This window comes from Desulfoscipio geothermicus DSM 3669, from assembly GCF_900115975.1.
Lineage (GTDB): Bacteria > Bacillota > Desulfotomaculia > Desulfotomaculales > Desulfallaceae > Desulfoscipio > Desulfoscipio geothermicus.
Map to the genome: position 1 here is coordinate 57,672 of NZ_FOYM01000003.1, position 108,392 is coordinate 166,063.

113 protein-coding genes, 1 tRNA gene, 1 pseudogene and 1 other annotated feature (1 of these 116 only partly in view) are annotated in these 108,392 nt (G+C 50.5%); of the genes and pseudogenes, 33 read left to right on the forward strand and 82 right to left on the reverse strand.

Going from position 1 to position 108,392, the window contains the following annotated elements; translation table 11 throughout:
* From acd to BM299_RS02635, 10 genes are all read right to left on the reverse strand, one after another.
* On the reverse strand, positions 1–210 hold the beginning of the coding sequence (gene acd / locus BM299_RS02585) for a glutaryl-CoA dehydrogenase Acd (protein ID WP_092481907.1). The gene continues 948 nt to the left of window position 1, outside the view; only the first 210 of its 1,158 coding nucleotides appear in the window; its start codon is at positions 208–210; its stop codon lies off the left edge, out of view.
* A 517-nt stretch (positions 211–727) separates the two neighbouring features.
* Positions 728–1,870 (reverse strand): non-hydrolyzing UDP-N-acetylglucosamine 2-epimerase, encoded by a 1,143-nt coding sequence (wecB, locus tag BM299_RS02595; protein WP_092481909.1) that lies wholly within the window; start codon positions 1,868–1,870, stop codon positions 728–730.
* A gap of 98 nt (positions 1,871–1,968) precedes the next feature.
* Positions 1,969–2,286 (reverse strand): MazG-like family protein, encoded by a 318-nt coding sequence (locus BM299_RS02600; RefSeq protein ID WP_092482010.1) that lies wholly within the window; start codon positions 2,284–2,286, stop codon positions 1,969–1,971.
* Positions 2,287–2,291: 5 nt separating this feature from the next.
* Complete coding sequence (locus BM299_RS02605) at positions 2,292–2,747, reverse strand: deoxycytidylate deaminase (RefSeq protein ID WP_245779614.1); 456 nt, start codon at positions 2,745–2,747, stop codon at positions 2,292–2,294.
* 259 nt (positions 2,748–3,006) lie between these two features.
* A complete protein-coding gene (locus BM299_RS02610; RefSeq protein WP_092481911.1) occupies positions 3,007–3,654 on the reverse strand; it encodes a lactate utilization protein in 648 nt (215 codons plus the stop codon).
* A gap of 209 nt (positions 3,655–3,863) precedes the next feature.
* Positions 3,864–5,141 (reverse strand): serine hydroxymethyltransferase, encoded by a 1,278-nt coding sequence (locus BM299_RS02615; protein ID WP_092481912.1) that lies wholly within the window; start codon positions 5,139–5,141, stop codon positions 3,864–3,866.
* A gap of 163 nt (positions 5,142–5,304) precedes the next feature.
* A complete protein-coding gene (gene rpiB, locus BM299_RS02620) occupies positions 5,305–5,757 on the reverse strand; it encodes a ribose 5-phosphate isomerase B (protein WP_092481913.1) in 453 nt (150 codons plus the stop codon).
* 293 nt (positions 5,758–6,050) lie between these two features.
* Positions 6,051–6,521 (reverse strand): low molecular weight protein arginine phosphatase, encoded by a 471-nt coding sequence (locus tag BM299_RS02625; RefSeq protein WP_092481914.1) that lies wholly within the window; start codon positions 6,519–6,521, stop codon positions 6,051–6,053.
* 55 nt (positions 6,522–6,576) lie between these two features.
* Positions 6,577–7,122 (reverse strand): manganese efflux pump MntP, encoded by a 546-nt coding sequence (locus BM299_RS02630; protein ID WP_092481915.1) that lies wholly within the window; start codon positions 7,120–7,122, stop codon positions 6,577–6,579.
* Between the two features lie 61 nt (positions 7,123–7,183).
* Positions 7,184–8,251 carry an L-threonylcarbamoyladenylate synthase gene (locus BM299_RS02635; RefSeq protein WP_092481916.1) on the reverse strand — a complete coding sequence of 356 codons (1,068 nt, stop codon included), beginning with the start codon at positions 8,249–8,251 and terminating at the stop codon, positions 7,184–7,186.
* Between the two features lie 295 nt (positions 8,252–8,546).
* Between BM299_RS02635 and BM299_RS02640 the strand changes: the two genes are divergently transcribed.
* The 4 genes from BM299_RS02640 (at position 8,547) to BM299_RS02655 (ending at position 11,830) form a co-directional block, all read left to right on the forward strand.
* Positions 8,547–9,149, forward strand: coding sequence for an accessory gene regulator ArgB-like protein (locus tag BM299_RS02640; RefSeq protein ID WP_165608148.1), 603 nt, complete (start codon positions 8,547–8,549; stop codon positions 9,147–9,149).
* Positions 9,150–9,225: 76 nt separating this feature from the next.
* Entirely contained in the window at positions 9,226–9,345 is a 120-nt protein-coding gene (locus tag BM299_RS02645; RefSeq protein WP_165608149.1) for a cyclic lactone autoinducer peptide, read from the forward strand.
* A complete protein-coding gene (locus BM299_RS02650) occupies positions 9,342–9,857 on the forward strand; it encodes a hypothetical protein (RefSeq protein ID WP_092481919.1) in 516 nt (171 codons plus the stop codon). Before BM299_RS02645 ends, BM299_RS02650 begins: the two co-directional genes overlap by 4 nt.
* A 41-nt stretch (positions 9,858–9,898) precedes the next feature.
* Positions 9,899–11,830 (forward strand): ATP-binding protein, encoded by a 1,932-nt coding sequence (locus BM299_RS02655; protein ID WP_092481920.1) that lies wholly within the window; start codon positions 9,899–9,901, stop codon positions 11,828–11,830.
* Positions 11,831–12,039: 209 nt separating this feature from the next.
* Here the strand turns inward: BM299_RS02655 and prmC are convergent, their stop codons facing one another.
* The 18 genes from prmC to argS form a co-directional block, all read right to left on the reverse strand.
* Entirely contained in the window at positions 12,040–12,906 is an 867-nt protein-coding gene (prmC, locus tag BM299_RS02660; protein WP_092481921.1) for a peptide chain release factor N(5)-glutamine methyltransferase, read from the reverse strand.
* The gene (prfA, locus tag BM299_RS02665) at positions 12,906–13,973 is read right to left on the reverse strand and encodes a peptide chain release factor 1 (protein WP_092481922.1); all 1,068 of its coding nucleotides are present in this window, start codon (positions 13,971–13,973) and stop codon (positions 12,906–12,908) included. Before prfA ends, prmC begins: the two co-directional genes overlap by 1 nt.
* The gene (locus tag BM299_RS02670) at positions 13,963–14,850 is read right to left on the reverse strand and encodes a DUF1385 domain-containing protein (RefSeq protein ID WP_092482011.1); all 888 of its coding nucleotides are present in this window, start codon (positions 14,848–14,850) and stop codon (positions 13,963–13,965) included. The genes prfA and BM299_RS02670 overlap by 11 nt, the downstream gene beginning before the upstream one ends.
* A 79-nt stretch (positions 14,851–14,929) precedes the next feature.
* Positions 14,930–15,130, reverse strand: a complete 201-nt coding sequence (gene rpmE / locus BM299_RS02675) for a 50S ribosomal protein L31 (RefSeq protein ID WP_092481923.1) — start codon at positions 15,128–15,130, stop codon at positions 14,930–14,932.
* 84 nt (positions 15,131–15,214) lie between these two features.
* Entirely contained in the window at positions 15,215–15,649 is a 435-nt protein-coding gene (locus BM299_RS19040) for a hypothetical protein (protein ID WP_131820596.1), read from the reverse strand.
* Positions 15,650–15,656: 7 nt separating this feature from the next.
* Positions 15,657–16,904: a radical SAM family protein gene (locus BM299_RS02680; RefSeq protein WP_092481924.1), complete on the reverse strand. Its 1,248-nt coding sequence runs from the start codon at positions 16,902–16,904 to the stop codon at positions 15,657–15,659.
* Positions 16,905–17,128: 224 nt separating this feature from the next.
* Entirely contained in the window at positions 17,129–17,992 is an 864-nt protein-coding gene (locus BM299_RS02685; protein ID WP_207545102.1) for a peptidoglycan DD-metalloendopeptidase family protein, read from the reverse strand.
* A gap of 299 nt (positions 17,993–18,291) precedes the next feature.
* Positions 18,292–19,593, reverse strand: a complete 1,302-nt coding sequence (gene rho, locus BM299_RS02690) for a transcription termination factor Rho (RefSeq protein ID WP_092481926.1) — start codon at positions 19,591–19,593, stop codon at positions 18,292–18,294.
* Positions 19,594–19,610: 17 nt separating this feature from the next.
* A complete protein-coding gene (locus tag BM299_RS02695; RefSeq protein WP_245779615.1) occupies positions 19,611–20,090 on the reverse strand; it encodes a DUF2062 domain-containing protein in 480 nt (159 codons plus the stop codon).
* Between the two features lie 14 nt (positions 20,091–20,104).
* Entirely contained in the window at positions 20,105–20,752 is a 648-nt protein-coding gene (gene fsa, locus BM299_RS02700) for a fructose-6-phosphate aldolase (protein WP_092482013.1), read from the reverse strand.
* 100 nt (positions 20,753–20,852) lie between these two features.
* On the reverse strand, positions 20,853–21,707 hold the full coding sequence (locus BM299_RS02705) for a class II fructose-1,6-bisphosphate aldolase (protein ID WP_092481927.1): 855 nt from the start codon (positions 21,705–21,707) through the stop codon (positions 20,853–20,855).
* 70 nt (positions 21,708–21,777) lie between these two features.
* On the reverse strand, positions 21,778–22,461 hold the full coding sequence (locus BM299_RS02710; RefSeq protein WP_092481928.1) for a hypothetical protein: 684 nt from the start codon (positions 22,459–22,461) through the stop codon (positions 21,778–21,780).
* Between the two features lie 184 nt (positions 22,462–22,645).
* On the reverse strand, positions 22,646–23,044 hold the full coding sequence (locus BM299_RS02715; RefSeq protein WP_092481929.1) for a response regulator: 399 nt from the start codon (positions 23,042–23,044) through the stop codon (positions 22,646–22,648).
* A gap of 100 nt (positions 23,045–23,144) precedes the next feature.
* Entirely contained in the window at positions 23,145–23,915 is a 771-nt protein-coding gene (locus tag BM299_RS02720) for a Yip1 family protein (RefSeq protein ID WP_092481930.1), read from the reverse strand.
* A 15-nt stretch (positions 23,916–23,930) separates the two neighbouring features.
* Complete coding sequence (gene sppA, locus BM299_RS02725) at positions 23,931–24,839, reverse strand: signal peptide peptidase SppA (protein WP_245779616.1); 909 nt, start codon at positions 24,837–24,839, stop codon at positions 23,931–23,933.
* Positions 24,840–25,081: 242 nt separating this feature from the next.
* Positions 25,082–26,677, reverse strand: coding sequence for a CTP synthase (locus BM299_RS02730; RefSeq protein WP_092481932.1), 1,596 nt, complete (start codon positions 26,675–26,677; stop codon positions 25,082–25,084).
* A 104-nt stretch (positions 26,678–26,781) separates the two neighbouring features.
* Positions 26,782–26,946 carry a XapX domain-containing protein gene (locus BM299_RS02735; protein WP_092481933.1) on the reverse strand — a complete coding sequence of 55 codons (165 nt, stop codon included), beginning with the start codon at positions 26,944–26,946 and terminating at the stop codon, positions 26,782–26,784.
* Between the two features lie 11 nt (positions 26,947–26,957).
* Positions 26,958–28,652, reverse strand: a complete 1,695-nt coding sequence (argS, locus tag BM299_RS02740; RefSeq protein WP_207545104.1) for an arginine--tRNA ligase — start codon at positions 28,650–28,652, stop codon at positions 26,958–26,960.
* Between the two features lie 132 nt (positions 28,653–28,784).
* On the opposite strand from argS, the pseudogene BM299_RS20375 reads away from it, so the two are divergent.
* Positions 28,785–29,141, forward strand: a pseudogene (locus BM299_RS20375) (transposase); the annotation flags it as partial.
* On the opposite strand, the gene BM299_RS19875 reads toward BM299_RS20375, so the two are convergent.
* Positions 29,073–29,225 carry a hypothetical protein gene (locus tag BM299_RS19875; RefSeq protein WP_245779617.1) on the reverse strand — a complete coding sequence of 51 codons (153 nt, stop codon included), beginning with the start codon at positions 29,223–29,225 and terminating at the stop codon, positions 29,073–29,075. The pseudogene BM299_RS20375 and the gene BM299_RS19875 overlap by 69 nt on opposite strands.
* Before the next feature lie 12 nt (positions 29,226–29,237).
* On the opposite strand from BM299_RS19875, the gene BM299_RS19880 reads away from it, so the two are divergent.
* Positions 29,238–29,675: a hypothetical protein gene (locus tag BM299_RS19880; RefSeq protein ID WP_245779618.1), complete on the forward strand. Its 438-nt coding sequence runs from the start codon at positions 29,238–29,240 to the stop codon at positions 29,673–29,675.
* Between the two features lie 123 nt (positions 29,676–29,798).
* Here the strand turns inward: BM299_RS19880 and BM299_RS02750 are convergent, their stop codons facing one another.
* The 8 genes from BM299_RS02750 to sleB all read right to left on the reverse strand — a co-directional run bounded on the left by BM299_RS02750 (position 29,799) and on the right by sleB (position 38,447).
* The gene (locus tag BM299_RS02750) at positions 29,799–30,386 is read right to left on the reverse strand and encodes an indolepyruvate oxidoreductase subunit beta (protein ID WP_092481935.1); all 588 of its coding nucleotides are present in this window, start codon (positions 30,384–30,386) and stop codon (positions 29,799–29,801) included.
* Positions 30,379–32,136, reverse strand: a complete 1,758-nt coding sequence (gene iorA / locus BM299_RS02755) for an indolepyruvate ferredoxin oxidoreductase subunit alpha (protein WP_092482015.1) — start codon at positions 32,134–32,136, stop codon at positions 30,379–30,381. The genes BM299_RS02750 and iorA overlap by 8 nt, the downstream gene beginning before the upstream one ends.
* A gap of 230 nt (positions 32,137–32,366) precedes the next feature.
* Complete coding sequence (locus tag BM299_RS02760) at positions 32,367–33,665, reverse strand: phenylacetate--CoA ligase family protein (protein WP_092481936.1); 1,299 nt, start codon at positions 33,663–33,665, stop codon at positions 32,367–32,369.
* Between the two features lie 73 nt (positions 33,666–33,738).
* Positions 33,739–34,983 carry an aminotransferase class I/II-fold pyridoxal phosphate-dependent enzyme gene (locus BM299_RS02765; RefSeq protein WP_092481937.1) on the reverse strand — a complete coding sequence of 415 codons (1,245 nt, stop codon included), beginning with the start codon at positions 34,981–34,983 and terminating at the stop codon, positions 33,739–33,741.
* A complete protein-coding gene (locus BM299_RS02770) occupies positions 34,980–35,471 on the reverse strand; it encodes an Lrp/AsnC family transcriptional regulator (RefSeq protein ID WP_092481938.1) in 492 nt (163 codons plus the stop codon). Before BM299_RS02770 ends, BM299_RS02765 begins: the two co-directional genes overlap by 4 nt.
* Before the next feature lie 32 nt (positions 35,472–35,503).
* Complete coding sequence (locus BM299_RS02775; RefSeq protein ID WP_092481939.1) at positions 35,504–35,791, reverse strand: Dabb family protein; 288 nt, start codon at positions 35,789–35,791, stop codon at positions 35,504–35,506.
* A gap of 66 nt (positions 35,792–35,857) precedes the next feature.
* Positions 35,858–36,090: a binding site (T-box leader), on the reverse strand.
* A 212-nt stretch (positions 36,091–36,302) separates the two neighbouring features.
* Complete coding sequence (gene ypeB, locus BM299_RS02780) at positions 36,303–37,670, reverse strand: germination protein YpeB (RefSeq protein ID WP_092481940.1); 1,368 nt, start codon at positions 37,668–37,670, stop codon at positions 36,303–36,305.
* Positions 37,671–37,718: 48 nt separating this feature from the next.
* Positions 37,719–38,447 (reverse strand): spore cortex-lytic enzyme, encoded by a 729-nt coding sequence (sleB, locus tag BM299_RS02785; RefSeq protein WP_092481941.1) that lies wholly within the window; start codon positions 38,445–38,447, stop codon positions 37,719–37,721.
* Positions 38,448–38,615: 168 nt separating this feature from the next.
* Between sleB and BM299_RS02790 the strand changes: the two genes are divergently transcribed.
* Positions 38,616–38,858 (forward strand): hypothetical protein, encoded by a 243-nt coding sequence (locus tag BM299_RS02790; protein ID WP_245779619.1) that lies wholly within the window; start codon positions 38,616–38,618, stop codon positions 38,856–38,858.
* Positions 38,859–38,879: 21 nt separating this feature from the next.
* Complete coding sequence (locus tag BM299_RS20155; RefSeq protein WP_281246349.1) at positions 38,880–39,005, forward strand: hypothetical protein; 126 nt, start codon at positions 38,880–38,882, stop codon at positions 39,003–39,005.
* Between the two features lie 110 nt (positions 39,006–39,115).
* Here BM299_RS20155 and BM299_RS02795 read toward each other — a convergent pair whose 3' ends face one another.
* The 10 genes from BM299_RS02795 to BM299_RS02840 form a co-directional block, all read right to left on the reverse strand.
* A complete protein-coding gene (locus BM299_RS02795; RefSeq protein WP_092481943.1) occupies positions 39,116–40,585 on the reverse strand; it encodes a cobyrinic acid a,c-diamide synthase CobB in 1,470 nt (489 codons plus the stop codon).
* Positions 40,586–40,838: 253 nt separating this feature from the next.
* On the reverse strand, positions 40,839–41,156 hold the full coding sequence (locus BM299_RS02800; RefSeq protein ID WP_092481944.1) for a TusE/DsrC/DsvC family sulfur relay protein: 318 nt from the start codon (positions 41,154–41,156) through the stop codon (positions 40,839–40,841).
* Between the two features lie 39 nt (positions 41,157–41,195).
* On the reverse strand, positions 41,196–42,578 hold the full coding sequence (locus BM299_RS02805; RefSeq protein ID WP_092481945.1) for a (Fe-S)-binding protein: 1,383 nt from the start codon (positions 42,576–42,578) through the stop codon (positions 41,196–41,198).
* Between the two features lie 3 nt (positions 42,579–42,581).
* Positions 42,582–43,406, reverse strand: coding sequence for a respiratory nitrate reductase subunit gamma (locus tag BM299_RS02810; protein WP_092481946.1), 825 nt, complete (start codon positions 43,404–43,406; stop codon positions 42,582–42,584).
* Between the two features lie 86 nt (positions 43,407–43,492).
* Positions 43,493–43,678 carry an ATP-binding protein gene (locus BM299_RS02815; RefSeq protein WP_207545105.1) on the reverse strand — a complete coding sequence of 62 codons (186 nt, stop codon included), beginning with the start codon at positions 43,676–43,678 and terminating at the stop codon, positions 43,493–43,495.
* Positions 43,679–44,237: 559 nt separating this feature from the next.
* On the reverse strand, positions 44,238–45,080 hold the full coding sequence (locus tag BM299_RS02820; RefSeq protein ID WP_092481947.1) for an Mrp/NBP35 family ATP-binding protein: 843 nt from the start codon (positions 45,078–45,080) through the stop codon (positions 44,238–44,240).
* A 65-nt stretch (positions 45,081–45,145) separates the two neighbouring features.
* Complete coding sequence (locus BM299_RS02825) at positions 45,146–46,003, reverse strand: ATP-binding protein (protein ID WP_092481948.1); 858 nt, start codon at positions 46,001–46,003, stop codon at positions 45,146–45,148.
* On the reverse strand, positions 45,975–46,847 hold the full coding sequence (locus tag BM299_RS02830) for an ATP-binding protein (RefSeq protein ID WP_092481949.1): 873 nt from the start codon (positions 46,845–46,847) through the stop codon (positions 45,975–45,977). Before BM299_RS02830 ends, BM299_RS02825 begins: the two co-directional genes overlap by 29 nt.
* The gene (locus BM299_RS02835) at positions 46,844–47,230 is read right to left on the reverse strand and encodes a NifB/NifX family molybdenum-iron cluster-binding protein (RefSeq protein WP_092481950.1); all 387 of its coding nucleotides are present in this window, start codon (positions 47,228–47,230) and stop codon (positions 46,844–46,846) included. The genes BM299_RS02830 and BM299_RS02835 overlap by 4 nt, the downstream gene beginning before the upstream one ends.
* Positions 47,231–47,530: a hypothetical protein gene (locus BM299_RS02840; protein WP_092481951.1), complete on the reverse strand. Its 300-nt coding sequence runs from the start codon at positions 47,528–47,530 to the stop codon at positions 47,231–47,233.
* A gap of 209 nt (positions 47,531–47,739) precedes the next feature.
* Between BM299_RS02840 and BM299_RS02845 the strand changes: the two genes are divergently transcribed.
* Together BM299_RS02845 and BM299_RS02850 are read left to right on the forward strand one after the other, a co-directional pair.
* Complete coding sequence (locus BM299_RS02845; RefSeq protein ID WP_092481952.1) at positions 47,740–47,988, forward strand: FmdB family zinc ribbon protein; 249 nt, start codon at positions 47,740–47,742, stop codon at positions 47,986–47,988.
* 34 nt (positions 47,989–48,022) lie between these two features.
* Positions 48,023–49,180 carry a DVU0298 family protein gene (locus tag BM299_RS02850; protein ID WP_092481953.1) on the forward strand — a complete coding sequence of 386 codons (1,158 nt, stop codon included), beginning with the start codon at positions 48,023–48,025 and terminating at the stop codon, positions 49,178–49,180.
* A gap of 82 nt (positions 49,181–49,262) precedes the next feature.
* On the opposite strand, the gene BM299_RS02855 is transcribed toward BM299_RS02850, so the two are convergent.
* The 33 genes from BM299_RS02855 to BM299_RS03015 all read right to left on the reverse strand — a co-directional run bounded on the left by BM299_RS02855 (position 49,263) and on the right by BM299_RS03015 (position 76,563).
* On the reverse strand, positions 49,263–49,892 hold the full coding sequence (locus BM299_RS02855) for a YkgJ family cysteine cluster protein (protein ID WP_092481954.1): 630 nt from the start codon (positions 49,890–49,892) through the stop codon (positions 49,263–49,265).
* On the reverse strand, positions 49,885–50,514 hold the full coding sequence (locus BM299_RS02860) for a tetratricopeptide repeat protein (RefSeq protein WP_092481955.1): 630 nt from the start codon (positions 50,512–50,514) through the stop codon (positions 49,885–49,887). Before BM299_RS02860 ends, BM299_RS02855 begins: the two co-directional genes overlap by 8 nt.
* Positions 50,515–50,714: 200 nt before the next feature.
* Positions 50,715–50,948 carry a dissimilatory sulfite reductase D family protein gene (locus BM299_RS02865; RefSeq protein WP_092481956.1) on the reverse strand — a complete coding sequence of 78 codons (234 nt, stop codon included), beginning with the start codon at positions 50,946–50,948 and terminating at the stop codon, positions 50,715–50,717.
* 93 nt (positions 50,949–51,041) lie between these two features.
* Positions 51,042–52,229, reverse strand: coding sequence for a dissimilatory-type sulfite reductase subunit beta (dsrB, locus tag BM299_RS02870; RefSeq protein ID WP_092481957.1), 1,188 nt, complete (start codon positions 52,227–52,229; stop codon positions 51,042–51,044).
* Between the two features lie 12 nt (positions 52,230–52,241).
* Positions 52,242–53,660, reverse strand: coding sequence for a dissimilatory-type sulfite reductase subunit alpha (gene dsrA / locus BM299_RS02875; protein WP_092481958.1), 1,419 nt, complete (start codon positions 53,658–53,660; stop codon positions 52,242–52,244).
* A 999-nt stretch (positions 53,661–54,659) separates the two neighbouring features.
* Positions 54,660–55,139 carry a 23S rRNA (pseudouridine(1915)-N(3))-methyltransferase RlmH gene (gene rlmH, locus BM299_RS02880; RefSeq protein WP_092481959.1) on the reverse strand — a complete coding sequence of 160 codons (480 nt, stop codon included), beginning with the start codon at positions 55,137–55,139 and terminating at the stop codon, positions 54,660–54,662.
* 213 nt (positions 55,140–55,352) lie between these two features.
* Positions 55,353–56,609 (reverse strand): UDP-N-acetylglucosamine 1-carboxyvinyltransferase, encoded by a 1,257-nt coding sequence (murA, locus tag BM299_RS02885; protein ID WP_092481960.1) that lies wholly within the window; start codon positions 56,607–56,609, stop codon positions 55,353–55,355.
* Positions 56,597–57,547, reverse strand: coding sequence for a peptidase MA family metallohydrolase (locus BM299_RS02890; protein ID WP_092481961.1), 951 nt, complete (start codon positions 57,545–57,547; stop codon positions 56,597–56,599). The genes murA and BM299_RS02890 overlap by 13 nt, the downstream gene beginning before the upstream one ends.
* Positions 57,548–57,654: 107 nt before the next feature.
* Positions 57,655–58,299: a tetratricopeptide repeat protein gene (locus tag BM299_RS02895; protein ID WP_092481962.1), complete on the reverse strand. Its 645-nt coding sequence runs from the start codon at positions 58,297–58,299 to the stop codon at positions 57,655–57,657.
* Positions 58,300–58,451: 152 nt separating this feature from the next.
* On the reverse strand, positions 58,452–59,828 hold the full coding sequence (locus tag BM299_RS02900) for a peptidoglycan DD-metalloendopeptidase family protein (RefSeq protein WP_092481963.1): 1,377 nt from the start codon (positions 59,826–59,828) through the stop codon (positions 58,452–58,454).
* A 168-nt stretch (positions 59,829–59,996) separates the two neighbouring features.
* Entirely contained in the window at positions 59,997–61,346 is a 1,350-nt protein-coding gene (gene scfB / locus BM299_RS02905) for a thioether cross-link-forming SCIFF peptide maturase (RefSeq protein ID WP_092481964.1), read from the reverse strand.
* Positions 61,347–61,512: 166 nt separating this feature from the next.
* Positions 61,513–61,665, reverse strand: coding sequence for a six-cysteine ranthipeptide SCIFF (scfA, locus tag BM299_RS02910; RefSeq protein ID WP_092481965.1), 153 nt, complete (start codon positions 61,663–61,665; stop codon positions 61,513–61,515).
* Between the two features lie 153 nt (positions 61,666–61,818).
* The gene (locus BM299_RS19195) at positions 61,819–61,995 is read right to left on the reverse strand and encodes a hypothetical protein (RefSeq protein WP_165608150.1); all 177 of its coding nucleotides are present in this window, start codon (positions 61,993–61,995) and stop codon (positions 61,819–61,821) included.
* Between the two features lie 5 nt (positions 61,996–62,000).
* Entirely contained in the window at positions 62,001–62,648 is a 648-nt protein-coding gene (locus BM299_RS02915) for a flavodoxin family protein (protein ID WP_092481966.1), read from the reverse strand.
* Between the two features lie 79 nt (positions 62,649–62,727).
* Positions 62,728–63,510 (reverse strand): TatD family hydrolase, encoded by a 783-nt coding sequence (locus BM299_RS02920; RefSeq protein ID WP_245779620.1) that lies wholly within the window; start codon positions 63,508–63,510, stop codon positions 62,728–62,730.
* A gap of 1,107 nt (positions 63,511–64,617) precedes the next feature.
* On the reverse strand, positions 64,618–66,075 hold the full coding sequence (locus tag BM299_RS02930) for an ATP-binding protein (protein WP_092481968.1): 1,458 nt from the start codon (positions 66,073–66,075) through the stop codon (positions 64,618–64,620).
* 378 nt (positions 66,076–66,453) lie between these two features.
* Positions 66,454–66,528 (reverse strand) — tRNA-Gly (locus BM299_RS02935).
* A 135-nt stretch (positions 66,529–66,663) separates the two neighbouring features.
* Positions 66,664–66,927: a gas vesicle protein gene (locus BM299_RS02940; RefSeq protein ID WP_092481969.1), complete on the reverse strand. Its 264-nt coding sequence runs from the start codon at positions 66,925–66,927 to the stop codon at positions 66,664–66,666.
* A 15-nt stretch (positions 66,928–66,942) separates the two neighbouring features.
* Positions 66,943–67,284 carry a gas vesicle protein K gene (locus BM299_RS02945; protein WP_092481970.1) on the reverse strand — a complete coding sequence of 114 codons (342 nt, stop codon included), beginning with the start codon at positions 67,282–67,284 and terminating at the stop codon, positions 66,943–66,945.
* Positions 67,281–68,021 (reverse strand): GvpL/GvpF family gas vesicle protein, encoded by a 741-nt coding sequence (locus BM299_RS02950; RefSeq protein WP_092481971.1) that lies wholly within the window; start codon positions 68,019–68,021, stop codon positions 67,281–67,283. Before BM299_RS02950 ends, BM299_RS02945 begins: the two co-directional genes overlap by 4 nt.
* Positions 68,018–68,209, reverse strand: a complete 192-nt coding sequence (locus tag BM299_RS02955; RefSeq protein ID WP_207545106.1) for a gas vesicle protein — start codon at positions 68,207–68,209, stop codon at positions 68,018–68,020. Before BM299_RS02955 ends, BM299_RS02950 begins: the two co-directional genes overlap by 4 nt.
* Positions 68,202–69,311, reverse strand: coding sequence for a GvpL/GvpF family gas vesicle protein (locus tag BM299_RS02960; RefSeq protein ID WP_092481972.1), 1,110 nt, complete (start codon positions 69,309–69,311; stop codon positions 68,202–68,204). The genes BM299_RS02955 and BM299_RS02960 overlap by 8 nt, the downstream gene beginning before the upstream one ends.
* Positions 69,312–69,314: 3 nt before the next feature.
* Positions 69,315–69,563: a gas vesicle protein GvpG gene (locus BM299_RS02965; RefSeq protein ID WP_165608151.1), complete on the reverse strand. Its 249-nt coding sequence runs from the start codon at positions 69,561–69,563 to the stop codon at positions 69,315–69,317.
* A 5-nt stretch (positions 69,564–69,568) separates the two neighbouring features.
* Entirely contained in the window at positions 69,569–70,330 is a 762-nt protein-coding gene (locus BM299_RS02970) for a GvpL/GvpF family gas vesicle protein (protein WP_092481974.1), read from the reverse strand.
* Positions 70,327–72,471: a CDC48 family AAA ATPase gene (locus BM299_RS02975; RefSeq protein WP_092481975.1), complete on the reverse strand. Its 2,145-nt coding sequence runs from the start codon at positions 72,469–72,471 to the stop codon at positions 70,327–70,329. Before BM299_RS02975 ends, BM299_RS02970 begins: the two co-directional genes overlap by 4 nt.
* Before the next feature lie 30 nt (positions 72,472–72,501).
* Positions 72,502–72,999, reverse strand: a complete 498-nt coding sequence (locus tag BM299_RS02980) for an Hsp20/alpha crystallin family protein (RefSeq protein WP_092481976.1) — start codon at positions 72,997–72,999, stop codon at positions 72,502–72,504.
* 16 nt (positions 73,000–73,015) lie between these two features.
* A complete protein-coding gene (gene gvpN / locus BM299_RS02985) occupies positions 73,016–73,921 on the reverse strand; it encodes a gas vesicle protein GvpN (protein WP_092481977.1) in 906 nt (301 codons plus the stop codon).
* Between the two features lie 84 nt (positions 73,922–74,005).
* On the reverse strand, positions 74,006–74,272 hold the full coding sequence (gvpO, locus tag BM299_RS02990; protein WP_092481978.1) for a gas vesicle protein GvpO: 267 nt from the start codon (positions 74,270–74,272) through the stop codon (positions 74,006–74,008).
* A gap of 33 nt (positions 74,273–74,305) precedes the next feature.
* The gene (locus BM299_RS02995; protein WP_092481979.1) at positions 74,306–74,596 is read right to left on the reverse strand and encodes a hypothetical protein; all 291 of its coding nucleotides are present in this window, start codon (positions 74,594–74,596) and stop codon (positions 74,306–74,308) included.
* Positions 74,597–74,687: 91 nt separating this feature from the next.
* Entirely contained in the window at positions 74,688–74,912 is a 225-nt protein-coding gene (gene gvpA, locus BM299_RS03000; protein WP_207545114.1) for a gas vesicle structural protein GvpA, read from the reverse strand.
* A gap of 180 nt (positions 74,913–75,092) precedes the next feature.
* Complete coding sequence (locus tag BM299_RS03005) at positions 75,093–75,503, reverse strand: hypothetical protein (protein WP_092481981.1); 411 nt, start codon at positions 75,501–75,503, stop codon at positions 75,093–75,095.
* 23 nt (positions 75,504–75,526) lie between these two features.
* Positions 75,527–75,763: a hypothetical protein gene (locus BM299_RS03010; protein WP_092481982.1), complete on the reverse strand. Its 237-nt coding sequence runs from the start codon at positions 75,761–75,763 to the stop codon at positions 75,527–75,529.
* A gap of 98 nt (positions 75,764–75,861) precedes the next feature.
* The gene (locus BM299_RS03015; RefSeq protein WP_165608152.1) at positions 75,862–76,563 is read right to left on the reverse strand and encodes a PHP domain-containing protein; all 702 of its coding nucleotides are present in this window, start codon (positions 76,561–76,563) and stop codon (positions 75,862–75,864) included.
* Between the two features lie 148 nt (positions 76,564–76,711).
* On the opposite strand from BM299_RS03015, the gene BM299_RS03020 reads away from it, so the two are divergent.
* From BM299_RS03020 to BM299_RS03135, 23 genes are all read left to right on the forward strand, one after another.
* Positions 76,712–77,326: a response regulator transcription factor gene (locus BM299_RS03020; RefSeq protein ID WP_165608153.1), complete on the forward strand. Its 615-nt coding sequence runs from the start codon at positions 76,712–76,714 to the stop codon at positions 77,324–77,326.
* Between the two features lie 33 nt (positions 77,327–77,359).
* The gene (locus tag BM299_RS03025; protein WP_092481985.1) at positions 77,360–78,334 is read left to right on the forward strand and encodes a sugar transferase; all 975 of its coding nucleotides are present in this window, start codon (positions 77,360–77,362) and stop codon (positions 78,332–78,334) included.
* A 64-nt stretch (positions 78,335–78,398) separates the two neighbouring features.
* On the forward strand, positions 78,399–79,658 hold the full coding sequence (gene wecC / locus BM299_RS03030) for a UDP-N-acetyl-D-mannosamine dehydrogenase (protein ID WP_092481986.1): 1,260 nt from the start codon (positions 78,399–78,401) through the stop codon (positions 79,656–79,658).
* The gene (locus BM299_RS03035; protein WP_092481987.1) at positions 79,655–81,823 is read left to right on the forward strand and encodes a bi-domain-containing oxidoreductase; all 2,169 of its coding nucleotides are present in this window, start codon (positions 79,655–79,657) and stop codon (positions 81,821–81,823) included. The genes wecC and BM299_RS03035 overlap by 4 nt, the downstream gene beginning before the upstream one ends.
* Positions 81,823–83,721, forward strand: a complete 1,899-nt coding sequence (gene asnB / locus BM299_RS03040) for an asparagine synthase (glutamine-hydrolyzing) (RefSeq protein ID WP_092481988.1) — start codon at positions 81,823–81,825, stop codon at positions 83,719–83,721. Before BM299_RS03035 ends, asnB begins: the two co-directional genes overlap by 1 nt.
* A complete protein-coding gene (locus BM299_RS03045; protein ID WP_092481989.1) occupies positions 83,718–84,791 on the forward strand; it encodes a glycosyltransferase family 4 protein in 1,074 nt (357 codons plus the stop codon). The genes asnB and BM299_RS03045 overlap by 4 nt, the downstream gene beginning before the upstream one ends.
* A complete protein-coding gene (locus tag BM299_RS03050; protein WP_092481990.1) occupies positions 84,784–85,590 on the forward strand; it encodes an oligosaccharide flippase family protein in 807 nt (268 codons plus the stop codon). The genes BM299_RS03045 and BM299_RS03050 overlap by 8 nt, the downstream gene beginning before the upstream one ends.
* A gap of 445 nt (positions 85,591–86,035) precedes the next feature.
* Positions 86,036–86,884: a class I SAM-dependent methyltransferase gene (locus BM299_RS03060; RefSeq protein WP_092481992.1), complete on the forward strand. Its 849-nt coding sequence runs from the start codon at positions 86,036–86,038 to the stop codon at positions 86,882–86,884.
* 52 nt (positions 86,885–86,936) lie between these two features.
* Complete coding sequence (locus tag BM299_RS03065) at positions 86,937–87,677, forward strand: class I SAM-dependent methyltransferase (protein WP_092481993.1); 741 nt, start codon at positions 86,937–86,939, stop codon at positions 87,675–87,677.
* A gap of 71 nt (positions 87,678–87,748) precedes the next feature.
* Entirely contained in the window at positions 87,749–88,399 is a 651-nt protein-coding gene (locus BM299_RS03070; protein WP_165608155.1) for a class I SAM-dependent methyltransferase, read from the forward strand.
* A gap of 519 nt (positions 88,400–88,918) precedes the next feature.
* Positions 88,919–90,022, forward strand: a complete 1,104-nt coding sequence (locus BM299_RS03075; RefSeq protein ID WP_207545109.1) for a glycosyltransferase family 4 protein — start codon at positions 88,919–88,921, stop codon at positions 90,020–90,022.
* Entirely contained in the window at positions 89,998–90,921 is a 924-nt protein-coding gene (locus BM299_RS03080; RefSeq protein WP_092481996.1) for a transglutaminase domain-containing protein, read from the forward strand. The genes BM299_RS03075 and BM299_RS03080 overlap by 25 nt, the downstream gene beginning before the upstream one ends.
* A gap of 13 nt (positions 90,922–90,934) precedes the next feature.
* A complete protein-coding gene (locus BM299_RS03085; protein WP_092481997.1) occupies positions 90,935–92,050 on the forward strand; it encodes a radical SAM protein in 1,116 nt (371 codons plus the stop codon).
* A 46-nt stretch (positions 92,051–92,096) separates the two neighbouring features.
* Complete coding sequence (locus BM299_RS03090) at positions 92,097–94,394, forward strand: heparinase II/III family protein (RefSeq protein WP_092481998.1); 2,298 nt, start codon at positions 92,097–92,099, stop codon at positions 94,392–94,394.
* On the forward strand, positions 94,387–95,727 hold the full coding sequence (locus BM299_RS03095; RefSeq protein ID WP_131820597.1) for a hypothetical protein: 1,341 nt from the start codon (positions 94,387–94,389) through the stop codon (positions 95,725–95,727). Before BM299_RS03090 ends, BM299_RS03095 begins: the two co-directional genes overlap by 8 nt.
* An 18-nt stretch (positions 95,728–95,745) precedes the next feature.
* On the forward strand, positions 95,746–98,226 hold the full coding sequence (locus BM299_RS03100) for a glycosyltransferase (protein WP_092482000.1): 2,481 nt from the start codon (positions 95,746–95,748) through the stop codon (positions 98,224–98,226).
* A gap of 4 nt (positions 98,227–98,230) precedes the next feature.
* Positions 98,231–99,469, forward strand: a complete 1,239-nt coding sequence (locus BM299_RS03105; protein WP_092482001.1) for a glycosyltransferase family 4 protein — start codon at positions 98,231–98,233, stop codon at positions 99,467–99,469.
* Positions 99,459–100,346: a dTDP-4-dehydrorhamnose reductase family protein gene (locus BM299_RS03110; protein WP_092482002.1), complete on the forward strand. Its 888-nt coding sequence runs from the start codon at positions 99,459–99,461 to the stop codon at positions 100,344–100,346. The genes BM299_RS03105 and BM299_RS03110 overlap by 11 nt, the downstream gene beginning before the upstream one ends.
* A 22-nt stretch (positions 100,347–100,368) precedes the next feature.
* The gene (locus BM299_RS03115) at positions 100,369–101,451 is read left to right on the forward strand and encodes a polysaccharide biosynthesis protein (RefSeq protein ID WP_207545110.1); all 1,083 of its coding nucleotides are present in this window, start codon (positions 100,369–100,371) and stop codon (positions 101,449–101,451) included.
* A gap of 85 nt (positions 101,452–101,536) precedes the next feature.
* Entirely contained in the window at positions 101,537–102,709 is a 1,173-nt protein-coding gene (gene wecB, locus BM299_RS03120; RefSeq protein ID WP_092482003.1) for a non-hydrolyzing UDP-N-acetylglucosamine 2-epimerase, read from the forward strand.
* A 55-nt stretch (positions 102,710–102,764) separates the two neighbouring features.
* Positions 102,765–103,493, forward strand: coding sequence for a YveK family protein (locus tag BM299_RS03125; protein WP_092482004.1), 729 nt, complete (start codon positions 102,765–102,767; stop codon positions 103,491–103,493).
* Positions 103,480–104,172, forward strand: a complete 693-nt coding sequence (locus BM299_RS03130) for a CpsD/CapB family tyrosine-protein kinase (protein WP_092482005.1) — start codon at positions 103,480–103,482, stop codon at positions 104,170–104,172. Before BM299_RS03125 ends, BM299_RS03130 begins: the two co-directional genes overlap by 14 nt.
* Positions 104,173–104,274: 102 nt before the next feature.
* Complete coding sequence (locus tag BM299_RS03135) at positions 104,275–106,062, forward strand: N-acetylmuramoyl-L-alanine amidase (protein WP_092482006.1); 1,788 nt, start codon at positions 104,275–104,277, stop codon at positions 106,060–106,062.
* Positions 106,063–106,164: 102 nt separating this feature from the next.
* Here the strand turns inward: BM299_RS03135 and ltrA are convergent, their stop codons facing one another.
* Complete coding sequence (gene ltrA, locus BM299_RS03140) at positions 106,165–107,625, reverse strand: group II intron reverse transcriptase/maturase (protein WP_165608156.1); 1,461 nt, start codon at positions 107,623–107,625, stop codon at positions 106,165–106,167.
* 529 nt (positions 107,626–108,154) lie between these two features.
* On the reverse strand, positions 108,155–108,392 hold a 238-nt coding region (locus BM299_RS19045; RefSeq protein ID WP_207545111.1), incomplete at its 5' end, for a hypothetical protein.

Below are 108,392 nucleotides of genomic sequence, written 5' to 3' on the forward strand. Positions count from 1 at the left end.
GGTAATGGCCAAAAAGCCCATTTCGTTGCCGCCGTATTCCTCGGGGATTACACAGCCGAAGAAGCCCAGTTCACCCATCTTTTCCACGATGTCGCGGCGGAACCGGTGGGCTTTGTCGTCTTCGTCCACAGTCGGGGCGATTTCTTTCAGCGCAAAATCACGGGCCATTTTCTGCACGTCAAGCAGTTCTTCGGTAAGTTCAAAATGCATATGATTTACCTCCTTGCATTTTAAAAAATTCAACAGGCGCGAGGCCTAAAACAGGACTCATCCGTGTTATTCATTAATCTTTGCAATATACATGCCAATTTTTTTAGCAAGCCCGCCGGCCTTTGCCAAATGCCGCAAAACCCTCAAAATACGGAATGGAAAGCCGGCGCCGGTAAAAAAAGCGCCGGCTGCTTACGCGCTGCCGGCACTGCAATTTTACATTAACAATGCAGTTCTGCAGTGTTAGGTTAAAGTTTCGTGCCAATAGGCCTATTAAAGTAATGCGTTTTTGCATGTGTTTTGTATACAACTCTCCGTGACATCGTTTTGTGCAGGTTCGTTGCTTAATGTTGCATTCATCACGTCTGCCATGTAGATGATTTCGGCGCGATTCGTCCCGCCAATCCGGCATCCTCAGCTGCACCAAGTCCCGTTACCGGCGCTCGATACATCACTTGCATGGGCCAACGAACCCCCATATCTACCCTGGCGGCGTCGTAAAATACGAAATGCCGGCTTAACCGGCAAACTCCTGCGGTCTCTCGCCGGAGAGTTTGAAGGCGTACTTGACAGCCTGAACTATCCTGTGCGCGGCCCTGCCGTCGCCGTAGGGGTTGACGGCCTCGGCCATGGCGCGGTAATGGGCGGCGTCGTTAAGCAGGCGATCGGTTTCTGCCCGTACGGCGGCGCGGGAGGTGCCCACCAGGCGCACCGTGCCGGCCTCTACGGCTTCGGGCCGTTCGGTGGTATTACGCAGCACCAGCACGGGCTTGCCCAAGGAGGGCGCTTCCTCCTGTATGCCCCCCGAGTCAGTGAGCACCAAGTAACAGCGGGCCATCAGGTTCATAAAGGGCTCGTAGTCCATGGGCTCCACCAGGTGTACCCCGGAGGACGTGCCCAGCACCTCCTGCACCACCTGACGGACGGCGGGGTTTTTATGCACGGGGAATAATACCCGCACGTCGGGATGCCGCTCCAGCACGTCGCGCAGGGCCAGGTAAATTTCCCGCATGGGATCGCCCAGGTTTTCCCGGCGGTGGGTGGTCATTAAAATAAAGCGGTATTTATCGAAATCCATATTGTCCAGCAACTGGTCTTTGAACCGGTAGCCGGGCCGCACCGTGGCCAGCAACGCATCAATCACCGTGTTGCCGGTGACAAATACCCGCTCCGGGTCCACCCCCTCCCGCAGCAAGTTGGCCCGGGCACCGGCGGTGGGAGCGAAGTGCAGGTCGGCCAGCGCCCCGGCCAAGCGCCGGTTCATCTCCTCGGGAAAGGGGGAAAATTTATCGCCGGTGCGCAGCCCCGCTTCCACATGCCCCACCGGAACCTGCATATAATAGGCCGCCAGCGCGGCCACAAAGGTGGTGGTGGTGTCACCGTGCACCAGCACCAGGTCCGGCCGCTCGACTTCCAGCACCTTTTGCAGGCCCGCCAGCGCCCGCCCGGTAATATCGAACAGAGTCTGGCCCGCCTGCATGATGTTCAGGTCGCTGTCCGGCACTATATCAAACAGCCGCAGCACCTGGTCCAGCATTTCCCGGTGCTGGGCCGTCACCGCCACCCGGCATTCCAAAACCTCATCCTTTTTTATCATTTGCACCAGGGGAGCCATCTTGATGGCCTCGGGCCTGGTACCAAACACAGTCAGTATTTTCATTGCCACACCCTCCTACGGGGTCAGACTTAAACTTATTTAAACTAAATGTATTATTTGAATATTAAAATCAAGGGCCATGCCGTAATAAAGGGGCCATATCACCTTTCCGGCACCAGGTAACCTTTTTCCACCAGCTTGTTAACGTGTTCGTCCAGGGCCCTATCAATGTTTATGCCGTAGCGTTCTTCCAGCACGAACATCATGGAAACCGCGGTCTGGGCCACGTCCAGCAATTCCCTGGTTATGCGCGCCAGGGCTTCGCTTTCGCCGACGGCGCAGCGCTCCCCGCTCATGCCTCGCAGTTTTCCTATGGCCTGGGCCAGTTCCCCGGCTTCCTCCATCAACTTCAGGGCGGTGGATTCCATGGTGGGCGTAAGGTTGTTTAATTTGGGCAGGGCAATAATTTTCTTTTGCATCATAATCACCGTACTTTAGCGTATTCCACCGGTGCGCCGTGCTCACCCAGGTAAACGATCCTGTCAATCAGCGCATTCCGGATCATTCTGCGGCAAAGCAGGCAGGGCTCCCCGTGCGCTATGGAGCCGTCGGCGTTAAAACCGGCAATATATATGGTCGCACCCTTCATTTTAACCGGGTCACCATTGATGATGGCATTTTGTTCAGCATGCACGGCAACGCACAGTTCGTACCGCTCTCCTTTGGGTATATTCAATTCCTCCCGAATACATTTTCCGGTATCGGTGCAATTGGCTTCCCCCCGCGGAGAACCGTTGTATCCGGTGCTGATGATTATTTCATCCTTCACTATCACGGCCCCGTAAAACCGCCGCAAACAAGTAGAGCGCTTGGCCACCACCTGTGCTATTTCCAAGAAGTACTCGTCCCAGGTCGGTCTTTTGATACCGGGCTGTTTCAACTGCTTCATCCTCCCATTAGGTTGCCAGAACACAGGCCCGATCAAACATGCCGGGCGTATTTCTTTTGCTTATGCGGGAACTCATTACTTCCAATGTCTTTTCTTATTCACTGCCCCGGACCGGTACTCCTGCCTGAAAAACTGAAAAAGAAAAAGGGGACAGGCTACTTTTTCGCTTTTTGAAAAAGTTGCCTGTCCCCTTTTTCACCTGTAAATTATTAACATGAAAAGTAGCCTGTCCCCTTTTATATCCAATATATTACAGGCCCATGTCTTCGTTCACAACCAGCACACGCAGGTCGGTCAGACGCGGTTTGCGTTCTATGATTGTCGTGATGCGGCAGATACGGACCGGGGAATTGCAGTCAGCGCAAAAGCCGGTGGCGGCACAGGGGGTGTCCATTTTAAGCCGCCGGGCGTTGGGCGGGGCGGCATATCCTTTAATCCGCTTGACTGCCTCGTGTACATCCGCAACAATCTTGTTGCGCCCGGCCACTACAATTACCTTTTGCGGCCCGAACAGCATTGAGCCCACCCGGTTGCCGGTCATATCAGTGTTCACCAGGTGCCCGGCCAGGGTCAGCGCGTTGGTGCCCGTTAGGAATAAATCACAGGTAAGCTGGCGGCGCATGATATTCAGCGCTTCCTCCGGCGTAAGGCCCGGCTTGCCGTGGATCAAAAGTTCCTTGCCCATTTCTCCCAGCTTGTCGGCCACCCCCAGGCCGGCCACGGACATGGAACCACCAAAGCCCACTGTTTGAGCGCTTTCAGCTTCCTTAATAATGTAATCAACTGCTTCTTGCTTGGCCGGGCAGTAAACGGCGGTAAAACCGTTCTTTTCCAGTGCCTGCACTGCTTTCCGGCATTTTTGTTCGTAGTTCCAGTTAACCAATTCAGTTAAATTCATGGTGAAACCTCCTTTACGAAATTACCTATAAATTCCCGGCGAACCAGCTGGTTTTTCAGTTCGCCACACATATCAACTTTCTCCTGCATTTAAAACGACGTATTGGCATTGGGAAAATTTAAAACGGGTGTAGATCCGCGCAATTCACACCCGCTTTAATTAACTGGAAACCTGATTGTATTGTTTTTTGTGGTTTAATTATCTTCCGACTATTCTAAGCGGTCGGCCGCATACACCCCGCCTTCCTGATAAATGGGGAAACGGCGGCATAGATCGGCGGCCATTTCCCCGGCCTGCTTCCGGCGTTTCGGGTCGTCACCGAAACTCAGAGCCAGGTGCATTATTTCCGCCACCTCTATCATTTCCGCTTCTTTCAAGCCCCGGGTGGTTACCGCCGGAGTGCCCACCCGGATGCCGCTGGTTACCAGTGGCGGCTGCGGGTCATAGGGAATGGCGTTCTTGTTTACGGTTACGCCCACTTCGTCCAGCACGTGTTCGGCCTCCCGCCCGGTTACATTTTTATTACGCAGGTCCACCAGCATCATATGGTTGTCAGTGCCGCCGGAAATTAAATTGAAACCGCGCTCCACCAGCGCCCCGGCCAGGGCGCGGGCATTGTTGACGATTTGTTGCTGGTAGGCCCGGAATTCCGGCTGCAGCGCCTCACCAAAGGCCACGGCCTTGGCGGCGATCACATGCATCAACGGGCCGCCTTGAATACCGGGAAATACGGCCTTGTCCACCGCGGGGCCGTGTTTTTCCTTACACAGGATCATCCCTCCCCGGGGGCCCCGCAAAGTTTTGTGCGTGGTAGTGGTAACCGCGTCGGCGTGGGGCACGGGACTGTTATGCAGACCGGACGCCACCAAGCCGGCAATATGCGCCATATCCACCATCAGATAAGCGCCGACGGTATCGGCTATCTCTTTCATCCTGGCAAAATCGATTTCCCTGGGGTAAGCGCTGGCCCCGGCCACGATCATTTTAGGTTTACACCGGGCAGCTGTCTCCAGGACCTTTTCATAGTTAATCCAGCCGGTGTCCGACTCCACCCCGTAAGAAACCACGTTGAAGTAACGCCCCGATATATTCAAAGGGCTGCCGTGGGTCAGATGGCCGCCGTGGGCCAGATTCATTCCCAATATGGTGTCGCCGGGCTGCAGTAAAGCAAAATAAACAGCCGTGTTGGCCTGGGAACCGGAGTGGGGCTGCACGTTTACATGTTCGGCCCCGAAGATTTTTTTGGCCCGTTCAATGGCCAGCTTTTCCACCACGTCCACAAAGCCGCACCCGCCATAATAACGACGCCCGGGTAGTCCTTCGGCGTACTTGTTGGTGAGCACCGAACCCTGGGCTTCCATGACGGCCCGGCTGACTATGTTTTCCGAGGCGATCAACTCCAAAGTGTTACGCTGCCTTTCCAGCTCCTGCTTCACGGCGCGGGAAACTTCCCGGTCCACCTCGGTAAGGGGACTGTAAAAACTCATTATTATTTCCTCCCAGCTTCTAAAAACCTGTCCTATTTGTTACATAGTTGAATTTTTCCAAGGCGTCGATCTTCTCCAACCGGCGGGCGTGCCGGAATTGGTCGTCGGTCTTCAGTCGTCGGCAGTCGGTTAACAACTTGTTCTGCCTAAATAAAAAGCGGTCTTACTTACAATGATAGCTCTTTTCTATCTGAGTTATTTTCTCTACCCGGCGGGCGTGCCGCCCTCCGGCAAATTTGGCCTCCAGCCAGGCATGCACTATTTCCCTGGCCAGCCCGGGGCCGATCACCCGTTCACCCATGGTTATGATGTTGGCCATGTTATGTTCACCGGCCATCCGGGCGGAAAATGTGTCGTGACAGAGGGCCGCCCGGATGCCTGGCACCTTGTTGGCGGCAATGCTCACACCGATTCCGGTGCCGCAGCAGAGTATGCCCCGTTCGAATTCCCCCCCGCCGACGGCCTCGGCCACCGCCCGGGCAAAATCGGGGTAATCCACCGATTCAATGGAATATGTACCAAAGTCCTTGTATTCGATGTTGCGTTCCTTCAGGTAAGCAATGATTTCCGCTTTTAACTTGAATCCGCCATGATCGCTGCCGATAGCTACCCGCAAATCAACACTTCCTTTTTTAATGGTCTAGTAATTGCTTCATCTCAAACCCCGAAAAAAAATCAAGTTTTGCAGTTCCTGCACGGCATGGGCTCTGTCTTGATTATAGCCCGCTCTTATCCCTTTAGCCAGTGCCCCTCGCGGACATGGGAGTTTATCAGAAATGGCCGGAACTATGCCCGACCCACTAAAAATGTTTTTATTCTACATTACCTGCCGGTTTTCCTCTACAAAAGCAAACATTAGTCAAAATTACCAATCTCTATATCTGAATAATATAGTTAGTTTAAATAAGTTTAAGTCTGACCCCGGAGGAATTTGTGGAGGGCGTCGCGGACCAGGGCGTTGAGTTCGCCGGCCACGATACGGTAAGTTTCTTCGCTGAGGCCGAAGGGGTCCGGGATGTCGCCACCCGACCCGGCGTACTCGGCCAGGGTATAGATTTTTTCCGCCGCTTCCGGAGCCGCCCGCCGCAAGTTGTCCCGGTGGAAGGTGGTCATGGTCAGCACCAGCGAGGCTTCTTCTATATCTTCCGGGCTGATTTGCGTCGACCGGTGGCCGCTTAAATCAATGCCCCTTTCCTTAAGCACGCTAACGGCTTGCGGAGATGCCTCGCTATCCGGCAGGGCGGCAAGCCCCGCCGAGACAAATTCAATGTCATCCCGCTCCGGGAAAAGCTCCTCCAGCGCAAGGCGGGCCAGAGCTTCCGCCATGGCGCTGCGGCACGTGTTTCCAGTGCAGACAAAGAGTATTTTCTTTTTAGCCATATCCATCAGGCTCCTTTGGTTCAAATCACAACAATTCAACACCCGGCACCGCAAACTACGGGACAATCATGCGCACCCCGATGCCCACCAGCAGGACGCCGCCGCCCAGGACGGCGCGCTCTCCCACCCGGGCGCCCACAAAGCGGCCCAGAACCAGGCCCACCGCCGTCATAACCCCGGCCACCACGCCGATTACGCCCGCAGTGAGGGGCAGGTCCACCTGCCGGGTGCCCAGGGTAAAGCCCACGCTCAGCGCGTCCATGCTCACGCTGGCCGCCAGCAGCAACAGCCCCCAGGTATTCACCAGCACCACCTTGGGATCGAGGATTTCACCGCCCTTCCACACCGAGCGGATCATTTTTACACCCAGGTACACCAGCAGCAGGGCGCCGGCGATGCTGGCGGCACGCCCGGCCAGGGTGCCCACAAATTCCCCGGCGTACCAGCCCAGCAAGGGCATAAAAATGTGGAATACCAGTACCGTCAGGCTGACTATGACTATTTGACGGCGGGTCACCCCGGCCATACCCAACCCCAGGCACATGGAGAAGGCGTCGGTGCCCAGGGCCACCGCCAGGGCCAACACAGTGGCAATACTCAAAATTTACTCCCCCTTCAAAGGGTTTGTTTGAAATTTATGCAATGCCCGGCGTATTCATCCGTTAAATTCTGACGATCCGATCCCCGGCCGCCCGGCGCAACCGGTTCATGACCGCCAGCCCCAGGCCGCGTGGCGCAACGCCCTCGGCAAGAATAATATCCACATCCAGCCGGTCGAACCGGCGCAATGAATCATAAAGGGAAGCGGCTATCGACCCGCTGTCTGAACACCTGCCGGTCACCACCACGTCAAATCCCCGGTACAGGGGGGCGGTTTCCGAGCAGGCCAGGATGCCCACCCTTTTACCGCCCGCCTCCAGTCGCTGCGCCTCGGCATATATAGCCGCAGCCACTTGCCCGCTGCTGTCCCCCTCAAACAGGACGAGCGGAGCCCGGGGAGCGTAATGTTTATACTTCATGCCCGGCGAGCGGGGCCTGTCCCCGGCCGGCGCGCCGTTAACCGAAGGGTCCAGTTCCACGGGCCCCAGGACGGCCTCCAAATCCGGCCTGGTTATCCCGCCGGGGCGCAATATCACCGGGCATTGACCGGTAAGATCCAGCACGGTGGATTCCAAGCCCAGCCCGGCCGGACCACCGTCCAGCACCAGGTCGATCCGGCCCGCCAGGTCTTCCAACACGTGGCTCGCAGTGGTCGGGCTGGGCCGCCCGGAGGCGTTGGCGCTGGGGGCTGCCACCGGAACGCCCGCCTCCCGGAGCAGGGCCAGGGCCACGGGATGGGCGGGCACCCGCACCGCAACGGTGGACAGCCCCCCGGTGACCACCGGGGGGAAACTGCGGTTGCCCCGCAGCACCAGGGTTAGGGGACCGGGCCAAAACTTTTCGGCCAGCGCCGAAACCACCGCCGGCATCTCCAGGATGTATTTACCCAAAGCCGCAAAGCTATCCATGTGTACTATCAAAGGGTTGTCCGCCGGCCGCCCCTTGGCCCGGAAAATATTCGCCACCGCCTGCGCGTCCAGGGCATTGGCCCCCAGCCCGTAAACCGTTTCCGTAGGAAAAGCCACCAGCCCGCCCCGCCGCAACACCGCGCCGGCTTCCCGCACCGGGGCGGTCTCGGGCTGCCCCGGATCCACGGCCAGACACCGCGTGGCACACTCGCTCCGCTCCATTTATTACCACACTCCAATTCTCTTGAGGTAGTATACCACAAAGGGCAGCGTGATAAAAGAAGACAGCGCGGGGAAAATGCGGCACCGCCTGCTCACAGCACCTTCCTGAAAGTCTGCTACCCTCCCGTCGAAAATTTTCACATATTATCATAATTTGTGGGAAATATCTTTCATTTTTAGGGAGGATTATACATTTCTGTGTTTAAGTTTACATTAATCGTATTTCATTATACAGGAATACACTTTGTTAGACTATAAACACCAAATTAAAGTATATAGAAGGGAACGATACCCGTTGCTATCATCTATTGATGCCTTATCCCGGTATTTGGCGCAAGAGAGCGGCCACGCCGGAGATGCCGACCGGCATGCCGAAGTTATCGTCTACGCCATAAAAGTCGTACTGTTAAATGCTGCTGCCACAGCCGGCATCATATTGTTGGCCTGGTTGACGGACACAGTCAAGGTCAGCCTGACGGCACTGGCGGCTTTTATCACGCTGCGCATTTTTGCCGGAAGCCGTTATCATTTAAGACCTTTTGCCTGCTGGCTGTTGACAGTGACCGTATTTCCCGGTCTCGGCTGCCTGTCTGTAGCCGGCGCGCCCCGGTTACTGGATTACATGCATATATTTACAGCCCTGGGTCTGATTTTCACCCTGTATGTAACAATCGCTTTTGCCCCGGCAACCATTGCCAGCAAACAGTTTTCGACACGAAAACGCCGGAAACTTAAAACCATGGCAGTAACCGGCATTGTATGCTGGGCCGCCGTTTTACTGGCGCCGAACACGGTGTTTTATACCGACCCGGCAATCCACCTTGCCGTTGTTGCCGGACTGGTGGCCCAGGCAGTTTCCCTTTTACCCGTGCAAATCCGGGCCGGCGGTGACCGCTGAATGATACGCGTAATATGTTTTGTTGGTAGATTTTTTAGTAAAATTCAACTAAAATAAACAGAAAGGAGGGATAAACGTGAAGAGAGTCATTATAACGCTAGCTGCCACCGCACTGTTGTGGATTGCCCAAATCAGTGCAGCCTCGGCCTGCGGAGGTAGCTGGTACGAGCCCGATGTCCCGGATGCTCTTAAGTGAAAAGTCATCTAGTTGATACCGCACTAAACTTCATTATCATTGGCATACCCGAGTGCATTGTATTGACCATGCTTGTTTTGGCGCTATTAAGGGTAGATTATGCAAAAATATGGCAAATTATTGCCGTCGGCACCAGTATGGCCGCAGCCGTTTTAATCATTCGCCTGACAGTGCAAAGCACCGGCATACCCGGCATCCATACGGCTGCGGCAATATTGACCATGGCTATTCTTGTAGCCCGTTACTACCGGGTTTCCAAAGTACTCAGTTCTGTCGCCAGCATAGTGGCCATGATCTTGCTGCTATTAACCGAGATATTCTGTTATAATTTATTCATTAAAATTTTTGGCATGGATGTCACATCCCTGGCGCAGCACAGACTGTATTGGACATTAACCAGCTGGCTGCATATCGTTTGTTTAATCATTATAACGGCAGTCATCACCCGAACCAAGTGGTATCAGCAAAAGAACAACACAAACGGATTCCTGAAAAATTTTAAGGCACGGTAAACAGGCCGTGCCTTTTATCTGACGTGCGGGAGGCTTGAATAATGAAACTGGAGGCGGGCTTGGAGAGGCTGAAAGAATGCTACCTATTTGCCCACCTGACGTACTGCATTTTATCCGCCACCTTTTTGTTGGAATGGCTCAAAACCACGCAAGCGCACCTGGTTGACGGTTATTTGCATTATATTTTCATTCTTTGCACCCTGGTTATTCTCGGTCTGGTTCCGGCCCAACATAAAATCATTACCAAAACATTATACCGCGACACCCGGAACTTGCACATATTCAAGGTTTTATACACAGCGGCAATTTGCGTCATTTACATTCCCATGAACACCGGGATGTTGGCGCAAATCGACACCGGCATACTGGTCCTGATACCGGTGATATTAAATTCCATAATTTGCGGCACGGCTTACGGCATAGTCACCGCCTTATTGACAACCCTGGCGGGCATGCTGCCGGGCTCCGCTCACCCGGAACTGCTCACCGATTTTTTCAGCGAGCATATCCTTACCCTGGCGCTGATGATCACCACCGCCTGGTTCATCGGCCAATCTTTCAATTACATATTGCATCTTTTTTACCAGTTGGCAGAAAATGAAAAAAACCTCAACGGCCTGTTGGACAATCTGGGCATTGCCACCCTGCACGTCGATGCATCCGGTCAAATCGTTGGTGAGAATAAAAGTTTTCAGGAACTTGTCAGGGCTGATATTGAGGCAAATTCAAGTATGGCTGAAGTTATGCACCGCCATTTCCCGTTCCTGGCGGAAAGATGGCCGGGTGCAAACCAAAGTCAAGAATTAAACGGCATTCCCATATTCGGCCGGGCTTTGGACGGACAAGGCCGTTCCGTGCCGGTGCAGTGTTTGGCCTACCCGGTCAGTTCCGCACCCGGAGAAGACAGCGGTATTATTCTTTGTATCAGGGATATTTCTCTTTCGGAAAAACTGGCGGAAGAAAAACTTCGCACCAGTTATTTTATCGATTTTTTAAACGCCGGGGTGCTGCTGGCCGACGGCGCGGGACATATAATTGAAATGAACCGGCAAGCGGAATCCCTGCTCAACCTGGACAGGGACCGCCTTCTAAACAGCAACTTGATTGATTTATTGCGCCGGCTGACCAAGCAGGAGGCAGCCGGCGCTGCAGGAAACAACTCCAGCTTCGAAGTGGAATCGGCAGGCCGGACACTGCTGGTCAATTGCGCGAACCTGCTGAATAACCAAGGCGAAACAATCGGACAGGCCTGCATTATCAACGATATAACCAATAAAAAGGAAATGGAGCGTAAGCTGCAGCGCTCCGCCACCCTGTCGGCCATTGGGGAAATGGCCGCCGGCATGGCCCATGAGATAAGAAACCCTTTGACCTCCATCAAGGGATTTCTCCAGCTCATGCGGGAAAAGAAGGAAGCCCGCGTCGGGAACTTCAGCGCCTATTTCGATATCATCCTCAGCGAAGTGGACCGGATTAACGGCATTACCAGCGAATTTTTAAAGCTGGCCAAGCCGGAAAAAGTATCCCTGCACAGTATCGACCTGAACAAAAGCATTGATTCCATATGGGAATTATTGCAAAACAAGGCGCTGATGCACGAAGTGGAGTTGGTTAAAGAAATTGATGCCGGGCCTCTTTTTATAATGGGTAATGTTGATTTGCTCAAGCAGGCAATTATCAACCTGGTCAACAACGCCATTCAGGCCACGGGGCCGGGAAGGAAAGTAAAGGTAATGGCCAAGCCAAAAGAAAACGGCGGCGTCCTGCTGGCTGTGGAAGATAACGGCGCCGGCATGGATGAAAAGGTTTTAAGCCGCATTTTCGACCCCTTTTTTACCACCAGGGACGAGGGTACGGGGCTGGGACTGGCCATCACCAGCAAAATCGTAAACGATCACAACGGGTCGATAACAGTTGACAGCACGCCCGGGAAGGGCACGACGTTTTATATTGGTTTTCCCGCAGTCGAATAGACGACTGACACCCACATGCATCACACGCGCGACATGGGGTTCTACCATAATAAGGGGATCGGCTCCGTAAAAGGGGACCGGCTCCATTTTCGTTCTTTGAAAATGGTGCCTGTCCCCCTTTACGGTGCTAAAAAAGGCAAAAAAGGGGACAGGCACTTTTTTCAAAAAGCGAAAAAAGAGCCAGTCCCCTTTTTTGCCAGTCCCCTTTTTTATTCAAACTTCTGCGCGGCTACCAATCTGGGGCGACCGGCCAGGTCCCGGAGCACCCGGGCGCGCCAGCGGGGCGGGGGTGTCAGTTCAAGGGCCCGGTCGCCCTGGTCCGGGGCGATCTCCATGAGCAGGTAACCGCCCGGAGCCAGCAGGGAGTAAGCTCCGGGCACCAGCCGGCGGTAGAGCGCCAGCCCGTCAGAGCCGCCGTCCAGGGCCAGGGCCGGCTCAAAGCAACGCACATCCCGGGGGAGGCCCGACATCTCCGGGCTGGGTATGTAAGGCAGGTTGGCGGTAATAACAGCCACGGAAGCCGGCCCGAGCACCCCCTGCAGGGGAGAGAGCAAATCCCCGCAATAAAATTGCACGTCCACGCCGTGCCGCCCGGCGTTGGCGCGGGCGGTGGCCAGCGCCTGCTCCGAAATATCGGTGGCATATACTTGTACCCCCGGCGCCAGGCGCGCCAGGCTGACGGCCACCGCCCCGCTGCCCGTGCCCACATCCGCCACGATCCGCCGGCTGCCGGGCCAGCCCGCCAGCGCCGCCAGGGCATATTCCACCATTAACTCTGTTTCGGGCCGGGGAATTAAAACATGGGACCCGACCAGAAAGTCAAGCCCCATGAATTCTTTACTTCCCGTTAAATAGGCCACCGGCTCGCCGGCGACCCGCCGCTCGATGAGCGCCCGGTACCGCCTGGCGATTTCCTCCGGCAGCGTCCGCCCCGTTTCCCGGAACAGGTACACCCGGTCCCGGCCCAGTGCATGGGCCAGCAGCACCTCGGCATCCAGCCGGGGAGTCTCGCTGCCGCTTGCCCGCAGGTGTTCGGCGGCCCGATTGATCATTTCCCCAATAGTTGGATTGCCCATTATTCCACCTGCTGCAAACGCTCCGCCTGGTCGGAGGTGATCAGCGCATCCACAATTTCCTGTAGATTACCCATAAGAACTTCCTGCAAGCGGTGCAGGGTCAGGCCGATCCGGTGATCGGTAACCCGGTTCTGGGGGAAGTTGTAAGTGCGAATCCGTTCGCTCCGGTCACCGGAACCCACCTGGGACTTGCGGGTACTGGCCATTTGCTGCTGCTGCTCCTGCTGGGCTTTGTCCAGCAGGCGGGCCCGCAGTACGCGCATGGCTTTGTCTTTATTTTTATGCTGTGATTTTTCATCCTGGCAGGATACCACAATGCCCGTGGGGATATGGGTGATGCGCACCGCCGACTGGGTGGTGTTGACCGACTGCCCGCCCGGGCCTGTGGAGCAAAAAACATCAATCCGCAATTCGTTGGGATTGATATCTACATCCACTTCTTCGGCCTCGGGCAGCACCGCCACCGTGGCAGCGGAGGTATGGATGCGACCGCCCGACTCGGTGGTGGGCACCCGCTGCACCCGGTGCACCCCGCTTTCAAATTTCAGCTGGCTGTACGCTCCCTTGCCTTCGATAAGAAAAATCATTTCCTTCAGCCCGCCGATGTCCGTGTAATGGGCATCCATTATTTCAGTGCGCCAGCCCTTCAGTTCAGCGAACCGGGTATACATGCGAAACAGGTCGGCGGCAAACAGGGCCGCCTCTTCGCCGCCGGTGCCGGCACGGATTTCCATAATCACGTTCTTTTCATCGTTGGGGTCTTTGGGCAGCAGCAGCACCTTCAATTGGTTTTCCAGGGCTTCTTTTTTCTCCCCGAGCTCTTCTTCCTCCAGTTCGGCCATTTCGCGCATGTCGGCCTCCAGCTTGTCACGCAACATCTGTTGCACGTCTTCCAGTTCAGCCGTCACCCTTTTATAATCGCGGTAAACCGTGACCACTTCTGTGAGCTCGGAATGCGATTTCACGTACTGCTGCCAGCGTCCCTGATCCTCCATCACCTGCGGGTCGGCGATCAGCTCGCTCAATTCTTCGTATTTCTTTTCCAGACTGTCCAGTTTATCTAACACTGACCTCACCTCTATCTTCCTTGAGCACCGCCCTCAGGGCAGTCATAGCCACTTCCACCATGTCATCGTCGGGCTCGGCAGTGGTCAACTTTTGCACCCACCTGCCCGGCGCGGCCACCACGCAAAACAGCGGGTTTTTTTCATACCGGGCCGAGGCCTTGAGCAGTTCGTATGAAATCCCCGCCACCACGGGTAGCAGTAATATCCGGGATAAAATACGCCACCACAACACCTGTTCGCCCAGCGAAGCAAAAACCAGTATACTGACCACCAGCACGATCAGCAAAAAGCTGGTGCCGCAGCGGGGGTGGTAAGTGGGGTAACTCTGCACCCGTTCCACGGTTAACTCGTCGCCTGCCTCATAAGCGTTAATCACTTTGTGCTCGGCGCCGTGGTACCGGAAAACCCGCTTGATATCGTTCATCCGGGCAATGGCTGCCACATAAATCAGAAACACCCCGATGCGGATGATACCTTCCACCAGGTTCTGCAGCAAGCTGCCGGGCACCCAGCGGGTGAGCAGGTGGGTGGCCCCGGTGGGCACCACCACGAACAATACTATGGCCAGGGCAAAGGCCATAATCATGGTGATGGCGATATCCCGGGTGGTCAGTTCTTCCTCTTCCTCCTCCATGGCCTGGCCGGCGGAAAAGGAGAGCGCTTGCAGGCCCATGACCAGGGACTCGAAAAGCATCACCACGCCCCGTATCATGGGCCACTTCAACGGCTTGAGCCGGGAGGTGATCGATGATACGGGTTTATGGTCCACTACTATGGAGCGGTCCGGACGGCGCACCGCCACGGCGCGGCTGTCGGGCCCCCGCATCATAACCCCCTCGATGACGGCCTGGCCGCCGTAACTATATTCAGGGCGCATAATTATCACCATTTTCTTGCATAAAATAAAAGCAGAGCTCCCGCCCTGCCAACCAGCTTACTTGATAAGAACCAAACACTTATTTTATACCGTATTTCTTGCGGAATTTTTCCGCCCGGCCGCCGGTTTCCACGGTCCGCTGAGAACCGGTGTAAAACGGATGGCATTTGGAACAAATCTCCACCTTGATTTCTTTCTTAGTGGAGCCGGTGGTAAAGGTTTCACCGCAAACGCAGGTCACCTTGGCCTCCCCATACTTGGGATGGATTTTTTCCTTCACAGGGCTCACCTCTTTCCATACATGATACATATGGCAAAACAGCTGGTAAAACCGTGTTTTCCCTTATATATAGACACTAAATTATTATAGCATAACAGGCACCACCGGGCAAGAATTTGTTTTAACATGAGTATTGTCTGCAGATAATATGCCAGTATACCCGCTCCATGATCTTATTGGCGGCACCGATGGATCTTCGGGACCTACGGCCCAATTAACAACTTCCCCAGCTTCCGATGGTTCATAATAAACGGCATCCTCTACTGAAATGGCTACATAAATATTTACATATTCATTTGTCTGTACCAAAAGATCTACCGAATTTGCCGTCAATGTCGCTGGGTCATAATCGGGGTAGACGTCTGCAAATACCGGTGGTGTTACATCAAATCCTGATGCGAGATTGAAATTGCTACTCTCCGCCACTATATTAAAATCGCTTTCTTCGCCGGGACCCAGGAATGTGCATGAAAAGTCACTTAAAAAACACTTTTGGGTGACAGTTCCCCAAAATGCCAAATTGGGTTCACTTCTTGACGGGCTTTGAAAAATTACCCACCTCCAGGCCCGGAATATTTCGCAGGGTTTCTATAAGATGGGGAATACCGCATATCTCACCTTGCGCCCGCACCTGCCCCCAGAAAAAGTCCGGATCGATGTTCAGGTTGCGAAGCTGCACCTTGTTGACATTGTTTTCCTCAATAAAGTCAACCAGCGCTGCCAGCTCAGGCTCCCGGTCATTTAGCCCCGGCAGCACCAGCAGGTTCAGGGAAACAAACACGCCCGCGGCCCGGGCCACATTGATGGAACGGGCCACATCGGCTAAAGAATAATCGCGCGGCCGGTAGTAGGCGTCGTAAACTTCCTCCCGGGCGCTGATCAGGCTCACCCGGATAGAATCCAGCCCGGCGGCGCAGATTTGCTCCACACCCCGGGTATAACCGGCGTTGCTGTTCATGTTAACCGTGCCCCGTCCGGTATGCCGGCGCACCTCGTCTATCACCGCTGCAATATTTTCCGCCGCCAAAGCGGGTTCCCCTTCACACCCCTGACCGAAGCTGATGATGGCGTCCGGGGCATACTGCAGGTGATGCAGCGCCACCTCCGCCGCTTCGGCCCGGGACGGGCGGAAATCGAGCCGGGACTGGGGTGCCGGGCAGCATTCCGCGGGCTGCAGGGAGATGCAGCCCAGACAGCGGGCGTTGCAAACCGGGGACACGGGCAGGCCGCCTTCCCAGCGGGTGTAGAAAATATTCTGGGCGGTGTAACAGCTGTATTCCAGGGCGCAGCGGGCCAGTTGGGCCAGCACCCGGTTTTCCGGCGCGGCGTCCAGCCGCCGGCGCACCAGGTGGGGTAAATCATCGGAATTATAATGCCTGGGGTCCCAGCGGTCGGGGTCATCGGTGCGGGAGGCGGCGACGTAAACGCGACCGTCCCGCCAGGCCACCGCCGCGTACCCCAGCAGCGGCAGCGGCTGGCCCGCCTGCCGGCGGCAGCCGGGCAACAAGGTGCGAGTATATCCCTGGGGCAGCAGCGCGCCCACCGCCCGGGCCGGGCCCTGCGAGACAGGCACCCGCTCCATCAACCGAAAATCTCCTTTTTTTTCCATCCCCACCGGGGCGCTCTCAGGCAGCAGCACCAGCGATGCACCCGGGGGCAATTCCATCACGTCTTCGTCAATTATCTCCACCAGGCGGTCTCCCGTACGGCCCACCGCCGCCAGTTCATGGTCGAACATCCGGCCCTGCTCGTCAGCATACAGAAGGTGGTACATTTTATAAGTCTCCTTTAACAATACACTTTGAGATCGTGCTGTAATTTTTGCCGTCGCTGCAATCATTCCCGGATTTTATTTTATCACCCCGGTGCCGGGTGTTGAAAGGTTGAGGTGTTGAAAGTTGCCAGGGCAAAAAGGGGACAGGCAACTTTTTCAAAAAACGAAAAAGTAGCCTGTCCCCTTTTTGCCAACATTTTAACACCCGGCACTGGTGTTAGGTGTTAAGCATACGTACGATTTAGGCAGAGCATCGGATCCACCGGTATGCCGTTGAGCAGCACTTCCAGGTGCAGGTGCGGCCCGGTGGAGCGCCCGGTGCTGCCCACCCTGGCAATGGGCTGCCCCGCCCGCACCCGCTGGCCTTCGCACACCAGCACGCGCGAGTTGTGTGCGTAAAGGGTGCGCAGGCCGCCGCCGTGATCGATGATCACCGTGATACCGTAAGTGCCCCGTGGTCCGGCGAACACCACCCGCCCGTCTTTTACAGCCCGGACTTTTTGTCCGTAGTCGGCCGCTATGTCAATACCCTCGTGCATGGCGCCGTCCCGCATCCCATAGACGGAACTGATCCAGCCCACCACGGGCCAGCCAAGTTGTTTCAACGGCAGGGCCCGGGAGATCGGCGTTTCACCGCCGCCCTGCCCGGCCGGAACCATCAACCGCTGCCCGGCCAGCAAGCGATCAGGGTCGTCAATATTGTTGGTTTCCGTCAGTTCCCGCTCGGAAACCCCGAAGCGGCAGGCAATGACGCTAAGCGTCTCCCCCCGGCGTACGGTGTAGGGGATTGCGGTACCGGGCAGCATCAGCGCCTGTCCCTTGACGATCCGGTCGTGGTCATGCAAGTGGTTCATTTCCGCCAATGTCTGCACATCGACACGGTGCCGTACGGCTATTTCACTTAATGTATCCCCATCCCGCACTATGTAGACCCGGGGGGTCGCCGCCGCCACCGGAACACTTTTTTCTTTTAATGACATTTCCGGCGGCAACTGGTAAGGCGCGTCAGTGCGAATCAGCTCATCCAACCTGGCCTGGGCAGGCCGGAGCGGCATGGCCAGCCAACCGGCCACAAGCAATGCCGCCAAACAAACGCCTGCTTTAAACATTAATACTGATTTTTTTTGTCTCCGCCAAATATGCATGGTTACTCTCTCCTGCCTGTATAACAAATTACTCCATATTTAATTATTTACCATATTAAGCCGTATTATACATACTTATCTGTTCTCCGCGATCTTTTCCCGTGATTTTCCAAGGGAGCCGGCGTCGTATAAGCCAGGCGCAGCATCTTAACAAGAATAAAAGGGGGACAGTAAAAAAGGGGACAGGCACCATTTTCAAAAAGCGAAAATGGTGCCTGTCCCCTTTTTTGCCTGTCACTTGGTTAAGAAGATTCCGTTCCGGTCCGGTTTCCCGCCTGTTGCCCGTTGCCCCGGCGAATATTGCGGAAGGCCCGCAGCATGTCGGCGTTGGACCTGGTTTTCTTCAACCGCTCGGCAATGTATTCCAGCGCTTCGGCCGATGTCATGCCGGCGGTAGCTTTGCGAAAATACCAGTTCAATTCCAGTTCGTCCTTGCTGAGCAGCAGGTCCTCCCGCCTGGTGCCCGAACGCAGCACGTCAATGGCCGGGAAAATCCGGCGCTCAGCCAGGCGGCGATCCAGGATCAACTCCATATTCCCCGTCCCTTTGAATTCCTCGAAGATGACATCGTCCATCCGACTGCCCGTCTCCACCAGCGCGGTGGCCAGTATGGTCAGAGAACCGCCTTCCTCCAGGTTGCGGGCGGCACCGAAAAAGCGCTTGGGTTTGTGCAGGGATGCGGGGTCGACGCCCCCGCTCAAGGTACGCCCGCTGGGCGGCACCACCAGGTTGTGCGCCCGGGCCAAACGGGTGATGCTGTCCAGTAAAATTACCACGTCCCGACCGTGCTCCACCAGACGCTTGGCCCGCTCCAGCACCAGGTCAGCCACTCGCACATGACGTTCCGGGGGCTCATCAAAGGTGGAACTGATTACATCGCCATGCACCGACCGTTCCATGTCGGTAACCTCCTCGGGACGCTCGTCAATGAGCAGCACAATCAGACTTATCTCGGGATGATTGTTGGTAATGCTGTTGGCTATGGCTTTCAGAAGTACGGTCTTACCCGCTTTAGGCGGAGATACGATCAATCCCCGCTGTCCTTTGCCTATGGGAGCAATCAAGTCAATTACCCGGGTGGAAAGTTTATCCTGCCCTGTTTCGAGGGTGATTCGCTCTTGGGGAAATAGAGGGGTTAATCCTGCAAAATGAAGTCTTTTGGCGGCTTCATCGGGGTTAACATCATTAACCTGTTCCACGCGCAGCAGCGCGGAATAACGTTCGCTGTCTTTGGGGCCCCGCACATGTCCGGCGACCAGGTCCCCGGTGCGCAGGTCAAAGCGCCTGATTTGCGAAGCAGAAACGTAGATGTCGTCATAGCTGGGTAAAAAGTGCACCGGCCGCAAGAAACCGTACCCGTCCGGGAGTATTTCCAGCACCCCGCTGGAATACTGGTGCCCGCTTTTCTCCATCTGGGCCCGGATAATCTCTGCGATCAATTCCTTTTTGCGCAGGCGGGAATATCCCGTCATATCCAGTTCCTTGGCCAGCGCATAAAGTTCCGCCAGGGTTTTGTTATCCAGTTCATTATAGTTCAACGGCATTCCCCCTTATATTACCATTATTCACACTTTTGCGCATTTACAATCCCCTTGCGCCCCTGCCTGATCATGAGCAGCCGCCGCACCACAAAATATATAACGAGCCCGGCTATGCAAGAATTAATGAACGAACCGGCCAAAAAAGGATAGCCCAGGTGAGCCAGTTTCTCCACCCAGTCAGCCGGCGTCGTTCCGGTTACCGTTACCGCCTTGACTTCTTCCGGCATATGCAAACCAATTACCAAGCTGCCCGTAAACATGTTCAGCACATAGAAAAACGGCACGGCCCACTTGAAAAAAGCAGCTGTCAAAGCACCGGCCAGACCGTTTCCGCCAACCACCCGGGCCAGCACATAAGCAATGGGAATGCTGATGAGGGGGATGGGCAAAAAGTCCAGTGCAAAACCAAGGGCCGCGCCCCGGGCTATCTTGGTGGGCGCATCCGGTAAGTTCATGACCTTGCTGTAATATTCTTTGAGGCGCCCGATTATTCCAGCCAAAAAATTTTTCCTCCTTATTTTTTGGGCACTTTGGCCCAGTCCGCCAAAAACTTCTCAATTCCCAGGTCTGTCAAAGGATGCTTCAGCATTTGATTCAACACTTTATAAGGAACGGTAGCGATATGTGCGCCGGCCAGGGCCGATTGGGTCACATGCAGGGGATGCCTGATACTGGCGGATATAATTTGCGTATCCAGGCCGTGGATATCGAAAATCTGCACGATTTCCCCGATCAGGGCCATGCCGTCGTGGCCGATATCATCCAACCTCCCCACGAAGGGGCTGACGTAGGTGGCCCCTGCCAAGGCGGCCAGCAGGGCCTGGTTGGCAGAGAATACCAGGGTGACATTGGTTTTAATCCCTTTGGACGCCAGGGCTTTCACGGCCTTCAGCCCCTCGCCGGTCATGGGGATCTTTACAACAATGTTGGGGTGAATGGCGGCCAGTTCTTCGGCCTCGGCAATCATGGGGGCGGCATCGACACTGACAGCCTCCGCGCTGACGGGACCGTCAATAATGGCGGTAATTTCCCGTACCACTTCCCCGAAATCCCGCCCTTCCCGGGCGATCAGGGAGGGATTGGTGGTAACGCCGCTGATTACACCCAATTCATTGGCCGCTTTTATTTCATCAACATTGGCGGAATCAATAAAAATCTTAATAGCGAACACCTCCAATTTAGTCGTCGGTGGTCGGTCGCCGGCGGCTGACAACCGACGACCGACCCCTACTATGCCACCGACCACTGACGACCGGCGACTGTTACGCTTTGCCCGAACTGCCGAACAATCTGATTTTTTCCCTAATCAGTTCCACCGCCGCCTCCCGCGCCGGGCCCAGAATCTTGCGCGGGTCAATTTCATCGGGATCGGCCGTCATAACTTCCCGGCAGCGATCCACAAAGGCCTCACGTATATTGGTGTCGATATTCACCTTGCACACACCCAGCCGAATAGCTTCCCGGATAGCATCGCCGGGCACCCCGGATGAACCGTGCAGCACCAGGGGAATGTCCACCAGGGAGCTTATTTTTTCCAGACGCGCAAAGTCCAGTTTTGGTTCCCCTTTATACCGGCCATGGGCGGTGCCGATGGCTACGGCCAGTGCATCCACTTCGGTTTCCTGCACGAAAACCCGGGCTTCATCGGGATCGGTAAAGAAAGCGTCGGCCTCGCTGACGTGAATATCATCCTCGGTACCGCCGATTTTACCCAGTTCGGCTTCCACGGAAACGCCTACCGGGCGGGCGGCGGCCACGACCTGCTTGGTCAGTTTGATGTTGTCTGCCAGGGCGTGCTTGGAGCCGTCGATCATCACGGACGAAAAACCGGCGCGGATGCAGCGCATCACCTGTGCAAAACTGGTACCGTGGTCCAGGTGCAGGGCCACCGGCACACTGATCATTTCCGCGGCCACCCGGGCCATGGCCGTAATGTATTCAATACCCGCGTACTTGATGGCCCCCTGGCTGGCCTGCATAATAACCGGCGCATTTTCCGCCTCCGCTGCGGCAGCAATGGCCTGTACTATTTCCATATTGTTGCAGTTGAACGCGCCCACGGCGTAGCCGCCGGCTTTGGCCTCCCGCAGTAATGTGCTTACCGGAACCAGACTCATATTGGATTGCCTCCTCATGAATATTCTACACAAAAAGTATTATACACCCCGAAAGGGGTGTTTATCAGTATTATTTACGCCTGCGTTTGGTTTTTTTGCCCGTTTTCGTGGTATTGGCCAGGCTGTCCAGACACTCGAAACCGTTTTGGGTCAGTTCAATGGTTTCCACTTCTTTGATTACCCGCAGGTCTTCTTCTGTTTCGGCATAAATAATATTCACACTGTCGCAGTCCTTGCAGTGCAACTCCAGGCGATCGGGGAAAATATCCACCTCCACGTCCCGGTTGCCGCACTGGCAGTATAAAGCCCCCTGCTCGGCAATGTCATGCAGAGAATTTAAAACTTCGTACATGATATCGGAGTTATTAAAGTATTCATCCTCTCTGTCGAGTTCGTCGGCCAGCGCTTCCATGGTTTCTTCGTGCGCCAGAGCCAGGACCCTGACTTCTTCTCCGGGCCCGATATACCCCAGTTCCAGGCCGGTTTCCTGGCAAAAAAGGTAGTTAACCTCGCCGGACCATAGCATTTTCCCGCTGAAAGTGCGCAGGTGCTTGGTTTCACATACCACGCAAGGCACCTGCAACCAGTAATTTTTACGGTTCTTGGTGGTTATGTTAAGTTTCACGGTTCCACATGAACACTTGATTTCTACATTTTTACATCCGCTGAAGGCAAAGCGTGATATTGTATGATAATCAAGTTTTCCGCATTCGGGGCACCGCATGGCCAGTAGCGTATCAGTAACTATAATCATGGCTATCCCCCTGCCCTACTTTGTTTGCTGATATGTATGTTAATTCGACAACAATATCACAAATCCTTTTCCTCCTCAAAGCCTTCGCCGCCTTGAACACTTATTGGGGACATTCCTCCGACCCCAAAGCTATGACCCAAAAGAGAAGGTGTGTCCCCTTTCCTTATTTCTCCTTTTCGAACACTCACTTTAACAGTGCCTTGTCAAGATCGTCTTGCGGTAGGTGATCCCTGACCAAACGCCTTAAATCATCCAGGTCAAAGGGTTTGCAAATATGTCCGCCGGCGCCCTTCCTTCCCGCTGCCTCCATAATTTCCAACTCGCCGTAGGCTGTCATCATAACCACCGTAGCGCTTTTGTCGATCTTCTTTATTTCATCAAGGGTTTCCAGGCCGTTCATGTTCGGCATCTTTATATCCAGCAGAATAAGATCAAATTCTTTCCGTTTAATTTTTTCCAGCGCTTCTTTGCCACTGGCGGCTTGATCAACAAGGTAGCCTTCATCCAGCAGGGCCTCGCAAATCAACCTGCGTACGCCGGCTTGATCATCAACCACAAGCAGATTATAAAGTTTGGCTGGCATGCTATTCCCTCCCATTTCAAGCCTATTGAACAAAACTTCGCCGGCGCGTATTAAATCCCTGCATAAAAATGTAATCTTTTATTTGACAAATTTAATCTTTTTAAAACAATATCGGCCGGGGCATAGTGGAAAACGTAGTGCCAATAAACATCATTCCGATGATGAATAATACAACGAGCGCCAGGCCGGGCATAAGCACGGCCAGCGTCGCCCTGCCCGTACTGAACCGGTGCACCTCCCGCACACCGATGATCAACAGCACCACGCTCCAAATAAATATCCCCAAACTTAGCAGGCCGGAGAAAAATAAAACCGCTGAACCCGCCTGGATAAGCGCCAGTATAATATCCACCGGGATCATGAACACGGCGGGCAGCCCGGCCACCCCGTATACGACAAAAACGCCCCGGGCGACACCCCTGCCGCCCAGCAATTCAGCCAGCAAGTGCAGCAAACCGGCCATGACAAACCATTTGACCACGCTGAAAATAAAACCGCCCGCTGAAAATAAAGGCAGTAACGAGTGCGTAAAAGCGTCCATACCCGGAAAGCCGGGAATGGGCATTTCCCCGAAATAGCGCGGGGCGGTAAGCAGACCCATTAAGGCCTCCGCCAGGTTTAATACAACAAAAATAATTACGGCCGCGCCGACGGGCGGCCTCTGAGCCAACCCGGCAAAAGTGCATACCGGGTCAAAAAGCACCCCGTAGACAATATCCAGCACGCCGTTTTTATCCTGGTTGTTATTACCGATATTATCCCTTTGTTCCGCCGGATATACATTTTTTTCTTTCGTTTCTTCGGGCATAGCTCCGCTATCCACCGGTTCATTTTGCCGGTTCTCCAGATCGTTTTTTTCCTGGTAGTCCAAAACATTACCCCCATATTACTTTGTTAACAGGTCGTACGGCTGCCGGGCGACCGGGTAAAACGCCGGCATACCCACCTTAATCCGGCTCACGGCTTCCCACAGGGAATGTTCCGGCGCCAACTCGACAACCCGGGGCCGGCCACGAATACCGGCTAAGTCCGCCGCAATGTCCAGGGCGTCATAAAAGTTGCCCAATTCATCCACCAGGCCATTTTCCAGCGCCTGGCTGCCGGTAAAAACGCGCCCGTCGGCCAATTTTCTCACCTGGGCGGGGTCCAGGTCCCGGCCGTCCGAGACCGTGGCCACAAATTGCTCGTACATATCATTAACCATGCTCTGGAATATCTGCTGTTCTTCCGGAGTAATGTCCCTGGCCGGTGAGCCCATGTCTTTGTGCGGCCCGCTTTTAAACACAACCGGGTCCATCCCCAGCTTTTCATACAGGCCCTGCAAATCCTGGGTTTCCATGATTACGCCGATGCTGCCCGTTATGCTGCCGGGGTTCGCGACTATTTTATCACAGCGGGAAGCGATCCAGTACCCGCCGGAGGCGGCCACGTCGCCCATGGAGACCACCACTTTTTTGCCCGCCCGGCGCAGGCGGTCCACTTCCAGAGCTATTTCCTGGGACGCCGCCGTTGTACCGCCCGGGGTATTCAGGCGCAGCACCACCGCTTTTATAGAGGGGTCCCGGGCGGCCCTGCGCAATTGCTCCATAACGCTTTCCGAGCCCGCCACGGCGGCAAACAGCCCGCCGGAATCGGTCCCGCTGACAATCATACCACTGATGCGGATAACGCCTATGGCACTGTCGGATGAAGGTTTACCGTAATCAATTTTACCGCCCCGCCCCAGAACGGCGGCCGCCAGCAAAGAGACAGCGGTTATGCCGATAATCAGGCCCGCTATTATTTTACGCTTCAATATTGCTTCACTACCTTTCCAAAAGCTTATGAAAAACAGCTTTGGTTATTCCCAAAGCTGTCTGCCTGCGCCATTCGATGTCTTTCACTTTAAGAAGATGTTCGAAAAGTCCGCGCGAGATCCACTTCGAATTTCTGCGTTGGCTCGGCTTTTGCGGTGCTCACGTATTATATATACGCTCCGCTCCTCAAAGCCTTCGCCGCCTTGAACTTCTCGTGTCTATCGTGCTCCTTTTCGAACACTCACTTTAATGTGGCCCCGATGAAGTCCCGGAACAGCGGATGAGGCCGGTAAGGGCGGGATTTGAATTCCGGGTGGAACTGGGTGGCCACAAACCAGGGGTGATCCGGTAATTCAATAATCTCCACCAGGTGACGGTTGGGCAGGGAACCGCTGAATACCATGCCCGCACCGGCCAGTTCCGCGCGGTATTGATTGTTAAACTCGTAACGGTGCCGGTGTCTTTCCTGGATAATCTCCGCTCCATAAGCCCGGTAAGCCAGCGAGCCCTCCAGCAGCCGGCATGCGTAGCGCCCCAGGCGCATGGTGCCGCCCATCCGGTCCAGTTCCTTCTGCTCGGGAAGCAGGTCGATTACCGGGTAAGGGGTCCGGGCGTTGAATTCCGAGCTGTTGGCCGCATTCCAGCCCAGCACGTTTCGGGCAAATTCCACCACCGCCAGTTGCATACCCAGGCAAATCCCCAGGTAAGGCACCTTTCTTTCCCGGGCAAACCGGATGGCGTTGATCTTGCCTTCAATGCCCCGGTCCCCGAAACCGCCCGGCACCAGGATGCCGTCCACATCGGACAGGAAATCCTCGACCGGTTTTACCTCCAGGTCCTCGGAATTGATCCAGCGAATTTCCACCGCCGCACCGTGGAAAAGCCCGGCGTGACGCAAGGCCTCGGCGACGCTCAGATAAGCGTCGGGCAGGGAGACATACTTGCCCACCAGGCCGATGGTGGTATGGCGGTGCAAATTTTTCATGCGCTCCACCATGCACCGCCATTCGGTAAGGTCGGGCGCCTTGGGGCAATCAAGCCCCAGCCGCCTGACGGCCAGATCGCCCAGGCCCTCTTCTTCCATCATCAGCGGCACTTCATAGATATGCGACGCATCCACTGCCTGCACCACGGCGTCGTGATCGGTATCGCAAAACAGCGCCAGCTTCTCCACCATCTCCCTGGAAAGCGGCTTTTCGGTCCTGCATACCAGCACATCGGGCTGGATGCCGATGCTGCGCAATTCCTTGACGCTGTGCTGGGTGGGTTTGGTTTTCAATTCATTGGCCACCCGCAAGTACGGCACCAGGGTCACGTGAATATACATCACATTGTCCCGGCCCAGGTCGCTTTTTAGCTGGCGAATGGCCTCTAAAAAGGGTAAGGATTCAATATCGCCCACGGTGCCCCCTATTTCGGCGATGACCACGTCGGGTTTGAGTTCCCGGGCGATGCGGTGCACCCGCTCCTTGATCTCGTTGGTAATATGGGGGATAACCTGTACGGTGGCACCCAGGTAGTCGCCCCGGCGCTCCTTATTGATCACCGACCAGTATATGCCGCCGGTGGTTACATTGCTGCTCTTGCCCAGGTCCACGTCGATAAACCGCTCGTAGTGGCCCAGGTCCAGGTCGGTTTCCGCCCCGTCCTCGGTGACGAACACCTCCCCGTGCTGGTATGGACTCATTGTTCCCGGGTCTATGTTAATGTACGGATCCAATTTTTGAATGGCCACTTTCAGCCCCCGACTCTTCAGCAAACGTCCCAGGGAGGCGGCGGTAATGCCCTTGCCAAGGGACGACACCACACCCCCGGTTACAAAAATGAACTTGGCCATAAAGCGCCTCCTGTTGTCAAAATTTCCGTCAAATCCTTACTTATTCTATACACGCTGCAGAGACATGTCAATAAGTGTTTCCGAAAGCCCATGGCTAAAACTGCTTATTCCCAGCCGAAAAAGCGGGTGGCGGCCATGTAGCCCAGAAAAAGCCCCACAATGCCCATGACGCCGGCCGGGGTGGGCGGGGCGGGAACGGGCAGTTTGAGCCTGGCAAAAATAAGGCCCACCACGAAACCGGCGATGGTGGCCATAATCACTTCGCGCATGGGAACCCCCCTTACATTTTATCGGGCGCGCTGACACCCAGAAGCCCCAGGGCGTTGCGCAGCACCACCCGGGTAGCTTCCATTAAAAGGAGCCGGGCGTTACTCAATTCTACGTCTTCGGTAATCACCCGGTGTACGTTATAAAAGCTGTGCAGCAGGCCGGCCACTTCATGCACGTACCGGGCAATGCGATGCGGAGCCAGTTGGCGGGCCGCCAAGGCCACTTCCTCCGGAAAATCCGCCAGGTGGCGGGCCAGGGCCAGTTCAGCCTCTTCCCGCAGCAGTTCCAGGTTTACGCCGGCGGGGTCGGGCATTTGGCGCCCCTGCTCGGCCAACTGGCGGAAAATGCTGCAAATGCGGGCGTGGGCATACTGCACGTAGTATACCGGGTTATCATTGGACTGGGTGCGAGCCAGGTCCAGGTCAAAATCCAAATGGCTGTCGGCGCTGCGCATCACAAAGAAGTAACGGGCGGCGTCCCGGCCCACCTCTTCCATCAGCTCTTCCAGGGTGACAAACTGGCCGGTGCGCTTGGACATGCGCACTATCTCCCCCCCGCGGAACAACCTGACCAGCTGCATGATGACCACATCCAGCGCGTCCGAATCATAACCAAGAGCCGCCATGGCGCCCTTCATCCGGGGTACGTGGCCGTGGTGGTCGGCGCCCCATATATTGATCACCCGGTCGAAGCCGCGCTCAAACTTATCCCGGTGGTAGGCGATATCCGCCGCAAAATAGGTGGGAATGCCGTTCTTGCGCACCACCACTTCATCTTTTTCCACGCCGAAATCACTGGCCTTGAACCACAGGGCCCCGTCACGCTCGTAAAGCCGGCCCCGCTCCCGCAGCTGCTGCAAAGTCTCGTCCACTTTCCCGGTGTCGTGCAGCGATTGTTCGGAAAACCAGACGTCATACTGCACCCCGAACTCAGCCAGGGCCTTTTTAATACCGCCGATTTTTTCCGCCAGGGCGTACTGCACCAAAGTATCCAGCCGGGCCCGCCGGTCGGCGTCCAGCAGCTTGTCCCCGTGCTGTTCTATGTAATGACGGACGGTGTCCACAATATCCTGCCCGTGATAGCCGCCCTCGGGCACTTCACCCTCCCGGCCCAGCAGTTGAAAATAACGGGCTTCCAGGGAAAGGCCGAAGTTTTTAATTTGATTGCCGGCGTCGTTTATGTAATATTCGCGGGACACCTGCCAACCGGCAAAATCCAGGATGGCGGCAATGCTGTCGCCAAGTGCCGCGCCCCGGGCGTTACCCATGTGCAGCAAGCCGGTGGGGTTGGCGCTGACAAATTCCACCTGCACCCTTTTCCCATCCACCAGCCGCACCCGGCCGTAATCCGCCTGCTGCCGCACCGCCAGGGGCACCGCTTCCAGCACCCACCGGGGGTCCAGGTGAAAATTGATAAATCCCGGTCCGGCCACCTCCACACGCTCCAGCCAGCGCAAGCCGCGGGGCAGGTTTTCCAGCAGCGTTTCCGCTATTTTACGGGGCGCCATCCGGGCCTGTTTGGGCAGCAGCATAGCCAGGTTGGCGGCAAAATCCCCGTGCTCCCGCTCCCGGGGCACCTCCACCACAAAATCGGGCATGTCCACCGGCGGCAGTTGCCCCGCCTCCACCGCCGCCGCCAACGCGTCCGCCAGGGCCCCGCGCAATCCTTCCCGCATTTTCTCCACAACACCGCTTATACCACTCATTGTTTACTATCAGCCTCCTCTTTTGGTGCCGGGTGTTGAAAGTTAAATTGTTGAAAGTTACTTTGCCTGTGGTAAAATAATGTAAATTATACAGCACATTGATAAAACAATACAGAACGGAGGTAAAAGGGATTGGGACGAACTCCTCGTCTTTCGGCACCAGATACAGTATACCACGTAATCTGCCGGGGGAATAACAGGCAAAAAATTTTCATGAACAACCGTGATTATTTTAAATACCTGGAATTCTGGCGTCATTACAAAAAAGAGCTAAACGTTACAATTTACGCCTATGTTCTGATGCCCAACCACGTGCACTGGTTGCTGAAAACAGGCGAGACACCCCTGCCGGAAATAATTCATCGCATACACAGTAATTATGCGCGATGGTTTAATTACAGGCATGAAAGGGTGGGGCATTTATTCCAGGGACGCTATAAATCCATTATTTGCAAAGAAGATTCTTACCTGCTGACACTGGCAAGATATATTCATTTGAATCCGGTCCGGGCCGGTCTGACCAAAAAAGTCCATCTCTACCCATGGAGCAGTTACCACAGCTACTCCGGGCAAGGGGACCACCTGGTGGATACAGCCTTTCTATTAAGTTATTTTAACCAAAATCCGGATCAAGCCCGTTTAAGTTTCATTAATTTTACCCATGACTTATCCAATGAAGAGCCACAACAATATACTTATTATCAATATACATTGCCACAAAAAGAAAAACGGCAATTAATGCCATCTTCTAATTTAAAGCAAACATGCAATGATTGTGTTCAAACCGGAATCCAAAACAAACCAAAAAACGTTATAAGTCTTGAATATATTACAAAGTGGGTTGCAGAAAGCACCGGTATAACCTTGCCGGAATTAAAAAGCAACAAGCAAAGTCACCAACACATACTGGCCAGGGGCCTGTTCATAAAGTTAGCCGTGGGGGAGGCCGGCATAAAGCGCAGTTTGGTAGCAAAATACCTTAACAAAGATCGTTCTACGATAACCAAAGTATTAAAGAAATAGTCCAATAACCACATGCCTCCCCGGGCTGTACAGTTAAGGGAAAAGTTTATAGAATCAATTCAGCAACTGTCCACCCGCTCTCGGGGCCGTAATTGATTTTATAACTTTCAACACTTTCACCTTTCAACACCCGGCACCAAAGTTGAAGCCGGCGGTGAAGGCGGCGTTATTTACTTCCAGGAAACGGGGCGGCACCGTGGCCGCCAGGGCCTCCCGCCAGGTTGTTTCTTCTATGGGTAGTTTTTTGGCCAGCGCGCCCAGCAGCACCACGTTGGCCGCTTTGGCGTTGCCGCATTCAACAGCCGTCTTGAGGGCATCCAGCACCTGCACATCGGCCACCCGGTCTTTAATTTGTTCAATGATGCCGGCGGGATATTCGGCAGCGCCCGCCAGCACGGGCACCGGGTAAATTTGCTGGTTGTTGATGATTATGGCGCCGCCCGGTTTGAGATAGGGCAGCCAGCGCAATGCCTCCAGTTGCTCAAAGGCCAGGATGATATCGGCCTCGCCCTCGGAAATCAGCGGCGAATAAACCTTTTCCCCCAGGCGCAACTGGGTTACCACGCTGCCGCCCCGCTGGGCCATGCCGTGAATTTCGGACATTTTGATATCGTAGCCCACTGCCCGGGCGGCTGCCGCCGTCACTTTGCTGGCCAGGATGGTGCCCTGGCCGCCGACTCCCACCATGAGAATGTCCACCGGTTTAAGCATCGGCGCTCCCACCTTTCATCGCTCCGGTTTTGCATACTTGTACGCACAAATTGCATCCCACGCATAAATTGGCGTTTACCGAAGCTTTTTTATCGGCCACCGAAATGGCCGGGCAGCTCAGTTTCAAGCACATTTTACACCCCTTGCAATTTTCCTGGTCCACCGTCACCGCGGACCTGGCTTCCCGTTTAATCAGCGCGCAGGGGCGGCGGGCAATGATTACCGACGGACCCGGCGCAGCCGCCTCGGCCTGGATTACTTCCTTGACCCGGGCCATATCCAGGGGGTCCACCACCTCTACCCGCTTGACCCCCAGGGACCGGCACAACATGGTCAGGTCAACCTCGGGGGCTTCCCGACCCATCAGGGTCCGGCCCGTGGCCGGGTGATCCTGGTGCCCCGTCATGGCGGTGGTGCGGTTATCTAAAATAATGACGGTGATGTCGCTGTTGTTATATACCGCGTTCAATAGGCCGGTGATACCGGAATGCAGGAAGGTGGAATCGCCGATCACGGCCACGGTGCGACCCTTCAGGTCCGGCACCGCCTTATCTATCCCGTGGGCCATGCCGATGCTGGCCCCCATGCACACGCAGGTATCAATCCCTTCCAGAGGGGGCAGCCCGCCCAGGGTGTAACAGCCGATGTCCCCGGTCACTGTCAATTTAAGCTGCTGCAGCGTGTAAAACACGCCCCGGTGCGGGCACCCCGGGCACAGCACCGGCGGGCGGGGCGGCGCCTGGGGCAGCCCGGCGGCCGGGTTTTGCTCCCGGGCCTGTGCCGGCAGCACGCCGGCCTCCGCGAACTTGCGCCGCACCAGTCCCTGATCGAATTCGCCGGTCACCGGGAATAACTCCTTGCCGACAACCTCAATGCCCAGCATGCGGATTTGCTCTTCCAAGTAAGGTTCCAGTTCCTCCACCACGTACAATTTCTCCACCCGGGCGGCGAACTTTTTAATCATATTAAGCGGCAGCGGGTTGGTCATGCCCAGTTTCAACACCGACGCGCCGGGCAGCACTTCCCGCACCAACTGGTAGCTGATGCCGCTGGTAATTACACCCACTTTATTGTCGCCCTCGATGACAAAATTGACCGGTGACTGTTCGCTGTACGCCGCCAGCCTGTCCATCCTTTCGGCCAGGCTGACCCGCCGCAGGCGACCGAAGGCGGGGACCATTAAGTTCTTCTTAACATCCTTGCAATAAGGTTTTATTTCGCGACTTCCGGGCTCGCCCAGTTCCACCATGCTCTGGGAGTGGGCTACCCGGGTGGTGATGCGCAGCATTACGGGGATATCGAATTCTTCGCTGATGGAAAGACCCAGGCCCACCATGTCCTTGGCTTCCTGGCTGTCGGACGGCTCCAGCATGGCCACTTTGGCAAACCTGGCGTAGTAGCGATTATCCTGTTCGTTCTGGGAACTGTGCATGCCCGGGTCATCGGCGGAAACCAGCACCAGACCGCCGTTGACGCCCGTATAGGCGGCAGTGAAAAGCGGATCGGCGGCCACGTTGACGCCCACGTGCTTCATAGTGACCAGTGCCCGGGCGCCGGCCATGGCGGCCCCGATGCCCACCTCCAGGGCCACTTTTTCGTTGGGGGCCCATTCACAGTAAACATCCCGGTATTTGGAAAGGTTCTCCAAAATTTCCGTGCTTGGGGTGCCGGGGTAGCCTGCCGCCAGGGTAACGCCATATTCGTAAGCGCCTCTGGCAATGGCGGCGTTGCCGGTTAGCAGTTCTTTCAAAATTTTTCCCTCCATTTGGTTGTCGGTTCTTAAGGATGCCTCATCTATATTGAAAAAAAATGTGCGGGGCGGGTTGTCCCCCGCAAGTGATGTATCGGAGCAACCTGCACGATTTTCATCCCTCTGATTATGCCGCGGTAAAAAGGGTACAGGCACCATTTTCAAAGAACGAAAATGGTGCCAGTCCCCTTTTTACCGCGGTGACGCGCTAGCGGCATGGGGGTCTATCCCTACTTCGGCCGCTTGTCTATGACCCGCTTGGCCTTACCCTCGCTGCGGGCCAGGGAGCGGGGCTCCAGCAGGCGCACCTTGCAGTTTATGGAAAGCACGCTGAATATTTTTTGCTTGATTTTCTCCTCCAGTGCCTTGAGATCCCGGAAATGGCCGGTAAACATTTCATCCGTCAGTTCCACCTGCACCTCCATGAAGTCCAGGTAGCCCTTTTTGTCCACTACGATCTGGTAGTGCGGCGCCAGACCGTTTATATTCATCAATACGGTTTCTATCTGGGAAGGGAATACATTGACACCGGAAATGATCAGCATGTCATCCGTACGCCCGCACACTTTGCGCATCCGGGCCAGGGTGCGGCCGCAGGAGCATTTTTCCTCGGTCAGAACGGTAATATCCCTGGTGCGGTAACGCAAAATGGGCAGCGCCTCCTTGGTCAGCGTGGTAATGACCAGTTCGCCTTCCCGCCCGCAGGGCAACTGTTCGCCCGTCTCGGGGTCAATGACTTCCACAAGGAAATGGTCTTCATTAATATGCATGCCCGGCCCCATGGTACACTCGCCGGCCACGCCGGGCCCCATTATCTCGCTCAGGCCGTAGTTGTCCGTGGCCTTCATGTTCCAGGTGCGTTCCAGCTCGCCTCGCATGCTCTCGGTCCAGGCCTCGGAACCGAACAGGCCAAGGCGCACACCCAGGCCGGCGGGATCCACACCCATGCCCCGGGCCGTTTCCGCCAGGTGGAGCGAATAAGAAGGCGTGCCCACCAGGGCGGTGGTGCCGAAATCCTGCATCAACATGATTTGCCGCTTGGTGTTGCCCACCGAAGCGGGCACAATGGTGGCGCCTACTTTTTCCAGACCGTAGTGCAGTCCGAAGGCGCCGGTGAAGAGGCCGTAACCGAAGGTGATCTGCACCGTGTCCTCGTCGGTCACGCCGGCCATAGAGACGATACGGGCCACCAGTTCGGACCAGGTTTCCAGGTCGCCCCGGGTGTAGCCGACCACGATGGGCTTGCCGGTGGTACCGGAAGAAGCATGCACCCGCAGCACTTCCTTCCGGGGCACGGCAAACAGCCCGTAGGGATAATTGTCCCGCAGGGCTGTTTTGTCTGTGAAGGGTAGTTTGATCACATCGGCCAGGGTATTGATGTCGCCGGGTTTCACCCCCGCCTGGTCCATGGCTGTACGGTAAAAGGGGACCCGGTTGTAAACCCGGGTCACCGTTTCCTTGAGCCTTTGCAATTGCAGGGAGCGCAGTTCCTCCCTGTCCATACATTCATATCGGGCATCCCAAATCATTCGCTCTCACACATCCTTGCTGTTGCTATATCATTATCGACATTACATTCTACTACTATAATGGTATATTGTTCTATATAGTTTGACAGATTCCTTCTTGCCGGTCTGAAATTTTAACCGGCGCGGAAATGATCCGCGAGCGTACGCCGCAGCGGCGCACAAACCGGGCCATACGCCGGAACGCCTCGCTGAGGTCATCCAGGGAAGCGGCATAGGAAACCCGCGCAAAGCCCTCACCGGACCGCCCGAAGGCATTGCCGGGCACCAGGGCCACCTGTTCCTGCTTGAGCAGTTCCTCGGCAAATTCCTCCGATCCCAGGCCGGTTACGGAAACCTGCGGGAAGGCATAAAACGCACCGCCGGGCTCAAAACAGGGTACGCCCATGTCCCGGAAGGCCTGCACCACCAGGTGCCGGCGCCGGTTATAGTGCCCCACCATGCGCCGCATGCCGGGCTGACCGTTTTTCAGCGCCTCCAGCGCGGCCATTTGCCCGGTAATGGGGGTGCACAGCATGGAATACTGGTGAATTTTGGTCATAGCGCCGATAAAATCGGGATTGCCGGCGGCGTAGCCCACGCGCCAGCCGGTCATGGCGTAAGCCTTGCTGAACCCGTTGAGCAGCACGGTGCGTTCCTGCATGCCGGGCAGCGAGGCCAGGCAGGTATGCTCGCCCACGTAAGTCAGTCGGTCGTAAATTTCATCGGAAATAACAATTAAATCATGTTCCACCGCCACCTCGGCGATTTTCGCCAGTTCTTCCCGCTCCATGACCGCGCCGGTGGGGTTGTTGGGGTAACAGAGCAATAGAACCTTAGTCCGGGGCGTTATGGCGCTCCGCACCTGGTCCGCCGAAATGCGGAAGTTGTTTTCCATGCTGGTGGGCATGAATACCGGCACGCCGCCGGCCAGGGTGGTGCAGGGGGCATACGATACATAGGACGGCTCGGGAATCAGCACCTCGTCCCCGGGTACCAGCAGAGCCCGCATGGCCAGGTCCAGCGCCTCGCTGACCCCCACGGTGATCAGAATCTCATTTTTGGGATTATATTTGACGTTATAAGTACGTTCCAGGTCGGCCGCCACGGCCTCCCGCAGTTCCAGCAAACCCCAGTTGGAAGTATACATGGTATAGCCCTTTTCCAGGGAATAAATACAGGCCTCCCGGATGTGCCAGGGGGTCACGAAATCAGGTTCCCCCACACCCAGGGAGATCACGCCCCTGGTTTCGGCAACCAGGTCGAAAAATCTTCTGATGCCCGAGGGCGGGACACTCCGTACCGCCGGGTTGATTCTATCCGACCAGTTTTTTTGCGTCATGGTGATATCATCAGCCTCCTGTCTTCCTCACCGTCTTCCATAATTACACCGTCCTGCTTATATGTTTTCAGGACAAAGTGCGTGGTGGTACTGACCACTCCTTCAATGGTGGCGAGCTTGGTGGAAACAAAATTGGATATTTCCTTCATGCTGCTGCCTTCCAAAAACACAGCCAGATCATATGTGCCGCTCATCAGGCGCATGCTCCGCACTTCCGGAAAGCGGTAGATGCGCTCGGCTACGGCGTCAAAACCGACATCCCGCTGCGGGGTAATGCGCACTTCTATCAGGGCGCTCACCTTCTCTTCGCCCATTTTCTCCCAGTTAACCAGCGCGATGTACCTGAGAATTACTTTTTTATCTTCCAGTTCTTTGATAATGCCCTGCACTTCAGCCGCGTCCACATCCAGCATGACGGCTATTTCTTCCGGTGTAAGCCTGGCATTTTCCTGGAGCAGTTCAAGAATCTCCCTGGTTGTATCGTCCATTCATGCACCGCCTTTTCAGTCTAATTGAAAACCTAAGAATCAAAATCCACTGCAACTGACGATTCCCTGACCATCGTCATGTATCGCGATACTTCCATATGAACAGGGTGTATTTGATAAGCTTGCAAATCCTCTAATGAATCAAATTTTGCAACCAAAGCCAGATCATAAGATCTTTCTGAACGTAAAACATCAACCCCGACTTCCAAATGCCTTAAATATGGAATTTTTCCTTGCATACCCGACAAAACATCATGGGCTTTTTGAATGTTTTCAGTGCTTCGGTCATTGAGTTTAAAAAGAACTATATGAGTAATCAATTCCAGCCCACCCACTTTCAAATATTTATCAACATGTTAGCAACATAATAAAAAACCCCGTCCTTAAAAAGGGACGAGGTTTGGCTCGCGGTACCACCCTAATTGACCGTAACATAAATGCACGGTCCGCTCGGGGCCCTGTAACGGGGGCAAGCCGGCACAGCCTACTCTTCATGATTCCCAATATAATTTCAGCCTGCAGCTCCGGGGCGGCACGGGCACTTTCATCCGCCGGGCTCACACCATCCCCGGCTCGCTGGGTGACCTGCGGTACCCTTATTCCCCATCAAAGCCTTATTTATCAGTAAATTAGAACTATTTTAGCACGGGGCACCGGCAGTGTCAACAACATCCCGCCCAACTCAGTAATGGTATATATTTTCCTATTTATCCACAAAATGGTGCCCGGTCGCATTCAGGAACCGTCCCCAATGTGACCCACGCAAAATGGTGCCGGGTGTTGAATTATTTTGCTAAAATGGCAACAATTCAACACCCGGCACCAAAGGTTTTACAAGGTAAGCACGCCATCTTTTGATTTTATCAGCTTGAGCACCATTTCTTCATTGCCGTCCAGCGCGTTGATATACACTAGATAAGTGTCTGCGCCCTGTTGCCCCTTGAACTCCCAGGTCAGCCTTTCCTTTTCCACGGCCACGGGTATGAGGGCCAATCTGCCTTTACCCTCCAGTTCCAGATTCTTGCTGACCATGGCCCGGGCCTGTTCTTCCGTCAGTTTGGGCTCGGGCAGGATTCTTTTGCGGTGGGACATCAGGTATCCCCGGGCATCGACGCCCACTACCTGTCCGTTATCCAGCGCCACCGTCACCTTTACCAGATCGGGATAAATAATCACCCCGTCCTGCAGGAGCGCGAAATTAAAGGTGACGGTGTTGTCGTTGCGCTGGTAATAGCTGATTTTCATATTTTTATAGCCGTGATCAACCAGGTACTGTTCGGCCCGCGCCCTGGCTTTTTCCAAGTTCCAGTCGGCGCCGGGCACATCCCGGGGCGTAATGGTCCAAATCAGATGACCGCCCTTTTGAGAAATATCCGCTATTGCCGGTTCGCCGACCACCGAATCTCCTTTGCGGCGTACTATTTCCACCCGGTAGGCGGGAATATTGCCCTTAACCTCGCCGGTGACCTGGGCGATTACGTTCCCGCCGCCCCGGTTGTCGTAATACCGCAGGGCGATCGCCTTGGCTTTTGCCGGGGTGATTTTATCACCGGTAACGCCGCGGGCATGGGACCGTTCCAGGTGGTCGGAGAAAGGGCCGTCATAAATCAGGGTCGGGTACCCGTGCATCTGCTGGTCGATGGTCTGGAAATTGGCGCCGGCCAGGTTCCTGCCTTCCCGGCTCAACCGGCGACTCCCGGCTGCTGCCAGTTCATAAAAACTCAAGCTGCCGTCGGCTATCTCGGCATGTATTTTACTTAATTCCTTGTTCAGGTCCGAAGCCTGGTTGTACAACCGGCTGACTGTGTCCCATTGTTCCCGGGTGACGGGTTGACCCTGGGCAACTTGCCGGGCCAGCATGCGGGAATAATCCCCCACCTGGGTAATGAATTTGGCGGTACGCCCCAAAAGGGCATCTCCCACCGGCAACTGGGACAAACTGTCCAGGGCCAGGGTGGATTGCTGCCAAATCTGGTTGAACAACTGCTCGTTTTGCTCCGGCCCGGATGAAACCAAGCTCTTGCCCAGCTGCACCTCCACATTCTGGACATGGTCGGAAAGGCTGTAAAACGCCCTTTGATAATTGTTGCCAAGAGCTGTCTGCAACATCTGCTTTGAGGTATATTCCCGATACCCCCAGTAACCGACGCCCAATATGGCGACCAGCGCCAGGGCCAAACCGGCAATCCATCTTTTCATGCGCTGTTCCTCCTTGTATTTATCAGGGCCCTAATTGGCCGTTTTACATTAGCGGGCAAAAACATGTCTGCCGATACGCCCCACAATATTTCGACTCCAGATCCACGGGCTCACCCGTTTAGCCGGGTTCCAGAAAAACGTAGCTCCCCCGGTGGGATCCCAACCGGCCATGGCCTGCCTGGCCGCCTGGATGGATTCTTTGGTCAGCGGGCGCGTATACTGGCCGTTAGCCACCGATTCAAAGGCCAGCGGCTGGAATACCACCCCGGATATGGTGTTGGGAAAGGCGGCGCTTTTTACCCTGTTCAGTATCACCGCCCCCACGGCTACTTTGCCGGAATAGGGCTCGTCCGCCGCTTCGCCCTCAATTACCCGGGCCAGCAGTTGCACATCCCGGGAAGTACTCACATAACCCCGGGATGCGACAGTTTTTTGGTCACGGGCAGGAGCGGCCGGCGCTACCGCGGCCAGGCCCAGCGCCGCCCGCGTATTCGGGCCGACTATACCGTCCACACGCAAACCGTTCCTTCTCTGGAAATCACGCACGGCCCGGTAGGTGGCAGACCCGTAGCTGCCGTCCACAAACCCGTTGTAATATCCCCAGGCTTTCAACTTTTGCTGCACTACGCTTACGTCCCGGCCCCGACTGCCCCAGTAAAGCAATTTTTGTTGGGCCTGGGCAGAGCCGCCTTGCAGCAGCACCAGGACAGCGGAAAAAAGAATAATTGTACCCAGAATTACCGGAAATGACTTGGTTAATATATTTCGATAAGGCAAGTAGGACACCCCCCGAGTAATTTTTAAATTAGTTTTCCTAAAAAAATAAAAACCTATGTGCCATATCAAAGATTTTGGCGAGAAGGCAAGGATTTACAGGTTGGGGGCAGAATACTATCAGAAACCGGCATGGATAGGGGGTGAAGTACCCTGAACAGGCAGATAGATGTGGATAAATTTGTCCAAGCGAGGCAAAATGATATTACCGGGCTGGTCAATAAAGCGCTGAACCGGGCCGGCGAAATAGTGCAGCAAAAGGTGGCGGCGGGCGAGATAAATCCGAGCATGCAGGATGTGTTGCCGTTGCTGCTTTACGAGGTGCTGGTAACCAATACGGTGGCCACCCTGCGCCTGGTGGCGGAGATGATAAATGAAGAAAGCGATTCAGCGGGTAGTAGGCCCGGTCATTAAAATTTATCTCAGGAGCTGTCAATGTTGAATATTAAAACTATCTCTTTTTTAATTTTTCTGGCGGTGGGCGGTGCGCTGGCGTTTTTTTACGGGATGCATATTGAGACCCGCAAAAAAAATCGCCGGCAGCCTTCCACCGACGAATAAAAAAAGGGGACAGGCACCGTAAAAGGGGACTGGCTCCGATTCGTTTTGTGAATCGGTGCCTGTCCCCTTTTACGGTATTTTTCGGGAAAAAAAGGGGACAGGCACCTTTTTCAAAATGCGAAAAAGGAGCCAGTCCCCTTTTTTTCCCCTTTATATTTCTCACCGGCCGCCACAAGCCGCTGCGCCCAGTCCGGTGCGGCCAGCGCGTGCAGGTGCGTGTAGCAGGCCAGCACGTTTTTGTAAACCAGTCCGTCGTACTCACCGTCTATGCCGTACCCTTTGGTTACCCGGAAGGCGAAACCGATATTTTCCCCGACCAAGTTTTCCACCCGGGAGTGGTGAAATTCGTGCCCGCGCACATGCTCTCCCGCGGTGAAATACGGGCTGTCGCGCAACACCTGCAGAGTAATGTACCCGTGCCCCTGAGGTTTCTCCAGCATGGTTACGTCAAAGGGCAGGGCGCCGGTCATCGGGTATTTTTCCCCGTGCCAGGCAACGCTTCTTCCCAGGTACATGAGCCCGCCGCATTCGGCGTACACCGGCAGACCGGTCTCAATTTTTTCCCGTAAATCACGGCGCAAGTCCCCGTTGGCACCAAGCTCGGCGGCGAACATCTCCGGGAAACCGCCGCCAATGTAAGCAGCGTCCACATCCGGCAGGCGGTCTTCGTGTAACGCGTTGACCGGAACCAGTTCCGCCCCGGCGGCCGCCAGGGCTTCCAGGTTTTCCGGGTAGTAGAACGTAAAGGCCCGGTCCAGGAATACCGCCACCCGGGCGCGGGGCTGTTCCGGTTGCAGCCCCGCCAACCCCGGCACGCGCATCAGCGGCGCGTTCGCCGGCGGCTGATCCAGTACCAGCGGCGCCGCCCCCCGCGCCACCTTGATGATCCCGTCCAGGTCCAGGTATGCGCCGGCCGTGCCGCCGGCCGCGTCCACCGCCGCAGCCAGTTCGTCATCCTCGGCGGCGGGAACCAGTCCCAGGTGCCGGTCCGGAATATTAAACTGCTTGCCTTTGGGAATTACCCCCAGCACCGGAATACCGCAGTAACGTTCAATGGCCGCCCGGAGCATTTGCTCGTGCCGCGGGCGGGCCACCTTGTTTAAAATCACCCCGGCTACGCGCACTTCGGGGTCGAAGTGTATATAGCCCGAAACCATGGCCGCCACGCTGCGGGTCATCCGGGTGGTATCCACCACCAGCACTACCGGCGCCCCGATGGCTTTGGCAATTTCAGCCGTGCTGCCGCTGCCTTCCAGGTCAACGCCGTCGTATAATCCCATGGCCCCCTCCACCACTGCAATGTCGGCATCGAGGGCGCTGCGCACAAATGAGGCGCGGATGACCGCCCGGTCCATCAAAAAACTGTCCAGGTTACGGCAGGGGCGTCCGGTGATCCTGGTCATCCAGCTGGGGTCAATAAAATCAGGACCTTTTTTGAACGGCTGCACCCGGTAGCCGGCTGTTTTGAGCGCTGACAGCAGCCCGATGGCAGTGGTGGTTTTACCGGAACGCCCGTGCGGCGCGGCCACCACCAGGCGGGGAATATTGTATTGCCTGTCCTGCTTGTTATATTGCTTCATTTTTTATCACAGCCTCTCAAATTTGGTCGTAGGTGGTCGGTGGTCGGTATTTATCCGCCTTTTTACCCATATTGAAAAACAACAGGCACGGGGATTCCCGGGACCAACTACGCCCGGGATAACCAGTGCCTGAAGCAAGACGCAAACATCTTAATGCCAAAAACCATTGTCCCGTTGCCAATCTTTTATAACAAACAACGGCATATCTTATTAGCTAACCGATAGCTAACCGACCACAGACCACCGGCGACCACTACACGCAGCCGGTTGGTTTGGGCAGGCCTGCTATTTTGCAGGCGCCCTTGGCCGGGCCGGAAGGGAACAATTCGTAAATGTACTGCAAACTACAGCCCGTTTCCTCGCAAAGTTTACGAATCATGGGCGCAATATGGTATTGCTTGAAATAATCCCTGAGGTAGTTGATAACCTTCCAGTGGTCTTCAGTCAACTGGCTGATTCCCTCGGAGGCGGCAAAAGCGTTGGCCACATCTGCGTTCCACAAGTCCGGATCAATGATAAAGCCGTCCTCGTCCAGTTCTATCCCAACGCCGTTTACCACAATTACCGGCATGCCCAACGCACCCCCATCACATGGTTAACCAGATGACCACTATTTCCAGACCAGGGCCTTGCCCACCAGGTCCACCAATCCCTTGACCTCAACGCCCAGTTCATGCTCTTCCACCATCGGGTACAGCTGGGCCTTACAGATGGAGCAGGGCGCGCACAGGATACCGTTGCCGTCTTTGCCCACTCCGGTGGCCCGTACTTGCTCCGCTTTCTTGCTGCTCAGCAGAATGCGGCGCTGGTACATTTCGGGGTCGTCAAACAATATGGCCGACCCGCCGCCGCAGCAGAAATTATTTTCACCGTTGGGCGACATCTCCCTGAAATCAACGGTAACTTTGCGGATAATGGTGCGCATATTCTCATTCAGGCCGCAGGCCCGCACGTAGTTGCAGGGGTCGTGCAGCGTTACCGGGTTACTGTTTTTGTTGGGATCAAGCTTCAACTCATTTTTACGAATCATATCGGCAATTTCATCGTGTATATGGGTGATGGGCCAGCGCACCGGCCTGTCGGCCAAGGACGGGATGTACATTTTGGCGGCCCGCCAGCCGTGCCCGCATTCGCCCCAGACAATTTTCTTGATCCCCAGTTCCTGGGCCGCGTTTAACAGGCGCATCACGTTACCGCGCTGGGTGTAATACTGGTCAAACAGCAGACCGAAATTGCCGGCCTCGGTAACGGTGCTGGGGATGGTCCAGTTGGCGCCGATATAGGTGAAGAACATCCCCGCGCCCATCAGCGTGTAAGGGTTAAGCAAAAAGTCCGCCGAGGAAGGAATGTACATAATGTCGGATTCGGGCTTGTCGACGGGGAATTCCACTTCCACGCCGAACTCGTCCATAATTTCCTCGGACATGAACTCCAGGGTGTCCACGATACCGGGCTTGGGTAAGCCGGTGTGGTTCCCCACTTTCTCCATGGCCGCGCCCACGCTGGCGTGCAGCTTGGGGGTGATCCCCAGCCAGTGCAGCAGCTGGCGGCCGATAAAGGTCACCTCGCAGGTGTCGATGCCGAAAGGACAAACGTGCGCGCAGCGGCGGCACTGGCTGCACTGGTAGAAGTAAGAATACCACTGCTCAATCACATCCAAATTGATGTCCTCGGCGCCCACCAGTTTGCCGAACCAGCGTCCTTCCAGCGTAAAGTACCGCTTGTAAATCTTACGGATCAATTCGGCCCGGTTGGTGGGAATATTGTTGGGGTCCCGGGTGCCAAGGTAAGTGTGGCAATTTTCCGCACACTGGCCGCACTTGGTGCAGGACTCCATGGCCATGACAAAGGAACGAAACTTTTTACGGATTTGATCCAGGAATTCCAGCGCTTTTTCCGGCTTTTGCTCATCGGGCACCGGTTCAATGTGGATTTTGCGCATTTCATCATCTGTAGCCCGAACCGGTTGTACCATCCCTTTATATTCAGGCATTACTTACATCCCCCCTTCGACAGCGTCACCGGAAGGCAAGCCAAGGCCGGCCTTGCGGGCTGCCGCTACGTCAACATTCGGCAAACCGGGGGCGGGATCCTTGTATACCCGGTTGACAATCCAGCGCTCGGCAAACATACCGAACAGGTGCATCAGCTTGCTGAACGGGAATACAATCAACAAAATCTGCACCAGCAGGTAGTGCACCAGGAAAAACCCGTTGTTTAACAATTCCATGTTCACTACGGGCTGGAACAGGGCCAGCGCCACAATGTAATCGCGCACCAGCTCGTATTCAACGTGGAACGGGTGGAACAGGCGCATGATATTGCCGACGCCCACCAGCACCAGCAGGTAAATCAACCACAGGTTGTCGCTGGTCTTGGTGACCAGCTTTACCTTTTCCATGGCGACTCGCCGGTAAAGTAAATACAATAGTGCAACAAATAATAAAATACCAAAAACCGTACCCAGTAAATCGGACATTTCCTTACTGAGTTCCGGGCTGATACCCAGGCCCGGGATTAATGCAAACTGCTCGCCCAATAAGCCGAAGCCCACAATATGCCCGCCGAGAATATTCAGCAGGGCAAAGTGCATTAAAAAGGCACCGGCCCATAAACCTATGTCAAACTTAAACAGGTTGCGGAACAAAAAAGCCTCTGACCCTATCCTTACGGCAACCTGACCGTTGGTATCCAGCCAGGGCGACAGCGTAATATTATGAATAATGCGCGCGCCCGCCCAGCGCCCCAGGCGATACAATATCCCCAGGGTAAACAGGGTCACAGTAATATACGGAAGTATTTGTCCAATTAATAACTTCACTCGCACACCTCCCTCGGAGCATAGCCCTGCGTGTACTTGTCATAACACCAGTGCCTTTTCCTTTAACACACATTTTCATTAAAAAATTACACTTCTTCCACAGTTACTGCTTCATTGGGGCACACGGAAACACAAGTCTCACAGCCAAGGCAGTCATCGGCATTCACCACAACGGCTTTGCCGCCTTCCATCTCCAGAACGGAAGCTGGGCAGTTGTCTACACATTCACCACAGCCTTCACACTTGTCAACGTCGATAGTAATCCGGTACACCACGTTCACCTCCTTAGCAAAATTATGTTTGTACATTTCCTGCAGGCAGCCCGCCCCTAACTTCTCCTCCCCGGACGAAACCGCCTCCATTAAATAAACGACGGGAAAACAGTATAAATCCCCTATACCTTATTCGTTACCTGCGAAATTATTCCTTCCATAAAGCCAGTAGATAACCTGTTTTTTTTCAGAAATAAGCGAAAACGCACTAAAAAATACGATCATTGTGTCATGCCGGTAAAGTAAAACAGCCGCCGATTTTGGTACATCCTTATACGGCGGCGCTGTTTGCGTCAAATAATCATTTATATAAGTATACAAGCAACTGTTTAAAATACCGGTATTTGTAGAGTAGCATGTATTTATCCGGCGTGTCAACGCACATAATATACCAGAAGCCGCCTGATGTTGTTCTATATATTTTAAATGTTTGTATAATTATTTTATACCTTTGTGCCGGGCAAGTCCATAGGAGACCGGTGGCATATCAAACAAACAAAACCGCCTGCTCAAAAGGCGGCTTTGTCGTAAACTGCATATATCCCGGGCGGAGTAATAGTTACGATACGTTAGTCACCCGTTTTTTGGCTATTTCATCCAGGTTGGCAAAGAGCTCCTTATCATAATTCTCAATACGCCCCGCGTCACAAAGTTCCGCCAGGGCGGGGTCAATGGGCAACCTTTCCAGCAGGCGCAGTCCCATGGACGTGGTCAGCGCAGCGGCATGACTTTCTCCGAACACTTTAATTTCTTTGCCGCAATCGGGACAGCGCAGGTAACTCATATTTTCCACAAAGCCAAGGATCGGGACGTTCATGTGGTTGGCCATATTGACGGCCTTTTTGACCACCATGTTGGCCAGGTCCTGGGGTGATGTGACAATAATCACGCCGTCCAGCGGCAGCGATTGCATAACGGTCAAGGGAACGTCGCCCGTGCCCGGCGGCAGGTCCACCACCAGAAAGTCGAGTTTACCCCAGGCCACGTCCGTCCAGAATTGTTTAACGGCGCCGGCGATCACCGGGCCCCGCCAGATGACGGGCTGGTCTTCGCTCTCCAGCAGCAGATTCAGAGACATTACCTTGATCCCGCCATCGGTTTGCTTGGCGAATACCACATTTCCGTCGTGTTCCGGCCGGCCGCTCAGACCAAACAGCTTGGGAATGCTGGGGCCGGTGATATCAGCGTCCAGTATGCCCACCCGGTACCCCTTGCGGGCCAGGTTCAGCGCCACCAGCGCGGATACGGAAGATTTACCCACACCGCCCTTGCCGCTCATCACAGCGATAACGTGTTTAATTTCATTGTAATCATTCTGGGGCAGCTTATCGATCCCGCATTTGTCCGGCGAACAGCCCTCAGACTTCTGGTTGCAGGTACTGCATTTTTCGTCTTGTGCCATTTTCCTCTCCCCCTGTGTTACTGAAGTATAAGTATCAAATGCCGATTACGGACCATCGATTATAACTATAAACCCAATTCTTTTTTAACGCAATCCCATAGTGAAATAATGTCATTTACCACCGTACTCGTCATTTTTATGACCGGTTTTTTTTCCAGGGCTGCGGCCATAAAAGCAGGGTCGTAGGGAATCCGGCCCAGCACGGGCACATTCATATCGCGGCAGGTATCTTCCACCGCCCGGCAGTTATCGGGGTTAATATCCCACTTATTTATGCAAACCGCCGCCCGCACGCCGAAATGCGCCGCCAGGTCAAGCACCCGGACCAGGTCATGCATGGCGGAAAGGGTGGGTTCGGTCACCACCAGGGCCAAATCGGTACCACCCAGCGCGGAGATTACCGGGCAGCCGATGCCGGGCGGGCCGTCGGTAATAATTAAATTTCGGCCCGTCTTTTCCGCCAGGTCACGGGCCCTTTGGCGCACCCGGGCCACCAGCTTGCCGGAATTGTCTTGGGCGACACCCAGGCGGGCGTGCACAAAGGGGCCGTACCTGGTACGGGAAAGGTACCATTCCCCGGCCAGATTCTCCACCGGGCGCATCGCACCGGCGGGGCAGGCGTGATAGCAAACCAGGCAGCCCTCGCACAAAAGTTTATCCACCGCGCCGCCGCTTACGGCATCATAACGGCATAACGTTTCGCAAAGCCCGCACCCGGTGCATTTGGCGGCATTAATTTCCACCCGTGGCATCCCCCAGTATTTTTTTACTTCCATAATTTCCGGTGCCAGCAGGAGATGCAGGTTGGCGGCATCAACATCACAGTCCGTTATGACGTGGTTTTCCGCCAGCACGGCGAAAGAAGCTGTAACGCTGGTTTTCCCGGTACCGCCCTTACCGCTGATAACGGTTATTTCCTTCATTGGCCACCAGCTCCCTAATATCCCGGTAAATCCGCCTGAAGGCCTTGTTCCACTTCCCGTCCACCGCGCCCAGCGGTATGCCTCGGGAATAAGCCCCGGCAATGTCTTTACTCAGCGGGATCTTCATTAATACGTTTAGTTCATGCTCCCGGCAATACTTTTCAATCAAACACGAGCGTTCACGAGCGCGGTTTATCAATACCCCACAGGGCACTCCCAGGCTTCTGACCATCTGCACGGCCAAGTCCAGATCATTTAACCCAAAAGAAGTCGGCTCGGCAACCAACAGGCAAAAGTCGCTGCCGCGCACGGAATGGATGACCGGGCATGATGTACCGGGGGGAGCGTCCAATATAATGATGCCCTGGTCGGTGGAATGCTTTTTTACCGCATCCACCACGGGCGGGCTCAGCGCCGCCCCGACTTCAAGGCGCCCGCGCGCAAATTTCACGCGCCCGGCAAGACCCTTTTCCACTGTCCCGATTTTCTTCGGCATCATGGTGACGGCTTCGACGGGGCAGAAATAACGGCAGCCGCCACAGCCATGACAAAACTCGGGGAAAACTATTACCTCGTCACTTGTGGCCAGCAGGGCGTTAAAGGCGCATAAATCCGCGCATTTCCCGCACCGGGTGCATTTTTGCCGGTCTATTTCCGGCACTTCAATGTATATATTATCGCTTCCAGTGATCTGGGGACAAAGAAAAATGTGACCGTTGGGCTCTTCAACGTCACAATCGATAAAAGTAACCTCGCTGCTCATATCCTGCAGGGATAATGCCATGCTTGTGGCAACGGTGGTTTTTCCGGTGCCGCCCTTGCCGCTGGCTACGGCGATGATCATGTTGCCAGCCGCTCCGAACGGGTATCGCCCGCATGCTGCCGGGCATTGGGCACAGCCAGGGGTTTCATTTGACCGTTCAAATATTTTTCCAGCGTTTCATTTACTGTGGCGGCGACGCCCGTATACACTACAACCCCGCCATTGAGCATCGCATGCATGGCCTTGGGCCCTACCCTGCCGGTCAAAACCACATCTATGTTGTTCCTGAGCAATAACTGGGTACTCTTCACGCCGGCCCCTTCCGCGCTTGACCTGGCTGTGTTGGCAATGGATTCCTGCACGTTCCCATGTTCATCAAAAATGACGAACCAGGCGCAACGCCCGAAGCGCTCTTCTGCCGGAGCATCGGGGCCGGCCCCGGCAGCACTGATCGCTATCCTCATTTATACCGCCCTCCGACAGCGTTTTTGCAAACCGCGACCTTGTACGGGCCTGCCGCAAGATTTCCCCCGCCCCCGGGTCCGACATCCTTTGCCCGGCCCGGGCCCCTGCCCGCTCCCGTAAACAAAGGCGTTATGTTCAACCTGCACACCCGCACCGGTTCCGCTTTGCTTTTGCCCGCCAATGTGGTCCCTGTACATCCGGCTGCCGCAGTCCGGGCATTTCATGTCCCGACCGCGTTGTTTCGTGCACCAGTTCACCTCAATGGTTTTACCGCATTCGGTACAAACAAACCTGCGCATGCCAAAAACCCCTCCTTGTAGTTATGATCATATGTTCATTTATATATTAGTTTATTTATGAACTCTTGTCAACAATAAATCGTTTTATTACCCGATAGCCGGGGGCGAAACTTATTTGACGCGTATCGGCCATTGTTGTTATACTTTAAAAGTGAAACAAGCAAGGTTTACCCGGCAAACTTTGACTATATCCTGAGGGGATGATAATTATGCCGATTTTCGAGTTTCGGTGCCTGAAATGCGGCAAGCTTTTTGAAAAACTGTTCATTATCGGCTCGCGCGAAGAGGCTGACATAAAATGCCCCGAATGCGGCGCCGAATCCTTTGAGCGCGTAATCAGTTCAACCAATTATGTTATGGGGCAGGGCAAGGGCGGCAGCAAGGCAAAGATTTCCACCAAGTCGTGTAGTTCGGGCAATAAGTGCGCATCCTTTGAAATACCCGGTTACGGCGATTAACGCAAATAATATAAGAGGAGTTAATTAATCTCCCATGAGCAATTTCCGAAACAGGACCACCACGGGATACACGGCACGGGACGCCAGGGTCAGGCCGACATGCCCGTTTTGCGGAACAGCCATTGCAAGGCCCAGTGAGCCGGACGTGAAAAGACCGGGGGAAATGCCCGTCGGGTCGTGTTCCTGCGGCGCTGTATACGCATATGACGCCACCGGGCACAATTTGGGCGCGGCTTTTTCCGAGGCCCTGGTGTTTGCCTGTAACATGGACTGGGATCTGGCCTGGAACCTGCTGCCCGGAGAGGACTACCTGGAGGAACTGGTGGAAAACTACGATATGGAGAGCAATTTCATCATACCAACGGGCTCCTACGAGGGCAGACGCGTATCCGGCGCCCTTTATTTCATCCGGCTGCACAACGATATTCAAGAGGTCACCGGGCAGGGCGTGCAAAAAAGATTGGACAGGTCCAGGCCCGCGGCAGTCACCGGCGATTCAACCTACCGGCCCAATGCTGCCAAAACCCTTACCAAAAAGGAAATCGAAGACCTGGTAAGCCGGTATGAATATGCGCCGCTGCTGGAGACAGCCACCCGGGACACAAAAGTGCTCCGTTATCTGCAACGCCTGCTTTACTCGGGGGACGAGTTGCTCCGCCTGCGAGCGGCGGATATTCTGGGCAAGGTATGCGGCATTATCGCCCAAACCAGACCGGGGCCTGTCTCCAACCTGATGCAAAGAATGGTTACCTCCGTAACCAATGCCGATTTTGGTTCTTCAAGTTGGGGAGCCGTAGACGCCATCGGGGAGATCATCAGCAACGCACCCGACATTTTTGCCGGGTACATTCCCGTCCTGTACCAGTTCCTGGAGGAAGAGCCGGCGCTTCGGCCCGGCGTGCTACGTGTGCTGGCCAAGATAGCGGCCCAAAATAACGATCTTATCGACAAATCGCTGGCTTATTTTTTGAAGTATGTACATGCCGACGATCCGGCCACCCGGGGCTATACCTTGTTGCTCATCGGCAACCTGGGGGCGCGGAACCTGAACCTGGGCGCAGCCGAGGCCAGGGAAGCATTGAACCGTTTGACTGAAGACGGATATGAAGTCGGTATATACATGAACGGCTGCATTGAGAAAAGGAGAATCGGCCAACTGGCCGCCGAGGCACTTAAAAAGCTGAAGAAATAAAAAGGGGACAGGCACCGATTCACAAAACGAATCGGAGCCAGTCCCCTTTTACGGTACCTGTCCCCTTTTTATTCACAAAATATCAGACCCCGTCCAACATATTGTCCCCGGGCGTTTTAAGCGCACTGGCCACGGATACCAGTAGAGACGCCCTTTCGGCATCATTTTTGCCGGCTTTTTCCAAAAGTTTTGTGGATAATCTATAAAGTTCTTTATATATGCCGTCCAGGTTGAATGCGGGATAGGCCTTGCCCTTTTCAAACCCCGCCTTCCAACAGGCATGAATTTTTCCATTGATGATGGTAGGAATGCCGTAAACCCGGCAGGTGATGGGCCGGTGGTCATACAGCGAGCATTTTTGCTCATCATTCAGCAGCGGGCACCTGATTCTCTCCCTGGCCATGGCAGCAGCCGCTTTTTGGGAGTCATCGCCAAGCTCCCGCAGTCTTTTCTGCATTTCCAGAAATTCCTGTTCGAATTTATCCGCCCGGGCGAGAATTTCCCGCCTGCTCCCTTCATCCAGCGCATTGAAATGTTTATTTAAATAAGCAGATTCAATTAAAAACAGGCCGAAAACCGCATTGCAGCAGTCGGAGCACCGGACGTCACACTTGATGCAGGGGCCATGTTCTTGCTGCATCTCCTGAAAAGCCTGATCCGCCTTTGCTGCCAGCAGTTCATACTCTTGAAACAGATCCTTGAATTCAGTCATTTTTAAGATACGGCTCCAGTTCTTTAATAAATTCGGGATGGGGCTTGAAGCCCAGTTCCATGGCCCTGCCCAGGTGCTCGACAGCCTTTTCGTAATCTTGTTTAAGGTAATAAGCAAAGGCAAGATTGTTTTGCCCCAGAGCAAAATCAGGGGCTATTTCCACCAGTTTTTCTCCAACTTCAACGGCCTTGTCCACGTCATCATTTTGCAGGTAAGCGTTTACCAGGTTGCTCCAGGCCTGGGCCATATGCGGGTTCAACTCGATGGCCTTATTCAACGCCTCAATGGCTTCGTCGGTGCGGGCCATCTGCAGATAGGCGAACCCCATGTTGGCATAGCCCCGGGCATACCGGGGCTCTATCTCCACGGCTTTTTTATTGGCCTGAACCACTTTCTCCAAATCCCCCAGTTTAAAATAAATATAGCCCAGGTTGACGCAGGCCTCAAACATACGACCGCTGTTGGATATGGCTTCTTCAAAAAACTCAATGGCTTCTTTGAACTTTCCCTGTTGCATGAGCGTTACACCCAGGTTGTATTGCGCGTTGGCGCATTCCGGGTTTTCATTTAACAGGTTCACTTGTTCCTGAATGAAATCATTGGAATCCTGCGGTGTTTTCATATTCAGACATTCAGCCTTTCTTTTTAGAATTCAGGAGTCAGAATTCAGAACAAATTATATTTATAGTACAGCTACGCAATATTTCTTAATTCAATAATCCTGAATTCTGAATTCTGAATTCTGACTACTCATCAATAATATAAAACTCGATTACGAAGAGAGGCTGCCGTCCCAATGATTAGCAGCCTCCCAAAATAATTTTATTCCGGATCTTCAGTCATGCCCCGGCCCTTGAGACCATACATGGTGCTGCTGCCGGTGGAGAAGTAAATCAAGGTTCCGTCGTTGATCAGAGCAGTGCAGGCCTTCTTGATCTCCCGCATTTTAGCATCGGGAATAACCTTTTGCACGGCCTTTTCAATATCTTTGAAATAAAATTTGGTTTTCTTACTGCTTTCAGCAAACTCCACAATGGCTTTTTTGATATCTTCCATAAATAAACCTCTCTCCTTTTAAATACGGGGACAGCCCTGATGCAATGATTATTCACAACAGGTCTGCCCCCATATATTGATTCTTGATTAAGATTAGTCTATCCCACCAACCGCTTTTGATACATTCCAGGCAGCGTCGGTGTATTTAAATTGTGTGCTGGTCCGCCAGGTATCATAGGCCAGGCGGTAGTCGTCAATGAGATGCTCGGTGAATTCCAGACCGCACTTCTCGAAGAATTTCTCCCAGCCGATACGTTCGGCCCAGTCGCCCAGACGCTCGTACTTGTTGGCGTCCTGTGCGTAGGCGTTGAGGATCTTCTTGACGTCGCGCACCACTTCCGGGAACCGCGGGAAGTTGTTCGGCAGCCAGGGCACAACAACTTTGGAGAACTTGGGCGGGCTGATCCGGTTGGACAGCTTGCCGCCGGCCAGAATGGTCACGCCGTCACCCTCTTTGTCGGAAAGGGGCAGGGCCTGGCACATGGTGTAACAGTTACCGCAGAACATGCAGCGCTCATTCTTGATCTTGACCGTCTTCTTGCCTTCAGGAGTCTTGTCCGGAGAAATGGCACCCACCGGGCAGGCGGCAATGGCCAGCGGAATTTCGCAGACCTGGCTGATAACGTCATGGTCAATAATGGGCGGCTTGCGGTGATAACCCAGCAGGGCGATGTCCGAGCAGTGCACGGCGCCGCACATGTTCAGGCAGCAGGCCATGGAAACCCGCACCTTGGCCGGAAGATGCATGCTCTGAAATTCTTCGAACAGCTCATCCGCGATGGCCTTGACCATGGAAGAAGCGTCAGTGGCCGGGGTATGGCAGTGAATGTAGCCCTGGGTGTGCACGATATTGGTTACGCCGGCGCCGGTCCCGCCAATGGGGAACTTGTAGCTGCCGCCGACGAATTTACGGCTTTGCAGGTCTTTCTTCAGGGCATCCAATTTCTGTTCACTATCCACCAGGAATTCAATGTTGTTACGGGTGGTAAAACGAACATACCCGTCACAATACTTGTCAGCGATTTCGCAGATTTCCCGAACGTGCTGCACGGTCATAAACCGGGCGCCGCCACATCTGACGGTGTATACTTTATCTCCCGTTTCAGAAACGTGTACCAAAACACCAGGCTCAAGAACTTCGTGGTAGGCCCAGTTGCCGTAGTTATTCTGGATGACAGGAGGGAAGTACTGCCAGAAGTGCCTTGGTCCCAGGTCGGTAAGCCTGTTCTTTTGAGGATCCTTAGGATCGTATTTGCCGAGTCTTTCTAAAGATAACGCCATTACACAAACCTCCTATCTCTTATGTCTGGCCCGATAATCTTTGATATCCCTGCTCCAACCGCCGGGTACGTCTTCTTCCTTCCAGAAGATGTACGGGTTCTCACGCGGAGTCTTGACCATATGCGGCGCAGGCGGCACACCGATAATTTCGAGGAATTTCGGCAGGCCGAAACGCTGCATGAGCTCGCCCAGACGCTCGCGGTTCTTGCCTTCTTCCATCCAGAATTCCCATACTTTCTCAATGAATTCTTTGATGTTGTCATAAGGCGGCTCCGCTTTCATGAAGGGTACAATCAATGTAGCCATTTGAGCGCCTTCCAGGATGGGCGCCTTGGCTCCCAAAAGAATGCTGACGCCGGTGTCTTTACCGGGCTTAAGAGCCCTGGGCATGACGTTGATGCAGTGCATGCAGCGGACGCATTCTTTATTGTCGATCTTCAACTCGCCGTCTTCATAAGCCATACACTTGGAGGGGCAGAGGTCGATAACTTCCTTTTGAATGTCGAATTTACCCCAGTCTCTACCGGCATGGGCACCGGCATTGGGAACGTATTCGCCGGCCACATAGGCTTTAACGGCTTCCTGGTCAATGCGGATGTCGTCTCTCCAGGTGCCGATGAAGGACATGTCGGAACGGGCGATGGAGGCTACGCAACCGTTGGGGCAGCCGTCAAATTTAAACTTGAATTTGTACGGGAACGCCGGGCGGTGCAGTTCATCCTGGTAGTACTGGGTCAATTCATAGCACAGGGCCTGCGTATCATACAGGGCATATTCACAACGCGCCTTGCCGATGCAGCAGGAAGGGGTGCGCAGGTTGGAGCCGGAACCACCGATATCCTGCCCCAGTTCATGGGTCAGCTCGAAGAAGATCGGCTCTAACTGCTCTGTTGTAGTACCCAGCAGCACCATGTCACCGGTGGAACCGTGCAGGTTCATCAGACCGCTGCCACGGTACTCCCACATATCACAAACAGTTCTCAAGAAATCTGTATTATAGAATTTACTGGCCGGCTGGTTAACACGGATGGTATGGAAATGGGCGATGGAAGGATACTTCTCCGGCAGGTCGGAGTAACGACCGATAACGCCGCCGCCATATCCGAACACACCAACGATACCGCCGTGCTTCCAGTGGGTTTCACCCTCATCAAAAGAAACCTGAAGCTGTCCAAGCATATCTTCGATAACATCCCTGTCGATCAACATTCTGTCGTCGGCCAGTTTCCTTCTGTGCAGGGCGCCTTGTTTGGCATCGGACACAAAGCTGGGCCACGGACCTTTTTCCAGTTCTTCCAGGTCGGGGATGTCATGCTTAATTTTAAAATTTTTAAGTTCTTCCTCTGTGTAGTTGTTCAATTCTTCGTCAGTGTAAATCCGCATTTCAGAGTACTTTATTTCCTTTTGCGGTTCTTTTGGTTCAAAAGGCACTGCAATACCTCCTTTTGTTATATAAGCTTAATACCTTACCAAAAAATTTATCTTTGAGATGGCCTAACCTGTAGCCCGCCACACCTCCTTCCAGGCATAAATAATAAAGTCGGGAAGAGTATGCTAAAACAATTTTCTTTAACACAAAAAGGTCTGTTCTGATAACAGTACAGCAGCATGGCAACTCCGACAACAAGGCCGCCCTTCCCAAACTTTAATTCCTAAAAGTACCGCGCCGACCGGGAAATAAAACCTGTCCACAAAGACACGAAAACTCAGCACCAAAAAACGTCCTTTAACGCTTTGGGCTAAGGAGCGGTTAATCATTTATACAGTAAGCATTCGTTGTATTTTGCATTATTCCTCCCCGGCGGTATGACTTTTTGCGAACTTTGCTCAAAATGCCTTTAAAAACTATTACCAGAAATTTAAAATACTTGTCCATAGTAAGACCTTGTCTATATTTTAACTAATTAGCCAGCCTGCGTCCATAGGTGGTACATGGCAATAATAACTGCATATGTTAAGTCAGTCACAAAGACAAAAACGCCCGGCCATTCTAAAACATTTTTTACTTGGTTTACAGGCTTAACTGTATATCAGGCTTTACACTCTACCAAATATGCTATTCGTTATTTTATTGTATTATTCCTCCCTGTTTGCAATATTTTTTGAAAAATTCGGCCAAAGCGGACGCGCCAAAATGGCAACCCCACACGGCCCCGATAGCCCGCGTGGAAAAAACGGGAGACCCAACCCGGGCTCCCGTTCTGCTTCAGACCCTTCTTGTCTTTTATTTATTACTATCCTCAATGAATGAATTAATTTATCTCTCATTCCAGCCATTTTTTCCGTGCCATCAATAATACTGAAGCCCCGCGCAGGATGCTCTAAAAACAACTTTTTCTGAAAATCCGATACATAGAGAAGCCACAGGACAAAAATGTCGTTTAGCGCCTCCTGCAGCTTATGCTTCTTCAGTATTCTTAAAATTTCGCCTCATTTGTGATATGGTTCACCGCGCGAGATTTTAAAAGCACGGTAAATTTGCTCCAATAAAATAACCCGCATGAGCTGGTGCGGAAAGGTCATCCTGGAAAAAGAAAGGCGCCAGTTGGCCTGCCGCAAAGCCTGGTCAGCCAGGCCCAGGGTGCCGCCGATTAAAAAGGTAATGTCGCTTTGCCCGCCAAGAGCCAGTTTATCCAGCCGGGCAGACAATTCCTCCGACGCTACCTGCTCACCCTGTACATCAAGGGCCACTATGTATGTGCCCGTACGCAAGGAGCGGGAAAGGCGCTGCCATTCCCGCTCCTTGACTTTTTCCTCTTCCGCCGCCGACAGCCCATCGGCAAAACCCTCGTCGGGCACTTCGCATATCTCCAAGCGGCAATAGGCTCCTAGCCGTTTACTGTATTCCTTTATGGCATCCCGCCAGTGTTTTTCCTTTAATTTGCCCACGGCGGCCACGGTAATCCTCATTTTAACCCCCAGAGCGCGACAAGGGGAAGGTTATCCACGGTCGGTCGCACCTCGTCGCCACAGAAATGTCACATCGCTCACTATCATGCCCTAAAAACAATATCCTTGCTTACCCTCAATATCTTTGACAGCCTACACACTTAAAACAATATTTAAGATATTCTATCATAAGCAAACAAACTGCGACAGCGGAGGACCGTCCCCCCTGTCGCATTACGCTCTCGCAACTTCCGCTCCCAGGGAGCGCAGCTTTCCTTCCAACATGTGATAACCGCGGTCAATATAGTGCGCGTTAAATATTTCCGTCCGCCCCGGGGCCATCAGGCCGGCTATCACCAAGGCCGCGCCGGCCCGCAGGTCGGTGGCTTTGACCTGGGTGCCGTGCAGGCCGGGCACACCTTCCACCACCGCCATGCGCCCTTCCACCTTGATGCGGGCGCCCATCCGCTTCAGCTCGTCGGCTATTTGAAACCGGTTTTCAAATATGTTTTCAATAATAATACTCGTTCCCTCGACTGTTGAAAAAAGGGCCATCATCTGGGACTGCATGTCGGTGGGAAAACCGGGGTAAGGCAGGGTCTTGATATCCACCGGGCGCAGCATACCGCCGGCCCGCACCGTTAGCACGTCATAATCCTCGATTATATCCACCCCGGCCTCGCGCAGCTTGGCGCAAATGGGTTCCACGTGCAGCGGGATGATGTTCTCCAGTTCCAGGTGCCCCCGGGTGGCTGCGGCGGCCACCATGAAAGTCCCGGCTTCAATCCGGTCGGGAATAACGGCGTAACGCAGGCACCCACCCAGCTCCGGCACCCCTTCGATTTTAATGATGTCCGTACCGGCCCCCCGTACTTTGGCCCCCAGGCAGTTGAGGAAATTCGCCAGGTCAACTATCTCGGGCTCCTTGGCCACGTTTTCCAAAACGGTTTGTCCCTCGGCCAGGCAGGCGGCCATCATAATATTTTCCGTGGCACCCACGCTGGGAAAATCCAAGTAAATCCGGGCGCCCTTGAGCCGCCCGTCGACCCTGCCGACTGCATACCCGCCTTCGATATCCATCCGGGCCCCCATACTTGCCAAACCTTTAAAATGCAGGTCCATAGGCCTGATGCCGATGTTGCAGCCGCCCGGCAGGGAAACCCTGGCATACCCGAACTTGGCCAGCAACGGACCCAGCAGCAGGTTGGAAGCCCGCAACTTTTTCACCAGCGCGCAGGGTGGATCGGCCGCCGGCCGGGACGGCCCCACTACCCGCAGCGAAGAATTATCCAGCCAGGTTACTTCCGCGCCTATGTTTTTGATAATTTCAATCATCACCTGAACATCACTGATGTCCGGGATGTTTTCCAGTACCACTTCTTCGTTTGCCAGAATGGATGCGCATAAAATGGCCAGAGCCGCGTTTTTGGCACCGCTGATGCGCACCTTTCCCCGTAGAGGCTTGCCTCCGTCGATGATCAGTTTGTCCATTGATAAATTTCATCCTCCCGCTTAACGAACAATGGCTGCTGTAATCCCTCGGCCAACCATGCATGCCATGCTTTTTCAAACCGACCCGGTGTCACGCCCAGTGCCCGTTCCAGGGAATCGTGAAAACTTACACCCCGGGACAGGTTCTTTATAATGTTATGCAACCCGTCCTCGCCGTAGACCGCCACTATATATTCCACCGCCGACAGCGACTGCCGGTAAGCCAGCGCCTGGTCGGGCAGGGCATCAAAATTGCGGTCCATCACATTTAAGGGATACAATCCCCGATCCCAAATTCCTGCCTGCCGGCCAAACATAAACCCGGTAATTTTATACTCTTCATACTGGGCCAATCCCTCGGTGAACCAGCGGGGGTAATTGCCCCGCGCCAGGTAATCCAGCACCAGGTGCGTCATTTCATGTGCCATCGGCCCGGCCTGCCGGAAAATCTGCCGCACCGCGTCCGGATCGTTTTCATTTATCCAGACTTGCGGAGCCAATACCCTGATCACACCCCCCCAGTACACGCCCATGGCGTTTTCGCTGGCCGGCCAGCCAAAGCTAGCATTCAGCGCTTCCCGGGAATCATATACCACAATGGGAATCTTGCGTTCCGGAAGGTAGTTAAAATCGTCACAGATACGCTCGTAAAAAAGCCTGGTAGTCTCCCGCACCAGGTTTGCCCCTTCCTCATCGCCCCGGTAACGAATAATCATTAAATCATCTTCTATTTGCTGCCACCCGGCAGTGCGCAGCAGCATCTGTCCCCGGGCTATTTCCCGGAACAGACCGTATATATAGCCCTTTACACTGTCGGGCACCCGGAACAGCAAAAACGTACTGGCCATGAATAAAAACGCCAGCAAAAGAGATAAAAGCCTCGGCAAGCGGGGAACAGGGGTTTCCAATACCTTGCTTTTAAACTGTTTCAGGGCCATGAAATTTTCACCTTTCTAGCAATTGATAAATCAATTATATAATTAAGCACCCTTAATTCCCATGGTAATTAATAACAGAAAGAGCCAGGTAAACCCTGGCCCTCTTTTTAATTGGCACGGTTCGCTTTGAGCTCTTCAATGTACTGCTTGGCCTTGTCAACATGCAACCCGGTTTTCTGCAGGCGTACAAACTCCTCCAACTCCCGAATACCCCTTTCAACATCCCGGCCGTCGTCGCTGCGATAAGCGCAGAACTGGCCAAGCAAGTAATGTGCCTCGGCATCATCCGGTTTTTGCTTTAAAACCTCTTCCATCTGGTTGACGGCCTGGTCATATTCACCCATCAGAAAATAAGTGGAAGCCAGGTCCTTACGCAAGTTGGCATCTTCCGAGTTTATTTTCATTGCTTTGAGGTAAGTGTCCACCGCCATTTGAAACTTGCCGCCATCCCGGTAAAGTCCCGCCAGTTCCAACACCAGCCGGTAGTTTTGCGGGTCCTCCTTTAACTGAGCTTCCAGATCGGCGATTTTTTCCTCCAGAGTGGCCTCCGGCTGTACATCAGCCGCCCGGGGTCCGGTCGGAAGATCACCCTTGCCGCCGAATGCCCAGAACATGGATGAACCGACCAAGCCTATCCCTAAAACTACGGTAAGGATACCAAATACAATTTTTTGTTGTTTTTTTCGCCTGGCTGTATTAACGAAGGACGATGTAAATCTTGTGGAAGGTCTTTTAGTATGTTTTTGTGCCATGTTTTTCGCCTCCTTGCTACAAACAACCGTACCAAACCATTATACAAAAAATTTCGCGGCATGAAAACAGTATTACCTGGAAAGCGCCCTGACAGCAGCCACGCTCGCCGGCTGGCTTCACCCCCCCGCTGCCCGGAGAGTTTCCTTACCGGCTAAATGAATAAAGACGGGTTTTTGGGCACTCCGTTTACCCGCACTTCAAAGTGCAGGTGCGGTCCGGTCGAATTGCCCGATGAACCGGACCGGCCGATAAACTGGCCGCGCTCCACACGCTGGCCCGGCTTTACCGCCGCCGATGAAAGGTGCGCGTACCGGGTCACCACCCCGTTACCGTGGGCAATATCAATGCATAAACCATAACCGCCGCGATAACCGGCCCGCAGTACCCGGCCGGCTTCCGCCGCCACCACCGGGCTGCCGTAATTGGCTCCTATATCCACCCCTTCATGAGTCCGGCCCCAGCGTTCCCCGAACGGTGATACGATGCCCCCCACCGTAGGGTAGGCCAGACGCCCGTTTCCGCCCCGAAAGGCCAGCAGTTTGCGGTTACCTTTAGCTATAATTTGGGGCACAGGTTCCTTTAACACCTTCTCCCGCAAGACTTCTTTACTCTTTTCCACTCCGTTTTCCAGGGTAATGTTGTAAACTACTTCCCGCCAGCCCGGTTGGCCCCGCTGCACTAATTTGCGTTCACCCAAAAACAGGTCCGGTGAAACCTTTTCCTGTACCCGGTAAAGTATTTCTTCCCGGCGGGTATCCGTATAAGTAGTAAGTACATCTACAAGAGGAGAGGTCCGGGAAATCTTTATTTCCCGGCCAATCTGCATTGTTTCAGGCTTTAAGTCCGGATTGGCCTGCAATAGTTCTTCCACCGGCAAATGCACCGCCGCAGCAACATCCCAAAGGGTATCCCCTTCCTTTACCGTGTAAGTGCGGGGCTCGGTACCGCCAAACCGGATGCGTTCCACTGCCTCTTCCACGCTTAACAGTTCCGCTTTGCCCGCTGCAACGGGCTTTAATTCCACTTTTTGTTTGAATGAAACATTCCCATTACCCCGGTTGTCATATGTATTTAATAATTTTTCAAGCACCCTTTTACCCGACCCGTTATCCTTGACCACCGCAACCATTTTGCCGTCAACGAATATGCCGGTGGCCTCGTACTTGCCAAGCGCACCGGCCAAAAGCCGCCGAATTTCCTTTTTGTCGCTTACGGTTTTTTGCAATTTCCAGGTGGGCCGGTACTTGATTTCATCGTTCAAAGTTACCGGCATCCCGCCGGTTCTTTCCAGCATAGTCAAATACTCTTCCACTGCCGCCTTTGCTGTTTCCCGATCGGCAGCTACCGCCAAAACCTCACCGTTCAGGACGACGGCACAGCCGGCCTGTCCGAAGAAAGCCAGCGCAGCCAGCAGCGGTATCAACAGTAAAAGCAAAAATTTTTTGCGGGATCCCGTTAACAGTAGATGCACACTTTTTTGTAAGTTAGTTAATTTATGTACAAATTTTTTCTTGTCGCACTGAATCACTGGCTGTAAATCACTCCTTCATTTTACGCAATTTGGAAAAATATCGCGAACCAAACAATTTTTATTATAACATTCAAATTATATGTCGTAAACTTTTGTTTTGCAGACAAAAAAAGGGCCGGCAAGTGCCCCTTTGCATAAACCACCCTAAACTTTAACCAAATATTATCAAGCCTGCTGCGTTTTAACCTTAAGATAAAGCGCGCATTCCAATCTTTTGCGGGCCAGCAAACATCCCAGCCGGTAAGGTTCCAGCAGGTCGCCGTTAAATGCCAGCGCGTTGGCATGACACCCGCCGCTGCAATGGAACTTGGCCCAACATTTTTGGCACTCTTTTTTGTTATATATATGCGCGTGGCTAAACAATTCTGCCGACCTTTTATTGACAATGCCGTTAAACACCGAGCCCACCTTGTAATCCTCCCGCCCCACAAATTGGTGACAGGGGTACAGGTCACCCGCAGGGGTCACCGCCAGGTATTCCGAGCCCGCACTGCACCCGGTAAGGCGCTTGGGCAAGCAGGGGCCGTTTTCCAGTTCTATATTAAAGTGAAAGAAATCTACGGGCCGGCCCTGCCGGTGCCTTTGCAAAAGATATCTGGTTAAACTTTCATATTCCTCCAACAGAACATCCACGTCTTCTTCCCGGAAGGCGTAATCGGCGTCCGCCCCGGCCACCACCGGTTCCACGGAAATATGCTCGAACCCCGCTTCCGCCAAGTGCTGCACATCTGCGGAAAAATCGCAGTTGTAGCGGGTGAAAGTACCGCGGATATAATATTCCCCGCAATAAGGAGAGTGAACAAATTGGCTGATTCTATCCATGACAATCCGGTAACTGCCCGCGCCGGCGGGGGTAGTCCGCATCCGGTCATGCACCCGGGGCCGCCCGTCAATGGAAAGCACCACCGCCACGTCATTTTCACCGATAAACCTCTGCATTTCCGGGTCCAGCAAAAGCGCGTTGGTGGTCAGGGTAAACTTTATTTCCTTACCCTTTTCCCGGGAACGGTCCTTTCCATAGGCCACCAGGTCCAGGAGAACCGACCGGTTCAGCAGGGGTTCACCGCCGAAAAAATCGACCTCCACATGCCGGCGGTCCCGGGAGGCCTCCATGAGAAAGTCGATGGCCGCCCGGCCTACTTCCAAAGGCATCAAATCCCGCTCGCCGCCAAAATCCCCCTGGCCGGCAAAGCAGTAACGACAGCGCAGGTTGCAGTCGTGGGCCAGGTGCAGGCACAACGCCTTCACTGTTCCGTTACCCGGCGGCAAGTAGCCTTCCGGCAGCGGGTCCGGCGCAAAAAGCATGCCGCGGGCGACCAGTTCCTCAATCTCCTGTATTATCTCCCGCACCGTATCGGGGCCGTAGACAGGCCCGTATTTTTGCAACAGCCTTTCAGCCGGCATGCAGGAATAATCCTTTATCAGGTTGAAAGCTGGTTCATCAACCACATGCACGCTGTCGCTGTTGACATCCAGCACTATATGGGTATCGTCAAAGGTAAAAGCGTGAATCATTCAATCATTCCCTTCACAAGAAAGGCGCGCCTCAAATCAGTTTTCCTTAATGCGCGCCTTTTTTGACTTTATTCACCTACCATTCATCTGCAAAGCCATAAACAAGACCGGGTAATAGTTACTGAAGCGAAAAAAAGACCTCATCCCGCTTGGGGATCAGGTACCTTTAGTTATGTTTTTTATTTGCGCAAGCCTGATTGCCTACGGTACAAGAAGTTTTGCAAGCCGACTGGCAGGAAGTCCGGCACTCGCCGCAGCCCCCGCCGCGAACGGTACTCTGCAGCGTGCGCTTGCTTATGGTTTTAATATGTTTGGCCAAATTCTTCCGCCTCCTATCTTTAATTAACTAGTAAGATTATATGCCAATATAGGATTTTTTAGCAAGGTTTTTATATGCATTACAATTCTTTTCCTGCCAGAAGGTCAATTTCACACAAAACCAGGGCACGCCGGGTTAATCCCAATACTGCTTTCAGCCAAGTTTATTCAAATACTTCAACTGCATAATTTGCGTTTGCCTCAGCCGGCGCTTAAGTTTACGTTTTTCCCCAGGGTCGGAACTCTCAACCAGCTGCTGTTTCAGCCGGTAGATTTGGTCCTTCGTGCGTTCTATAATAGCCTTAATATCTTTCAGATCCGAATCAATCATAATGCTCACCCCATGGAAGTTTTCAACGGAAATTGAGATTTGAGTTTTATTTCGATATCCTTTCTAAGTTTTAATGTCTTTACAAGTCTTTCTCCGGCTATTCTGGACTTCTCCAATATTTTTTCATCTTCCAAAGCCTCTCCGGCTTTAAAGAGTTTTATGGCTTTTACAGTATCTACAACTCTATACCCCAAGTCGACAAGAGGTTTTGTCATCGCCTCGGCAGTAAATCCCATATATTTTTCGTCATGCTGTTCACAAACAGCTATTGCAACAGCATATTTACCGCCTAATGCCTCATTTATGCCAACCCAACAAGAACGGTCATCCTCTGCAAAAACTTCCAAGCTATAACAACGATCGATGAAAGCCTTCATATCAGCCGTTACATTATACCAATAAGTGGGTGATCCTAAAATAATCCCGTCTGCCTCCAAAAGAAGCGGATATATTTTTTGCATATCATCATTTAGCACACATTTATAAGTATCTTTACATCCCTCACAGCCTATACAGTCTTTTATCACATAATCGCCCAGAAAAATCAGTTCTGTTTCCATACCTTCTCTTTTAGCCGCTTTAAGGGCTTCTTGCACTAAAATGGAAGTATTGCCTTTTTTTCTTTTACTGCCTACAATACCTAATATTTTCATAATTAACCCCCGCCTGCTATTTATTGAGGTTTACGTATAAATACTTGAACTTTTCATGAAGGACCGGCGGCCTTGAGTTTTAATCAACTCCGGCAGGCAGGCGATAAACCCGGGCTGCCTTGCCCCCGGCCATTTCCTGTATTATATTGAGATCAATTTGCCGGGATTGCATATATTCCACTGCTTTTATCAACCCCACGGGGTCATTGGGCATTATGTTGCTGTAATCGCTGTTCAACATGCCATTCTTAAAAAGATCAAGATTTTCCACTAATACTTCAGGTGTCATATTTTGTTCCCTGACGGTTATGCCCGGAATAGCCCCAAAATCATTAATTTGCTTGATGATATCCAAATTGGCGTGATCAATTACCAGCAAGCCGGGCTCTATACCCGCTTGTACAGCAATGTTTAATGTTATATCCACTATGTGGGGGCGGTTTTCTTTCGGTGTGTGAATTATAACCGGCACGTTATGATTTACCGCCACTTCCAGTTGGGCACGCAAAACGTCCTTTTCCAGGGGCGAGGCATGGTTCATCCCCACCTCCCCAATTGCCACCACCGTATCGTCACGTAAAAATTCCGGCAAGCGGTCAATTACCCTGGTCCAATCATCCGGAATTCCAACGGGGTGAATGCCGACTGCCGAAAATAGTTCCACACCGCACGTTGCAGCAACCTGCCTGTAAAAACCGGAAATCATCCTGAAATGGTCAAAATAGCTTTCCGCGTGACGGGCGGATATAACGATGGCACAACTCACCGCCTTGTTTATCCCTTTCGCTGCCATAGATTTAAACCCGTCATAAGGCACCATGCTGGCATGGGTATGACTTTCTATAAAACCATTCATTGACATATGTACCCGCCTGGTTTCTAAAACCTATCAAAATCTATCAACAACAGATTTCGATAAGTTTTTCACCCGTCCGACAAACGGGCGGCAGTTTCACAGGATTTAACTGCCAGGCCATAGACTCTTGCCTGTGTTCCGGGTGGTTCACCTTTTTGGATCACCGCCGGTTGCTTTGCGGCAACCGTCCTGCCCGAAAAAAGGGTGTTACCCTTGCCTCTGGTAGTTAACTTATGACAGCAGTTTTTTTCAGCGTGTACTGCTGCCATTGGCGCAAACTTATGAGTATGGGATTTACCCTATGCCTAACAGTTCTTTCCGGTAGGCTTGCCAAAAAACCAGGGTGTTCACCCCTTTCTTGTTAATTTCTTGTTAAGATTCTTTAGTATTGCTTTCTTGACAGCAGACCACTGCTGCCAGTTGTTTAATTTACCGAAACCTTCTTTTACTTTTATGAACCTGCCTATCAATAATTTGGGAATTCTTTCGTAATCAAACCCCAGACCCCCCGCCGGGCTATCACGCAGGCTGCCGCCTGGTGTGGCGATACCCCGTACATGTGCTGGTATTTCAGTATGCCTATTACCAAGGTGAAAGCCGGTTTCACTTTTATGACCGGTACTCCGGTCAACTCTACCTGGCAATAGCAGCGGAACAAATACTCGCCAGCAAGACAAGTTTTAAAAGTTTTAACCAACACCCGTTATTTGTACTTTTTTAAGAGTTAAACCCCAAGCCCCATATCCGATACTCTCCCTGTCCATTAACTCGGTGCCACCACTAACTCCACTCGGGGGGCATGAGCTGGATTTGCCGAATAAGATAGCACACGAGCAGCTTGGAAACAAAAGCCCTTGCTTATTGGATCTTATCAGATTACTTACAATAAATTGAGAAGCTTAAATCCTTTTTTGCGAAGCTCAAATAGTTTTTTGATCTAAAAATATTAAAAACTACTAAATTAAGCTGTTTTTTTTTGTTTTAAGCTTTTTTTTTAAAATATACTTGCATTGCTTTTTCTATCGTTCTATTTTTATTTATAGCTCAGCATATTGCCTTCTGCTTCGTTGAGAAGCTATTAGAAGCATTATGAGAAGTTCAAAAAATTCTTCTTTACATTATTAATTCATAATAAAGGTTCGGATCCCTATTTGAAGTACCTACACGTTTTAGTAGCTGTTTATCACATAATGATTCTAATATTTTCTTTGCTGTGTTTCTACTTCTCCCAATACATTCTGCAAATTCTTTTGTAGTAAGTTTTTGCCGTATATAAGCCAGTTCAAGTGCTTTTCTTTGTTCGGGAGTTAATGCTTCCCAACTTTCTGGGCTAACTAATGAACTCATCTTGGCCTCTCGCCTAATTCTTCGCATAACAATATTATTTTTCAAAGTAAGTTTTACATAAACATTATAAGGTTCTTCATAAATAGGGTCATCAAGGTTAAACAACTTCATCTCTTCAAATATACGATTTACCCCTTCCCCGAATTCACGAACCCAACCAAATTCATTTAAAACCCTTGCTATTCGTGGATTGCGTGAGTATCTTACATCTTTAATATTTGTCAATCGGACTAAACCAGGTAATTTTCCGGGGCTTTCAATTTCTAGTTTATCATCAAACATCCTAATCTGAATATCAGATCCCTGTATATTATATGCTCTATGAGTGAGAGCATTAATTAGCCCTTCTTGCCATGCAAATTCAGGATATTCAGGAACTGTAATAAAACGGCCATGAGGACCCAAAGCCATAAAATCCCTCAAATGGTTAGAAACAATTATTTTAGTTTTTTCAATAATTTTGGGTATCGGGCCTTCAATTGTTTCAAGTTTAGTAATGTTCATTCGGATTCCCGATTCTATACTAGCACCATCAAATCTAATGAATCTAACTCTTGCATTTGGGAGAAATCTTGTAGGTTCTTTTGCGAACAATAAAATAGCGGCTACCCTAAGCATTAGTTTGCCACCATTATCATTTGTTGCTAATCCTCTTGCTAAGAGAAGTTTTTCTATATTTCCAGAAAAACCTACATTACTTGCCCAATTCTGTAAAACTTCATTATCTAAATCATCTATTGTGCATTCGGAGATTTCTACAATTTCAAATTCTCGTTCTCCTTTGTCATATTCTAACTGTAATCTTTCCTCATGACTTAATTTCCTTGTTTCATCACCAACACGTAAAAAAACCTCGTCTCGTCTATTTTTATGTACCCTTTCAGATTGTTCAACATGTATTAATAGCAGTTGATCTTTTTCCCCGTTTTCCTTTATCACATCTACGAATTCATGGTTAATGCGTACCATAGGATGACAAAAGTCAATAGAGGCTTGAATTAAACTATTAATTTTATCTGCTCCTACATTATTTATTCCCTCAATTTTTCTATCTCTAATACCAACTACTATTGTACCTCCATCAGCATTTGCAAAGCCAATAATACAATCCGCCAACTTTGGGGCTTCTATTTTTGCGGTTTTTCTATCGAAATACTGATCTTCTGATTTCAGAGCCTGTAAAAATTCAAGAGTCAACCTGGGATTAAATTTTGAGATTGACATTTATATCACCTTTTTAAAATTACTTCTTTTACAATAATTCAACAAAATATTTCTATTACCTTCATAAAATTCTAACATTACGCAACTGTTACCAAAATTAAACATTAATATGATAGAGCAAATCTGTATTGCAAAATTTTACAACTCCATCTGTACTACTTATGCATTATGTATGCAAAGTTAGTTTTAAGATTGGCTACCTGCCCCGGCAGACAGCGGCAATACAAAGAAAAAAATAAAATACCCTCCGGGACCAGCGGAGAGTATTCTACCATACCACACACCTGCCATTTGGCAGGATTTTTTTATTTTACTGTCAGATTACTGTCAAACGGGGTTTTACTGTCACCAGCAAAACCCCGGAACCATTGATTTTACTGGAGCGGGTGACGGGGATCGAACCCGCAACCCTCAGCTTGGGAAGCTGATGCTCTACCATTGAGCTACACCCGCCCGCGTTTTTTGTGCAATATTAATTATAACATTTTGATTAAAAAAGTCAAGCTGCAACCCTCTCCAATTTTTGTTAAGGGAAAATACAAACCGGGAATACTTTCAACAAATATGGCGGGAGCATTGTTGGGTTAATCAATATGGGAGTGTCTGGCTTTCAAGTTCCTTGCGCCTTTCTTCGCGGCGCTTGGCTCTGGTGCTTAATTCCGGGTCATTCTCCCACCAGTTAATGCCTATTTCCCGGGCTTTATCGACAGAAGCCACCAGAAGCCTTATTTTTATGCTCAAAAGTTCCACATCAGCCAGAGATATTTTTATATCCCCGGCAATCACAAGCCCTTTATCCAAAACCCGTTCCAGTATTTCAGCCAGGTTGGTGCTTTTAGTTGCATGTTGCAATTAACATCCCTCCGTTTACATCAAATTGCCGAGGGGGCCTAAATCTATATTCAGCTCCTCGCCTTCCAAACCAAATACCTGTTTTAATTCCTCCAATTTTTCTTCCAATCTCATTAAAGTAAGGCCCACTTTTTCAATTTCCTCCTCTGTTAAAGCGCCCCGCTCAACTCGGCGCAGGGCCTGTTTTTCCATCAACCTCCTGATCAATTCCACCAGCGTTAAAACCAGCTTCGCCAACCCTTGCTCAACATTTTCCGGATCGACCTTAATTTTTTGCGGAGATGTTCCGGCGGTTTTTTCCAGCTCGCCGGCAAACTCATCAAAAAACTCCCGGTCGTAATCAACAACTGCCTTCATATACTTTCACCCCCCGCTATACAGGTAAGATTGAAAAAGTTATACGGAGGCCAGGGACCGCTCATTAAAAAATTATAGTCCGAAAAATTTCTCTTTAAGTGTAAGAATTCTCCCCGGAACCCGCTTACGTTTTCCCGGTCTAAAAGGTACGCTCCGCTTAAGATGAGGGCGGGTGTACGCAGGATATGACGGCGTGCTTCCAGCGATTGTCTCGCCAGCGGTTCGTGTATTTGGTCCGCTATTTGTACTGCTTTCCGCTCCAGGTACATCTCCGGCGCTTTCTCCCGGTACTTGCGGAACAAGAATTTGTGACCGGGGGTATCGGATTCCAAGTTCTTCAGCTTTAATTCCCCTAATATCTCTGATTCCCGGAACCCGCTTAAAACCTGCTCTGTGTTCCATAATACTTTAACCCCCATTTCCACCTTGCCGTGTAATCTTTTCAGCTGCCGGGCAAATTGGCTCCGGTAATTAACGAGCAATTTCCGCGCTTCATTCTCTCCCGAAACCAGCGTACCAAACCTTACCGGTAACACTGTAAAACGGTCCATAAGATATTCCATGACCGTATTATGGGCCAATATATTCTGACTCAACACTTTCCCGTCCTCCGCGCCGGCCGGGGAAACCACCATGCCAAGCCCGTTTACCGCCAAATTGAAAATTTTACGGCCGCTGCCATGTACAGTAAAACTAAAAGCTTCACCGTAATCGATAACACCGTATAAATAAATCATACGTCATCATCCCAATATACAGGCAAAACCTTATCCACCGACGCCAAAACCAGCTGCAATCCCAGGTAAATCAAGTCCACATCGGCAATGGAAATAATCACCTCACCCTTTATAACTACCCCCTTGTCAAGAACATGGTCCAGTATTTCCAGCAGGGTTACGTTTTTTTCCTCGACAACGCTACTCACCCGCCCCGCCACCTCCAAGATCGCTTACCAACGTAAAATTATACGGCGGCCAGGGTCCGGTAAGGATAAATTCAAAACCCATGTCCCTGTACCTGTTGCTCAAGTCTTCCACTTTTTCCTTCAACCTGGCGACATCATGGCGGTCAAAGAAATACACCGCATTCAAGGCCATTATTTCCAATCGCCCCGTCACTTCACTGCCCAGCAACCGGTTAAGCTTTGCTTCCCGGGCCATTTGTTCCAGTTCCCCATGCACCCCGGCGGCCACATCTGCGGCTTTGTTCCCAACTTCTTCAGCAATCAATTCATCCATTTTTTTGCGCATGAAATAAGCCGCTCCTTCCCCCTTGCTTTCAACCCTTTCCCTGGTTTCCTTAATCCGTTCGCTGGTTTTTTCCATGTGCTTGCGCAGTACGCCGGGATTGTAATATATTTTTAGACCCCATTCTTCTTTACCGTCAATACCCGCTAAAATTTTGCCGAACTCATCTTCCCGTTCTGTTATCAACCGGTTAATTCGCTCGAGGGCATGAAATATAGTGCAAAACTTCATGGGAATGACCGGAAAACTTTTCATTACGTATTGAATAATTTGCTCATGCCCGGTAACCCGGCTTTCCAGCCATTGAGGATCCTGCACCGATTCTTCCAGCGCCTCTTCATTATATTTTTCCGCCGGCACGGAACTGACTATGGCAGCCAGCCGGCCGCACTCTATGCCCCTCACCCTGCCACCGTCAGGTAATCCCACTATAATTTCATCTTTAAAGAGCATGGCAGCCTCGACCGGTGCCACACAGTAGAGGTAAACATAACCGGGGTTTCGGGCATCAGCATTCTCCCGTTCACTCCGGGCAGGTTTACAGGTTTCAGGGGCCTGTGATGTAATCAGTTCTGTTTCATCTCCGGTTGAACCGGTAACTCCAATGATATCCAGCGTTTTATCCAGCATCAGCTCAAAAAATATTTCGGCTAAACTATCACGGCAGCGGCCTGCGGCATCCTCCCACGCAGAATCAATTATTTGCCTGGCTTCTTCATTTAAACGCCTGTTTAATTTTTCCCTTAAAACCTCTTTTTCTTCCTGGGTCAACCGCCTCATAAGTTATTCCTCCCCGGATAGGACCTTGTTTCTCTCCCGGGCTGTTTCAAGCCGTTCCATCAATTTTTCTTCCACCCGGTCATATTCTTCTTCTGTAATGTCACCCAATTCAAGTGACGTCTGCAATGAACGCAGCTGATTGATTATCCGCTCCTCATCATAAAGCTCTTCCTCCACCCTTTTGTGGATTTCCTGAAAGATAAAGAATAACGCCCTGGCGGGAGCTAATAAGATGTCGTCGACAATAAACACAATAATCACTCTTTTCGGGAAATTTTTATACCAACAAAACTGTAGGGGGGCCAGGGCCCGGTATACTTAACATCCAAATCTTTACAATAAGCATTGTAAAGCTTGTTTACAGCCCGATCAAATTCTTCTTCTTTATCTTTATCCACCAAAAAAGTGGCGTTGATAATCATTTTTTCACTGGTTGGATCATTTAATTTGGCATCAGATGCAATATTACATAAGGGTTCAAACAATAAGTTTACATATTCCCGCCTTTTATTGTCAGCAATTAACTGCAACCTTTCCCCCAATTCAAGTATCTGCTTGTAAGAGCTTACATCACTGTCCCGGCCGGCAATTTTTTCTTTGAGCGCCTCAACCTCGCGGTTGGCGGAACCCACTTCCCGGATAAAAGATTCCTTTTTCCAAAAAACCCTCAATCCTACCTCAATTTTGTTTTTTATTTTGTCCAGGGCGGATAACGCTTGACCATAAAGTTTTTCAAAAATGTTCATTACTTCTTCATAGCTGTCAACACAGGTACCAAAACTAACCGGTAAAACATCATAACGTTGCATGATGGTAGATATAACCTTCTGGTGAGCCATTGCGTTTTTTCGCACAGGGTCGTATGTTTTTACCGGTGCTTTGCTTACTGCCATCGCCAGGTCTTTATAATGCAAAGTATATACTTTCTCCCCTTTTCCTCCTATGCCGATGGGGCCAAAATTTTGCGGTTCTTTTTCAGCCAATATTGCATAAAGATAGTACCCTTTTTTAACGGTCATCGCCCGATTTCACCTTCTTTCACCCGCAAGCGCCCTTTGTTTTTTAAATCCCGCAGGGCCAGGTTAAAATGCTTGAGACAAATTTTAAATTCCGATTCCCGCCCTCCCTGGTTGCCTGCGGATTGAACATGCGCCCGAACAGCCTCCAATGCCGCCCGGCGGATTAAATCCCTTAGTTCGGCGCCTGAAAAACCTTCGGTTTGGGACGCTAAATCCGTACAGTCAACATCTTCACCCAAAGGAAGGTCCTTTAAGTGAACGGCCAGTATCTTAACACGATCCCCTTCTCCGGGCAGTTCCATGTGTATTACCAGGTCAAACCGGCCGGGCCTCAGCAAGGCGGGATCCAGCATATCCACCCGGTTGGTGGCCGCCAGCACCACTACCTGCTGCAATTCTTCCACCCCGTCCATTTCGGTTAACAACACGCTCAACATTCTTTCAGAAACTTGCCCCCCCGAACCTCGCTGGGGAAACAGGGCATCTATTTCGTCAAAAAAAATAATACACGGTGCAACCTGCCGCGCTCGTTTAAAAATTTCCCGCAAAGCCTTTTCCGACTCCCCCACCCATTTGGACAGTAAGGCGGGGCCTTTTACGGAGATAAAGTTGGCATTAATTTCATTGGCAATGGCCTTGGCAATCAACGTCTTTCCGGTTCCCGGGGGGCCGTGCAACAATATACCCCGGGGCATATCTATTTTGGCGGATTTAAACAGTTGTTCATATTTAAAAGGCCATTCAACGGCCTCCTGCAGCTGCCGTTTAACCTCTTCCAGCCCTCCTACATCAGCCCATTGAACCCCGGGTATTTCAACCATCAGCTCCCTGGCGGCGGATGGTTCAATTTCCTTCAGGGCATTTAAAAAATCCTCCATACCCACTTCAATCTTTTTTAACCAATCGACTGTTAAAGTATTGGATTGGTAATCTATTTCGGGCAGCACCCTTCGCAAAGCCCGCATGGCCGCTTCCCGGCATAAAGCCCTCAGGTCGGCCCCGACATAGCCGTTAGCAAATTCCGCAATTCTACCCAAATCTACATCTTTTGATACCGGCATACCCCGTGTATGGATTTGTAATATTTCCAATCTGGCTTCCCGGTCAGGCACCCCGATGGTTATCTCCCGGTCAAAACGGCCCGGCCTGCGCAATGCGCTGTCCAGCGTATCCGGTATATTGGTGGCCCCGATAACAACAACCCGCCCCCGGTCATGCAAACCGTCCATGAGGGCCAGCAACTGGGCCACCACTCTTTTTTCCACCTCTCCATGAACATTTAATCTTTTAGGAGCAATAGCGTCAATTTCATCCAAAAAGATTATGCTTGGTTGATTTTTCATGGCAGTTTCAAAAATTTCCCTGAGTTTAGCTTCACTCTCGCCATAGTACTTGTTAATTATCTCCGGACCGTTTACGTGTATGAAATAAGCATTGGTCTCGCCGGCCACGGCCCGGGCTATTAATGTTTTACCGGTACCCGGCGGCCCGCATAATAATACGCCGCGAGGGGGATCTATACCGAGATGTTCAAAAAGAGCAGGATAAGTAAGCGGCAGTTCTATCATTTCCCTGATGCGCTGCAACTCTTTTTGCAGGCCTCCGAGGTCCTCGTAACGAACTGTTATTCCCCTGTCCACAGTGGCGCTTCCAGGTTGTTGAATAATTACGTGAGTATTCTTTTCCACCAGTACTATTCCGTCCGGTACGGTGTTAACCACTCTATACTCCTGGTAATTTAATCCCAACAGCGAAACCCTTACTTTATCTCCCCGCTTGACGGGTAAGTTTTGAATGGCCTTTAAGATTATATCGCCGGTCAAAGCAAGGCATTTGCCCGGGGGGCTCAATGTGATCCGCCCGGCCTTCCGGGCTCCGGCACCTGTAACAAAAACTTTTTCGCCCAGTGCGGCACCGGAATTTTCCCTGGTAATACCGTCTATTTGTAATAGCTGCCCACCCCTCCTTTCCGCGTAAGTGGGCATTACCCTGGCTGCCGATTCTTTCTTCCCCCGAATCACAATAATATCCCCGGTATTCACGGCAAGAGCTTGCATATCCACCGGGTCTATTCTGGCAATACCCCGGCCCACATCTTTGGTTAAAGCCTCGGCAACCCTTAATAAAATACCTTTTTCCATCAGGTCAAATTTCACCGCCTAAAAAGAACATTATTTCTTTTTATATAGGGTAATTTCTACGATGCCGTTTTTAAAAACGGAGGTTATGTCATCTTCCACATTACAGGGCAACACAATGTTTTTTTCGTATTGTCTAATACCCAAGGCCTTGAGGTGTAAGCAATTTTCAGCTATTTCGAGCTGCAACTGCTCCTCTTCAACACCCGGCAATTCGGCAACCACCAGTATGTGATCGCCTTCATCAAACACGTCCAAAATAGGCTCCCAGGCTTCGGTAAATTCAACTTTACCGGCACCCGCCCGCATATTACCAAAAGATTGGATTGTAGATCCTCCCAGCCCGCCTACCCGAACACTGAAACCATATGCACCTTTCAGCCCTTTAGAATCGCTGGAACCAAATTCACCTGTTTTTTTAATTACATTACCGTCCCGGGCGTCCATTTTTTGCACAACTTCCAACAAATCTCCCAGGCCCCTGAATATATCACCCAGACCCAGACCATAGAAGTGATCCTTTTTTTTCATTAATGATCCCCCGATTTTATTGAGCAATAATTTCTTTAATTATTTTGACTGCAAGTTGTCGTTTTTCAGGCTCTGCGTCCCTGATTTCAGAGAAAAGAACATCAGTTATAATTTTCCCGAAAAACTCGCCGTTATTTTTCAAACATGCCTTTTCACCGGCACTGTGAATAATAGCGGCAATACGTATGGAGCTACGCACCGAAACGTTACTTTCCAACCCGCATTTTTTTCGAAAATTGCGCACCAAATCCACAATAAAGGCTGCTTCGTCCTCCGACAGACCTGATTTGGCCGAAGTAATGGCGATTTCAGTATGACGGTCATATTGGCCCATTTCCAGGTTAATCATTCGATCAATCAGCGCAACCTGAGCGCGGTGTACTCCGGCGTATTCCTCGGGATTGCTGGTAAAAACAGCCCGAAAATCCGGATGCACCCTGAGATAATGTTTTTCTTTTTGCCAGCCCGGCAAGCTTAATATTTTTTCTTCCAGAACGGATAATAACAAGTTGTTAACCTCGGGCCTTGACCTGGTAAATTCATCGTAAACCAGGACCATCCCGTTGCGGCAGGCATTACCCAGTATCCCTTCCACCCACTGGTAATACAAAGATTCCTCCACTTCCTGAACAGAATGAATGTAGTTATCTAATTTATATTTTCTTCTGTAGCCGTAATTACCACCGATTAAATTTGACGAATTTATTTCGCTGCTGCCGTGCAAGAGCACCACGGGGCGGCCGATTTTTGACGCCAGGTATAATGCCAGGGTTGTCTTTCCCGTACCCGCGGGTCCGCTGAAATTTACGGGAAAACCTGCTTTAATGTATGTCAGCGCCCGTTCAGTTATGTCATCAATATAAGGGGTCTTGATAAACTCCTGCTCGTTAAATCCCCGGGGTGAAAGCTGCTCTACTTTCATAATTACACCTCTGACAATTATATTTACTAAAAAAAATTGCCCAGCATTTATAGATACTGAGTAACTGATTCATTAAGAATAATTTTAAGTCTTACCGATATCCGTGGAATCCCTTTCCCGTAGGTACTTCCTTTCAAAGGCCAGGATTTCCAGGTCGTTGTTCACTGTTACCTCGTACATGGCCAGCAAATCATCCTGGGCCCGCTTGCGCATATACTCCACTTCCTCGGCGACTTCTATTTGAACTTTCCACAAATCCTGATCCCTTAGGATACCCACTATGACGCCGGGCCTTTTTAACACATCACTAAAAAATTTTTCTACAGTGGATACCACTTCTATGATATTCAAATCAAAATCCCCCCGCTAATCACAACAGCACTGTCAACTGCAACCCATTTTTTTAAGAGTATCCAGAGTTTGGGCCCAAATTTTCCTCGCTTCGCTTCTGTCTTGAATGATCTCGTTTAATAATTTTTCTACTTCATCCAGGCGGTTTAAACGGGCCTCCTTTAATTTTTCCCACATTTCCCGGGATACTGCTGCTCTATTTGAAGCTATTTGTTCTAAAAGCTCGTTCACATAATCCCTCAGCTCTGAAATATTTTTCTTCCGATCTTCGCATGCCCTGATCAAATCTTCACCAAGGGATTGGAAGTTATTAACCAAAGACATATCTATATACCTCCAACAATTAGTCATTTTAAAAATATTTGTTTGGGGCATACTTTTATATATGCCCCAAACCCCTACGTTAAATAAGTAATTAGGCAGTAAGCGGCACACGTTCAGTTGTCGGCGGCACCGTAAGACCTACTGCTTCAGCATACTTCAACCAGGTCTCGACACTTGCAATAACTACCCTTGCTTCAATGGCCAGTAGCTCAATCCCTACCAGAGCTAACCGGACGTAAGCATCGATTACTATACCCTTTTCTAAAATGCGATCGACTACTTCCGCCAGGCTGGATGCATCAACGCTTTTTGCAATAGATGCCAAGTTAATTCCCCCTTTTTTTTAATTTTTCCCTATAGGAAAGTTATCCTTAAAGTAAAATATTCTTAAGCGCCCCAATCTGTGCTAAAATCTTTTTAATTTTCTACATACATTTTATTATTATTAAGTCTGTTCCACTAAAATGCCTGGAATAAGCACCCATAAAATGAATTCTTAGACAAAAGAATCAATTGCTTCAATGGGTATAAAAACCTGGTCGCCTGCCACAAAAGGATTTACCGGTTTCCACTCACCGTCCTGGATTGTAACGGTTCCCACGCTCATCTGAAGGAGCGTATCCTCGATAATCCTCATTATAGTCCCCGGTATAAACGAGCCCCCGGCAATGTTATCAGGAAATACAACTACAGGAGATCCAACTTCTTTACCTGCCATCGTTATAATATTAGACATATGGCAAGCCCCCTCTTGATAGTTATTATCATTAGTTCCGCGCATTAACGATTGCCTTGAAGAATGTATTTTTTCTCCTCGCTCTATAGCTTTTCCCCTGGGGGTTAAATCTCCGCGGACAATCTGTTTTCCTCGATCATTATCTAACCCACGGGTGAAATGAGATATCATGCTAAACTCCTCCTCCCGTGCTTTTAAACAAAAGTTTTTATTGAGCTAATGGGTACGAATACCTGATCACCCGCCACAAAAGGATTCACCGGTTTCCATGCCCCGTCCTGGATAGTAACAGTTCCCACACTTACCTGGATAAGGACATCATCTATGAACCTTACTAAAGTACCCGGTATAAACGAACCCCCGGCAATATTATCAGGAAACACAACTATGGGTGATCCAACTTCCTTACCCGCCATCGTTAAAATGTTCATTTAACTTAAACTCCTTTCTTTCATTACTTACTATTGTATAGATATAGTTTATGAGCAAAAATTTGGATCTGTTACAAAATACAACAAGAAAAGCAGTATTATTTGCCACTTCCTGTAGGCTTCGGCAGAAACTTTGTTATCTTTTCCATAAATTCCCTCATAAAAGCGATATACAATCCGTACTGCCGGTAGCTATGAATAAAACCACTTATTTGTTTGTAATGATGCGACGATGACTTGACATGCAAAGTGCGCTGCGCTTTTAGTATGGTCTTTCGCGGGTCGTCATACCGGTTGTGAAATTCCACCGCGCCCAATTTCAGTTCTCCCGCAAAATGGGCGTCATTTCCCAACAGCACCGGTTTATCGTAAGCGCGGGCCAGTTCCATGGCGAACCGGTTTCCGGCTGAATCTACCCGGCAATTATGTCCTTCCACAATATCAACGTGGCGCATCAGTTCATCATCCACCTCCTTAAGCCGTACCGGATGCGGCAACACCACCAGCCCGCCCTGGGACTTGATTGCAGAAATTACATCAACACTGTTACCGGGCAAAATATCATCTTTTAAAAACAGCCCGATAATGTGCCCCTTTTCCGTACTGTATTCCGCTCCGGTGATTATAGATAACCGGCTGCTTTTGTTTAATTTTTCAGCTTCCCGTGCACCGGCCAGAGTATCGTGGTCCGTTACAGCCAGTACATCGAAGCCGTTATCCTGTGCATATTTGAGCGCTTTGGCGGGAGAAAGCAAAGCATCAGGCGAATACCTGGTATGAATGTGGAATAAAGCTTTCATATTCATTCACCCGGGGTTTTTAACAATTTATGTCTATCCCGGTGGAAAAGTGCTGCCAATTTTTTTTACAATAAACGGCACCAAATTGTAACACATAAACATAATTATTCATAATCTGTACTTAAAAGCTGTAAGAGGTGAATTATTCTTGGCAAGGAAATTACTGCTATTGCCATATGAAATATTGAGCTCTCAACAAAAAGAAATCTATAAATTGTACCGCCAGGGGCTTTCTAACAAAGAGATTGCCGCCAAATTAAATTTAGAACAAAGAACGGTTTCCACTCAGTTATCACGCATGAGAAAAAAAGCCGCAAACCTAAGCTATACATACAAAATAGAACCCGGGGCGGAGCATGCCTGTTTAACGGCACGGCAAGATTCGCCGGCAAACCAATTAAAGAAAAAAATCCGGGAGGACCCCGGGTTTTTTACATTAATGTATGAAAGGTATGCCTCAGAAGATAAACCGGCCAAAGAAAACAGGTTACGCCTTGCTGCCGCCGGCCAGGAATCAAAGTTGCTTTCAAGCGGCCGGGCAATGAAAATAAAAATATTGGCCGCAACCGGCAAGGATGGTAGCAGCAGCAAGATAGTCATAAAAATGGATAAAGAAAACAGAGAACTACTGCGGGATTACTTGCAACGACAAAAAATTCGACCGGTACAAACTTACTGGGACGACAAAAGCGCTGTTTTCCTGGTCAGCCCCCGCGATGCAAAAAAAATTCAGTGGCTGCTTGACGACTACGCTAATAAATAAATCTTCAAACATGACGCAAAAGGATCTGAAAGCATGCTAAACAAAGCTAAAATTACAGGAAAAAACCAGACTTTTTTAATCATCGGACCAAAAAGCGAGGCTGCTTTTGTAGCCAGTAAGATATCCAACTATTTTAACGGGCAAGTTGAAACCATTATTTACAATTGGGCCGATGATACCGGCTCATTTGAAAAACTGGTAAACAACCACGACATTATATGTTTAACTCCCGGTGTAAAAAAAGATAAAATGCAGGTCATTATGTCCCTTTGCCAGGAAACAAATAAAACATTATACCTGGTGCCGGGCTTGTTTGAGGTGTTGCTGCAGGGAGCAAGTTTTTTCTACGTGGGCGATATACCGCTTTTGCGAGTCAGCGGCCTGGGTCTTTCCTACCGGCAGCAATGGAAAAAAAGAATCCTTGACTTGCTGCTATCCGCAATCGGCCTTATACTGGCCTTTTTTTTATTCCCTTTAATAGCACTGGCCATTAAATTAACCTCACCCGGGCCGGTTTTTTACACTCAGGAAAGAGTAGGCCTTAATGGTAAAATTTTTAAATTATTTAAATTTCGTTCAATGATTCACCAGGCGGAACAACTGACCGGACCGGTATTGGCCACAAAAGATGATTCCCGGGTGACCCCGGTAGGCAAAATACTGCGGGCCAGCCGGCTGGATGAATTGCCCCAGCTTTACAATGTTTTGCGGGGAGATATGAGCATAGTGGGACCTCGTCCGGAGCGTCCCATTTTTGTAAAAGAATTCATGCAAACGATACCACACTACCGTTACAGGCTGCATATCAGGCCGGGAATCACCGGCCTGGCCCAGGTTAAGGGCAGGTATGCCACCTCAGCGGAAGACAAGTTAATATATGATCTCTGGTATATCAATAACTACTCTCTATGGCTCGACCTGAGAATAGTTTTGCTGACAGCACGTGTGGTTTTGACCGGAAGCAATGCCAGGGGAATAACCCCTAAAAAGCCTTTGGTAAAGCCATGAAAGAAGAGTTGAAAACGAGCGGTAACACAAAATTATCAACGGGTGACATGAAAAGAGGGATTTGATGGAAAAGGTTTGTGTATTAGGGTTGGGCTACATTGGGTTACCCACCGCCAGCCTGCTGGCAACCAAGGGTTTTAAGGTTCATGGTGTAGATGTTAATACAAAAACCGTGGAAGCCATCAATCGCGGCAGTAACCACATTCATGAACCCGACCTGGACGTTCTTGTTAAATCGGCGGTATTAAGCGGCAATCTGGTTGCCGCCCTGGAGCCTGCACCTGCAGAAATTTTCATCATTGCCGTACCGACACCGCTAAAAGAAAAACAATTTCCCGACATATCATATATTCAAACAGCCACCCACGCCATCGCTCCTTATCTGGAGCCCGGCAACCTGGTTATACTTGAATCAACAAGTCCCGTGGGAACAACTGAAAAAATCACCGGCTGGTTAAAAGAATTACGTCCTGATCTGTTAATTCCTCCTGTTAATGAACATATCGCCCCGGTCGCCAGCGAAGGGGCACAAATTTTTATTACCCACTGCCCGGAGCGCGTTTTGCCCGGACAGATTATTAAAGAACTGATAGATAACGACAGAATCATTGGCGGTATAGATCAAGCTTCCGCCCAAAAAGCAGAGTTGTTTTACCGAAAGTTTATCAAGGGAAATATTTTGCTTACCGATGCTCGTACCGCTGAATTATGCAAACTGGTGGAAAATGCTTTCAGGGACGTGAATATCGCTTTTGCCAATGAGCTTTCGGTTATCTGCGATAATCTAGGTATAAACGTATGGGAACTTATAGACTTGGCCAACCGACACCCACGGGTGAATATTCTTATGCCCGGACCCGGCGTGGGCGGTCATTGTATTGCCGTGGATCCTTGGTTTATTGTTCATGCCGCTCCGGGTGAGGCCAGGATCATACGCGCCGCCCGGAAAGTAAATGACAGCAAACCCCGTTATGTTGCAGCAAAAGTAGCTGAAAAAGCGGCCCGCTTCAAGGAACCGGTGATAGCCTGCCTGGGGCTTGCTTTCAAGGCTGATATCAATGATTTACGGGAAAGCCCGGCCGTGGAAATCGTTCAACAACTGGCCGTAAACCGAACCGGTCGAATCCTGGTTGTAGAACCGCATATAGACGCTTTGCCCGCAGAACTGGTTGATTTGGAAAATGTTCATCTTGCCGACCTTGGCATGGCTTTACGACAAGCTGATCTGGTGACGCTGCTGGTCAACCACCGGGCCTTTTACAGTATCAGCCGTGAACTGTTAAATGAGAAGGTGATAATTGATACACGGGGGATATGGCGATGAAACAGGTTCTGATAAAACAGGGACACGCGATTGTGGAGAAAATCCCCGCACCCCTGTCGGAGCCCGGAACAGTACTGGTACAAGTTTATCATTCTTGCATTTCCACGGGTACTGAAATGAGCGGGATTGAAGTAAGTGGGTTACCCCTGTGGAAGCGTATCCTGCAACAGCCCGATAACGCTAAGAAAGGATTAAAAATGCTGGCCACTCAGGGCTTTGCCCACACCCGAAACATGATTGAGGGCAAACTGGCCACCGGACACCCCACAGGCTATTCCGCCGCCGGCATAGTGCTGGAAACCGGAGAGGGCATCGAGGATCTGCAGCCCGGAGACCGAGTGGCCTGCGCCGGATCGCAATACGCCCACCACGCCGAAATTATCCGCGTACCGCGAAATCTTGTGGTTCCCGTACCGGGTAAACTGGATTTGGCCGCGGCCAGCACAGTTACTCTGGGGGCCATTGCGCTTCAGGGTGTACGCCGGGCCCAGGCCGCCTTGGGCGAAACATTTGTGGTAATCGGCCTGGGGGTTCTGGGACAGCTTACCGCCCAGCTGCTCAAGGTCAATGGCTGCCGGGTGATCGGCACGGATTTAAACCGGGAGCGCATTTACCTGGCCCAAAGCCTGGGCCTCGATATAGGAATCCACCCCGAAGACGGCAGCGATCTGGAGCATGTGGCGCGCCTGACCGGCGGACTCGGCGCCGACGGCGTCATCATTACCGCCGCCACATCTTCCGACACGCTGGTATCCACTGCTTTTCAAATGTGCCGCAAGAAAGGCCGGGTGGTACTGGTCGGCGATGTGGGGCTTCATCTAAACCGGGCAGATTTTTACCAAAAAGAACTGGATTTTTTTATATCCTGTTCTTACGGGCCCGGGCGGTACGACAATAATTACGAGGAAAAGGGGTTGGACTACCCCGTGGCCTATGTGCGCTGGACCGAGAATCGCAACATGGCCGAATATATACGCCTGCTGGACGAAGGTAAAGTTAAAGTCGCCCCGCTGATAGCCGCCACTTACCCCATAGATAAAGCACATGCGGCTTATGATGAGATCAGGGAAGGCAACAATGTCCCTCCCATTGTTTTACTTTCATACCCACAGCGTGCGGAAAATGCCGCACCTGCCCGCTCAGTCGCCAATCCGGCCGCTCGTCCCGCCGGGCCCGGCCGCATCCGGATCGCCCTGGTGGGGGCGGGTAATTTTGCCAAGGGCACTCACCTGCCGAATTTGCAGGCGCTGTCGGATTGTTTTCATTTACAGGCGGTGGTGAGCCGCACCGGTCATAACGCCACCGCTACGGCGAGACAGTTTGGGGCCAACTATGCCACCACTGACTACCGGCAGGTTTTGGAAGACCCCGCGGTTGATGCGGTGCTGATTGCCACCCGCCACAACCTGCATGCCTCGATGGCCCTGGAAGCGCTCAAGGCCGGCAAGCACGTGCTGGTAGAAAAACCGCTTGCACTGACACGGGAAGAACTTGACATGATTAAAGAGTATTACGCTTCCGCCGGCGGGAATGCACCGCTGCTGTTGACGGGTTTTAACCGCCGCTTCTCCCGCTACGCCCGGCGTATTTACGAACTTATTCAGGGCCGGAGCAATCCGATGATCCTTAACTACCGCATGAATGCAGGCTACATCCCACCGGACCACTGGGTCCATACTGAAGAAGGCGGTGGGCGCAACCGCGGCGAAGCCTGCCACATATACGACCTCTTCACCTACTTTACGGGCAGCAAAGTTGTTAAAGTTAACGCTCAGGCCATTATGCCAGATACAGAATATTACAAACGCAACGACAACTTTGTGGCCAACATGACTTTTACAGATGGTTCGGTAGCCACCCTTACTTATACGGCGCTGGGGTCCGGGGAATACCCCAAGGAACAGCTGGAGGTATTCGTAGACGGCAGGGTCTTGGTGCTGAATGATTACAAGCGCCTGGAGGTTTTTGGCGCAAGAGGCAAGGGCACAAGCAGCATGATTATGGAAAAAGGGCAAAGGGACGAACTGGAAGCATTTGCCCGCGCGATTCAACAAGGGGGCGACTGGCCCATTCCGCTCTGGCAGCAGGTGCAGGCTACGAAGATAAGTTTGGAAGTGGAACGAAAGATATCCCCTTACTCAACCAGCAGTGGGGGTAAATCCTGATGTGCGGCATCGCCGGTGCAATGACGTTCAAAAACAGCTGTTTTAAGATTACCGAACCATACATTAACCGCATGCGGGATACCATGGTCCACCGGGGCCCGGATGGAGCGGGAACATGGGTGGCGGAGGACGGCCGGGTGGGCCTGGGCCACCGCCGGCTGGCCATTATCGATTTATCCTCAGCCGCCGCCCAGCCCATGTGCAACGAGGATGCTACACTGTGGGTCTCCTTCAATGGCGAGATCTACAATCACGCGGAAATACGCGCGGAGCTGGAACAAACAGGCGGGCATCTGTGGAAGACGGACCACTCGGATACCGAGGTTATCCTGCACGCGTTTGAACAGTGGGGCATCAATTGCCTGGAAAAATTTCGGGGTATGTTTGCCATCGCCTTATGGGACGCCAGGGAGCGGGAGATGTGGCTGATCCGTGACCGGATTGGGATCAAGCCGCTGTATTACAGCATCCACCACGGCCGCATCATCTTCGCTTCCGAAATTAAGGCTCTCCTGGAAGACCCCGAACAAAAACGGGCGGTAAACGAGGAAGCACTCTACCATTATCTTTCTTTTTTAACCGCACCGGCGCCTCACACCCTGTTTGAGGGCATTCACAAGCTGCCCGGCGGCACCTGGCTGCAGGTAAGCGAAGACGGCCGGATCCGCAAGCACCGCTACTGGGATGTTCTGGACCACACCACGCCGCTGGCCGGCGTCTCCGAAGAGGAGATCGCCGGGCGGATTTTGGCTGAACTGCGCACAGCGGTAAAGCTGCGCAAGGTCAGCGATGTGCCGGTGGGGGTTTTTCTTTCCGGCGGGATTGACTCAAGCACCAATGCGGCGTTGTTTTCCGAAGGGGAAGGCGGCCCCGTCAAAACTTTTTCCATAGGCTATCAAGGCGCATACCGGTCATACCAAAACGAACTGCATTACGCCCGCAAAATGGCAAAGGAAGTCAGGGCCGAATATTATGAGCGGCTGCTCAGTATTGACGACCTGATCGATTTTCTGCCCCAAATGGTGTACTTGCAAGACGAACCCATTGCCGACCCGGTATGTGTCCCGGTCTACTACGTTTCCAAGCTGGCCCGGGACAACGGCGTGATCGTCTGCCAAGTGGGGGAAGGAGCGGATGAGCTGTTTTGGGGCTATCCCGGCTGGCAAACCGCGCTCCGGCTGCAGCGTTACGATGACCTGCCGGTCCCCCGGGTGTTCAAACACCTGGGGCTCCTGGCACTGGAGGTATTAGGAAAGAAACAATCCACTTACTACGAATGGCTGCGCCGGGCAGCCAAGGGGCAGCCAATCTTTTGGGGCGGGGCGGAAGCCTTCACCGAATCCCAAAAGCAGCTACTCCTGTCTCCCCGCCTGCGCAAGCGGTTCAACAGGCTTACTTCCTGGGAGGCCCTGCAGCCCATCCGCCGGCGCTTTACGGAAAAAGCGCGGGAAAAGTCCCACCTCAACTGGATGACTTACCTCGACCTGAACCTGCGACTCCCGGAGTTGCTGCTGATGCGGGTGGATAAAATGAGCATGGGGGTCAGTTTAGAGGGGCGCGTCCCCTTCCTTGACCACAAACTTGTGGAATTGGCCATGAGCATTCCGGAAAGGGTAAAGACAAAAAACAATACCCTTAAATACATTCTCAAGCAAGCCGTGCGGGACTTAATTCCGGACGAACTGATCGACCGCCGGAAACAGGGCTTTGGTGTGCCGATATATGAATGGTTCTTGGACCGCCTGGGCGACAAAACCAGGCAGGAACTGAATGACTTCTGTAACCAGACAGATTATTTGGACCGGGCCGGGGTTGAGCGTTTAATGGACCAGGGACGGGGCCCGCAGGCCTGGTATCTGTTAAATTTTGCCCTGTGGTGGAAGGAGTACATGGCATGAATAAAAAAATTTTTTTATTCGGTCCTTACCCTCCGCCATATGGGGGGGTATCAATATATGTTCATGCTCTAAATGAGTTTCTTATTGAAGTTGGGTTTGATTGCAACCTTAAAATATATCGACAAGACGGCACGGCGATTGATTATGTGCAACCGAGTTTCACCAGTGTGTATAAAAATTTCTTCAAAATCACGAAGAAAGATACCTGTTTAGATTCGTGCAGCTTCTTTTTGGAATATCCTTCAATAAAAGCCACCCTGGCATGGCTATTAATTAAGATGTTAAAAAGATTCAGGTGGATAAAAATCATACATGATGGGTCACTACCGTCACGATATAAACATTTTGCATTTGTCCAGAAGTTTGTTTTCCATGCAGCAATTAAATTTATTGATGAACTTATTGTAGTCAGTGAAGATCTGTACTCCTGGTTACGAAACAACATCAAGGTTAAACAAAAGGTCTTACTTATAAAAAGTCTGCTGCCAATTCCTCCTCAAACTTTTAATACCCCCTTACCTGTTGAAATCGAGCAAGCAATAGCGCATCATAGAAAAACGGTATGTTGCATCGGCGCATTTACTCCGGTCTATGGATTCAAACACGTTGCAGATGCTGTAGAGAAAATTCGTAAAGAGACAGAGGATGATATTGGACTGGTTTTTATCAATGCATCTTTTACCGGGGATAAGAATTATAAATCTAAAGTATTAAAGCAGAGGGAATGGATTACTGTCCTAACAGACATTCCACGTTCACAAGTGTTGCAGATTTTAAAAAGAAGCAATGTTTTTGTCAGGGGGGTTGATTTCGAAAGCTACGGCCTTTCTAGAGTAGAATCGCTTTGGTGCGGCACCCCCGTTGTAGCAACAAGGGTTGGGGAAACACGAGGGATGCTGTTATACGATTACGGAAACGTAAAAGAGCTGGTTCAACAAATTAAAAAAGCTTTATATACTCCCTCCGGACAGGATATCCATAAGTGGGCGGAGCATTTTCGCCAGGAAGCGGAGGCTAATTTGGCGGCAATAATAAACATCATAAACTCCGGTAGAGGTTCCAATGGTTAATAAAGTAAAAAGTCTCCTTGCAGGCGGTACAATACAAAGAGATGCTTTGCAGATATACGCTATTCAGTTTTTGTCACTTGGCTTGGGTTTGGTTGGGAGCATTATTGTGGCACGAACTCTTGGCCCGGCCAACAAAGGCATCTTTGACCTCTTTAACTTACTGAGCTCATTTATTGTTGAGTTTGGGTTGCTAGGCTTTGGTAGTGGTCTTCTATACTATTTAGCCAACAAAGGTGAGCCGGTCAGTAAAACCCATGGGACAGGGCTTATATTTGTACTGGTAATGGGTTGTTTAACTGCCATAACCGGGTGGCTTGGTCTACCCGGTTGGAAAAGGATTTTCCCCGGTTTACAGGATTGGATCATCTTGCTGGCCTTTTTTTGGGCCCCGGCAGCTTATTACCGGATAATTTGGTCAAATATTTTGACCGGAATTAATCGAGCTGTAGTAACTTACCGAATCGGGTTATATATTACAGTTGTTAATATCCTGGCAATTGTAACCCTGTGGGCTTCCAACAGGTTGGATGTCGAAAACATTATAAGACTAACTGCTATGCTAGGTGTTATTAACGGAATCGTTGCTTTTATTATCCTGTGCAAACACGAGAGGAAGGTTAAAGCAAGTCTTAACTTAGCCCGAAATAGCCTGCGGTATGGTTTGGTGATCTATGTTGGGTTTATCGCAAACATAATGCATTTCAAAATTGACCAGGTAATGATAAATTACTGGCTGGGAACAAAAGCGGTGGGAATATATGCCGTTAGTGTTCGCTGGGCGGAAATGCTTTTTTTTTAGACGGTGCGATAATCTCCGCTGCGCTATACAAAATAAGTTCTGCGAGTGCTGAAGAGAGCTATGTGCTATCAAAGCATCTTTCTAAAATACAACTTTTGATCAGTGGCGGGTCGGGCATATTACTGGCTGCAGTGGCTTACCCGGTGATTCTGATTTTATATGGTGAGGCTTACCGTAATGCTGCGTGGTCGCTTATCTTACTTATTCCTGGTGTAGTAGCCTGGTCCGTTTCAAAACTGTTATCCAATACGCTAACTTATAATAGAAATATGGCATCATTTGTTGCAAAAGTTGCTGTTTGTGGTTGCTTGCTTAATATACTGCTAAATTATGTATTTATAAACGTCATATTAATTGGAATTAATGGTGCTTCCATAGCGTCTTCGTTAAGTTATTTTTTTGTAGCATTATTGATCGGTTTAAAAACCAGGGGAGTTAGTTGACTATGAAGCTAACAAAACAACAAATCGAATATTTTGTGAATAAGGTTGGACAGCCCGAGGCTTCAATTTTACTGAATAAATTTTTTAATTCATACAGGCATTATCTTAATTCAAGTGATGTAGCCGATCTGTATGATGATAATTATGCAGCTAAAATCAACTCCTTGGAAACTTATTTAATAATTAACAATAAATACAAAATACACACATACAATAAATACTCTTATGAATACTTAATCCCAAGGCTCACAATACATAGCAGAATACTGGATGTGGGTTGTGGAAGTGGAGATTTTGCATTAGCCATAGCTGCACAGGGAGTAAAATATGTGGTTGGCATGGATTTTTCCCGGAAAGCCATAAAGGAGGCCAATGCCAAGCTTGCCAAATCCGGATTAAATATGTGTCACTTCCTTTGTGCAAATGTGTTAAATATGGATAACCAATTTATATTTGATTTTGTTATTCTTAATGACATAATTGAACATCTTTCGGACGCAGAATTGAAAACCCTATTTAAAAATATCAGCAGTGTTTTGGTTACTGGTGGCGAGGTTATTATTCATACTCCCAATGGCTTAGCCATATGCAATGATACTGATACAAACTTTTTTCAAAAAGCTGCGAAAACATATTTACGACTGTTTAAACACTGGAGAGGCTTTGAAAGAACAGTTGAACAAATATATTATGATCAAACTCATATAAATATAAAAAGTTTTCGACAACTAAGAAAATGTTTAAAAGAATATGGTTACCAAGCTTCAGTAATCTACGACGAAAAAAGTAAGTTGCCGTTTATAAACCAGCTATCCTCTAACATGCTTGTTATAGCAAAAAAAAATAATTAATGATTGATAGTATGTGCCGAACTTAGTATAAAAAACTGGAGGCGCATAAGACGTGAGGAAATTAAATAGCGAAGAATACGAACATTACTGGAACAACGTTCATATGAAAATTACAGACGACTTGGCAGCTGTTTGCTTTCCTGATAAGCCTGCTTATTTTAATGCATTTTATGACAACATACAAAAATATGCTTTGACTAAGTATTTTACCCATGAAAAAATATCTTTTAAGGGTAAAAAGGTATTAGATATTGGTTGCGGGAGGGGACGTTGGTTGTCGTTCTATAAAAAAAGATATGGTGCACAAGCTGTAGGTATCGACTTGTCGGAATCCGCAGTGCACGCATGCCAAAATCAAGGTCTTGATGCTCACGTAGGCTCAATAACTTGCATGCCGTATGAAGATCAGTGTTTTGATTTCGTTAATTCAATAACTGTATTAATGCATTTACCTGACCAACTCAAAGAAAAAGCCATAGCTGAAATTGCAAGGGTTTTAAAATCGGGTGGTAATGTATTTATTCTTGAAGCCACCTGGAAAGACCCCTCTCCTCACGTTTTTAGCTTTAGTGTTTTAGAGTGGGAAAAGCTATTTAAGAAATATGGTATGCGTTTAATATATAAATCTGCTCATTGTTTTAACTTATTTCGAAGGAAACTGCCATTTTTTCCAATATTCAGAGATTTCATATCTATTTATCTAGACTATCCATTAGAATTTTTATTAATGAATTACTTTTATGGTAAACAATCAAATGTTTCCTTACAGCATTTGTTGGTGTTTGAAAAATGAGAAACATATCATTTTTGAAATCTAAACCGATTCAATATTATAAAGGTATCCGCATAAAGGCGGATACCTTTTTGCATGATCAACTGGCCAATATTATTTGTTCCTTTTTGCCGAAAGGGTCGAATATTTTGGATTATGGTGCTGGTGAAGGCGCTTTTTCTCAACGTATTCATGATCTTGGATACAGAGTATTTGCAGTGGATATAGAACAAGAAAGTTTTAAGGCCAGTGTACCATTTGAACGACTGGATTTTAATAATAACTCTCAAATTATATCTTTCCAGCAAAAATACCTTGAATCATTTGATTTGGTCCTTGGAATTGAAGTTATTGAGCATGTTGAAAATCCCTGGCAGTTTATCCGAAACTTAAAAAGCCTGGTCAAGCCAGGAGGGTGGATATTAATTTCAACACCTAACGTAACATCATGGTACTCAAGGATAAATTTTTTCTTAAAAGGACGGTTTCATCAATTTGAAGACTATGACCGTCATTATGGACACATTAATCCGGTTACCGAAGATGAATTAAGACTAATTTGCGAACAGTCCGGATTGCAGGTTAAACAAATACTTCCGGGAGGATGGTTGCCCAGGCTTTGGTTGAGTTGCTCTCCAAAAGCATTACTAATTAATTTGTTGGGTTTTTGGGGATCCTTCTTCATGAAAGGCCTTTATGAAGGCTGGTGCTTGATTGCATTAATTAAAAAACCCGGTGATTAAGCAGGCGATAATTATATGTCTGTTTTGAGAATTATTATTTTGAAAAATGCACTTCAAAAGCCTAAACCTTCTCCTCATTGCACTGTTATAACATTTGAAGAACTTAAGAATTGGATTGTACGAGGGGTCTTTTTAAAACATCTTTTTTGCTATCAGGAGGTAAAACTGTTAACCTACCGTTTGGAGGTCTTATCCAAGCCTTTTTTAACGGCACTATTAATACGCCTGTTAAGCCGAAGGGTTTGCTGCTTTGAAGATGAACAAGGGCGCTACCAGTCGATTACAATACCATTTCTTGTTAAACTATTTTGGCACTTAATAAGAGATTTGGTACAAAAATTTATCTCAATACATTGCATACACCGTGAAATCGAACAACTATCCGGTGAATATTTTACCCGGGCATCTATATCTAAAGTCTTGGATTTACCGGCAACCCCGGTCTACCTGCGAACTGATTTATGGTTTGGCATCCGCTCGGGAGGATCCGTCGGGCATATTGCGGGAGTTTTAAACCACTTGGACGAGTTTACCGGAAAACCCGTTTTTTTATCCACTGATATCATCCCCACGGTCAGAAAAGATATAGAAACCCATATTGTTTTACCGGACAACTCCGGCTGGGATTTTAAAGAACTCCCCGGCTTTTTCTATAATCAAACCTTGGAAAAAGCGGCCCGTAAACTTTTAGGCCATAAAAAAATTTCATTTATTTACCAGAGATACAGCGTCAACAATTACGCGGGTGTAAAGCTGGCGCAATTTTACAATGTCCCCTTCGTGCTGGAGTACAACGGCTCGGAAATCTGGATCAACCGGCACTGGGGAAAACCGTTAAAACACGAGTCCTTATCCGAGCTTATTGAGTTCTTGAATCTCAAAGCAGCTGACGTTGTGGTGGTCGTCAGTCAACCGATGAAGGATGAATTAGTGGCGCGGGGTATTGACGCCGACAAAATCCTGGTTAATCCCAACGGCGTTGACCCGGAACGATATTCGCCCGGTGTGGATGGTTCCGCTGTACGCCGGCGATATAATTTGGCCGGCCAAACAGTGATTGGTTTTATCGGCACATTTGGCAGGTGGCACGGGGCGGAGGTGCTGGCGGAAGCCTTTGGACGCCTGCTCCGGGAGTTTCCGGTGTATCGAAGGCAGGTACGGCTTCTCATGATCGGGGACGGGCCAGCGATGCCGCGGGTAATAGATATTGTTAAAAAGTTCAATATAACGGATGCCTGTATCCTCACCGGGCTCATTCCCCAGGAAGAAGGACCGGCTCACCTGGCGGCCTGCGACATCCTGGCTTCTCCCCACGTGCCCAATCCCGACGGCACGCCTTTTTTTGGCTCGCCCACGAAATTATTCGAGTACATGGCAATGGGCAAAGGGATCGTGGCGTCAGACCTGGAGCAAATCGGCGAGGTGCTCAAGCACAATCATACCGCCTGGCTGGTTAAGCCGGGAGATGTGGGAGCGCTCATGCTGGGCTTAAAAACGCTGCTGGATGATAAACAACTCAGGGACAGACTGGGTCGGAATGCCAGGCATGAGGTGGTGAACAGATATACATGGAGGGAACACACTAGGAGGATTATCAATTGGCTAAACAAACATTGCGATTAAAATATTTAACCGGTATTTTTTTGCTCTTGATCTTTTCAGTTTCATTATTGGATGCCTGGGGTCTTCATACTCTCGAAAAATATGGGGTTTTTGCTCGCTTTCATGCAGTTGACACCCGTACTTTTGACGAACTCGGGCGCAGCCAACCGCTAACAAGTTATTCGGATGCAATCTGGTTCAGGCAAGAGTTAGCCGGGGCCGGTCTTAATCATGGCAGCGATGAGCAACAGGTTGTCCAGGTAATGAAATGGATTATGAACCAAGTTAACAAAGCAGATGTGTCATCTCCCGGGTCAGCCCGGGAAGCCCTGCAATTGGCCAGAAACGGTGAAGGCCTTTCTTGTGGTGCCATGAGCCAAATATTTGGAGAGGCTTTAAATTCACTTGGCTTTCAAACCAGACAAATTCAACTGGTCCGCAGTCTATTAAATAATAAGGATACTCATGTAACTACTGAAGTATTAATAGGCGGAAAGTGGGTCATATTTGATCCTACTTTCAACGTTAGTTATAAAAAGAATGGTACACTGATTGGTGTTCAGGAAATACGAAAAGCACTATTGGATGGAACTGCATCCGATATTAAGCCCTGTTTTTATGGTGAAGTAGCTTACCCTGCAAGACTGGAAGCTTATTACTTAAATTGGTTGCCACTATATAACAATTTATTCATTTACGAGCAAAGAAATACGGAGTTGTGGTCTAAGCTCCCGCCTTTTCGTTACTTGTTTGGACCTAGAATTTATTATCTTGAAGAAAATTCAAAGGGATTGTGGTATTTCGAGTTAGAGGAAAAGGTATATTTTGTGTTTGTAGTTTTGTTACCTGTTATTACCTGTATTTTATTTTTGGTTTTAATATTAATTTTATTTATTTATTCAATTGGAAGAAAGGGGTAAATTATTATCGCATATGAATTTAAAAACATTCAAATACTCTTATGATTTATTAAGCAGTGACAAAATTCGCACATCATTCTTGAAAATTATGGAAACATTTAATATCCCTAAAGATATCGTAAGATTGGATACAAATGATTTATGCAACATAGAATGTATTTTTTGTTCCAACAAACCACAGAAATGCACTCCTGACCATTTAATGTCATTTCAAAAATTTAAAGTATTAATTGATAAAATACACAAAACAACCAGAATGTTATATCTTTCTTGCAGCTATGAACCATTAATGACTCCCAATTTCGGGGAGTATATTGCTTATGCCAAGTCTAAAGGAATCCCGTTTATTTCTTTTGCTACAAACGCTCTCTTATTAGATAAAAATAATTTAATTCATCAGCTGGTAAACCATCAAATCAATGAACTAATTATATCTTTTAATGGATTTAACAGAGCGGATTATAATCGAATTATGTTCCGGTCAAGTTATGACAAGGTAATTAAAAACCTCCAAGAACTTAAAGAATATAAAGAAATAAGAGGCTCAACATTCCCTAAAATTAGGTTAAATACAATATTACTAAAATCAAATATAGTCAACTTTGATAAAATAGTTAAATTTATAGTCGACTATAATATTGATACAGTACAATACAGGCCGCTGATCACCCGGGATACACCGGAACCGGCTGCTAACCGGGAAAAAATGAATACCCTGGAGCAACCACAAAACAATCCAGACGAGGTTAACCGGGAGAAGATCAGCAATTTCAGCGAGGAAGAGCTTGAATATATATTAAAAGATATTAACAGCTATTCCAAAAAGCTTTCAGAACTGGGAAAAAGAATTATCATTCCTATAGACCTGTTAAATAAAAACAAGTTAACTGGTCGGGATAAACAACCTGGCAGCAAAACCAGTTGTTGTATCCCGTTTTTTTGTTACTGGATTAATTATCGCGGAAAGGTTAGTGTTTGCTGTTCCGATGCTGATTCGATTATCGGTAATATATTCACCGATACCATGGAGAAAATGAAAGAAAAACGAAACACGTTCAGGAAAAAAGCGTTATCCGGCAAGTGTGGCATGAATTGTTCAACCAATATAGATTCTTCTACAATAATTTAATAATTGCCGGCCCCGCCTGTTTAACTTGTTTTTCGGGATTGATCCTATGAGACTAACTTATTACCTTCAGCGGGCCAGGAATCTTCCCCCGCATATGGTCATAATAAAAGCAATGAGCAAGGCCTGGAAACGGGCAACGCTTTTATACCGGCGCCGGCGCGATGCCAGGCACTCAACTTACGTAAAAAATGCCCCCTTCCCTCCGGGCAGACTGAACAATTATTTTGGCGCCGTACCCCTGGGTATATTACGGTCGCACGCCGGACAGATCGCAGCGCTGGCCGGGCATTACCTGGAACACCGCTTCGATCTGCTTGGTTCGGGCTGGGTGCAGGTGAAGCACGGCATGCATTGCCGCGGTTTGGAAGGTTACCGGTATGCAATGGGCTCCCCTGTACATCCGGACAGCTACGGCAAGTGGTTGGACGGGAAAATTAATCGCGCCAACGTAGCCGAATCCCGGCGAATCTGGCGTGTGGTGGACGGGGATTACGTCCCTATTGATTGGCATTTGGATTTTAAATCCGGCTACCGCTGGTCCGAAGATACCTGGTATCTTGATATTGCCTACGGGCATAAACCGGGCGTGGATATCAAGGTACCGTGGGAACTGGCACGCATGCAGCATCTGCCGCAACTGGCCTGGGCCTGTGCCATGGCAAAGGATGGGCAGGTTGGTTTTGCGCCCGCCCGGGTTTATGCCCGTGAGTTTCGCAACCAGGTCCTGGATTTTATCGCCACCAACCCGCCCCGTTACGGAGTAAATTGGTGCTGCACCATGGATGTAGCGATCAGGATAACCAACTGGCTGGTTGCCTATGACCTTTTCCGGGTACAGGGAGTGGAGTTTGATGCAAAATTTATGAACGTATTTATGCGCAGTGTATATGAACACGGCCGGCATATCGCAACACATTTGGAATGGAGTCCAGAGCTGCGCGGCAACCACTACCTCGCCGATATTGTCGGCCTGTTGTTCGCGGCGGCCTACCTGCCCCGCAATCCGGAAACCGATACTTGGCTGGCCTTTGCGGTTCAGGAATTGATCAGCGAGGTAAACCTGCAGTTTTACCCGGACGGCACAAACTTTGAAGCATCAACTTGTTATCACCGTCTGGCCGCGGAACTGGTTGTATACGCCACTGCGCTGGTGCTGGGCCTGCCGGACGAGAAACGAGCCGCGCTCAGGGAATATAACCACCACTTGCTTACGGTCCGCCCCGGACTTAAGCCCGGTCCGGTTCCCCTCTATCCTTTGCCGGGCAGTAACCGCCTTGCCCCCTTCCCGGCTTGGTACATTGAGCGGCTGGAAAAGATGGCCGAGTTTGCCATGCACATCACCAAGCCCAACGGGCATGTTCCCCAGATCGGCGACAACGACAGCGGCCAACTGCTCAAACTCCAACCGGTTTACCGGAAAATGACCGTGGCCGAGGCCAGGGCCAGGTATGCAAATTTGGACGGTTACACCGATTTGCCCGGCCAGGCTGTTTACTGGGATGAAGATCACCTGGATCACCGCCACCTGGTGGCCGCTGTTAACGGCCTGCTGGGGCGGGAGGATTTAGCGGCCTTTGCGGGCGATGACCGGCTGGAGACCGGTCTTGTGCACCACTTGGCGGGCGATGACCGGCTGGAGACCGGTCTTGTGCACCACCTGGCCGGCGGTACTCGCCTGGCATCTTACTGCCTTGGCGGTGAACTTGCGGGCGCCGAACGGGCGCGCATCGGAACAAGGAAAGACTGGTTGAGATTGAAGTCCAGGTTTAATTCACTGACCGGGGAGCAGCAGCGGGTTGTGGAAATTCCGGTACCCGGCAGCAACCTGCTCAAAGATCTAAAGCTTTATGCCTATCGCAATTTCGGATTGTATATTTTCCGTTCCAGGCGCCTTTACCTGGCGGTGCGCTGCGGGCCCATCGGTCAAAACGGCAATGGCGGCCACGCCCACAATGACCAGCTGGCCGTCGAATTGAACGTGGACGGCGAAGATTGGATCGCCGACCCGGGCACGTACCTTTACACGCCATTGCCCGCGCGGCGCAATGAATACCGTTCAGCGAAAGCACATTTTGTGCCGCTGGCCAAGGGACGGAGGGAACCGGGACGGTTGGACCGGGGATTGTTTACATTGGGCAATGAAGCAAAAGCAAAGTGTTTATATTTTGGCGGAAAGGGGTTTATTGGCATGCACTGGGGCTACGGGGACCCTGTTTACCGGGTGGTGCAGTTAATGGAACACGGGATACGGATTATGGATTATACCGGGGAAGGCAGCTTTTGTTGCAGTACCAATACCACAATTCCTTCATTATCCCCCGGTTATGGTATCCGGCATGGATAAAATCGTTCCACGCCCTCCATCAACGACCGGGTCCCTGTTTAAAACAACCGGGAATACAAAAGTCAGCGCATTTTTGTTGATGTATGTGGCACTCATGTTTGGGAATGCGCTGGATGCCTATAACCTCGGCCCCATACCGGTTCAATGGCTGGCGCAACTCGGAACGATTGCCGCCGTTTTGTTCCTCGGGTACACCCGCAAGCTTTATATTGTACCGGGAAGTCAAGTGTTGATGTGGTTCTTGTTATGGGCGCTGCTGGTTACAACTTTCAATAGTGCAATTAACGACTATAAAAGCTTAATGCCACCCCTGGCAACCACACCTTACATGGTTTTTATTTCCTTGCGGTTTTTATCAATATTGTCTTTTATTTCAACTTTATGCCTGGCCTACTGGCTGCTGGTAAAGGGTTACCGGGACTCGGTCATTAAGTGGACGGTAATCATTGGAACCATCGTTTCCATTGTGGCAATTTATATCTATATAGCCCAGATCTACGGTCTTCCGGAACTTCCCCGGAACCGAATCAGCACTGGTGGGGTAACAGCTGGAGAAGGCCAGCCGGTGGTTTTCACTTATGCTTTCCACCGGGCTCTGGGCACTTTCCGTGAGCCCAGTCACCTGGCGGAATGGCTGGTTGTACCCTTTTTTTTAAGTTTAATATACCGCCAAAGTGTGCTACACAATATCCATACTATTCTCATAGGCACAGCTATTCTTCTCACCGGTAGCTTGACCGGCATTTTAGGGTCCGCACTGGGATTTGTCGGGGCAATTTTTATTTTCAACCCATTCAAGCTTAATAACCTGAAAACTTTATTGCGTTTTGCTATAATAGTTTTACTGGCCCTGGTTATTTTTAACAATATTGTTGTAAGCTACGGAACTGGAGAAATAAATTTATTCCAAGTAATTGGAGACCGGTTAACTCCGATTTTCTTTGAAGGGGGAATGAAAGAGTCTAATAGAAGTTACATCTATGAATATGTTGCCAATACTTCAATTCCGCTGTTTGGTTCAGGACTTGGAAATGCAAATATTCTTCTTAGCCAGTATTTGGGAGTCGAGGTTATAGCCAGCTTTCTCAGCTTGTATTTTAACATTGTGTTTTCGTCAGGTGTTTTGGGGTTGGCTTTACTTTTCCTTTTTTTCTTTCGCCCCGTAGTTAAAATATTAGTAATTAAAAAGCTTCGGCAAAGCAAAAAAATTTTGTTGATACTTGCCGCTTACCTGGCGTGGTTAATCATGCTGGCGGTTCAGGCAGAAGAATTACCAATGATGTTTGCAGTGGCCTGTGCCCTGTTGGCCCATGAAATCTATAGACATGAATAAGTCAGAGTGTGAAAACTTATGAAACATATCCTTATTATCACCTATTTCTACGCTCCCGCAATCACGCCTCGCGCTTTTCGCTGGGCTGCCATTGCCGAGCATTGGGCAGGTCAGGGACATCATGTGGATATTGTCTGCGCCTGGATGCCCGGCCTGCCCCGGGAGGAAATTTTAAACGGCGTCCATATTTACCGGGTTGGGGGTACTGTCAGCGAGGTGCTGCGAAGCCGGTTTGGCAAACCGGATGCCCATCCACAAACCGGGCGTGGTAAATTAACAAAAGGTAAAATTTCAGCCTCTCTACTCCGGCCGGCTTCTCTGGCTAAGTGGATTCATGACCTGACATGGAAAAAAATATACTGGCCTGATTACGCTTGTTTGTGGTATTTTCCGGCCCTTAAAAAAGTGCAGCAGCTGGTGCTAAAAAAACGGTATGACAACCTGATCAGCGTATCCCATCCTTTCACGGGGCATCTGGTCGGGCTGGGCTTAAAAAAGAAGTATCCGCAATTGAGATGGGTCGTTGATATCGGCGATCCATTTTGTTTTCTTGAAGAAACACCGGCGAACAATCACCAGCTGTACAAATCATTAAATTATTCCATCGAAAGAAATATTTTTCGCCATGCCGACGCCGTTGCGGTCACCACTGAACCCGCTTTGGAAAAGTACGCCGGCTTGTTTCCTGAAAATGCCGGTAAAATACGCGTTATTCCACCTTTGCTTTCACTGGTGGATGATTATGCAATTGAGGATACAAGGTTTCCGAAAAATAACAAGATCAGGCTTGCGTTTATAGGCACCCTGTATAAAACGATACGAAATCCCGGCTTTTTACTGCTCTTGTTCGAGAAACTGCTGCAGACTCACCTGGCAGATAGATTGGAACTGCATTTCCTTGGGGACATAAATAATTGCCGTGATTGCTTTAAACCTTACAAAACACTGCTGGGCACCAAAATTTTTATCCACGGCCCGGTGACCCGTGACAAGGCGTTTGAGGCCATGAAAAAGGCTGATGTGCTCGTAAATATCGGCAACAGCACCCCCTACCAGTTGCCCAGCAAACTGGTGGATTACACAAGCACGGGCAAATCGATTTTAAACCTTGCTAAAACACCCAATGACGGCTCTACAGCATTTTTAAAAAGTTATTCGGCTTCGCTCTGCCTTTTAGAAAATACCGCCATCCTGGATGCAAACCAGTTAGTTAATTTAATCAAATTCATAGAATATCCGCCGCAGATCGAAAGATTGACGCTCCGGCGCCGGCTTGCTTCTTTCCGGACAGAGGTGATTGCAGCCGCCTATGAAGGATTATTAACGATAAAAAACAGGCCTGTAGTACTTACTACCAGTGATTACTATATTCCATGCTATAAAGGCGGCGGGCCTATCCGCACCTTGGCCAATATGTTGGACCAACTTGGTGACGAATTTAGTTTTAAAATAATCACCCGGGATCGCGACCTGGGCGATTTTAAGCCCTGCCCGGGAATCATGGCTAATTGCTGGCAACAGGTAGGTAAAGCAAATATCATGTATCTTTCCCCGCAACATCGTTCACTGTGGAAGATCAGAAAAGTGCTCCGGGCAACGGAGCATGATGTGCTTTATCTCAACAGTTTCTTTTCACCGGATTTTACCGTCAAGCCGCTGCTCCTCAGGCGGCTGGGGTTAATTCCCAGAGTGCCGGTAATCCTGGCCCCGCGGGGAGAGCTTTCCCCGGGCGCCCTGGCGCTGAAGGGTTTCAAAAAACGCCTGTTCATAATCGCAGCAAAGATGCTTGGATTGTATAACGACGTTACCTGGCAGGCGTCCAGTGAGCATGAGGAAAAAAACATCAGAAACCGGTTCGGCGACCGTATCCCGGTAATAATTGCCCCGGATTTGCCGCCGGTTGTACGTCTAATACACCAGGAACCATATCGACGCAATAAAATTAAAGGATTTTTAAAAGTCATTTTTCTGTCACGCATATCCAGGATAAAAAATTTGGACGGCGCATTAAAAATGCTCAAGTCCTTGCAGGGTAAAATCCAGTTCAATATATACGGGCCGGTGGAAGACCCGGATTACTGGGCTAAATGCCGGGAAATTATTAATTTACTGCCCGGCAACATCGAGGTGCGTTATATGGGCGCAGTGTCTCATGAGCGTGTCATATCCGTAATCAAGGACCATGACCTGTTCTTTCTCCCTACCCGCGGGGAGAATTTCGGGCATATCATCCTGGAGTCACTGATCGCCGGGTGCCCGGTGCTGATAAGCGACAAGACACCCTGGCACGACCTGGCGAAAAAGGGTGTTGGATGGGATCTACCCCTGGATAAGCCGGAGATGTTTCAATATGTACTACAAAAATGCGTGGACATGGATGCCCGGACCCACTGGGAATGGTCTCGGCGGGCGCATGCCTATGGATGGAATTGCTGCCGGGAGGGAAAATCTTTGCAGCAAAACAGGACCCTGTTTTTGGGTGTTCTACGAGGAGTGTAATTAGTTGAACATTCTTGTTGTTACACAGTACTTTTGGCCGGAAAGTTTCCGTATCAATGACCTGGCGCTGAGCTTGAGGAAAAAAGGCCATGAGGTAACGGTTCTTACGGGCATACCGAATTACCCCAGCGGAAGTTTCTTTCCGGGGTACGGCTTTTTAAAACCACGGTACCAGGATTACCACGGTATCAAAATAATCCGGGTACCGTTGATTCCGCGCGGCAAAGGGCAAGGTTGGCGGCTGGCAATAAATTATCTTTCTTTTACCCTCTCAGCCAGTTTTCTTGCCCCATTTTATTGCCGCAAAAAGTATGACTTGATTTTTGTTTGCCAGTATTCACCGGTGACCGTCGGCATACCGGCAATTGTTCTAAAAAAATTAAAAGATATTCCGATTATGTTTTGGATCCAGGATCTCTGGCCGGAAAGCCTGTCCGCAACGGGTGTCGTGCGATCCCTGTGGGTGCTGCGCATGGTAGGGAAGCTTGTTAATTTTATTTACCAAAATTGCAATCTTATTCTGGTGCAATCCAGGGGTTTTTTCCCTTACGTTAAGAAAGAAGGTGTCAAAAGTGACCGGATAATTTATTTTCCAAACTGGGCGGAAGAGATGTATAAGCCGGTGGCCCTTGAGAAAAATGCGCCGGAACAATCGGGTATGCCGGCAGGATTTCGTATTATGTTTGCCGGCAACATCGGCGCCGCGCAGGATTTTGGCACTATACTTACAGCTGCTGAAAAACTTAAGTCATATACGGATATTCACTGGTTGATCGCCGGGGACGGGCGAAAGCGCAGCTGGGTCGAGGAACAGGTAAAGAGCCGCGGACTGGTTGACAATGTACATTTGCTGGGCAGGCACCCCGTGGAATCAATGCCGCGTTTTTTTGCCCTTGCGGATGTTCTGCTGGTTACATTGAAAAGCGATCCTATTTTTTCGTTGACCATCCCGTCAAAACTGCAGTCTTATTTGGCCTGCGGGAGGCCCGTCATTGCCGCGCTGAATGGTGAAGGGGCCAGAATTGTGGGGGAGGCCGGCGCAGGCTTTACCTGCCCGGCAGAAAATCCGGATCGTTTGGCACATACCGTGATCAGGATGTATCAAGCGCCGGAACAAGCCCGGCAAGAGATGGGGTTGCGCGGCCGGGCTTATTACGAAGTGCATTTTAAAAGAGATATGCTGCTGGATCGCCTGGAAGCATGGATGGAGAAAATCGTAAATGAGGGATACTATGGGAACTAGAAAGGTTTTAATTCTCGGCGGGACCGGAATGCTGGGCCATACTCTGTTTATACAGCTTTCCAAAGCGGCGCACTTGGAAGTATATGCCACCATACGAAACCCCGCCCCGGTTTCCCGCCGGTTTCCTCCGGAACTGACTGGTAAGATAATTGATCACGTTGATGCATATGACTTTGCCGCTGTTACCCGCGCAATTGACGCCGTACAGCCCGATGTTGTCATCAACTGTATAGGCTTGATTAAACAATTGCCAGCGGCCGGTGACCCGCAGGCGGCCATTTCAATAAACGCTTTGCTGCCGCACCGGATTTCATCGGCCTGCCGTGCTGTCGGTGCGCGGATGATTCATATAAGCACAGACTGCGTTTTTGATGGAAAAAAAGGTAACTACAAAGAGAGTGACCATGCCTGTGCAACCGATCTTTACGGCAGGACAAAATTTTTAGGGGAAGTAAGCTACCCGCATTGTGTTACATTGCGCACGTCAATTATCGGCCATGAACTGAAGGGGAAAGTGGGCCTGATCGAGTGGTTTCTCGCCCGGAAAGGGGCTGTTCGTGGATTCACCAACGCTATCTATACCGGGTTTCCAACCGTTGAGATGGCGCATATAATCAAGGATTTTGTAATTCCCAATCCTGACTTGGAAGGTATCTACCATGTATCGTCTGATCCCATCACAAAATATGATCTACTCAAGTTGGTGGCCCAAAGGTACGTAAAACAAATTGCCATAGAGCCATATCCCGATGTCAAACTGGACCGTTCGCTGAACTCTTCATTATTCCGCGGTGTCACCGGCTATGTCCCCCCACCCTGGCCGGAGCTCGTGGATAAAATGTATAAAAATTATATTTCTTCAACGCATTATAACTAGTTTTTATTAGCAGGGTGAAAAAATGTTGATTTTTGATAATAAGGTAGTGGTTATCACCGGCGGCACAGGGTCATTGGGCAAGACCTTGGTACGCCGCATACTAACCGGAAAAATGGGTATACCAAAAAAAGTGATTGTTTTTTCACGTGATGAGGCAAAACAGCATGCCATGAGAGTTTCTTACCTGCAAAGCTCCGCAACCACTGATGAGGTAATTTATCGCAATTTCATGAATGTCCTGGAGTTTCGAATCGGTGATGTACGTAATTACGCTGATGTTTGTTCGATTACCAGGGATGCGGATATTCTGATTAATGCCGCCGCATTGAAACAAGTTCCTTCTTGTGAATATTTCCCCGCACAAGCATTAATGACCAACTGTATTGGTGCCGTTAACATTGTACGGGCCATTGAAGAAAACAATTATCCCGTAGATACCGTTGTTGCTGTCAGCACGGATAAAGCCTGCAAACCGGTTAATGTTATGGGTATGACTAAAGCTCTCCAGGAGCGTATTTTTATTTCGGCCAATATTTTAAATCCCAAAACACGCTTTATCTGTGTGCGCTATGGTAATGTTCTGGCCTCACGCGGTTCGGTTATACCGCTGTTTCTCGATCAGATTAAACATGGTGGGCCGGTTACAGTTACCGAACCCGGGATGAGCCGGTTTTTACTTAGTTTAAATGACGCCGTGGATACCGTTATTGAAGCTTTAAGATATGCTGAGCGCGGCGAAACATATATTCCCATCGCTCCTGCCGCCACGGTTATCAATATCGCCGGGGCGTTAATCGGCAACCGTGGAATTGATATTAAAGTGGTGGGAATTCGTCCGGGCGAAAAAATGCATGAAGTTCTGGTCTCCGAAGAAGAAATGCATCGCTGCGTAAAACGCGGCGATTTTTATGTCATCCAACCGCTGCTGCCTGAACTGTGCAATGCAAAAAGTAATGAACAAAAATATTTAACAAAGGAATACAGTTCGGCTGATCATGTGATGGACCTGAAAAGTACGGTTGAACTACTGAAAAAACATAATCTCATGGTAGACCGGAACCATTCACGGGACCATTCCATTGATGATACTGAATTGCTTAGATAACTATAGAGTGCAGGTATCAGCTGCGCTAAAAAAGGAAAGGGGACACACCTCTTCGAGGAATGTCCCCAATATAGAGGTAGATAAGATGTCCATAAAGGTTATGACTCTTGTCGGCACCCGCCCGGAAATTATTAAATTAAGCAGGGTAATACACGAATTGGAAAAACATACAAAACACATACTGGTGCATTCAGGTCAAAATTATGATTATGAGTTAAATGATATATTCTTTCAACAACTGGGCATAAAAAAGCCGGATTACTACCTTGATGCAGTTGGAAACTCCGTTGCCTCAACTATTGGAAATATCATCACCAGGGCAGATGAAATAATGGCCAGGGAGAAACCGGACGCTCTGCTTCTATATGGCGATACTAACACCTGCCTGGCGGTTATACCTGCAAAGCGCCGTAAAATACCGGTTTTCCACATGGAAGCCGGAAATCGATGCTTTGACCAGCGCGTTCCGGAAGAAATCAACCGCAAGATTGTTGATCACTTAAGCGATATAAATATACCACTTACGGAGCATGCACGTCGTTATTTACTTGCCGAAGGCATTAAACCCGAGACCGTTATCAAAACCGGTTCTGTGATGATGGAAGTACTAAACTATTATATGCCCCAAATCAGAGCTTCCAACGTGCTGTCCAGCCTTAATTTGACACCTTATAATTATTTGGTTGTCAGTGCGCACCGGGAAGAGAATATAGATTTTGAATTGAATTTTAACGATTTGCTGGATTCCCTCAATGCAATCGCGCAAAAGTATAATAAGCCTATTATTGTCTCTACACACCCAAGGACAAAGAAAAAAATAGAACAATTACACCGCGGGGATTTGGATGCCCGGATCCGGTTTCATAAACCTTTAGGATTTTTTGATTATATAAAGTTACAAATGCATTCTTATTGCGTTGTTTCCGACAGCGGTACGATAACGGAAGAATCATCAATCCTTAATTTTCCTGCAGTAACGATTCGCTATACTAATGAACGACCCGAGGGTATGGACGAGGGCACGCTAATCATGTGCGGCTTAAAACCTGAACGGGTATTGCATTCCATTGATATTGTTACCTCTCAACATATATATTGGGGAGATTCCTCGAAGAGGTGTGTCCCCTTTCCTTTTAATAATAATATGCGGCAATTCAAGTTGGTTCCCGATTATAACGTGGAAAATGTATCCAAAAAAGTTTTGCGTATTATTATAAGTTATATTGATTACGTAAACCGTACAGTTTGGTATAAATGAGTATTATAAAAAGAGTTTCTTTAAGCAAATCACCAGGGGTGGGAGGAATTGTCAGGTGAGCGTAAAACCAGACATTGAAGTGGATTTAAAAGATATATTAATCATCTTAAAAAAGGGGTTGCCAATTCTTTTCTTTGTTCCGTTGGTATGCATGATTATTACCGGCTATATCAGTATATATTACCTGCCCCCTGTCTACCGGGCATCTACAACACTAATGGTCAGTAAAATATATACTTTGGATGATAAGCAATACATGCACTACGAAGATCTGCTAGTGGCCAACCAGCTGGCCAAAACTTACAGTCAAATTGCCAAAAGCAGGTCTGTGTGTGAACAGGTAATAGCAGAAAACGACCTGCAGATGAGCCCGGAAAGTTTCAGCAACAAAATATTGGTTCAAGCCATTAATAACACCCAGCTAATTTCTTTAAGTGTTACCGATGCGGACCCGGTATTGGCAGCAAGGCTAGCCAATGAAACTGCCGGTGTATTTATGGAAAAAGTAATCGGAATCATGCAATTAAACAACGTAAAAATTATTGATTTCGCAGCAGTTCCGCAAAGCCCCATCAAACCAAACGTCAGACATAATGTTTTATCAGCGGGAATTCTGGGATTGTTGCTGGCGCTTGCAATTGTTTTTATCAGGAAAATTTTAAAGCAAACTTTGGAGAACAGTGAGGAAGCGGAACAATTACTGGATATTCCTGTACTGGCAAGCATTCCGGCAATTAAAAGCTCAAGAATCATCTCAGGAGGGGGTAAAAATGCTGTATCATAAGCTGGTGGCCTGGCATGATCCCAAATCCCCAATCGCTGAAACTTATCGTATTTTGCGCACCAACATTCAATTTATGAGTATTGATAGTAAAATAAAGTCTGTATTGATAACCAGCTCGAGTCCTAACGAAGGCAAAAGCCTTACCACCAGCAATTTAGCCATTAGTATGGCGCAAAACAACAATAAGGTGATAATCATCGACGGCGACCTGAGAAAGCCTGTATTACACGATTTATTCGATGTTTCATCCGGACCGGGGGTAACCGACGTTTTACTGGGCCAAGTAGAAATAACTTCCGCCCTGCAAGAAACCGTCGTGGAAAACTTGAGGGTATTAACATCGGGGCAACTGCCGCCCAACCCGGCTGAAATGGTTGGGTCAGCCAGGATGAAACAACTGATCCGGGAAGCGGAAAATATAGCGGATGTGGTACTTATAGACAGCCCCCCCCTCTTACCGGTAACAGACGGTGCTCTACTGGCCGCCGGAGTTGGCGGCGTAATCATAGTAATCACCAGGGGTCTCACCAAGAAAAACCAAGCTATCAAAGCAAAAGAAATAATCAACAGTTCCCAAGCAAGGTTGCTGGGTATGGTTTTCAACAAGTCCGGTACGGAACGCAAAGGTTATTATTACTATTACTACAGTGGAAAACAAAATAATAACGCCCCAAAATAAACTATTCAGCATATTATAATTTCATACATGTTTTATCAGTTTCTTTCCATAATATTGGTTTTAGTTAATTAACTACCATATAATGTACCGGGAGTGAGAAAATTGTTAATAATCGTTCTTGACCCGGGACACGGTGGAAGTGATCCCGGGGCTATAAACGGGAAGCATTATGAAAAAGCATTTAACCTGACGATAGCCACGGAAACAGCCCGCTATCTAAATGACAATTATTCCGCAGCGGTTCACTTTACCAGGATTGCTGACACCACCATGGGTCTTTATGAAAGGGCCGGTTATGCTAATGAATTAAATGCCGATTATTTTGTATCACTACACATTAACGCCGGGGGAGGGACCGGTTTTGAAAGTTATATTCACACCAGTGCAGGTTCCACCACACATAAATACAGGGACATACTGCACAATCGGATAGCCGATTTTTACCGCTCCAAGGGTTTTCCGGACAGGGGCAAAAAATCGGCAAATTTTGCTGTGTTGCGCGAAACAGGCATGTCAGCGGTGCTATTGGAAAATTTATTTATTGATAACGGTTCTGACCTTTCATTTTTATTAAAAAGCAGTTTTTTAAAACAGCTGGGTACGGCTATCGGAGATGGAATTGCCCGGGCATTGCAGCTAAAAACTAAAACCCCTGGCAGTGGAACCATCCCGGCTAGAATGCCGGCAACTGCCCTGACCGGAAGAGCCAGGCAGTTGTTAAAGTCCCGGAACCCGGCCGCGCCTGACTATATCGACATATATGTAAAAATGGGGGAAATATACCGCATACGGTGGGATGCAGTATTTGCCCAATCATGTAAAGAAACTGCCTTCTGGAGGTTTGGAGGAGATGTCCGTCCCCAACAAAATAACTTTGCCGGACTGGGAGCTTTCAACGGCAAAGAAGGCGCTTCCTTTGCCACACCGGAGGAAGGCATTGAGGCTCAATTTCAACACTGGCACGCCTATTACCACGGCGGCAAATTGCCTCCGGGAAGACCGTCACTGGACCCCCGGCGCAACGCAGTCCTTTCCACCGGCTGGGCGGGCGCACTGAACTTTGTAGAGGACCTGGGAGGCAGGTGGGCACCTGCTCAAGATTACGGGGTGAGCATAGTCAGGGATTACATGGCCAAGTTTATGGATGAGGTTATACCAGGGCCTATCCCCACACCACCCCCGGTACCCACGCCTCCGGAACCGTCCCCCGCTCCTGACTCTCCCGCTAATGGCGGAGGATGGAATCCGGAAGCGGAAATTGACCGGCTGAAAAAAGACGGGTTAATAGTCAACGACCATGCACCGGACGCACCTGTCACCTGGGGCGAATTTGCCGCTGTGATCAACCGCCTGCGGGACCGGTTAACTTCCGGCGATTCCAACGACAATCCAACCTCACCCGGCAACCAACCACCGGATAAAGAAAACTCCGGCAATAAAGAGAACTCCGGAGAAGAATACCCTGCTAAAACCGAAGAAAAAGAGTTGCTGCAAAACGGAGATTTTTCACAAAACAGTCAGGGATGGGAAATTAACGACACCTATATTCAAACAGAAGCCAATGGCAATAAATACGGTGTAAGCAATTACACCTGGCGCTTCAGGCAGGATTTCCCGGTTAATCCGGGCTGGAAAATAATTTTTAACGGCCGCACAAGAAACGGGGGCAGCCCCAATGCCGCCCGGGTGGTAATTGGCTTTATTAATTATTCCGGTACGCTTAAGGTTGTTTCAGATATCAGACATACCCATCAGGGTAATGGTTGGGAGTCATTTCCGAGACAAGAATTAACCGTGCCTTCCCATGCCGTCAAAGGTCGCGTTTTTTTGCTCACAAACGGAGGAACCGGAGTTCACCATTTTGACGACATTTCCATTAAAAAATTATAAAGCCGCATCGTTTTCAACCGAAAGTGATAGAGTAGGCCGACCTCTTACAAGGCCAGCCCCTCAATGAACGGCTCGTGCGGTTTTCCCGCAAACCGCTCTACGTTACTTACTCTCGAACTTGCGGATGCGTTTCTGTGCTCGCTCGTATGCTGCAGCCCGCTTGGCCCAGTATACTGTATCACCAGCTTTGCGCTGCCGCTTGGCTGATGCTACCTTTGTCCTGCGCTGACGGATGATAGCTAAGTGCTCGTCATCTGTCAATGACAGGCCAGTGGCTGCATCCCAAATGATTCTCTCGGCGTATTGAAGCCCCGCCCCCACAAAGCACTCATGGGTGTAGATTGAGCTGAGCGTGTTAACTCTCCTGTACGTCTTGCCGCCACCACGCTGAGGTAGGCGGCAGCGCCGAATACGCTGACGGACATATGCATCTAGCCTGGTCGCCTGTTGAGCAAGGAGTGCTGTGGCACAGCGGCACTGGCCTCGGACTGATTTGTACACCTGCACCGCCTTGGCGGCCTGCGCCCAATATGCTGCCTTGCCTAGAATTACCGGGTTCACTCTCTTTACTAATGCGTCCAAACTTAACGTGTGAGTTTTCGGAGTTTGCTCTTTGATAGCTTCTCGGAAAGCCTTCATGGCATCGGAAGTGCATCTGAGTCCAAAACTCCAAGTTCCGTCTCGTTTCCGAAACCATCCTTGAATAGCCACTCCAAGGTATTCTAGCTCGGGAATTGTCCTTCCGTTGAAAGTGCGTTTCTCCATCAGGTGCAAAGTATTCGTTTTCTCGGCTGAGAGTTCGAGTTTCAATCTTCTCATGACATCCCGTACGATAGCTTCTCCATGCTTGACGCCTTCTTCATCCTTAGCAAAGACCAGAAAATCATCAGCGTAACGTACAAATTGCACGCCTGCCCTATTAAGTTCCCAGTCCAGTTCATTCAGGTAAATATTGGCAAGTAATGGAGAAATGACTCCGCCTTGCGGAGAACCTGCCTTTGAGAAACTTCTCACGCCATTCTCTACGACTCCAGCCTTTAACCACTGCCAGATGAGGTCCAGAATGGAACGGTCGGCAATCCTTCGCTTCATAATCCCCAGGAGTATTCGATGGTCTATACAGTCAAAGTAACCCTTGATGTCAGCATCATATACCCAAACATAGCCTTGTTCCATCAAGTGGATGATGCGCCCGAAAGCATTGAACGCACCTTTTCCAGGTCGGAAGCCGACAGAGGCCGGGTGAAACTCCGTCTCGTACAGAGGTTGGAGTATATCAACGACCGCCTGTTGTACGACCTTGTCCCGAATAGATGGAAGGCCGAGTGGGCGCTTTTTGCCGTTTCGTTTCGGAATGTAGCGCCTGAGTACTGGCAATGGCTTGTAAGCCTTGGCTTTGAGGTCGCTAAAAAGCTCTTGGAGATTTTCTTCCAGTTTGCTTTCAAATGCGGACAGACTGATTCCGTCCACTCCACCAGCCCCTTGATTCGCCTTAACTTTTAGCCATGCCTCATACAACCGTTGATAACTGAGCAAGCGTCCATAAAGATTGTGCCACTTCAAGTTCGAGCGTCTCCTCGCAAGCAGAACCATCTTGGCAGTGTTTCACGACGGAGACTTACCAATTAGCATGTCTGCTTCTGAATCAACTTTTCAGTAACGACGCCTTCCTTCACTTCACACCGAGTTATGGTCTCGGAGCTACTTCGCTACTATGAAGGCGCTCTGACTTCTCCTGGCACACGGGCAATTTCGGATTCCCTTATATGCCCATGTCCACCAACCAGGGACTTAGCTCCCCCTGTCCGTTTTCCCACCTTTCGGCTGGGTGCCTCATTAGGTTCTGCATATCCGCTAGCCTTAATGGTGGTAACCAGGAGACCTCGACGGGTCACCCACACTGGCTGCAGCGTGCATGTCTCACCCTCCACGTGATGAGCCGCATACCCCGTTTCAGTGGCTTACAGGGCTGCCTCACCCTTGCCCGTAGGTTCAGCCTACTCAGTTTGCCCCGGGTTTCCCCATTAGGGTGTCTCACTAGCCTCACCGTAGCGCAGGTTTTGGGTTCCGCAGAGGTCGCAGCGTCCCCAACTCACCCCGCCGCTTTGGCATTCAGCGTTGCGCTTTCAACCTGCACACTTCGGATAGGGACCTCTCGGTTACCCCTCTCTCCTCCGTCACGTCCCTCACGGGAGCGCGCTAGATGTACCCTTTGCCGCGCTTGCCACTTGCGCAGCGCCGGCCTGCCCTGCCTCTCGGCAGGGTGTCCGACATCCAGTGCGGGCTGCCGCCCGCACAACCTCCTCCGGGACAAGCCCGGAGGCTTCTCC

What these genes read in the sequence shown, in the direction of transcription:
- wecB (WP_092481909.1), bottom strand. Translation starts at nt 1,870, where the DNA reads ATGAAAATACTGACTGTGTTTGGTACCAGGCCCGAGGCCATCAAGATG.
- BM299_RS02600 (WP_092482010.1), bottom strand. Translation starts at nt 2,286, where the DNA reads ATGCAAAAGAAAATTATTGCCCTGCCCAAATTAAACAACCTTACGCCC.
- BM299_RS02610 (WP_092481911.1), bottom strand. Translation starts at nt 3,654, where the DNA reads ATGAATTTAACTGAATTGGTTAACTGGAACTACGAACAAAAATGCCGG.
- BM299_RS02615 (WP_092481912.1), bottom strand. Translation starts at nt 5,141, where the DNA reads ATGAGTTTTTACAGTCCCCTTACCGAGGTGGACCGGGAAGTTTCCCGC.
- BM299_RS02625 (WP_092481914.1), bottom strand. Translation starts at nt 6,521, where the DNA reads ATGGCTAAAAAGAAAATACTCTTTGTCTGCACTGGAAACACGTGCCGC.
- BM299_RS02635 (WP_092481916.1), bottom strand. Translation starts at nt 8,251, where the DNA reads ATGGAGCGGAGCGAGTGTGCCACGCGGTGTCTGGCCGTGGATCCGGGG.
- BM299_RS02655 (WP_092481920.1), top strand. Translation starts at nt 9,899, where the DNA reads ATGAAACTGGAGGCGGGCTTGGAGAGGCTGAAAGAATGCTACCTATTT.
- prmC (WP_092481921.1), bottom strand. Translation starts at nt 12,906, where the DNA reads ATGGGCAATCCAACTATTGGGGAAATGATCAATCGGGCCGCCGAACAC.
- BM299_RS02670 (WP_092482011.1), bottom strand. Translation starts at nt 14,850, where the DNA reads ATGCGCCCTGAATATAGTTACGGCGGCCAGGCCGTCATCGAGGGGGTT.
- BM299_RS02680 (WP_092481924.1), bottom strand. Translation starts at nt 16,904, where the DNA reads ATGTACCACCTTCTGTATGCTGACGAGCAGGGCCGGATGTTCGACCAT.
- rho (WP_092481926.1), bottom strand. Translation starts at nt 19,593, where the DNA reads ATGCCGTTGAACTATAATGAACTGGATAACAAAACCCTGGCGGAACTT.
- BM299_RS02705 (WP_092481927.1), bottom strand. Translation starts at nt 21,707, where the DNA reads ATGAGTCTGGTTCCGGTAAGCACATTACTGCGGGAGGCCAAAGCCGGC.
- BM299_RS02710 (WP_092481928.1), bottom strand. Translation starts at nt 22,461, where the DNA reads ATGATTATAGTTACTGATACGCTACTGGCCATGCGGTGCCCCGAATGC.
- BM299_RS02715 (WP_092481929.1), bottom strand. Translation starts at nt 23,044, where the DNA reads ATGCCAGCCAAACTTTATAATCTGCTTGTGGTTGATGATCAAGCCGGC.
- BM299_RS02730 (WP_092481932.1), bottom strand. Translation starts at nt 26,677, where the DNA reads ATGGCCAAGTTCATTTTTGTAACCGGGGGTGTGGTGTCGTCCCTTGGC.
- BM299_RS02735 (WP_092481933.1), bottom strand. Translation starts at nt 26,946, where the DNA reads ATGCGCGAAGTGATTATGGCCACCATCGCCGGTTTCGTGGTGGGCCTT.
- argS (WP_207545104.1), bottom strand. Translation starts at nt 28,652, where the DNA reads ATGAGTGGTATAAGCGGTGTTGTGGAGAAAATGCGGGAAGGATTGCGC.
- BM299_RS02750 (WP_092481935.1), bottom strand. Translation starts at nt 30,386, where the DNA reads ATGCTTAAACCGGTGGACATTCTCATGGTGGGAGTCGGCGGCCAGGGC.
- BM299_RS02760 (WP_092481936.1), bottom strand. Translation starts at nt 33,665, where the DNA reads ATGATTTGGGATGCCCGATATGAATGTATGGACAGGGAGGAACTGCGC.
- BM299_RS02765 (WP_092481937.1), bottom strand. Translation starts at nt 34,983, where the DNA reads ATGACGCAAAAAAACTGGTCGGATAGAATCAACCCGGCGGTACGGAGT.
- BM299_RS02770 (WP_092481938.1), bottom strand. Translation starts at nt 35,471, where the DNA reads ATGGACGATACAACCAGGGAGATTCTTGAACTGCTCCAGGAAAATGCC.
- ypeB (WP_092481940.1), bottom strand. Translation starts at nt 37,670, where the DNA reads ATGAAAAGATGGATTGCCGGTTTGGCCCTGGCGCTGGTCGCCATATTG.
- BM299_RS20155 (WP_281246349.1), top strand. Translation starts at nt 38,880, where the DNA reads ATGTTGAATATTAAAACTATCTCTTTTTTAATTTTTCTGGCGGTGGGC.
- BM299_RS02795 (WP_092481943.1), bottom strand. Translation starts at nt 40,585, where the DNA reads ATGAAGCAATATAACAAGCAGGACAGGCAATACAATATTCCCCGCCTG.
- BM299_RS02800 (WP_092481944.1), bottom strand. Translation starts at nt 41,156, where the DNA reads ATGCCGGTAATTGTGGTAAACGGCGTTGGGATAGAACTGGACGAGGAC.
- BM299_RS02805 (WP_092481945.1), bottom strand. Translation starts at nt 42,578, where the DNA reads ATGCCTGAATATAAAGGGATGGTACAACCGGTTCGGGCTACAGATGAT.
- BM299_RS02820 (WP_092481947.1), bottom strand. Translation starts at nt 45,080, where the DNA reads ATGGCACAAGACGAAAAATGCAGTACCTGCAACCAGAAGTCTGAGGGC.
- BM299_RS02825 (WP_092481948.1), bottom strand. Translation starts at nt 46,003, where the DNA reads ATGAAGGAAATAACCGTTATCAGCGGTAAGGGCGGTACCGGGAAAACC.
- BM299_RS02830 (WP_092481949.1), bottom strand. Translation starts at nt 46,847, where the DNA reads ATGATCATCGCCGTAGCCAGCGGCAAGGGCGGCACCGGAAAAACCACC.
- BM299_RS02835 (WP_092481950.1), bottom strand. Translation starts at nt 47,230, where the DNA reads ATGAGGATAGCGATCAGTGCTGCCGGGGCCGGCCCCGATGCTCCGGCA.
- BM299_RS02840 (WP_092481951.1), bottom strand. Translation starts at nt 47,530, where the DNA reads ATGCGCAGGTTTGTTTGTACCGAATGCGGTAAAACCATTGAGGTGAAC.
- BM299_RS02845 (WP_092481952.1), top strand. Translation starts at nt 47,740, where the DNA reads ATGCCGATTTTCGAGTTTCGGTGCCTGAAATGCGGCAAGCTTTTTGAA.
- BM299_RS02850 (WP_092481953.1), top strand. Translation starts at nt 48,023, where the DNA reads ATGAGCAATTTCCGAAACAGGACCACCACGGGATACACGGCACGGGAC.
- BM299_RS02855 (WP_092481954.1), bottom strand. Translation starts at nt 49,892, where the DNA reads ATGACTGAATTCAAGGATCTGTTTCAAGAGTATGAACTGCTGGCAGCA.
- BM299_RS02860 (WP_092481955.1), bottom strand. Translation starts at nt 50,514, where the DNA reads ATGAAAACACCGCAGGATTCCAATGATTTCATTCAGGAACAAGTGAAC.
- BM299_RS02865 (WP_092481956.1), bottom strand. Translation starts at nt 50,948, where the DNA reads ATGGAAGATATCAAAAAAGCCATTGTGGAGTTTGCTGAAAGCAGTAAG.
- dsrB (WP_092481957.1), bottom strand. Translation starts at nt 52,229, where the DNA reads ATGGCGTTATCTTTAGAAAGACTCGGCAAATACGATCCTAAGGATCCT.
- rlmH (WP_092481959.1), bottom strand. Translation starts at nt 55,139, where the DNA reads ATGAGGATTACCGTGGCCGCCGTGGGCAAATTAAAGGAAAAACACTGG.
- murA (WP_092481960.1), bottom strand. Translation starts at nt 56,609, where the DNA reads ATGGACAAACTGATCATCGACGGAGGCAAGCCTCTACGGGGAAAGGTG.
- BM299_RS02890 (WP_092481961.1), bottom strand. Translation starts at nt 57,547, where the DNA reads ATGGCCCTGAAACAGTTTAAAAGCAAGGTATTGGAAACCCCTGTTCCC.
- BM299_RS02895 (WP_092481962.1), bottom strand. Translation starts at nt 58,299, where the DNA reads ATGGCACAAAAACATACTAAAAGACCTTCCACAAGATTTACATCGTCC.
- scfB (WP_092481964.1), bottom strand. Translation starts at nt 61,346, where the DNA reads ATGATTCACGCTTTTACCTTTGACGATACCCATATAGTGCTGGATGTC.
- BM299_RS19195 (WP_165608150.1), bottom strand. Translation starts at nt 61,995, where the DNA reads ATGATTGATTCGGATCTGAAAGATATTAAGGCTATTATAGAACGCACG.
- BM299_RS02915 (WP_092481966.1), bottom strand. Translation starts at nt 62,648, where the DNA reads ATGAAAATATTAGGTATTGTAGGCAGTAAAAGAAAAAAAGGCAATACT.
- BM299_RS02920 (WP_245779620.1), bottom strand. Translation starts at nt 63,510, where the DNA reads ATGTCAATGAATGGTTTTATAGAAAGTCATACCCATGCCAGCATGGTG.
- BM299_RS02930 (WP_092481968.1), bottom strand. Translation starts at nt 66,075, where the DNA reads ATGTCAATCTCAAAATTTAATCCCAGGTTGACTCTTGAATTTTTACAG.
- BM299_RS02945 (WP_092481970.1), bottom strand. Translation starts at nt 67,284, where the DNA reads ATGAAGGCAGTTGTTGATTACGACCGGGAGTTTTTTGATGAGTTTGCC.
- BM299_RS02950 (WP_092481971.1), bottom strand. Translation starts at nt 68,021, where the DNA reads ATGATTTATTTATACGGTGTTATCGATTACGGTGAAGCTTTTAGTTTT.
- BM299_RS02960 (WP_092481972.1), bottom strand. Translation starts at nt 69,311, where the DNA reads ATGAGGCGGTTGACCCAGGAAGAAAAAGAGGTTTTAAGGGAAAAATTA.
- BM299_RS02970 (WP_092481974.1), bottom strand. Translation starts at nt 70,330, where the DNA reads ATGACCGTTAAAAAAGGGTACTATCTTTATGCAATATTGGCTGAAAAA.
- BM299_RS02975 (WP_092481975.1), bottom strand. Translation starts at nt 72,471, where the DNA reads ATGGAAAAAGGTATTTTATTAAGGGTTGCCGAGGCTTTAACCAAAGAT.
- BM299_RS02980 (WP_092481976.1), bottom strand. Translation starts at nt 72,999, where the DNA reads ATGAAAAAAAAGGATCACTTCTATGGTCTGGGTCTGGGTGATATATTC.
- gvpN (WP_092481977.1), bottom strand. Translation starts at nt 73,921, where the DNA reads ATGAAAGTAGAGCAGCTTTCACCCCGGGGATTTAACGAGCAGGAGTTT.
- BM299_RS02995 (WP_092481979.1), bottom strand. Translation starts at nt 74,596, where the DNA reads ATGTCTTTGGTTAATAACTTCCAATCCCTTGGTGAAGATTTGATCAGG.
- BM299_RS03005 (WP_092481981.1), bottom strand. Translation starts at nt 75,503, where the DNA reads ATGATATCTCATTTCACCCGTGGGTTAGATAATGATCGAGGAAAACAG.
- BM299_RS03010 (WP_092481982.1), bottom strand. Translation starts at nt 75,763, where the DNA reads ATGAACATTTTAACGATGGCGGGTAAGGAAGTTGGATCACCCATAGTT.
- BM299_RS03015 (WP_165608152.1), bottom strand. Translation starts at nt 76,563, where the DNA reads ATGAAAGCTTTATTCCACATTCATACCAGGTATTCGCCTGATGCTTTG.
- BM299_RS03025 (WP_092481985.1), top strand. Translation starts at nt 77,360, where the DNA reads ATGCTAAACAAAGCTAAAATTACAGGAAAAAACCAGACTTTTTTAATC.
- wecC (WP_092481986.1), top strand. Translation starts at nt 78,399, where the DNA reads ATGGAAAAGGTTTGTGTATTAGGGTTGGGCTACATTGGGTTACCCACC.
- BM299_RS03035 (WP_092481987.1), top strand. Translation starts at nt 79,655, where the DNA reads ATGAAACAGGTTCTGATAAAACAGGGACACGCGATTGTGGAGAAAATC.
- asnB (WP_092481988.1), top strand. Translation starts at nt 81,823, where the DNA reads ATGTGCGGCATCGCCGGTGCAATGACGTTCAAAAACAGCTGTTTTAAG.
- BM299_RS03045 (WP_092481989.1), top strand. Translation starts at nt 83,718, where the DNA reads ATGAATAAAAAAATTTTTTTATTCGGTCCTTACCCTCCGCCATATGGG.
- BM299_RS03050 (WP_092481990.1), top strand. Translation starts at nt 84,784, where the DNA reads ATGGTTAATAAAGTAAAAAGTCTCCTTGCAGGCGGTACAATACAAAGA.
- BM299_RS03060 (WP_092481992.1), top strand. Translation starts at nt 86,036, where the DNA reads ATGAAGCTAACAAAACAACAAATCGAATATTTTGTGAATAAGGTTGGA.
- BM299_RS03085 (WP_092481997.1), top strand. Translation starts at nt 90,935, where the DNA reads ATGAATTTAAAAACATTCAAATACTCTTATGATTTATTAAGCAGTGAC.
- BM299_RS03090 (WP_092481998.1), top strand. Translation starts at nt 92,097, where the DNA reads ATGAGACTAACTTATTACCTTCAGCGGGCCAGGAATCTTCCCCCGCAT.
- BM299_RS03095 (WP_131820597.1), top strand. Translation starts at nt 94,387, where the DNA reads ATGGATAAAATCGTTCCACGCCCTCCATCAACGACCGGGTCCCTGTTT.
- BM299_RS03100 (WP_092482000.1), top strand. Translation starts at nt 95,746, where the DNA reads ATGAAACATATCCTTATTATCACCTATTTCTACGCTCCCGCAATCACG.
- BM299_RS03110 (WP_092482002.1), top strand. Translation starts at nt 99,459, where the DNA reads ATGGGAACTAGAAAGGTTTTAATTCTCGGCGGGACCGGAATGCTGGGC.
- BM299_RS03115 (WP_207545110.1), top strand. Translation starts at nt 100,369, where the DNA reads ATGTTGATTTTTGATAATAAGGTAGTGGTTATCACCGGCGGCACAGGG.
- wecB (WP_092482003.1), top strand. Translation starts at nt 101,537, where the DNA reads ATGTCCATAAAGGTTATGACTCTTGTCGGCACCCGCCCGGAAATTATT.
- BM299_RS03130 (WP_092482005.1), top strand. Translation starts at nt 103,480, where the DNA reads ATGCTGTATCATAAGCTGGTGGCCTGGCATGATCCCAAATCCCCAATC.